Below are 115,343 nucleotides of genomic sequence, written 5' to 3'. Positions count from 1 at the left end.
GAAGGGTTCGTTATCCGGCAGCCGCTCCTCGCGGGACGGCGCGTCACCGTCGTGGCGGCGAATTCCGAGATCGGCGTACTGTACGGTACGTTCGCCCTGCTTCGCGAGCTCCAGATGGAGCGACCGATGAGCGAGCTTGCAATGACGAGCGCGCCGCGCGTCAGGCGCCGGATACTCGATCATTGGGACAACCTCGACGGGACGGTGGAGCGAGGGTACGCCGGACGGTCGCTCTGGGATTGGTCGACACTTCCCGCCACCTCGCGACGGTACGTCGATTATGCGCGCGCGAACGCGTCGATCGGGATCAACGGAACGGTGCTCACGAACGTCAATGCGAACGCCAAGGTTCTGACGCCGGAGTATCTCGCAAAAGTCGCCGCGTTGGCCAATGTGTTTCGGCCGTACGGCATCATGGTGTACCTCACCGCGCGCTTCAGCGCGCCGATCGAAATCGGCGGCCTCACGACGGCCGACCCGCTCGATCCGGCCGTTCGTGCGTGGTGGCGCGCGAAAGTCGACGAGATCTATGGGTACATCCCGGACTTCGGCGGGTTCCTCGTCAAGGCCAACTCGGAGGGTCAACCCGGACCGCAAGATTACCATCGATCGCACGCCGACGGCGCCAACATGCTCGCCGATGCGCTGGCGCCGCACCATGGAGTGGTGATGTGGCGCGCGTTCGTGTACAGCAATTCCGTGCCGACCGATCGGGTGAAGCAAGCCTACGACGAGTTCACTCCGCTCGACGGTCAGTTTCGATCGAACGTACTGCTCCAGACGAAGAACGGGCCGCTCGATTTCCAGCCGAGGGAACCGTTTCATCCGCTGTTCGGCGCGATGCCGAAGACGGCGCAGATGATGGAATTCCAGATCACCAAGGAGTACCTCGGCGAAGACACGCATCTCGTCTACCTCGCGCCGTTGTTCAGCGAAGTGTTGAACGCAGACACGCACGTGCGCGGTCCCGGTTCGACGGTAGCGCGCGTGATCGACGGTTCCTTGCAGGGACAGACCGAGACGGGAATGGCCGGCGTCTCGAACATCGGCAGCGACAGCAACTGGACTGGGTCGGAGTTCAATCAGACCAACTGGTATGCCTTCGGACGGTTAGCGTGGGATCACACGCTGACGCCGGCGTCGATCGCCGACGAGTGGGTTCGCTTGACGTTCTCGAATGACCCGAGCGTGGTGCGCACGATCACCCACATGATGCTCGCCTCGCGCGAGGCGGTCGTGAACTACATGACGCCCTTGGGGCTCGCGCACATCATGGGGACGAACCACCACTACGGCCCGGCCCCGTGGGTACGACTGGCTCGCGCGGATTGGTCGCCCGTGTACTATCATCGCGCCGATTCGGCGGGCATCGGCTTCGATCGCACCGCCGAAGGGAGCAACGCGGTCGGACAGTATGCAGCCGGGGTGCGGGATCGTTATGCAGATCGCGCGACCGTGCCGGATTCTCTGCTGCTGTGGTTCCATCACGTGGGCTGGACGGAGCGATTGCGATCGGGCCGTACGCTGTGGGATGAGCTGGCACTGCACTATCAGGCGGGTGTCGACACGGTGCGCGCGATGGAGCGCGAGTGGCGATCGCTCGACGGGAAGATCGACGAGGAGCGATTCAACCAGACGCGTGACTTTCTGGGGATTCAGGAACGCGAAGCCCGGTGGTGGCGCGACGCGGTATTGCAATACTTTCAGACGTTCTCGCATCTACCCTTGCCGAGCGGCGTCGAGCCGCCGGCACATACGCTGAGCTACTACATGGCCATTCGGTGTCCGCGCGATGAGCACAAGCCGCGATGCGACGCAATACCATGACCGATCGATGACCACTTCCGACGCGTACACGCCCCATCCCGAGCATCACTTCACATTCGGACTCTGGACCGTCGGCAACGTCGGACGCGATCCCTTCGGCGATCCGGTGCGTGCCACGCTCCCGCCGACGCGAATCGTCGAGCGACTCGCCAGGCTCGGCGCATACGGCGTGAATCTGCACGACAACGATCTCGTGCCGCGCGATGCGTCGGCGTCGGAACGCGATCGCATTGTCGCCGAGTTCAAGCGCGCGCTGGCGGACCACGGCATGCGCGTCCCGATGGCGACGACGAACCTCTTTGGCGATCCGGTGTTTCGCGACGGTGCCTTCACGAGCAACGACGCGAAGGTGAGGCGCTATGCACTCCAGAAGACGATGCGCGCGATCGACCTCGGTGTCGAGCTCGGCGCGCGAACCTACGTGTTCTGGGGTGGCCGCGAGGGATCGGAGACCAACGCTGGCAAGGACCTGCAGGAAGCGACGAAGTGGTTCCGGGACGCGATCAACTTTCTGTGCGAGTACGTGCGCGGCCAGAAGTATGATCTCAACTTCGCGCTCGAGCCGAAGCCTAACGAGCCGCGCGGCGATATCTATCTGCCGACGATCGGGCATATGCTCGCGTTCATCTACACGCTCGATCATCCGGAGATGGTGGGACTGAATCCGGAGGTGGCGCACGATCAGATGGCGGGACTCGATTTCGCCCACGGCGTGGCGCAGGCGCTCGAAGCGGGGAAGCTCTTCCACATCGATCTCAATGCGCAGAAGCCGGGTCGCTTCGATCAGGATCTCCGATTTGGGAGCGAGGACATCAAGGGTGCCTTCTTCCTCGTGAAGCTGCTCGAGGATGCGCGCTGGCAAGGTATGCGGCACTTCGACAGTCACGCGTACCGCACCGAGGATGAGCAAGGCGTCTGGGACTTCGCCGCCGGCAGTATGCGGACGTATCTGATTCTCAAAGACAAGGTCGCGCGCTTCAACGCCGATGCCGAGATTCAGGGCTTGCTCGGAGAGCTGCGGTCTCGCGGCGCGGCGACGGGTCAGCGCGTGCGCTACAGTGCTGCGGAAGCCGGTGCCATTCGTGACGAGCGCTTCGATCTCGACTCGCTGCGCGCACGTGGATATGCGTACGAGCGTCTCGATCAACTCACGACGGAACTGCTGATGGGTGTGCGGTAAGTGGCGGACGACTACCTGTTGGGACTCGACGTCGGCACGAGCGGCGTGAAGGGACTGCTCGTCGCGACGGACGGGGAAGTCGTCGCTTCGGCGACCACGCCACTCTCGCTCTCGTCGCCGCGGCCGGGTTGGGCCGAGCAGGATCCGGATGCGTGGTGGGGCGCAAGCGTCGCATCGATTCGCTCGATCTGCGAGAGTCGTCCAAAAGCGCACATTGCGGGTGTTGGAATATCCGGTCAAATGCACTCATCGGTGTTTCTGGATGCGAAGGGCGACGTGATTCGCCCCGCGCTGCTCTGGTGCGACGGCCGCACCACAGCCGAGTGCCGTGAGATCGAGCAGCGGATCGGCGGCGAACAGCGGTTACGAGATCACGCCGCGAATCCGGCGCTCGAGGGTTTCACACTTCCTAAAGTATTATGGCTGCGCAATCAGGAGCCCGCCGCGTTCGCACGGCTGGCGAAGGTCCTGCTCGCCAAGGATTACATCCGGTATCGGCTCACCGGCGAGTTGGCCACGGAGCCATCCGATGCTTCGGCGACGCTCATGTACGATACGGCACGGCTGCGTTGGAGCTCGGAGATTCTGCGCGCGGTCGGGTTGAATGAGTCGATCGTTCCGCGCGTTGGTGGCTCATCCGAGGTCCTCGGCTGCGTGCACAAGGAGGGGAGTGCGGCGACTGGATTGTCGGTGGGTACACCCGTCGTTGGCGGCGGTGCGGATAACGCGTGCGGCGCCGCCGGCGTCGGCGTTATATCGCCTGGTGACATGGTCGCGAGTTGGGGCACGTCGGGTACGCTGCTCGCCCCGACCGCGGAGCCGCGCGTCGATCCGGGATTGCGCGCTCATACGTTCTGCCACGTCGCTCCGCAGCGATGGTATTTGATGGGCGTCGTGCTGAGCGCCGGCGGTGCGTTCGCCTGGTATCGCGATCAGTTCGCGCGTGACCTGGCGGGCGATCCGCAGATCAACCAACGTCTGAACGATGAAGCGGCGACTGTATCAGCTGGCGCAGAGGGTGTCACCTTTCTCCCCTACTTGCAGGGGGAGCGAACGCCGCATCGCAACGCGCTCGCGCGCGGTGCCTTTCTCGGGTTGAGCCTGGCACACACACGCGCGCATCTGACGCGTGCTGTCCTGGAGGGTGTCTGCTTCGGCTTGCGCGACTCCCTATCCATCCTTCAGTCGTTAGGTATCCAGCCCGATGTGTTGTTGCTCACCGGTGGCGGTGCACGGAGCCCGTTCGTGCGCCAGCTGCAGGCCGAGGTGCTCGGCGTGCCGGTAGCGACCGTCAATCGCGAGGAAGGGCCTGCGTACGGCGCCGCGCTGCTTGCTGCTGTCGGCGTGGGTGCGTATCCCGATCTCGCGGCGGCCGCGCACGTGACCATTGCGCGGCGAAGCCCCGACGTTCCGTCGATCGCGGCGCACCGCGCCTACGATGCCCCGTATGCCCGGTTCCGGGAGGGTTATCGGCCATGACGACCGCGGGGAGCCTCACCCGGCGGTTTCTCGAGTCGCAGGAGACCGGACTGATCATCGTGGTCACGCTGCTCGTCGTTGCGCTGACGGCGCTCGCCGGGAGTCATGCGGATCGGTTGACCGGCGCGACGATTAACAATTTCCTGAATTCGAATACGCTTATCCAGGTCGCGACCGACGCGAGCTTTTTCGCCATCATGGCGATCGGCGCAACAATCGTGATCATTTCGGGCGGCATCGATCTGTCCGTCGGGTCGATCTACGCACTTGCAGGCGTAAGCATGGCCTTGGCGCTGCGAGCGCTGGGACCCGCGAGCTCGCCGACGATGGTAGTGGTGGGGCTCGTCGCGAGCGTGGGCGTCGGGCTGTTGTGCGGGCTGCTGAATGGATTGCTCGTCGTCGGCCTTCGCGTACATCCATTCATCATCACGCTCGGCACGATGTGGGTTCTTCGCGGAGTCGCATTCGTGGCAACGAAGGCAGAAAGCATCCTCGTTCCGTTGCAGGTGACGTCGGTGACGAAGGCCTCGCTCGGTCTGAGCGGCGGGCTTTACCCGGTGCCGATGCTCGTTATGATCGTGCTCACGATCCTTGGCTGGTTCTATCTCACACGCACCGTGATGGGGCGCCACATCTTTGCGTTCGGCGGCAATATCGAGGCGAGCCGGTTTGCCGGTCTGGCGCTCGGGAGGATTCAGCTTGGCGTGTTCGCCGTGTCGGGGTTGACCGCGGGGCTCGCGGCATTTCTCGGGGCGAGCTTTTATGGCTCGGCGTCGTCGGGCGATGGGCAGGGGTATGAGCTGTACGTGATCGCGTCGGCGGTCGTCGGCGGCGCGAGTCTGATCGGGGGAAAGGGCAGCGCGATCGGCGCCACGCTGGGCGCCGTGCTCATCGTGTTGATCCGCCAATCGATTCGCACGCTGCATTTCGATCAGAACTACGAGTGGATCGTCATCGGCTGCGCGATCATCGTCGCCGTCGTGGTCGATCGCTGGAGCGCTGGTGTTACCGCACGCCGGTTGAGTCGCGCGGCGAGTGTCACGTGAACGTCGAAAGACAAATCAGAGAGAGGAACGAATGCGTCTTCGAAATGCAGCACTGATAACTCTTGTCGCGACAGCCGCGCTCGCGTGCGGTCAGAAGGAGAGTACGTCGGATACATCCCAGGCGGGCGTAGCGCGCGCGCCTGGGGGGGCGGCGCATAACGACAGTACCCTGCGCATTGCAATGATCGCGAAGAGCTCCACGAACCCGGTATTCCTCGCAGCGCGTACGGGCGCGGAGGCAACCGCGAAGGAGCTCGGCGAGAAGAATCACATGAAGATCGAGATTCTGTGGCTGACGCCGCCGGATGAGGATGCGCAGGTGCAGGCGCAGCGCATTCAACAGGCGGTGAACGACGGCGTGGACGCCATTCTCATCTCATGCTCGGACGCGGGGAAGGTCACGGGCGTCATCAACGACGCCGTCGATCGCGGCGTTCAGGTGATGACGTTCGACAGCGATGCGCCGCAGTCGAAGCGCTTCTCGTACTACGGCGTGGATGATGTGAAGACCGGCCAACAAACCATGGCCGAGCTCGTGACAGTCATGAACGGCAAAGGGAACTTCGCGATTCTCGCCGGCAATCAGAACGCGCCGAATCTCCAGCGGCGCGTGCAGGGCGCGAAGGAAGAAGCGGCGAAGCATCCCGGCATGCGCCTCTTGGGTGTGTTCAATCACGTGGAGACGGCACAGGACGCGACGGCCGAGGTCGTGCGCGTCGACAATGCCTATCCCGACATTCAGGGGTGGGCATTCGTCGGCGGCTGGCCGTTGTTCGCGCAGTCGCTCCTGACCGACGCGAACTTCGCGAAGCTCAAGGTCGCGTCGGTCGATGCGCTCCCGGCTGAGTTGGCGTACGTCGACCGCGGCGTGGTGCCCGTGCTGCTCGCGCAGTCGGTGTACAAGTGGGGCTCCGTGGGCGTGCAGACGATCGTCGACAAGGTGCACTTCAAGAAGGACGTGCCGCAGGTCATTCCGATGGAGCTGGTGCGCGTCACGAAGGCGAATCTGGGAGAATGGGCGCGTCAGCTTCAGGCGTGGGGATTTACGAATGTGGATCAGAAGTATCTCAAGATGTAAACGGCGCAGTTACCCTGCTGAGCAGGCAGCGCTATTCGGTCGATGACTACCGCCATTCGTTTTGAACAGATCACGAAGCGCTTTCTCGGCGTTCAGGCGCTGAGCGAGGTCACGCTCGAGGTGGGCGAGGGGTCGTGTCACGCGCTCTGCGGCGAGAATGGTGCGGGCAAGAGTACGTTAGGCAAGATCCTCGCGGGCATCCATCGCCCCGACAGCGGGAGGCTGTTCGTCCATGGCCGTGAGGCGAGCTTTGACTCGCCGCGCGACGCCCTGCAAGCGGGCGTGGGAATGGTGCATCAGGAGCTCGCTTTCTGCGAGAATCTCAGCGTCGCGGAGAATCTGCTGCTCGGTGCATTGCCACGGCGACGCGGTGTCGTGGACCGCGAGGCGATGGAACGGCGCGCGGGCGAGATGCTCGACGAGATCGGCGCGGAGGTGGACGTTCGCGCGCCGATGCGGGAGTTGACGATCGCGCAACAACAGCTCGTGCAGATCGCGACCGCGGTCTGCGGCGGCGCGAGAGTCATCGTGTTCGACGAGCCGACGAGTAGCCTCAGCCAGGCGGACGCCGACCGGCTCTATGCATTGATCGCGCAGCTTGGGCAGCGTGGCGTGACTTGCATCTACGTCTCGCATCGCATGCCGGAGATTTACCGGCTCTGCGATACCGTCAGCGTGCTGCGCGACGGGCAGCACGTCGCGACGCGCCCCGCGAGCGAGCTTCCGGAAGCGGAGCTCGTCCGGCTCATGATCGGTCGCGCGGTGAGCGAGTACCTGCCGACGAGCGTCGAGAAGGCGCGGGGCAGGGAGCTGCTGCGCGCGGAACGCCTGACGGTCGCCGGGAAATTTCGCGACGTGAGCCTCACCCTGCACGAGGGTGAGATCGTCGGCGTGGCGGGACTCGTTGGCGCTGGTCGATCGGAGCTTGCGCAGACGCTCTTCGGCCTCGATGCGCCGACATCCGGTACGATCGCCATCGATGGCGCTCTCGCGAACATTCGCGAACCGAAGGATGCCATCCGGCTCGGCCTTGGGCTCGTACCGGAGGATCGAAAGCGTCAGGGACTCGTGCTCGTCGAAACCGGCCTGCACAATACGTCGTTGCCGATGCTCGAGCGGCTGTCGCGCCTGTGGATCGTTCGGCGCGCCGACGAGCGCGCCGTCGGCGAGGCCTACGCAACGAAGCTACGGATTCGCGCCTCGGCGCTCGACGCACTGGTCGGCGGGCTTTCTGGTGGGAACCAGCAGAAGATCGTGCTGGCGCGCTGGCTGGCAGCCAATGCGAGAGTGCTCATCCTCGATGAGCCAACGCGCGGAGTCGATGTCGGCGCAAAGGCGGAGATTCACGGCCTCATTCACGACCTCGCTGCACGTGGAGCTGCGGTGTTGCTGATTTCGAGCGAGTTGCCGGAGGTGATCGCATTGTCGCACCGCATACTCGTCATGCGTCAAGGGCAGATCGTCGCCGAAGTCCCGCGCGAAGCGGCGACACAGGACGCGCTGCTTCGACTGATGACGGGACTTGGCGTGGCTGGTGATCGGTAGCTGGTGGTCGGTAGCTGGTGGTTGGTAGCTGGTGGAAAAGGAAAGCCGGCGAGCTTTGCTCGCCGGCCCATCCGAATCACCAATCACCAACCACCAATCACAACCACCAATCACCAACCACTCACCACCGGTCCGATCGGAAGGGCGCGGCGGGAAGGCCATTCGCTCCGTAGAGATTGGCGCGATCCGGATTGTTGGCCCATGCGTAACGAATGGCCGCGGGCACTCTCACACGGTCGCTCCATACGTACACGCGATCACCGACGACACGCGCCGACGCCCACACGAATTGTCTGTCTGCGCCGGCGACGGCGAATCCGCCAAGTGAATCACCGTGCACTCGTAGTCCGCCGACGCTTGCGAAGGAAATGACGGCAGTGTCGCCGCGGAGCACGAAGCCGCGATACAGAGGGCCCGAGGCATCGACGCGCTCGCCGTACGCCACTCTTCGGCCGACGAGCGCGAGCCGCGCACCGACATCCTCCTTGTTTTTCGGATGAATGTCGTCGGCCTCGCCGAGATCGATGGCGATCGCGCGGCCCGTGTGCGGCAGCGTGAGCGCCGCGTCCATCGACTCGCGCTGTAGCGGCCACGCCGGATGCAGTTGCGGAACGCTGTCCGGCCGGCCGTATCCTGGCAACTGAACCCAGAGGAAAGGAAATGCTTCGCGTCCACCGTTCCATGCGCGGCGCCAACTCTCGACGAGCGTTGCGAACTGCCCTCGATAAGCAGTGGCTTGTTGCGCGTTGTTCGCGTTCGATTCACCTTGGTACCAGATCACGCCCTTGATCGCGTACGGGAGGATTGGATAGACCATCTTGTTGTAGAGAACGGACGGGATCTTGTTGATCCGCTGTCCGTCGGTGCCGAGCACCACGCGTCCGACGCGGAACTTCCAGGTGCCAGCGAGGGATCGCGGCGCGCTACCAGCTACGTCGAGCCAGATCGCGCCATTGATTCCGCCGCCGCCGCCACCGTCCGCCACGCGAATCGCGATCTCGTTAGGCCCCGGATGCACCACCGTTGACGGAATGTGATAGTGTCTCGGCACGTTGTAGCCGGTTGTTCGTCCGACCTCCACGCCATTTACCCAGGTGATGTCGTCATCATCGATGGCGGCAGCCGTGAGCGTTATGTTCTTCGCGACGTCGCTCGAATCCAACGTGAATGTGGTGCGATACCAGGCGGTGCCGTCGAGGCTGGGGTAGCCCTGACTCTCCCAGTAAGCAGGCACTCGAATATCGGCCCAGAGCCGGTCGTCGAGTGAGGGAGAAGCCCAGCGGGCGCTGCCTTCAACCAGGCCGGAGTCAATTTCCGGGAGCATGAGACCGACTTTCGCGCGTAAGGAGTCGCGGACGGCCCGATCGTGCGCCGCCTCACCCTGCTGAAGGGCCGACCACGCACTGTCGGTGAGATGTTGCGCCGAGCGCGAGATCCAGGTTTCGATGTTACTCCCGCCCCATGTGGAGTTGATGATCCCGATGGGGACGTCGACGGTTGGGCGGAGGTGCCTAACGAAGAAATAAGCGACGGCACTGAAGTCGGCGACGTGCGCGCGATCGGCCGGCAGCCAGCGGCCGCCGGCGAGGTCGGCCTCCGGTGCATTGGCCCATGAGTTCGGAATCTTGAATTCGCGGATCGAGGAGTCATTTGCCGCGGCAATCGCCTCCGTCGCATTCGACGCGGACCGCACCTCGAATTCCATATTCGACTGCCCGGACGCGACCCAGACGTCGCCGACCAACACGTCGGAAAAGACGATGGAGTCGCTGCCGCTTCGAACAACGAGCTGAAACGGGCCGCCGGCTCGGCGTGCGGGCAGCTCGAGCGACCACGCTCCACGCGCGTCAGCCTGCGTTCGCGTCGAGGTGGACCCAAGGCGCGCGACGATTTCGCGACCGGCTGCGCTCCAACCCCAGAGGCCGATCGGCTGGCTCCGCTGAAGTACCATCCCAGTCGCAAAAATGCGCGGCATGCGAAGGCTGCCGGCGGCACTGGCTGACGCCGCAGTCTGACCGCGTGCGACGGTGGCCGTGGCCAGAGTCAGGACCGCGAAAAGGCACGTGGCGGTGGTCCGCATGGCTCCTCCGGAAGGGGTGGACGTCTTGACAGCCAAGACGGTGATCATAGAATCGTGTCACCGTGTCATCTTATCAATTTTCCGTCGAGTAGCGGAACCCTCGACGCACAAAAGCTCGCGGCCGTACGCGTTCGCACCGCTGTCTCTCCGTTCCACGCTATCACGCTTTCGGAGGTACGACTGATGGGACGCCGGATATTATTCGCGGTTCTCATGCTCTTTGCCATGGGCGCGACGGCCGCCGCGCAAGCAGTCGGCGCCGTCGCTGGGCAAGTGAGCTCGGTCGACGGACGACCACTCGGTGGAATCCAGATCTCCATCAGCGCGCTCGCGCGCGGAGCAACGACGGACACCGCCGGCCGATTCACGATCGCTAATGTGCCTGCCGGCACGCACACGCTCCAGGCGCGAAGCCTCGGGTACGGTCTCGCGACGACGACCGTCACCGTCGCCGCCGGCGAGACGGCCACCGTCGCGTTAACGCTCACGCCGACGCAGCTCAGTCCTGTCGTGGTCGTCGGTTACGGTGAGCAGGAGCGCCGGACCGTAACCGGCGCTGTGTCGACGGTGACGGCGGAGAAGCTGCACGACATCCCGACCGCCGACCCGATGAAGGCGTTGCAGGGGCGCGTCGCGGGCGTCGAGATCGTCGCGTCGAGCAACGAGCCGGGTGCGCCGATGAATGTGCGCGTCCGCGGCGTGCGCTCGCTCACGGCATCCAATGAGCCGTTGTACGTCGTGGACGGCGTGCCGTTAGGCGGCGGCATTCAGGACTTCAACCCGTCGACGATCGAGTCGATCGAAGTGTTGAAGGATGCAGCCGCGACGGCGATCTACGGCAGCCGAGGTTCGAATGGCGTCATTCTCGTAACGACGAAGAAGGGTGTGAACGACGGCCGTCTGCACTCGACGTACAGCGTCGATGCGTACTACGGCTCGCAAGATCCGCTGCGGCTGATTCCGATGATGAACCTCCAGCAATATGTCGCGTATATGAAGGACGCGGCGTCGGCGAATGGACAGGACACAAGCCTTGCGAAGCTGTTCACCGCCAAGCAGCTCTCCGCGATCAACGGCAACATCTCCACCGACTGGCAGCGTGCGGTGCTGCGCAACGGAGCTCAGCGAAGTGTGCAGGCAGGTGTCAACGGACTAAGCGGCGACACGCGCTTTTCCGTGAACGGGAATTACTTCGACCAGGTCGGGGTGATCCCGGGGCAGGGTTACAATCGCGGCTCGGCATTCGCGTCGATTGATCATTCGGGAAACCGGCTGCGGCTCGGCCTCACGACGAACCTGTCGCGGATTCTGACGGACCAGGGCGAGGGCGGTGCCGCGTATGGATATGCGCTCGCGATGACGCCGCTGGGCCGGGCGACCAACTACACGAATCCCGACTCGGCCGGCCTGCTGGATCCGCGACCCGATGATGATCCGCTCAACATCAATCCCGTGCTCGAGGCGCAGTCGGTGGTGCGTCAACAGCTCGTCAATCGCGTGTTCGGCGCCGCATTCGCCGAGTATCAGATCGCGGACGGCCTCAGTTATCGCATGAACTTCGGACCGGACTATACCGCGCTCACCGATGGCTGCTTCAACGGACCGTGGACGCACGGCACCTGCGCGAATCTCGGCGCGAACAGCAGCAACCAGGGACAGCCGCCGCAAGCCGGCCAGTTCGATCAGGCCGACTTCACGTATACGCTCGACAACATCCTGCACCTCAACAAGCGGTATCGCGGGATGCATCAGTTCGACCTCACGGGCTTGTACAGCATTCAGCACGACAAGTTCACGAAAGACTCACTCTATGCCACGAACTTGCCGTATCCGACGCAGCTCTGGTACGACCTGGGTTCGGGTACGGCGGGCAATGAGCGAAGTCTCATTTCAGAGTGGGCGTTGCAGTCGTACATGGGGCGTCTGAACTACACTTTGCTCGATCGCTACACGGTGTCGGTCACCGAGCGCGCCGACGGATCGAGCCGTCTCGCACCGGGGCACAAGTGGGCGTACTTCCCATCCGTCGGCCTGGCATGGCAAGCCGGTGACGAAGCGTTCATGCGACACGTGCCGTGGCTGAGCGCACTCAAGGTGCGCGGCAGCGTCGGCAACACGGGCAACACGGCGATCAATCCGTATTCGACCGAGGGGACGCTCGCGTCACGGCTCTATACGTTCGGAACGACGCGGGTGCGGGGCTACATGCCCGGATCCATTCCCAACCCCGACCTCGGGTGGGAGAAGACGACGCAGGCCGATCTCGGCGTCGAGTACGGATTATTCGACAATCGCGTGACCGGCAGCATCGACGCGTACCGGATGGATACGCACGACCTGCTGCTCACCCGCCTTCTGCCAGCGACGTCGGGCTTCACGTCGACGCTGCAGAACATCGGATCGACGCGGAACAAGGGACTGGAGCTCGGTCTCTCGACGACGAACCTGCAGAACTGGCGCGGCGTGACCTGGACAATGGACGTCAACTGGGCGACGAACAAGAACGAGATCACGGCGCTCGCGAGTGGCGCGACGCAGGACGTTGGCAACGTCTGGTTCGTCGGACGCCCGATCAGTCTGTGCAATCCGACGGCCTTCGCGAACGGGACATGTCTCGATGTGAGCCGGCAAGTGTTCTACGACTGGAAGTACATCGGCGTCTGGCAGTACGCGGACACTGTGCTCATGAAGAAGTTCAACGCCAACGGCAGTACGTTCAAAGTTGGCGACCCGCGCGTGGCCGACATCAACGGCGATGGCAAGATCGACGCGAACGATCGCACGTTCATCGGCGACAGTTATCCCGGCTGGACAGCCAGCTGGTCGAACCGATTCACGTTCCACGGATTCGACCTTTCGGGTTTACTGACCTGGAAATGGAACTACCTGTTCCGAGACGGAACGCCGCGCAGCTACTTCGGCCGCTTCAACAATGTCGCGGATCTGGATTACTGGACGCCGACGAACCCGACGAACAAGAACCCGGCGCCGACGACCGGTGGTGTCGATCGCCTGTACGCCTCCACTCGACTGTACGTCAACGGTTCGCACTGGCGTATCCGCAACATCACTGGTGGATACACCATCAGTCAGCGTCTCGCGAACCACGTCGGCCTACAGAGTCTCCGGATCTACGCCACAGCGCAGGACCCTTACATCCACTCCGACTACATCGGCATCGACCCGGAGGTTGGCGGAGCAGTGCCCACGTTACGCACGCTGCTCCTCGGTACCAACGTCGTGTTCTGATCCGCCACTCACTGAGCCAAGAGACTGACACATGAAGCACATTCTGCTTTCCACTGTGACGTTGGGGCTCGTGGCCGCGGCGATCGGCTGCACCAACCTCGACGAGAAGTTGATCACCGGCGTGAGCAGTCAGTACTACTCCACGCCCGACGGTCTCAATTCTGCGATCGTCTCCGCCTACTCTCAGCTGCGCGGATACTACGGCCGCGAACAGCTCCTCTCGTTGCAACAGGTTGGAACCGACACCTGGATGGCCGCCGATCAGTCCGGCTCCAACAACAAGGACTTCGATAGCTATGGCGGCGGGATGAATTCCACCGTTGCGCCGCTCGCCAACACCTGGAACCCGGCGTATCAAGCCATCAACACGCTCAATGCTGCGCTCGATCGTGGGCCCGCAACGACGGGCATTCCGCCGACGATCAAGAACAGTTTGTTAGGCGAAGCGCACTTCCTGCGCGCGCTCAACTACTTCACCCTCGTGCGCCAGTTCGGCGACGCGACGCTGAACGTGCACGAGAATAAGGGCGTGGTCGCGAGTGCTGTGCGCGACTCGGCGGCGAAGGTGTACCGGCTGATCATCGCCGATCTCGATACGGCGATGACGCTGCTTCCCGTGTCGCAGACGGACTACGGCCGTGCGACAAAGGGGGCGGCGCAGGCACTGCGGGCGCAGGTCTACCTGACACGTGCGTATCGCGCGGATTCGCCTAACCAGCAGACGGACTTTCAACAAGCGCTCGCCGACGCGAAAGCCGTGATCAACTCCGGCACGTACAGCCTCGAGCCAGTGTTCGCCGATCTCTGGTGCGTGCAACGGACGGCCGATCCCGGACGCACTGGCTACTGCGAGAACACCGGCTATCAGCAGAACCACAAGGAATTCATTTTCACCGTGCAGTTCTCGTACGATCTCACGCAATACGACGCCGACAACGAATACAACTACCTGCACCTGGTATTTCTGGGCCAGTACGACAACAACGGCATCTGGGTCGGTACGCCGCGCGATCTGAACAACGGCCGGCCGTTCCGTCGCATGATGCCGACGCCGTACGAGCTCTCGATCTGGAACAAGTGGATCGGCACGCCGGGCGCGAGCGACATCCTCGACACGCGCTTCGACGGCACCTTCCAGACGGTGTGGGTCGCGACCGTCAACGGTGTGCATAACGCGACGACGAATTGCCCGGCGTGCACGAGCGGTGCGACGGAAAACGCCGGCGATACGGCAGCGGTTTACTACCAGTACGGGGTGCCGACGGCAACTCGACAAACCAAGGCGTATCAGATCCTGACGCCGTGCCCCGCGCAGCAGATCGACAATCCCGCAGCCGATTTCACGACCACGGGCTACTGCGGCGATCGCAACAATGCGAACGACGGCTACTTCAACTGGCAGCGCTATCCGTCGCTCAAGAAGTTCCAGGACAACCTCCGCGCCAATCTGACGGCGCAGCAGGGCGGCAAGGTACAGGTGATCATTCGTCTCGCCGAGATGTATCTCGTCGCGGCCGAGGCTGATGTTGCGTTAGGCGATCAAGCGGATGCGGCCGCGATGATAACGGTGCTGCATCGACGCGCGGCGAGCCCCGCGCACAAGGCCGATTACGATGTGACGCCGGGGCAGATGACCCTCGATTACGTCATGGAGGAGCGTGAGCGCGAGCTCGCGGGCGAGTTCACGCGGTGGTACGACATCACGCGGCCGGGAGTCAACTACTTTCTGGGGCGCGTGAAGGCGTACAATCCGCACGCGGCCCCCAATGTCGCTGCCAAGCACATTCTGCGGCCGATTCCGCAGTCGCAGATCGACGGCGTCGTCGTCGGCCCGAAGTACCCGCAGAATCCAGGGTACTGAGCAGGATGGTGGACGGCTGCCAGCGGTTATGAAGTTTTCATCGACGTCTGCGGCGGTGATCGCCCTCGTGGCGATCGCCGTCGGCTGTGCGCGTAGGCCGGCCGGTCCCGCGCCATCCCGAATGACCCTCAAGGATGCGTTCGCGACGTCATTTCTCGTCGGCGCGGCAATCAACGGCAGGCAGATCGCCGGCACGGATAGCGTTGGCGACGCGATCATCGCGCGACAATTCAACACGATTTCGCCGGAGAACGTGCTGAAGTGGGCGTTGGTCGAACCCCATCAAGGGCAGTTCACCTTCGACGCGGCGGATCGCTACGTCGCGCTTGGCGAGCGGTCTGGCGACGCGATCATCGGTCACACGCTGGTGTGGCACAACCAGACGCCAGCTTGGGTGTTCCAGGACGCCGCCGGCGGTCGCGTTTCGCGCGATACTCTCATCGCGCGAATGCGTGCGCACATCGCCACGGTGGTTGGCCGATACAAGGGGAGGATTCGCGGCTGGGACGTGGTGAACGAGGCGGTGAGCGAGGACGGCTCGCTGCGACGGTCCCCGTGGCTCGAGATCATCGGACCCGAGTACATTGCACTGGCATTTCGCTTCGCGCACGAGGCGGATCTGTCGGCCGAGCTGCACTACAACGATTTTGGCGTCGAGGACTCGGCGAAGCGGGCGGGAATCGTTAGGCTCGTGACCTCGTTGCGCGCCGAGGGAGTGCCGATCACCGCGATCGGACTGCAGGAGCATCAGAAGCTGGACTGGCCAACCGCTGGTGCGATCGACACGGCGATCGTCGATCTCGCGGCGACGGGCGTGAAGTTGATGGTCACGGAGCTCGACGTCGACGTACTGCCCAGTAATCGTGGGCAGCGCACCGAAGCAATCGAGCAGCAGTTGATGCGGACAGGGGCGCCCGATCCGTATCGGGGCGGCCTTCCCGATTCGGTGGAGTCAGCGCTCGCGCGACGCTATGGCGAGCTGGTACGCGTGTATCTCGCCCATCGCAACGTGATCACGAGGCTGACGTTTTGGGGCGTCGACGATGGTGATTCGTGGTTGAACAACTTTCCCGTGCGAGGGCGAGTGAACTATCCCCTGCTGTTCGATCGGCGCGGACTGCCAAAGCCCGCGTTCGATACTGTGATTGCGGCGGCGATGGCGGCCACGAGGGCGCATGCGACTCGCTAGCGCTCTGCGCACCGCCCTCTGCGCTCTGCTGCTCGGTAGTCCAGCGCGCGCACAGCAGCCTGCATACCGGGATCCCAGACTGCCTATCGAGCGTCGGATAAACGACGTGCTGTCGCGGATGACGCTCGAGGAGAAGGTGGCGCAGATGCTCTGCCTCTGGGATCAGAAAAAACTCATCACCGACGCGAACGGGCGCTTTACCTCAGCGACGGCGCCGAAGTGGTTCCGTATCGGCATCGGCCGCATCGAGCGGCCGCAGGACGGACACGATGCACGGAGCGAAGCGGAATTCGTCAACGCCATTCAGCGGTGGGTGCGCGACAGCACACGCCTCGGCATTCCCGTGTTGTTCAACGAGGAAGCGTTGCATGGCCTCGAAGCGGCCGGCGCGACGAGCTTTCCCCAGGCCATCGCCCTCGCGAGCACCTGGAACGACGATCTGGTGCAGCGCGTCTTCAGCGCGGCCGCCGCGGAAGCGCGTGCGCGTGGCGTGGGTCAGGTGCTCGCTCCCGTCGTCGACGTCGCGCGCGAGCCGCGGTGGGGCCGGTTCGAGGAGACGTATGGAGAAGATCCGTTCCTCGTCGCACGCATGGGCGTCGCCGCCGTGCGCGGATTTCAGGGAACCGACTCGATGATCGGGCCGCAGCATGTGTTGGCGACGCTCAAGCACATGACTGGGCATAGTCAGCCGGAATCGGGGACCAATGTCGGACCCGCGTCAATCGGTGAGCGTACGCTGCGTGACGTATTTCTCTATCCGTTCGAGGCTGCCATAAAACAGGCAGGCGCGCGCAGCGTGATGCCCTCGTATAACGAGGTCGATGGCATCCCGTCGCACGCCAATCGGTGGCTGCTGCACGACGTGCTTCGTGGCGAATGGGGATTCGACGGCACCATCGTCTCCGACTGGTTCGCCATCGACCAGTTGATCGAGCGACATCACGTCGCGACCGATTCAGTTGAAGCGGCGCGTCGCGCGCTCGACGCGACCGTCGATATCGAGCTGCCGGATCCGGCGACGTATCCCACGCTCGTCGAGCAAGTACAGCGTAAACAGATTCCAGTTCAGGCCATCGACGCCGCGGTGCGCCGCCTCCTGCGCGCGAAGTTCCAGCTCGGTCTGTTCGACACTCCGTTCGTCGACGTCGCCGCGGCGGAGCGCATTTCCGGCGCCGAGAGCACGCGACCGCTCGCACTCGAGGCAGCGCGGCAGGCAATCATCCTGCTCAAGAACGACAACAGTCTGCTGCCGGTGCGCACGGGCGCATATTCGCATGTTGCGCTGATCGGTCCACACGCCGGCGAAGTTCTGCTCGGTGGGTATGCAGGCGTCCCATCACATCTCGTCAGCATTCTCGACGGTCTTACGGCGAGATTCGGTTCGGGCGTGGTCGAGTACGCCGAAGGCGTTCGCATTACCGAGGATTCAGTGTTTACGAAGGATCCGCAACCGCACATCGGCGGAGCGCGCTCGAAATTCCGGAATGGCGCGGACCGTGTCGTCGTGCCCGATTCGGCATCGAACGCCCGCCGCATCGCCGAAGCGGTCGCGCTCGCACGGCGAAGCGATCTCGTAATACTCGTCCTTGGAGACAACGAACAAACGGCACGCGAAGCGTACGCGGACGATCATCTGGGTGATCGTGCGTCGCTGGGGCTACCCGGCGAGCAGGAGTCGCTTGCCCTGCAGATCGCGGCGACCGGGAAGCCGGTCGTCCTGGTATTGATCAACGGCCGTCCGGCATCGATTCCGAATCTCGTTCCGAAGATTCCCGCCATTCTCGAAGGCTGGTACCTCGGGCAAGAGACGGGGACGGCCGTTGCGGACGTGTTGTTCGGCGACGTCGATCCGGGGGGGAAGCTGCCCGTCACGGTGGCGCGGGGCGTCGGCCAACTGCCGGTGTTCTACAACTACAAGCCGACGGCCCGTCGCGGGTACGTCCTCGATTCGATTGCGCCGCTCTTTCCATTTGGATTCGGCCTCTCGTACACGACGTTCGCTTATTCCAATCTCCGCCTAACGTCGAGCCACATGCTCCCAACGGGTCGCACGTCGGTGATGGTGGACGTCCGCAACACCGGAACGCGGAGCGGCGACGAGGTCGTGCAGATGTACATTCGCGACGAGGTCAGTACGGCAACGCGTCCGCTGAAGGAGCTCCGCGGATTCGAGCGCATCACGCTCGCGCCGGGAGAAACTCGCACGGTGACGTTCGCGATTGGGAACGAGCACCTTTCGTATCACGGCGCGAACATGAAGCGCGTGGTCGAGCCCGGGCAATTCCAGATCATGGTCGGCGGCAGCTCGGTTGACCTGCAGTCGATTGCCTTGACGGTCGATCCGGCAGGAGTCGCGCCATCCTCGACGTCGCAGGACGCGGTTCATCGAACTAATCCGAGGTGACGCGATGAAGCATGGCTTGAAACCTGTCTCTCGTGAGAGTCTGGTCGACCGCCTCGCCGGCGAGATTCGCTCGTCGATCAACGCCGGTGATTACACGCTCGGCGAACGATTGCCGACGATCATGGAGATGGCGCGTCGCTTTCGCGTCGGCCATCCCACCGTTCGCGAGGCGCTCAAGAAGCTCGAGGCGACGGGCGTCGTCGAGATCCGGCATGGCTCGGGCGTCTACGTCACGCGCACGCAGGACGTGCTGATGGTCGTGAGCGACTACGGTGGAAAGGTGACGAAGAAGCTGCTCCTCGATCTCATCCAGGCACGAACGCCGATCGAGATGCAATCGGTGGCATTGGCGACCCGGAACGCGACGGTCGAGGACTTCGACGAGATGCGCCGGCTGTTGAAGACCGCCGGAGAGAACCTCGACAACGACGCTGTCTTGAACTCTGTAAACATGGCGTTTCACCGGCAGATCGCATCGGCGTCAGGCAATGCGGTCATCGCGCAAGTGCTCGACGTGATGCAGGATCTCTTCACCGATGAGCAGCGACTCATCCTCGGCATCTTTGGTTCGCGAAAGCGCGACCATAAGGAGCATCTATCGATCTTCGCGGCGCTGGAGCAACGGCAGGATGGAGTCGCGGTCGACCGAATGCGGAAGCATCTCGAGGGCGTCGCGACCGCCATTCAACGCTGGGACCCGCAGCATCATCCGGTGTCGTAGTTGTCCGTGCTTGGTGGTTGTTGGTGATCGGTCACACACACCAAGCACAATCACCAGCCACCAATGACCATGCTCGCGCAGGCTCTGGTCGCTTCCTTCGTCTTTGCGGCGTTGCTCGGTGCGCAGGAACGACCTGCGTACCTCAACGAGTCTCTTTCGTTCGAGCAGCGCGCACGCGACCTCGTGTCGCGCATGACGCTCCAGGAGAAAGTGCTACAGATGAAGGATGTGGCGCCGGCCATTCCACGGCTCGGCGTTCCGGAATACAACTGGTGGAACGAAGCGCTGCACGGGGTCGCGCGTTCGGGTCTGGCGACGTCGTTTCCGCAGGCGATCGGTCTCGCCGCGATGTGGGACGACAGTGCGATGTTCCAGATGGCTACCGTCATCTCGGACGAGGCACGCGCCAAATACCACGAAGCGATTCGTCACGACAGCCATCAGCGCTACCAAGGCCTCACGTTCTGGTCGCCAAACATCAACCTCTTCCGGGATCCGCGCTGGGGACGCGGCCAGGAGACGTATGGCGAGGATCCATTTCTCACGGGTCATCTCGCGGTGCAGTTCATCCGCGGGCTGCAGGGCGACGATCCGAAGTATTTCAAGACGATCGCGACGGTGAAGCACTATGCCGTTCACAGCGGCCCCGAGCCGGATCGGCATACGTTCGATGCCGTGGTGAGCGATCGAGACCTTCGCGAATCGTATCTGCCGCACTTCGAGATGGGCATTCGCGTTGGCGGGGCCTATTCACTCATGTGCGCGTACAACTCGATCGACGGAAGGCCGGCGTGCGCGAATGACAAGTTGATCAGGGACATCCTGCGCACGGAGTGGAAGTTCCCTGGTTATATCGTTTCCGATTGCGGCGCCATCGACGACATCTATCTGCGCCACAAAGTCGTCGCGACGGCCGCGGAGGCCGCCGCGTTAGGCATAAGTACCGGGACGGATCTGGATTGCGGCCGCGTCTATCCGAATCTGGTGGACGCCGTGGCGCATGGCTTCATTACGGAGGCCCAGATCGATACATCCGTCACCCGTCTCTTTCTCGCCCGATTCAAGCTCGGCATGTTCGATGATCCAGTGCACGTGCGCTGGGCGAGCATTCCATTCAACAATGTAGATTCGCCCGACCATCGCGTGCTCGCCCGCACAATCGCGGACGAATCAATCGTTTTGCTCAAGAACGACCGCAACACCTTGCCGCTCCGAAAGGATCTCGGGACGATCGCTGTCATCGGGCCGAACGCCGACCAGTGGCGCGTGTTGCTGGGCAACTACAATGGCATTCCCGCGGACCCGGTGACACCATTGCGCGGCGTGCGTGAAGCGGTCGTGGCGCACACACATGTCCTGTACGCTCGCGGATCGGATCTCGCCGACAATTTTCCGCTGTACGAGCTCGTGCCCGCGGCGGTACTGCACACGCCGGCCGGGAAGGCCGGTCTCCATGTCGACTACTACGCGTCGCGGGATTTTGCCGGCACGTCGCTGTTCAGCGCTGTCGACAGCACGCTCAACTCCGATTGGAAAGAGAGCGCGCCGCGCGCCGACATGGATCCCGATAACTTCGGCGTGCGCTGGACCGGCGCAATCCGGCCCGCGGTCTCCGGAATGTACCGGCTCGGGCTCATCGGCACGGTGAAGTTTCAGATGTGGCTGAACGACAGCCTCATCGTGCGATCGGTCTATCCGACACACGATGGCGAGTTTCCCGATCCTCGTCAGGCGCAAAGCGAGCCGATTCGCCTCGAGGCGGGACGCGAGTATACGCTGCGCGTCGATGGGGAGGAGTCATACGGCGAAGCGCAGCTGCAGCTCCTGTGGGCGGCGCCGACGGATTCACTCGAGAGTGAAGCGGTGAACGTGGCTGCGCAGGCCGACGCGGTCGTGCTGGTGCTCGGACTCACCGCGCGTTTGGAAGGGGAAGAGATGCCGATCCAGATCCCCGGCTTCCGCGGCGGCGATCGGACGCAGCTCGATCTCCCGGCACCTCAAGAGCACCTGCTCGAGCGCATCGCGTCGTTAGGTAAGCCCACCGTGCTCGTGCTGATGAACGGCAGCGCGCTCGCGGTGAACTGGGCACAGGAGCACGTACCCGCAATTCTCGAGGCGTGGTACCCGGGTCAGGCTGGCGGCACCGCCATCGCCGACGTGCTGTTCGGCGACTACAATCCCGCGGGGCGGCTACCAGTCACATTTTATAAGTCTGTTAACGATCTGCCGGCGTTCGATGATTATCGCATGGCGGGACGCACCTACCGCTTCTTCACCGGGACGCCGTTGTATCCCTTCGGCCAGGGACTCAGTTACACGACCTTCGCCTACTCCGACGTTCGCGCGGATCGCGCGCACGCGTCGGCACGTGATACGATCACGGTGAGTGTGGATGTCGCGAACACGGGCACGCGCGCAGGGGACGAGGTCGTGCAGGTGTACGTCGAGCACAGCGGGCACGCCGTGCTACGGCCGCTGAAGGATCTACGCGCTTACACCCGCGTGCGCCTCGCGGCCGGTGAGAAGCGGACCATCACGCTGCCGCTGGCGATCTCGTCGCTCGCGTACTGGAACGAGGCGACGCAGCAGTGGACGGTCGAACGCGAGCCAGTGCGTATCCTCATCGGCGCGTCGTCGGCGGATATTCGCGGACAGACAACGATCGACGTGGCGCCATGAGGCATCGCGCGGCGTTCGCGCTTCTTCTTGTCACGAGCGGTCGAGCAGTTCAGCAGCTACCGCCGAAAGACTTTGTTCTCTCGAAGGCTGGCCATTCGACAACGCTCGTCGTCAGTGATTCCGACTGGGCCGGCGTCAGACGCGCTGCGGCGGACCTGCAAAGCGACGTCCAGCGAGTTTCCGGCGCGAACCCGGAGCTCACGAAGGAGCCCCGCGGCACGATCGTGCTCATCGGCACGCTCGGCAAGTCGCGTTGGGTCGATCAACTCGTCCGTGACGGCAAGATCGATGCAGCAGCGCTGCGCGGTCGGTGGGAGACGTATGACCGCGAGGTCATCGATCGCCCATTTCCAAATGTCGAGCGCGCGTTAGTGATCGCCGGCAGTGACAAGCGCGGGACGATCTATGGCATCTATGATCTCTCACGGGAGATTGGCGTCTCGCCCTGGTACTGGTGGGCCGACGTTCCCGTACGCCACGCAGCGACCGTCGTCGTGAAGGCCGAGCGCCTGATCGTCGGTGAGCCGAAAGTCAAATATCGAGGGATCTTCATCAACGACGAGGCCCCGGCATTCAGCGGTTGGTCGCGAGAGAAATTTGGCGGGATCAATCATCACGTCTATGAGCACGTCTTCGAGCTGATCCTTCGGTTGAAGGGCAACTATCTCTGGCCGGCGATGTGGGGGAACGCATTCGCGGACGATGATTCCTTGAACGCCAAACTCGCGGACGAGTACGGCGTGGTGATGGGCACGTCGCATCACGAGCCAATGACACGTGCGCAACAGGAATGGCACCGGTACGGTCAGGGGCCATGGAATTACGAGCAGAACGACTCCACGCTGCGCGCGTTCTGGCGCGCGGGCATCGCGCGCATGGGCACGCGCGAGAATATCGTCACGATCGGCATGCGCGGCGACGGCGACCTCCCGATGACGAACGGGAGCAACATCGCGTTGCTCGAGCGCATCGTCAGCGATCAGCGTAAGATCATTGCCGACGTCACCCACAAGCCTGCCTCCGCCACACCGCAGCTCTGGGCCCTCTACAAGGAGGTGCAGGACTACTACGACAACGGCATGCGTGTCCCCGATGACGTGACGCTCCTCTTCTCGGACGACAACTGGGGCAACATTCGCCGGCTGCCTAACGCCAACGATCGCAGCCGGCCAGGCGGCTTTGGTGTCTACTACCATTTCGATTACGTCGGCGGCCCGCGCAATTACAAATGGATCAACACGAATGCGATCGCGCGCGTCTGGGAGCAGATGAACCGGGCGTACCGCTCCGGCGCCGACCGCATCTGGATCGTGAATGTCGGCGATCTCAAGCCGATGGAGTTCCCGATTCAGTTCTTTCTCGACTTTGCGTGGGACCCGGACGCCATTCCTGCCGCGCGGCTCCCCGCATATACGAGCGCATGGGCCAGCCAGCAGTTCGGAGCGACACGAGGGGCGGCCATCGGCGAGCTCATTACGAGATCACTCCAGTTCGCGGAGCGTTGCAAGCCGGAACTGCTCGACACGGCCACATACAACTTGTACAACTATCGAGAGGCCGAGCGCGTCGTCGCGGCCTACGACACCCTCGAATCACAAGCCGAAGTCGTCGGTCGGTCGCTGGCGCCAGAGTATCACGACGCGTATTACGAGCTCGTTCTGCACCCGATTCTCGCTGCGGCCAATCTGAACCGCTTGTACTTAGCCGCCGCCACGAATCGACGCGACGCACGCGAGGGTCGTGCTGCCACCAACGATCTCGCTGCCCGGACGCGCGAGCTCTTTCAGCGCGACGCGGATCTTTCGAACTACTTCAACACGACGCTTGCCAATGGCAAGTGGTCGCACATGATGGACCAGACGCATATTGGCTACACGTATTGGCAGGAGCCGCCGCGGGACGTAATGCCGCGCGTCGACGAGATTCACCTCCCGATTCAGGCAAAGATGGGCGTCGACGTCGAAGGCTCATTGCCGCCCGAAGTGCCGGGATCGCCGCGTACGGGCAAGCCGCGCGCTGGAATCCTGCCAACGTTCGACAACTTCCAGGAACAGTCGCATTACATCGACATTTACAATCTTGGGCAGACCCCATTTGGGTTCTCGATCAAAACGCTGCCGTCGTGGGTGAGAATCGAGCCGCAGCAGGGCACCGTTAGGCAGCAGCAACGCGTATGGGTGTCCGTCGACTGGCAGGAGGCGCCGATTGGCGTCCGCGACGTGTCGATCGCGATCCAGAGCACCACGGACCAGCTCCTGGTAGTCACGGCGCCGGTCGAGAATCGCGCGGCACCGAAGCGGGACCATGTCGTGGGATTCGTCGAGGGCAACGGCTACGTCTCGATGGAAGCCGAGCACTACACGGCCGCCGTCAATGCACCATCCCTGAGCTGGCTCCGCATTCCGGATTTTGGCCGGACTCTCTCCGGGATGACGGCGACGCCAGTGGACGCGCCGAGTGAATCCCTCAGCCTCGCTTCGCCGCGACTCGAGTACCGCGTGTTCCTGTTCGACAGCGGCACTGTCGATGTAAAGGCGTATATCGCGCCCTCGTTGAACGTGTACGGTTCGCCGAACGGCCTGCGCTATGCCATTTCCTTCGATGACGAAGCGTCGCAGGTCGTGAACATTCTCGCCGACAGCTCGAATCGCTCCTGGGAGCAGGCTGTGGCGGACAACATCCGCCTGTCGTCGACGCGACACGTCCTCACGCGTGCGGGTGAGCACGTGCTCAAGTTCTGGCGTATCGATCCCGGCGTTGTGCTCGAGAAACTGGTCATTGACGCCGGTAGTGTAGAGCCAAGCTACCTCGGCCCGCCCGAATCGTATCGGCGACCGGCGACGACGATCCGACCATCTCGCTGAGCGGGTGCGTCGACACGTAGATGGCGCCAGCGCCGTGATCGAGGCCCCAACGCGCCGTCGCGGCGATGCCATCGAAGAAGCGGATGTACGTTACCGGACGCAAGTCGATGGTGCGCAGCGTCTCGACGCCGCCCATGTGCACTCCATCCAGGTAGACTTGCACTTGGCTCGGCGTCTGGAAGCTGTTGGGTCCGCGACTCGACAGCCAGTTCGAGCGCATCGCCTCGATCACGTCGTAAGCGGTGTGGAAGCCCCGATCAGCGAATTGGTCCTGCACGAGCAGATTGCGGTCGAGGCCCGGGCCAGAGGCGGGCGCGCGGCCCGCACAGTCCGCCGCGACCACGGCGACAGCGGCCGCCACGCACAATCTGCCGAGCACACGCATGACGCCTTGCCGTCCGAGATATCTCGCAATCTGGTCCGGCCTGCGACGAGAGGGAAGCGGGTTGCAGGAGAGCTTTAGGCCAATCCTCTAGAACAGCCCCACTCTCCCTTTCACCGAATCTCTCAACTTCGCCGGGTCGTATCCGACGCCTTGCTTGAAGACGATCTCGACGTTCCGCACGTCGCTGATGCGCGTGGAAGGATCGCCCGTTACCACAACGAGGTCAGCTTGCTTGCCTAACGTGATGGAGCCAACCTTGTCGCTACGCCCGAGAAACGTCGCTCCGTTGAGCGTTCCAATCTTGATCGCTTCGAGCGGTGTGAAGCCGCTCTCCACGAGAAGCTCCAGCGCGCGCTCGTTGGAGTATCCCGGAATGACGCCGCCGCCACCGGTCGGATCGGTGCCGGTGATCAGTAGGCCGCCGGCCCGAGCGAAGGCGAGTTCCAACGCAGCTCCCGTGCCGAAGAGCGCTGGATACGGTGAGCGTGTGTTGTTCGCGGTCGCCGCGTGTCGCTGCTCGAACTGCGCGCGCAGCTGCGGTTCGAGCATCTCCAGCCCCGGAGGCACAGGCCGTCCTGGAACGAAGGTCTCGAAGACGGTGAGCGTCGACGTCAATGCCACGTGTCGCCTAACGAGGTCGGCGATCAGAGCACGCGCTGCCTCGCCCTTCGGATCGACGGCGGCGACGGCTGCCTGTCCCGCTGCCTGCCCTGGACACTCGTCAGGCTTCTTGTCGCTCACAAAATCCGTGGACGCGAAGAAGCCGTGCTCGAGATTGTCGATACCCAGCGACGCCGCTTCCCGATACGTCACCGAGCACAGATGCCCGGTGACCTTCAGACCGCGTTTGTGCGCCTCTTCGATCGCCGCGCCGAGCTCGGCGCGCGTGATGTGCATATACGCCTTGAATGACGTCGCGCCGGCATCCGCCCAGAAATTCACCATGCGCCGTGCGTCGTCCGGTCCGGTGAGCTCGTGAACCTGATCGAGCCCGAGTCCCGGTCCCTCGAGATATGGCCCGGTTGCGTCGAGCCAAGGCCCCGGCTTTCTACCTGCATCGATGTCGCGCTTGATGCCGATGTCCGTATAGCCGTTCATGTTCCCACCGGTGCGCATCGACGTAACTCCACCCGCGAGATAAAGCCGGGTGAAGCTCTCGGCGAGGTTCGCATAGACGCCGGGCCCAGTTGGATAGAAGAGGTGCTCGTGTACCATCACCAAACCGGGCATTACCGTCTTTCCCGTTAGGTCGATGACCTGAGCGCCGGTTGGCGGTGTGACCGCTCGCGAATCACCGAGTGCCGCAATGGAACCGTCGCGGATCACGAGGGTCTGATCGGCGCGTGCTGGCGCGCCTGTTCCGTCGATCACGCGCGCGTGCATCAGTGCGACGATCGTTGAATCGATGGCGACAAAGGGTCGGACCGCAGTCGAGAGCGCCGGCCGCTGCGCTCGCACGCCGGGCGCGGCGGTGAGCGCAAGCGAAGCGAGCGCGGCATGAAAGGCTCGGGAATGCATAGAGGGCTCGTACGATGGGTTCGGGTGGGTCAGAGTGCAGATAGCAGCGTCGACTAGCAAGTGCCACTCGTGATGACGCCGCCGCCCAATCTTGGCATGCACTGAGCAAGATTGAGGGATAGCTATGGGTGCTCCAATTAACGGCGGTTCCTCTGCGTCCGAAGTGCTCGCATCGACAAGCGAAGCGCTCTCGTCAAAAGAACGCGACCAGTTGCGGCGAGCTCGGGGTACTCGACTGCCGGTGATCGTCGTGGTTCTCTCGCTCGCGCTCGCGATCCTGCTTCCACGCGTGAGCGAACGACGCATCGAGCGGCTTCGCAACGAGATCAACGACGTCGCCGACCCAGCCCGACTGCGAATTGCCCAGATTCAGCTCGCGATCGCGCGCGAGTCTTCGCAGCGTCGCGGATACCTGCTTGCCAGGGACGAGGAGTCCGAGCGCCTATTCGCCGAGTCGCGCACGAGCCGCAGGAAAGCGGAGCAGGCACTGCTCGCGGATGCGCGACGATTGGATGCGCCTGGATCGACGCGGCTCGCCGGTGCTGCGATCAAGATCCAACTTCTGGATCAGGGTCTCGATTCCCTCATCTCGAGCGGCGGTACCGAATCCGCGGCGATGCTCGACGAACAGCGCCGGCGGTTCACGGTCATTCAGACCACCGCCGACAGTCTTGGCGCGACGATCGACAGCGCCGCGAATGCACGTCGAGCCGACATCAATGATACCGAGCAAGCGATCGCCGTCATCACCGCGGCGCTCGTCCTGCTCGGACTGGGGGCGACGTTCCTCGTCGCGCGGCTCGAGAGCCGCGTGCGCGCCCAAGCGCTACGCCTGGACGAGAGCGAGAGGAGCCTCCGCGCGAGTGCGCGCGAGCGCGAGCAGTTGCTCGAGAGCGAGCACGCCGCCCGGCACATGGCGGAGCAGCGTCGATCGCAGCTCGAGCGCGTGACGGAGAGCCGGGGTCGATTGCTTCGCGGCTTTACACACGACGTGAAGAACCCACTTGGCGCCGCGGATGGCTACCTCGCGCTCCTCGAGGACGGGATCGTCGGCCAGATCGAGGATCGTCAACGCGAGACGATCGCGAAGGCGCGGCGATCGATTCGTCACGCCCTCGAGCTCATCGGCCAACTGCTCGACATCGCGCGCGCCGAGTCTGGCCGCTTGCCGATTCACCCCGAGAAAACCGACGTTCGCGAACAGGTACGCGAGGTTGCGGATGCATTCGTACCACAAGCGAAAGCGAAGGGCCTGGCGCTGGAACTGAAGCTCGCCTCTGACGCACCGATCATCGACACCGACCCGATACGTTTGCGGCAGGTCGTCGGCAATCTCGTCTCGAACGCGATCAAGTACACGCCGAGCGGCGGGCACATCGCCGTCAACGTCGAGAAATGCGATGGCGTCGAGGCGGATCGTGAGCAAGTTGTCATCGTTGTATCCGACACGGGCCCCGGCATTCCCGAGGACAAGCTCCCCGTACTGTTCATGGAGTTCACGCGCTTCGATCCAACTGCTGCCGAAGGGACGGGAATCGGACTCGCCATCAGTCAGAAGATTGCGGAAGCGCTCGGCGGGGAGATCACGGTCGAGAGCCGGGTCGGCATGGGCAGTTCGTTCACTTTGCGCCTCCCATCGGCGCATCGCCACACGTAGGCGATTTGACCGCGCACCGAATCACCGTTCAGGAATTGATCGAATCCGTACAACGTGACGTGGGTTATAGTCCGCGCCTGCGCAAAACACGAGTGTGTACTCGTAGTTTCCCTCCCGTGTTATCCCCGTCACAATCAGGAGTGCACAATGCGCGGCTCGAGAGTCGTCCTGGCATTGGCGATGTCGTTATTTGCCGCCCGCGTGACGAACGCTCAGACGTCCAGCGGCGACGACAAACAGTGTATTGTCAAAGCGCGAGGAAATCCCTCGGACACTGGTCTCGCCAATCGCGCCGATCCAACGCAGCAAGGGAGCAAGAACTGTCCTCCGCCGTCGGTCGGCCACGCCACGATCAGTGGCGCCCTGTATTTCGATCTCGACGAAAACGGCATGATGAGCTCCGACGAAGAAGGTCTTGTCGGTTGGACGGTGCAGCTGACGGGCCCCGTGAGCCAATCCGTTCTGAGCGTCGATGGCGGCTTGTATTCGTTCAGCGGCTTGAGCTCTGGTACTTATACCGTGTGCGTCATGACGCTGCCCATGTGGACCCAGACTGGTCCCGTAAGCGGCGAGATGTGCCCGCTCGGCAAGGGGTACAAGATCGTCGTGCCGTCGCTGGCATCCGACATGTCATATAACGGCAACGATTTCGGCTTCGTCACGCAGCCGTAGAACGCTTGTTGGGAGTGCGTGAAGAGTGGGCCCGGGCAAGTTGCCGGGCCCACTTTGTTTGCGTGATCGCTTCGAATTACTGGATGCGCGCCGCGACGGAGCTGGCCGTCGTCGCGCAGGACGACCACGTACCGCTCCCGGCGCGTTGAATCCACCGCCGTCCCTCCTCAGCCCGACCGAGTTGGATCAACGAACAACCGAGATAGCCCTGCGAGGTGCGGTCCGCCGGGTCCGCGGCGATCGCTCGCGTGTAGAAGGCGCGTGCACCATTGAAGTTCTGCATCGCGTAGAGCGTCGTCGCCAGCTCGCGCAGCGCCGGGCCGTTGTTGCGGCCGAGCCGAACGGCCTTGACCGCTTCGTCGCTGGCCATCGTTAGGTTACTGGTCTCGCGAGCAAGACGTGACAGGTAGACGTGCGGCAGTGGATTGTTTGGCGCGCTCTCACTCGCGACGGCAAAACGAGCGCGCGCGACGTCATTTCGTCCCTCGCGATAGGCGGCGATTCCCTGCTCGAGCGCAGCGTTTGCCCGCGCTCGCCGGATCATTCCGCGGCCTCCCACAGCGATCGCGACGACGATCACGGCGACGGTGGACGCGAGCGCCCACGTCGAGCGCCACTGCCGTCGCGTGTTCTGCTCGGAGACTGTCCCCGCGGGGATCGTCGCGGGACTGGCGATCTTCGTCGACGCATCGCTCACCGTTGTCATTTGGATCGCGCGCGTGCGCTTTGCCGTCGCCACGCGGCCTGGCATGAGTGCGACCGCCGCATGCAGCGCGTGCGCGAAATCCCGAGTCGATGCGTACCTGAGACCCGCTTCGCGCTCGAGCGCCTTCGTCATCACCGCTTGCAACTCGTTAGGCCAGGCCACGTCCGGACGCACCTCCGCCATCGATCGTGGCGGCTGCGTGAGTCGCATCACCACCAAAGTTCCCGTCGACGCCTCGGGAAAGGGCAGATCGCCGGTGAGCATGTTGAAGGTGACGAGCGCGAGCGAGTACAGATCGCTGCGTCCATCGATGGGCGCGCCGGAGAGCTGCTCGGGACTCATGTATTGCGGCGTGCCGACGACGATACCCGTGCGTGTTACTCCGTGACCACTGTCGCCAGTTGACTTCGCGATGCCGAAGTCCACGACCTTCACGGTGTCGCTGCCGTCCGCGCCAGCACTGACCATGATGTTGTCTGGCTTGAGATCGCGGTGGACGATCCCCAGGGCGTGTGCGGCGTGGAGTCCCTCCGCCGCTTGCCGAATGATTTCGCAGACCCTTAACGGCGGGAGCGCGCCGTTCGAGTGCAGAATGTGTGTGAGCGGCTGGCCTTCGATGTACTGCATCGCCAGGTAGAGCAGCCCATCCGGCGTCTCACCAAAGTCGTAGATCGCGGCGACATTCGGATGATCGATGCGGCTGGCACTCGCAGCCTCGCGATTGAAACGACCGATGGCGTCGGCGTCGCCAGCCATGGCAGGATGGAGGACCTTGATTGCGCACTGGCGGCCCATCTTGACGTGCTCGGCGAGGTACACACGACCCATGCCACCGGCGCCGAGCAGCTTTAGCACATGATAACGCTCGGCAATCACCGAGCCGACAAGATCCGTCCTCACGCCGCTTTGCCAGACCAGCGCCGTGCCGTCCTTCGGGCAGAACCGCTCGGTCTCCGGGTACTCGACGGTACAAGTGGGGCAGATCTTCGGGCTCGCGGCCATGGGCTCGGCGGAGAAAGGGAAGGGGGCATCTAAAGACGCCCCCATCGCCAGTACAGTCACGTCGCGTGCGCGGCTGCTCCGCTCGCAGCGTCGGCAGCGAGCCATGAGTCGCCACTCTCCCCGTCACGGGACGACGCTCGCAACGCGACGTCGCCGGCCACTACGCGCGGCCCGATCTCCTGGAGCTCGTCATTCATCGTCGCTGATTTTCATTCGTACCTTGTTCGATCGATCGACAGCGTTAGGTTGCCTCTCACGATGAAGCCCTATCGAGAGTACGCGCTCATGTCGGTCTCGATGCACGACAGCGCCGAGCTCCGCTTGCTCCTTCGCGATGCAATCATCTGCAATAAGATCGCACATGTGGTCGAGACGGGAACACACGAGGGGCTAGGATCAACCCGATTCGTCGCCGAATCGTTCCCGCATGATGCGCCGCCGAAAAGCTTCGTGACCATCGAGGCCGGCTGGAAGAATTGGCGTCGCGCCAAGCGCAATCTCCGCCCATTTCCCGGCGTGACGCCGGTGTGGGGACACACGTTGGAGCTGCGCACGGGCATCGAGTTCATCGAGCGCGATGAGTGCATTCGGCGACACCAGTGCTATCCGGACGTGTTCATCGACGACGTCGAGGATCCCGTCGGTTTCTACACGCGCGAGTTGAGGCTCGGTCTCTCTGGCGCACCGCGGGGACTTTGGCGCCCTCTCATCTTCGCGATCGACCGCCGATTGCGCTATCGAGGCGAAGGGCTTCTTGCCAAGAGCCTGCTGCCCGTCCGCGATGAGAAACCGCTCATCGTGCTCGACTCGGCGGGCGGCACGGGCTGGCTCGAGTTCACGACCGTCCGCGAAACGATGGGAACACGCCCGTATCTGCTGCTCCTGGATGATGTGCATCATCTGAAACATTTTCGCAGTCTCGAACATGTGCGGCGCGATGACGCATTCACGATCCTCGGCCTCGACGAGCAACACGGCTGGATGCTCGCGCAACACAATGTCGATGATCGCTCGATGTAACTCGCCTAACGCTTCTCGGCGGCCTTGGTTCTCACGACGATCACGCCGTTAGCCGCGTCGGCGCCGTACAGGCTCTTCGCCAACTCGCCCTTGAGAACGTCGACGTTGTCGATGCGCGCACGGTCGATCGTCTTGAGCACGGAGGGATCTGACCGCACGCCATCGATGATCAGAATTGGCGCCCCCTCGCGTCCCGCCGCCGCCCGCATCTCTCGAAGCTGCGCCTCCGAACGTTCTGCCTCACCTCGGTTGAGCTGAACGCTGTCGACCTTCTTCGCGAATTGCACCGTCCGATTGCCCTTCGTGTACAGATAGATGCGCCCGCGACCGTCCGCCTTATCCACTTCGACGCGCGCAAGGCTGTCCTCGGGGATGGCTTTCGCTGCCCTTTCCGTCGTTGCGACGCCGTCGACCCACCAAGCGAGAGCCGAGTCGGTCTTGACCATGCCTAACGCCTTGGCACTCCGCTCCGCGGTGCCCGCATCCATTTGTTGAATTTCGGTCGCCGTGGGCATCTTGGCCTCGCACGCAGCGAGGAGAGCAGCGAGTCCGAGGAACGCGGCGCTTGCGCCGCGAAGGATCGGGCGAGTGAATCGACGGGGTTGCATGGCGAGAATCCGTTGATGAAGGTGAGATGAGTCGTCGGCGAGCGCGGTCGCGGCGAAGCGCACGCGTGTCGAGCGCTCTGCGACGTCGATGAGCAAGGAGCCGTAGGATCGTGAGGACACGCCTTCGCCAAGGACGCGCGCGTCGCAGTCGACCTCGATCGCGAGCCGCATCCGCGCCAGCATGATCCAGAGCGCGGGGTTCCAGGGCATGATGGCAACGAGTGCGCAGGTCGCCGCGAGTACGATTGGGTCGCCCGCGTCCACGTGTGATGCCTCGTGACTCACGACGACGCGTTGCTCGTCTTCCGACCGCAAGAGCACCCACCGCGGCACGATGATCTCCGGTCTGGCGATGCCGATCACGATCGGCCCAAGGCCTGGCGACAGACGCACACGATGGCCGTGGAGGTCCACCATCGGCCACGATCGCCGCGCGTGCCGCATTCGCGCATATGTGAGGACGCAGCACCCGCTGGCGAATAGCGATGCGAGGCCCCAGAGACCGGCGATGTACCACGTCGTCGCTGGCGACACGCGCCGCTCGACGGATCGCAAGCTCGTCTGCACGAGCGCGAGCGACGAGAGATCTACGCTTGTGCGCGACTCTTTGTGGGCGGGGCGAGCACGCAGCGGAGCAATCGCGCCGAGGGCGCTGCAAAGGAGCGCGGCACCGAGCCAGACGAAGCGTGTCGGGCGGCGGACCAAGCGAAGCAGAAGATCGGCCGCGGTGGCGGCGGCGGCGACACAAAGCCCGATAGCGATTGTGTACAGCATCCACGCGATCATGACTTCTCTCCCAGACGCTGCGCGATGAGTTGCCGCATGCGCTCCAGCTCTTTGCGGCTCAGCTTCTTGTCGGAGACCATCTGCGCGAACATCCGCTCGACGGAGCCGTGGAAGATCGCGTCGCGCACACGCGCGAGCGCGCTCCCGCCGGCACGCTCGGCTTCCACAGTGGGGAAGTATCGGTAGGCGCGTCCCTCCGCTTCGTGGCGAATGAAGCCTTTCTCTTCCAGCGTCTGGAGTGCCGACAATACGGAGGTGTACGCGAGGTCTTCTTCGAGCGCGTCACGAACCTCGGACACGCTCCCAGAGCCCAAACGCCAGAGGACGCTCATCACAGCAAGCTCGCGGGGCGGAAAATAGATGTCGCTCACGTGGCCTCGTGTCTACTGAACTTCCAGTAGAATACGGTCGCCGGCGCTCGCTGTCAACTGGTTTTTCCGTAGATCGCAATTCGTGTAGTCTGGTGGCGCTTTCCAACCATTCGGCCTCGCTGGACGTCACAGGGATAGGCCATCAGGAGCAATGGATGCACGCGCGACGGATGATCGACGACATGCGACAGGATCTTCGCTACGCCTCGCGCACCCTACTGCGCGACGCGGCGTTCACGGCGTTTGCGGTCGTCATCATCGCTCTTGGCATCGGTGCGAGCGCGACCGTGTTCAGCGTGGCGAGCGCGCTGTTACTCCGACCGCTGCCCTTCGACCGCCCCGAACAGTTGGTCTGGATTCAGAACGGGACCGCGCCGGGGCTGTCGACGCAAACGGCGCAGGTCAATCCGTATCTCTCGTTCGTGAAGGAGAATCGCTCGTTCTCCGAAGTCGCCGCGTATTTCGCATTCTATGGCGTGGGGGACATGACGCTCAGCAGTCCGACGGATGCGATCCGACTCAGCGCGGTGCCCGTCACACAGAATTTCTTCCCGATGCTCGGCGTGCGGCCGCGGATTGGCCGAGGGTTTACCCCGGAAGAAAGCATCTGGAACGGTCCGAAAGTGGCCCTGATCAGCCACGGGCTCTGGGAACACCGATTCGCTTCGGATCCCGGCATCGTGGGACGGCCGATCATGCTCGATGGCGCGCCGACCACGGTCGTTGGTGTGCTGCCGGCATCCTTCGACTTTGGATCGATCTTCGCGCCCGGCGCACGGATCGACGTGTTCACGCCGTTCCCGCTTGCGCCCGAGACGAATCGCTGGGGAAATACGCTCGCGATGGTTGGGCGCCTGCGGCCCGGAGCGACGATCTCGAGTGCCGCCGCCGAGCTGCGAGTGCTGTCGCCCCGAATCACAAGCGAGAACCCGAACGCGAACAACTTCGATGCGACGGCCGTGTCGTTGCGCCAGCATGTCAGCGGTCGCGCGCGGGCCGGCCTTCTCGTACTCGCCTTCGGCGTGGGCGTCGTCATGCTCATCGTGTGCGCGAATCTCTCGAATCTGCTGCTCGCGCGGGCCACGACCCGCCAGAAGGAGATGGCGATTCGCGCCGCGTTAGGCGCCGGGCGCCGCCGGCTGGTCGGCCAGATGCTGACGGAAAGCGTGCTGCTCTCGTGGTGTGGGGCGATCGTCGGTGTGGTGCTCGCGGTGATGGGCACGCGAGCGATCGCCAGGATGGACGCGGTCAGCCTGCCGCTTCTCGGCAACGTCGCCATCAACGGTGGCGCGCTGGCATTCAGTGCGCTGCTGGCCGTGGTGGCCGGTCTCGCCTTTGGAATGGCACCCGCGCTCCAGCTGTCCGAGCACGGCGTTCACGACGCGCTGAAGGCCTCCGGACGGTCGTCGACCCACGGCAAGCACGGTCAACGTGTGCAGCGTTCGCTCGTCGTCTCCGAGATCGCACTTGCCTGCGTGCTGCTGGTGGGATCCGGCTTGTTGATCCGGAGTTTTCTCAAGGTCCTCGACGTCGATCTCGGCTTTCGTCCGGAGCGAGTTGTCGCGGTGCGCGTCGATCCAGACCGACAGCGCGCTTTCAAGTCGTCGCAAGAGTTTGTCGCGTACGTTGACGAAGTGCTGCGGCTGGCGAGAGAGATTCCGGGCGTCACCTCGGCGACCATCGCGGACGGCCTCCCGCTCGGCAGTAATCGCAGCTGGGGCGTGTCAGTTGGCGGAGAGGAATATGTGAAAGGCAAGTGGCAGGCGGGTTTCATTCGCATCGCGACAGATGGCTTCGTCCCGACAATGGGCATGCGCGTGATCGCGGGACGAGATCTGGCGCCCACGGACATCGAGTCCAGCGAGAAGATCGTCGTCATCAATCAGACTGCCGCGAAGGAGCTCTGGCCCGGCAAGGGCGCGTTAGGCAGGCTGCTCAAGGTCGGTGGCGCCGACCGGCGCGTCGTCGGCATCGTCGGCGACGTTCGTCATCTGACACTCGAGGAGGGCGCGGGGGATGAGATCTATCTTCCGATCCGACAGGTCTTCGACTACTCGACGCTGACGCTGATCGTCCGCACGAAGCTCGAGCCCGGATCGCTCGCGCATACTTTACGTCGTACGCTGACAACGGTCGTGCCCAATCTGGCGACGAACGAAGTGCAGACGTTGCAGGGCGCTGTGGACAAAGCGGTTTCGCCACGACGCTTCTTCACCGCCTTGCTGGGCGGATTCTCGGTCTTTGCATTGTGCTTGGCGCTGTTGGGGATCTACGGTGTCATCTCGTACACGGTCACACATCGAACACAGGAGATTGGAGTACGGATCGCCCTCGGGGCTTCGTCGCGCCAGGTTCAAGCGAGGATCGTTCGCGAGACGCTGGAGCTCGCACTCGCCGGGATCGTCATCGGGACCGTATGTGCATGGATCGCGGGGCGCACGCTCAGCGGATTCCTGTTCGGCGTGACCGCGGCAGATCCCGTGACGTATGGTGGGATGATCGTACTCCTCTCGATCGTCGCGGTGGTGAGCGGGTATGTGCCGGCACGCCGTGCGTCGCGAATCGATCCAATCGTCGCGCTGCGGGAGAGTTGACAGGCGTTAGGCTCGCGGCCGAGAGCGGTCGCTCGGTCGAGTGACATGCCACACAACCAACGGCCGATGCGCGAGCCCCGGCGATCATAGACGCAAAATTGTCGAGCAGCGTCAGCGTGTTGAGCCGTTATCTTGGAAATTAGTGTTTGCTAGGCATTTGCCGCGCTGTGTTTGCCAAAATCAGGTGACGAACGGCGATGCCAGCAGAAGAGAGCGCCGCGCGCAGGCTCGCATAATGCCTGTATAAGGGGTCCGCATGCAGCGAGGCGGATCATGTCAGCAGACACGAGGACGGACTGTACGCTCGCTGGAGCTATCGCGGACGCGTTGCGCGGCGCGAGCGAGCAATTGGCGAGACGGTGGCTGCAACGAGTCGCGGAACGCGTCGACATCGAGCCAGCGATGGTCTTTCCGTTTGGCGACGGACTCGATGACGTACCGCTATTGATCGAAGGCGTCGCCGACTTCATCGAGAACCCGGTCAACGAGATTGGCGCCGACACGCTCCTTCTCACTCGGGCAATGGAGATCGGGGCGTTCCGCCACGCGCAGGGCTTCGACGTATATGAGATACTCAAGGAATACGAGCTGCTCGGCGGTATCCTCTTCTCCTACCTCGCCAGAATGGCCCACGTCATCGCCGGTGACGGGGAGCAGGCCGAGTTGCTGGCCTGCGGGCAACGGCTGTTCAGGGCCATCTCGCTGATCCAGCAGGCGACAACGGTTCACTTCCTCCGTCTCGCCGACGAGAAGAAGCGCGAGCGCGAAGAGCAGCTCCGCGCGTTCAATCGTGCGGTGTCACACGAGATCAAGAATCAGATCGGTGTCGTCGTGAGCGCCGGTGAGACGTTGCTCATGATAGCGGCCGACGAAACGGTACAGCGCGAGAAGATCATGGAGATCATCGTCCGCAACGCGCGCCTGATGCAGCACACCGTCGAGAATCTCGTCGCGTTGTCCCGAACGGACAACGATGCGCGGACACACCATCACCTCCGGCTCGCGGTGGCGGCGCGTGAGGCTGCGCGGCAACTGCGCGAGAACTCGCGTGTCGCGAACGTGGAGATTCGGTTCGACGAGTTGCCGGACGTCGAGGTCAACGCGGCAGCGGTCGAGTTATGCGTCACGAATTATCTGTCGAACGCGATCAAGTACGCCGATCCGGGCAAAGCGCGTCGCTATGCGGTGATCAGCGGCAGCATCGAGTCGTCGCCGAGCGGGGGACGAGAGGTCATCGTGCGAGTACGCGACAACGGCTTGGGCGTTCCGCTGGAAAAGCGGAGCAGTCTGTTTCAGCGCTTCTACCGTGCTCACGACGCCGCCGCGACGCACGCCGAAGGGACGGGGCTGGGACTGAGCATCGTGTCCGAGACTGTGGCATCGCTCGGAGGAAGAGCGTGGGCCGAGTTCCCGTCCTCGGGATCGGTGTTCGCCTTCTCGCTGCCGTATCGTAGGGAGCAGAGCGGCGACGGGGCGCGGTCGCTCCAACCATCGTTGTGGTGACGCAGGCGGGTTTTCGACGTATTCTCAGCGCGAGGCTCATCGCGCGTGGATGGGGATGGCAGTCGCCTCCGGAGAAGGGGCGTTACGACAACTGCAGCAGCTGGAGCTCGTTCATCCATGACTGAGCTCGAACTGAGCGCAATATTCTTCGCGAGCCCGGATGATTTCCGGACGTGGCTGATGCAACATCACGAAGCCGCGCACGAGCTCTGGGTGGGGTTCCACAAGAAACACACAGGACGGCCGACTCTCACCTGGCCGGAGTCAGTCGACGAGGCGCTCTGCTTCGGCTGGATCGACGGCGTACGCAAATCCGTCGGTCGTGAGGCGTATGTCATCCGATTCACGCCGCGAAAGCCCAGGAGCATCTGGAGCAACGTCAACATCCGCAAAGCGAAGGCACTCGTCGCGAGTGGCCGTATGCACCCAGCCGGGATGCGTGCCTTCGAGGCGCGCGACTCGAAGAAGTCGGGCATCTATTCGTTCGAGCAGCGAAAGCGCGCGCGCCTCGCGCCGAGTGAGGAGAAGCAGTTTCGCGCGAGCAAGAAAGCGTGGGCGTTTTTCCAGTCGCAACCGCCGGGATATCAACAGCTCGCTACCTGGTGGGTGATCTCCGCGAAGCGTTCGGAGACACGAGCGAAACGGCTTGCGACCCTCGTCTCCGATTCGGCAGCAGGGCTCAGGATTCGCGAATTGCGTCTCACTCGGGCTGCGGAATAGCCATTGCCTAACGACATCTCGCAAAAGGGCCTAGGGTGGGGGACTAGAGCCCAAGCGTCAGGCGGCTGCCTGGATTGGGTGATGCCGATGTCTCGCGCACGCGCACCTGATGCTCGGCATTTCAGTCGCGGGCGGATACATGTGGTAATACATCGCGACGACCATCGGCGTGAAGACGATGGCATTGTAGAACAGATGCAGCTCGATGCGCGGAATCCAGATCTGTCCGATGCTCGTCGGAACGGTCCCGCCGAAGAGGTAATGATGCGTCAGCGCCTGGTAGAAGAGCAGCGCGTGTTCGAAGTGGTGCCAGAACTGGATCCCGAAGGCCACCATCCACCACGTCCGCGAGCGGCCCGTGAAGCCGCGGCGCAGCACCCAGAGTCCGGCAAGCATTACGATGGCAAAGCCGTAGTGGAGCGTCTCCGTTCGCATGAGCCACGGGTAGTACATGCCTAACAAGCCCATCGCCATGGCTCTTGGCCAATGCAGCGCATACACCTGATAGGCCTGGACAATGTGCTCGACCCAATGAAACAGCACGATGCCCATGAAGAGTTGCAGCGCTGGACGGTGCCAGTTTGAGTTGAGACGCTCCGAAAGGCTGATCGGGTGGTTTGACACCGCACCGAAGCCCAATCCGACTACGTGGGTCACGCTCCTCTCCGTTCGACGCGTCCGCCTATGTGCAATACGGACCGCTGGCTGTCAAGAGAGGGGCTAGGGGCCTCCCGAGAGGACGTGTCCTGCTCGGCCGGCTATGATTGGACGCTCAAGTCTGTTTTCGTGATGGGTCGCGTGTCGGTCGTGTAACGGAATGAGCGTCGAATGACGGCGGAATCACGCGATCGACCGGCGCTTGGGACGAGATTCGGCTTGCCACGTCGTCGGCTTCATTCGGCCCGCTCGGGCTTCGACGTGCTCGATATGCTGCGCGATGAGACTCGAGACGGCTTCCGGATGTGTGAGAGGACTCATATGTCCAGCGCGCGGCACCAGCTGGAGATCGGAGCTCGGCAAAATGTTGAGCAGCTCGTCGACGATGGCGCGGGCGGGCTTGCGGGTGCGCTCGCCGGCGATGAGTCGCGTCGGCGCATGGATACTTCGATAATCGCCTTCGGTTGTCGACAAACCGGACACGGCTTCGAACTCGGCGGCCACTTTACCGACCGTCAGGAGAACGCGGCGCCGGGCTTTGGGACTCATCGACCACCAACGGAGTCGTCCCACCCAGTACTTCATGTACACGCCGGCAGCGCCGCGCTCACGCCGCAGCCGCAGCGCTTCCACCATCTCGCGTCCGACGTCGGTGAGCTCTTGCCACTCCTTCATCCGGCCCGTGAGTCGCAACAGGTGGAACGCGACGGGCTCGATGAGCGTTAGGCTTTTCACACGCGGACCCAGAACCCGCGCGGCCTCGAGGACGAGGGTGCCGCCGTACGAGTGTCCAACAAGATGGACCGGCTCACTGCTGCGTTCCGCGAGTGCCACCAGGGCGCTCAGGTCGGACCACGGGTGTAACCGGGCGTTGATAGGCCAGGGATCCGAATGCCCGTAACCGAGCAAGTCCGGCACGAGTATACGAAAGCGGCTGCGAAATGTGTCGACGAACGGCGACCAGACGTCATGCGAAGCGCCGGAGCAATGGGCAAGAATGATCGTAGGGCCACTGCCGACGTCTCGATATGCGATGAGTCGCCCATCGACGATCAGCGTCTCCGGACGCTCGTCGTCGCGCTCGATCTTGAGAGGAACCATCGCCATTGGTGTCGCCGCGTTTGGGTGTGCGTGGGAGCTTAGCTCGCACACCGAGGAGCACGAATCGGCAACGCAAGGAGGCGAGCGTCCGAGAGAGCGGAACACACGTGTAGGACGGACGCTGACACCCTCTGGCGCGCGAGCGGCACGCGTAGTCACTTGTCCTACAGCGCGCCACGCCGTGCGCCTCTTCTTCCCGAAGCGCCTAACACGGCATACTCCGCGGCGAGTCCCCTGTGTCTCTTTCTCCCGACAATCTGCGCGAGCTCTTCTTCGCGCAATCGATCGATGGCTTCTTCATCATGATGCTGGATGAGCCTATCGAGTGGAACGACACAGCCGACAAGGATGCGCTGCTGGAGCACGTGTTTCGACATCAGCGCATGACCATCGCCAACGAAGCGTATGCACGGCAATATCGAGTTGCTCTCCCCGAGCTCATCGGAAAAACACCCGCGGAGTTCTTCGCGCACGACATCGAAGCCGGTAAGGCCGGCTGGCGTGCGATGTTCGACGCGGGGCATCTGCACACCGAAACGGACGAGCGGCGCATGGACGGCACGCCGGTGCGGATCGAAGGTCATTATCTCTGTGTCTACGATGAGCAAGCTCGAATCACCGGACATATCGGCATTCAGCGCGACATCACCGATCGCCACCTCGCGGCAGCAGAGGTTGCACAGTCGCGGGAGGAGCTCCGGGCTCTGGCAGCGCGGCTCGAGTCGGTGCGCGAGAGCGAGCGGACGCGCATCGCCCGAGAGCTTCACGACGAGCTTGGACAGGCGCTCACGGGACTCAAGCTCGATCTCGCATGGATGGAGCGACGCCTCAATCGACACTCGCAATCGGAGGTGGTGGATCGGTGCGCGAGTATTCTCGGTCGCCTGGATGATGTCATGATTGCCGTTCGCCGAATCATCACAGAACTCCGTCCGAGCGTGCTCGATCAGCTCGGCCTTGCCGACGCGATCGAGTGGCAGGCGCAAGACTTCGCGTCGCGAACGGGGCTGGCGTTGGACCTCGATATCCAGTGCGTGAGCCCTTCGCCTTCGGGCGCGATCTCCTCGGCGGTGTTCCGCATGCTTCAGGAAGCACTCACCAACGTCGCGAAGCACGCCAGGGCGTCTCGCGTCTGCGTGAGGCTCCACATCGAAGGGAGCGTGTTATCCCTCGACGTGACCGATGATGGACGTGGTATCACCCCGGACGAGATGCGCGGCTCGCATTCGCTCGGGCTGCTCGGCCTGCGCGAACGCGCCATCGCGTTAGGCGGATCGGTCAATGTATCCAGTGAAGCGACGTCGGGGACGATAGTCGCGCTGCGACTGCCGCTCCCGGAAGGATCGCCGAGCGCCGACGCGATCGCGCCATGATTCGCATTCTGATCGTCGACGATCATCCGATTGTGCGCGCGGGGTTACGTCGCATCGCGGAAGACGATCGCGGCATCATGGTCACGGCCGAGGCGCCAAGTGGCGACGCGGCGCTTCTTGCCTTGCGACTGTATGTCGCCGACGTCGTACTCCTCGACGTCTCGATGCCGGGCGCGCCGTTCACCGAGACGTTGCGGCGCCTGCGCGAGGAACATCCGAGCGTGCGCGTGCTCGTCCTCAGCGCGCACCCCGAGGATCAGTGGGCCGTGCGCGCGTTGCGTGGGGGTGCCTCGGGCTACCTAACGAAGGACCACTCTCCCGAGCAATTGCTCGACGCCATCCGTCGGGTGCATCGCGGCGGCCGGTATGTGAGCCCAACGCTGGCTGAGCGTCTCGCGGCACAGCTCGGGCAGGACTTCGTCGGTGCGCCGCACGAGCAGCTCTCCGATCGGGAGTTCGATGTGCTGCGGGGGCTCGGAACCGGTCGGACCGTCAAAGAGGTCGCGGAAGCGTTGGGATTGTCCCCAAAGACCGTGAGCACCTACCGCACACGTCTCATGGAGAAGTTGCGCTTCGCGACGAACGCTGACCTCGTTCGATATTGCGCCGAACACGGCCTCATCGAGTATCCGGATCCGCGCCTAACAAGTTAGAGCGCGCCGAGCACTGTGTGGTGCGGTGCGGCGACTTCGATAGCGCGCGCTACCGCATCGACGGCACGGTCGACGTCCTGCCCGGTCGTCTGCCAGCTCGAGACGGAGACGCGCATGCAGCGTTTGCCACGCCACGTCACCCCGCCGAAAAATGCGTCGCCGACGGCGAGGATCTCCTCGACGACGCGATCCGTCCGCGCATCATGATCCGCTTCGCTAGCCCCTGGCCGCTCGTCCAGGAATCGTACTAGACCCTGATTGATCAGCGGCTCCCACAGGGCCTCGGCGCCACGGAGCGCGCCGATGCGCCGTACGAGAGCGGTGGCGTGCTGACAAGAGAGGTCGATCAGGTCGGCAATCCCCTCGCACCCGAGCTGGCGGATCGCCGCGTACGTGGCGAGTCCGCGCGCGCGTCGCGACCACTCGGGATTCCAGTCGACTTCGTCGCGTGCGTCGCCCTCGTGCATCATATAACTGGAGCGATGGGTCATCGACGCGTGGTGCGCCTCCGCATCCGCCACGAACGCATAGCCGCTGTCATAGGGGACGTTCAGCCATTTGTGGCCATCGGTAGACCAGGAATCGGCGAGCGCGGCGTCCTTCATCAAATGTCGATGCTTCGGGCTCGCCGCAGCCCAGAGACCGAACGCACCATCGATATGGACCCACGCACCTCGCGCGCGAGCGACCGGTATCAAGTCGCTGAACCGATCGAAGGAGCCCGTATTGAGCTCGCCGGCCTGGAGCACGACGATCGTCGGTTGTTCGCGGGCCTCGTCGAGAGCTGCTCGAAGCGCGCCGGCGTCCGTGCCATTGCGATCGTCGAGCGGTAGTGCCTGAATGTTGTCGCTGCCGATACCGAGCAATCGCACTGCTCGATCGACGGTGCCGTGCCGCTCGGCGCCAACGATGACGCGAAGACGCGGCGCACCCGTTAGGCCCCGCTCTTCGACGCTCCATCCGCGACGCGCGAGCAGACCGTGGCGCGCTGCGGCCAGACAGATCACATGCGCCATCTGCGTGCCGGTGACGAACGCGAAGCTCGCCCGAGCGGGGAGGCCGAGCAGCTCCTTAAGATAACTTCCCGCCACCTCCTCGACGACCCCCGCGGCGGGGCTGCACGCATAGATGCCGGCGTTCTGATCCCAGGTGGACGTGAGCCAGTCTGCCGCGAGCGCGGCTGGGACAGAACCACCCATAACCCACGCGAAGAATCGCCCGCCGGTACTGCCGATCAGCCCACCCTCGACGTCCTTCGCCAGATCGTCAATCACGCGCACGGCAGGCACGCCAGCGTCGGTGAGTGGTTTGGCAAATCGCGCACGCAGTTCCTGGAGCGATGCCATTGCCGACACGGGCGCAGTGTCGAGGCTTTTCAGGTACGCCTTCGCGTGCGTCACGGCGCTGTCGAGCGCCGCGGCATAGAGATCGGTATCGGCCATGTTTAACGAATCAAAAAGAGCGCAAAATGCACCCTGAACCCGATGCTTTGCGGTAAGGGACGTCTACGGTAACATACAGGCCATGGCCACTGAATCGAGTCCGGATTGGCGCATGCATGGCGTGCGCATCGTGCATGGCGACGAGCTGGATCCGAACACGCCGCAAACGCCTGGTATGACGCGCGCGGCAGCCATCACCCACGCGCGAACCGGGGCGTCGAAGATCTGGGCCGGCACCGTCACGATCAAACCTAACGCGAAGACTGGAGCGCATCACCACGGCGCACTCGAGAGCGTGATCTACGTCGTACGCGGGCGGGCGCGCATGCGCTGGGGCGATCGACTCGAGTACGTCGCCGAGGCGGGGCCGGGTGACTTCATTTACGTGCCTCCCTACGTGCCGCATCAGGAGATCAATGCGGCCGCTGACGAGCCGCTCGAGTGCGTACTCGTGCGCAGCGATCAAACGGCCGTTGTCGTCAACCTGGACATCCCGGCGGTGGAATCGCCGGAGATGGTGCATTGGGTGGACCCGATTCATCCGGAACCGCGTTAGGCTCAGATCGGGAGCCACCAGCTCGCCTTGATGAGGAAAATATTATCAGGGCGCGATGCGAGAATCGCGTCGGTATCCCGGTGAAGCTGGAGGTCGCCAAGCGACGCACCGGCGGCGCGTGAATGTGTCCACGCAACGTACAACACGGAGCCGGGACGATACTCCCAACGGAACACGGCGTTGCCCCGGAGCGACCGATCGTTGACATCCGGATTGTCGATGGTGAACGGCGGCGCGGGGCCCGCACCATCCGGATCGATGGTGTATTGCGACACCACTCCGTCCGTTCCCATGCTCTGTGCGATGGTACCGACGTCGCGTCCATAGACACGCAACGTCGCGGTCCGCGGTGCGGAGTATTCCTTGAAATCGTAGTAGTGCCCGGCGGCGAAGAATGGTTGCATGTACAGCTCGAGCGTCATGCGCGGCGTGAACGTCCAGCTCAGACGCGTATCGAAGCTCAAGCTCTGCTGGCTGATTGACGACACGACATACCGGGTTCCATAGAAGCTGACCGCGGTCGGGTCGGCAACGGCGGTGACGTATTGCGCGGGGAGGCGCTGCGGATTCCACGATGGGCCGAACGAGAAGCTCACGTTCGGCGCCGGTCGGATGCCGGCGGTGAGTGCGAGCGTCGCCGCGTGGCCGCCCTGCTGATCGGCGTAGCGCTCGAGATCCAGAGTGCCTGTGACCATGTGTCGCGAGTCGGTCGAGATGTCGATGACGCCATACGTACTGCTCGGCTGTCGGACCACTGGCCCGCCGCGGAGTTGTCGGTCATCCATGACACTCGGCCTAACGATCAGGAATTCGCTGACGTTCCAGAATTGCCGCGTCGTGATGCTCAAGAACTGGTGAAATTGCTGCCCCGTGCGGTCGCCTTCGTAATTCTCCTGTGTCTGCGTGCCGAGAATGCCGACCATCGTCTGATACCACCTGGTCTGCTTCGACCAGAAGCGAGTGAGATTCGCAACGCCCCAGATGTAGTCAGCCGATCGCTGGAAGGAGTAATCGTTGGTCTCGAAACCGGGTGTGCGGGTATTGACTGCCGTCTCCCACGTCCAATCGCCTGTCTCCTTCGCGATGCGGGCGTACGCGCCGACGCCGCGCAGGCTCGTCGCCATCGTATCGTAGCGGCTGGAGAAGAATCCGCCCCACCCAGGGCCGCGATCCGGGCGTTGAAAGTAGCGCGCGCTCGACTGCTGGCGGAGCTCAATCTCGCGCCGGTCGCCGGACACGTTCGTGACCGCGGCATTTGCCATGAGCGAGTACTTATTGTCTGCCCAGCGATAGACGACGTCGTTGCCGTACATCTCCGCATTGCGGGCGAGACGTGGGGCAAAGGTCGTGTCGATGTTCCGCGTGACACCCGAAAGCATGCCGCCGACGACAAGATTGCCGTGGAGGAGGTCGCGCTTCAACCGGCCGACGAAATAGTTCGCGAGCGGCTCGACTTCCTGAGAACCGAGATTGCCGTTAGGCAGCGCGACACGGGCATCCGCTTGCCCGGTAAGCGCCTCGAGCAGGCCGACGGTGTACCCGCTCGACGTCCTTCCGGTCAGCTTGCCCGCGCCGAGGATCGTCGTCGCGTCGGGAATGTCGGCGTACCGATAGTTGTCCGTGGCCAGGTCTGCTCCCGACGGCGCTCTCCCCACGCGTCGCGAGTAGAAGCCCTGCATACCCTCTACGTTGCTGCAGAAGTTGCAATTGAAGAGACCGAAGTCGAACACCTGCGAGTTCTCGACGAAGAACGGGCGCTTCTCCGGAAAGAACGTCTCGAACGCCGAGAGATTGAGCACGGCGGGATCGACCTCGACCTGGCCGAAGTCGGGATTGATCGTCGCGTTCAGCGTGAGGTTCGACGTCACATTGTCGCGGAGATCGAGACCGCCCCGCATCGTTGGACGGCCATGGGTGTCGAACGGCGTCCCGGCATTAGCGGCGAGCGATGACGACTTGGCGCTCGCGTACGGCAGGAGCTCGAGGTGCGATGAGGAACTTTGTATCCGCAATCCCTCGAGATGGCCAAAGCGCGGCGGACCACCCGCCTCGTTCTTGTGCCAGAACGACCAGTCGTCCTCTTCCTCGCGGCGCTTGATGAAGCGGCGAACTTCCAAGCCCCACGTCTGGGCGACGGCGCGTGAGAAACGGAGCTGGCTATAGGGTATGCGAATCTCGGCGGTCCAACCATCGGGATCGATACGGGTGGCCGCTTCCCAGATTGGGTCCCACGAGTTATCGCAGCACGAATTGCCGATGCCAATGCGATCCGCCTGGGAGCCCGACGGATCTACCTCGAAGAAGGCGCGGCTCAGGTGATCGTGATACGCGTCGATGACGAGCTGGAAATAATCCGAATCGAAGCTGGCGTCGCGTCGCACGAGCCGCGTGATAATACCGGCCGGACCCATGGTGTCGTACATTTTCGCCCCGACGTAGAGCGCATCGTCGTCGAAGAGAAAACGCACCTCGGTTCGCTGTGACGCCGGCCGTCCCTCGTCAGGGTCCAGCTGCGTGAACTCGGTGATGGGCGTGGCCGCTCGCCATGCGGGCTCGTCGAGCGTCCCGTCGAGAGTAACGCGACCCTCGCGCCTCACGGCGACGGCGGAGGGAACGGCAATCGTGTGGCCGTAGTTCGTCGCGCCGGATGGGCGCGCCGAACCAGCGCCCGTCTGTGCGATCGCGGGGAGCGGCGCCAGGCAGAGCCAGGCGAGCAACGTGCGCGTGTGCGAGTAAGGCATGAGCATTGGACAGCGCGAAGCGCAAAATATGTCGAGACGGTCGCACACCGTGGCGGCGATGCAACGACTCTGACGCAAGCCTTACGAAACGCTGATGCCAAGTAGTATGGTTGTAGCCCGCGCACAGTGACGCGGCGTTGGTACGCGCGAGTAGAGCATGTAGAGATTCCTCTAACCTTCAATGCCGAAGGTTGCATGCACATGTCCCCATCGATACGCACAATCGCTTACCGCGTCGTTTGGCTTGCCTTGAGTGTCGTCATACTTGCATGCGGTGGCGAACACGCCACCCTGCCTAGCGCTCCCGGCAAGATCGCGATCCGCTCCGGCGACGCACAGCGTGGCTCCGCAGGCCAGCGCCTCCATCGTCCGATCGTACTCGTTGTTCACGACGCACTCGATGCACCGGTGGCGAACGTACAGGTCACCTGGATCGCCGAGGACGGGGGTACTATCGAGCCGTCGGAGAGTGTAACGGACGCGAACGGGCTCGCGTCGGCGATGTGGACGCTCGGCGACGGACCCACCCACCGTGGCCATGCAGCGGCAGCGGGTTTCTTGAGCGCGGAATTCACCGCGTCGATCGATGCCGACACCGAACTGCCGCTCGACGTCATACAACTGCTCGATCTGACAACCTACGAGGGCTCTGGCCAGACGGTGCATCCGGATTACGTCGCGACGGGGCCCGAGTGGACACATGCTGGTAAGTATGTGTTCATCACACCGTACCCAAATGGAAACATCAACTACGAGAATCCGTCGATTTTCGAGATCGATCAACCAACGCAGTGGTTGGTTCCGGACGGAGCGAGCAATCCGATCGTCGCGCCGACCGACGGCTATTATTCCGATCCCGACGCGGTGTACGTTCCCGAGCGGAATGAGATCTGGCTCTATTTTCGTCAGGTGACCGACGAGAACATCGTTCGCCTGACCACCACCCGCGACGGTGTGGCCTGGACGTCGCCCGTCGACGTAGCGCGTGCGCCGAATCACGAGCTGATCTCGCCAACGGTTGTCCGTCGCAGCCCGAACGACTGGCTGATGTGGTCGGTGAACGGCAATGTCGGTTGCACGGGAGTCACCACCAGCGTCCAGTTGCGCCGCTCGCCGAATGGCATCGACTGGTCGTCGCCGGAGCCGGTCGCGCTCTCACAACCGGGATTCACACCCTGGCACATCGATGTCGCGTGGATCGAGAGTCGCGCGGAATACTGGGCGCTCTATAACGTGAAGACCGCGGGCTCGTGCGCGACCAGCGCGGTATATCTCGCGACGAGCAACGATGGCGTAACCTGGACGACCTATCCATCGCCTGTGCTCACTCGAGGCGTGATCCCCGAACTGCAAGACGTCGTCTATCGGTCGAGCTTTGCCTACGATCCGTCATCCGACGCGCTCACGATCTGGTACTCGGGCGCGCGCGTCGATGGGAAGAACTATGTTTGGCGCTCCGCGGTCCAGCGCAGGCTCCGCACCGACCTCTTCGCGACGATCATGGCGCCGGCAACAGCCTCGCTTCCCTCAGTGACCGTGGCGCTCCCGCCTTTGTTGAACTTCCCGTAAAGCGCTTCCAACGGCGCGCTGTACTTCACCGTACTGCCGGTGAAGCCTTCAGCAGCGCGTAGATGGCACATCAGACAATCGAGATTCGCACCGAGGACGGCAGTTGTCCGACTCATCTCTTCACGCCCGGCGGAAGTGGTCGATGGCCGGGCATTCTCTTTTTCATGGATGGGCTTGGCGTGCGGCAAGCACTCTTCGACATCGGTGAACGGCTCGCTGCCTCGGGTTACTACGTTGTCCTTCCCGATCTCTACTATCGGAGCGGCTTCACCGATGGACCAAGACTGTTTCAGGATGCGGCGATCCGCGCCGAGTGGTCGAAGCACGTCTTGCCGACGGTGAGCATACCGACGATCATGCGAGACGTGCCCGCACTGCTGTCGCATCTCGACTCGCAGCCGAGCGTACGTCACGGGAAGATTGGCGTTACCGGCTATTGCCTTGGCGGTCGGCTCTCGCTGGCCACCGCCGGTCATTTTCCAGACCGGGTCGCGGCAGCCGCCTCCTATCATGGTGGTCACCTGGCGACCGACGCGCCCGATAGTCCGCATCGTCTCGCGCCCGCGATGACGGCGCGCGTGTACGTCGCAGGCGCTATCGAGGATCCTGGATTCGACGACGCGCAGAAGCAGCGACTCGAGGATGCGCTCACCGTTGCGCACGTCGATCACACGGTCGAGACCTACGATGCGCGACACGGCTGGGTACCCTCGGACACGCCGGTGCACGACGAAGCCGCCACCGAACGGCACTGGCAGACGTTGCTGGCGCTATTTCAGCAAACGCTCGGGAGCCCTACTTCGCCGGCGTGAGTATGATGTTGCGAAACTCGACCGGGCCGTGGTCGCCCTGGAGCAGGATCGGCCCGGGCGCGCCTTCGTTGCTGTCGATCGCGCCGCCGGTGATTCCCGGAATCTCCTGATCGCAGATCACGCGCTTGCCGTTCGCGACAACGGTCACGAACCGACCAACGAGGGTGACGTCGTATGACTGCCACTTGTTCGGCCCTTTCGCGGTAATCTCACTCGGTGCAATGAAGCCGTAGATGCCGGCGAAGCGGTCCTTGGCGGATGAACCTTGCTCATCGTCTTCGATCTGCACCTCGTGCCGGCCGTGGAGATACACACCGCTGTTGCTCCCGGCCGGATAGCGGAACTCGATGTGCAACTTGAAATCGCCGAACGTCTGATCGGTCTGAATGTTGGCGCCCGAGTGTGGGCTGCGCAGTACGCCGTTGACGACGACCCACTGATTGCTCTGACCGCCGGTGGCATGCCAGCCGCCGAGGTCATTTTCGTGAAGCAGGTGAATCGGCGCGCCCCACACGGGTGCGTGGTCGCGGTGCATGGCTGGCGCGCGAACGCCGGTCCAGTCGTAGCGCTTTCCGTCGGGAAAGATCATGCTGCCCGCGAGCTGGCCATTCGTTAGGCGACCATCGACGACGAGATCCGCGTCGCCATTCTCCCATTGCGGTGGGATCGCGAAGTGCAAGGAGTCGCCATGAACGGCGACGCGCGAAATCGGACGCGCGCTTCCGACGACGCCAACGAACTGCCCGATCATGACGTCGCGACCCGAGTGGCTGAGCTCGAGCCACGAGGGCCACTCAGCGTTTGGCGCGCGGATGGTGATGTCCCAGCGGCCGAGCAGTGCGTCGTCCGCTCGCGTCGCCACGAGCGGTCGCGTTGGCGCGTGAGTCGGTGCGAACGAGGGGAGGAGGAGCGCGAGAAGCGCTAGAGGCGGTCGCAACATCGAGCGGTGCTCCTTGGTGAATGTTATTTGTCAGTGCGAGCGGTCGAGGGATCAGTTCTTGCACCCGCCGATTCCTCACCGGCTCACTGCTCGGACCGGCTTGCCGGAGCCAAGGCTTTAGCGTCTGCTCATGCAGTTCTACACCGCTGCGGAGGCCTACCCATGAACGTAACGCACAAAATAGTCGCAGTGTCGTTCGGCACGCTCGTCGTCCTGTCCGCGTGCAAGAGCAAGAACGAAAGCTACGGCACGGTCGACACGACGAAACCCGCGGCGACGGCAACGGACACCTCGCATCCTGCCGCGGCGGCTGCGGCCCCCGCCCTCACCGACCCGAATATCGTCGCGATCCTCGACTTCGCCAACGAGTCGGACAGCGCGTTCGGCGCCATGGCCGTGAAGAAAACCAAGAGCGCCGACGTGAAGAAGTTCGCACGTCTCATGGAAGGAGAGCATCACTCTCTGCGGCTGCAAGGACAACAGCTCGCCAAGAAACTCAACGTGACGCCGCTGCCACCGGCAAACTTCGACATGCCGGACAAGCAGAAAGCGGCCATGAGCGACCTCGAATCGAAGAGCGGCGCGGACTTCGACAAAGCGTACATCGACCACGAGGTCCAGTATCACGAACAGCTGGCACAAACGGCAAACCAGGCCCTGACCGCGGCGCAGAATCAGCAATTGAAGGATCTGATTCAGAAGGCGGCACCCATCGTTCAAAAGCATCTCGACATGGCGAAAAAGATCCAGTCGAAGCAGAGTGGCACAGCCTAGGAGAGAGGGGTAGAGGGTAGAGGGTTAAGGGCAGAGGGCGGAGGGCAGAGGGCAGAGGGTGGGGAGGTTTTGCACTCAACCCTCTACCCTCTACCCTCTACCCTCTACCCTCTAGCCCTCTCCGTCATTTGCCCGCGACGTCCTTCAGCCGCGCCAGTCGCTTGCGCACCTCCTGGACCTTCGGCTGCACCTCGGGATCCGCATTCTTCCAGAGGTCGACGAACGCGAGGTAGTTGGTGGCCGCACGCTGCGTGTCGCCTTTCGCCTCATATAGCTCGCCGAGCCGTTTGCGCACCGGCGCGAGATACGAGCCGTCGATCCCGAGGCGCCCAGGGTAGGGCGTCGATAGGTATCGCTCCCAGTGTGTGATCGCCGAATCCGGAAGATTAGCAAGATCGAACGCTCGGCCGATTCGCATCTCGACGCAAATTGCACAATCGCCCGCCGGACCGTCGGGCAGCGAATCTGACTTCCAGAACTCGCGTACCGCATCTCGGGGACGCTTCTCGGCGAGCGCGATCTCACCGAGGAGCAGATGGATGCTCGGCTGCGCCAGGCGCATATAAACCGAATCATGGACGTCAGCCTCTGCCTCGGCGAGCACGGCGCGCGCTTTGTCGGGACGGCCGGCGTTGGCGTAGGCGATCGCCGCCGAGAGATATGGCCGTTGCTCGACGGGCAGCGTCCGCAACGGCGTGCGGGCGAGGGCCGCATCGAGCCGGCGCACGCCCTGCTCGTGCTGCTCGAAGAACCAGATGGCGCCCGCCGCGGCGTCGATCGAATCGTCGAGCGGGCGCAGTGGAATGCCGCGCGCTGCATTGAGCTCGCGCACCTGCTTTACGAACTCTCCGGCCTCACGGAATCGGCCGCGCAGGACCGCGAAGTTGGCGAGATTGGCGATCGCGGTCAGCTTCAGAAGCGGATTGGGATCATTGCGCCGATCGCGCCAGAAGCCTTCGGCGGAGTCCATCTGTCCGCGCTGATAGGCGAAGGACGGATACATCTGCGCTCGGACCGTCGGGAATCGACGACGTAGCTCGTCGTATACGGACTCCGCCTGCGAGATCTTTCCGTCGACGAAGAGCGTGCCGATATAATTGGAGAGGCTGACTTGCGGCGCTCGTGGTGTCGTCGCGATCACGCGATAGAGAGACTCGGCACGCGCGTATTGGCGCAGGCTACGGAGATCGTTCGCGAGATTGTTGAGAGCGGCAGCGTCGGTCGAATCGATGTTGAGCACTTGCTGAAACGCCTCGCTCGCCTTCCGACGGTCGCTGCCCGGGCCAATATCGTAGTACGTCCCGATGGCGAGATAGCGCTCCTTCTCCGGCAGGCGCTTGCTGTACTGCAGCGCGCGAGTGAGCGCGCTATCGACCTGCGGCCGCGGCATACCGTTGTTCGACAGCGCGACGCCGAGCTTCCGATACGCCATCGCGAATGTCGAGTCGATCGACACCGCCTCGCGCAACAGTGTCGCCGTCTTCGCGTAGTCGCTCCCGAGGTCGAAGGCACGGTTTGCTTCCGCGTACTTCCGCAACGCGGGCAGAGAGCTCGTCGTCACCTGGTCGAGCGCGGGCGCTTCGCGGACGGACTTGAGCGACTCGCCGATGCGCCCGCGCAGCTTTCGCGTCAGCTCATCGATCGCGTCGAGGAGTTGGCTCGGCGAGTCGACGGTTTTCCGAAAGGCCGCGAGCTCATTCCCCGAATCCGCGGCGACGAGTCGGATCGAGACGACATAACCGCCGGCGAGCGGCGTTAGTCCACCGGTGACAATGGCGCGTACGCCCTCGCGTTGCGCGATCTCGCGCGCGAGGGCGACATCGACGGTCGTGATCGACGGCCGTTGCATGCGCACGAGCGCAGCACCGATCGCCGATGGCGGCATGATCGAGACAACCGGCGACTCGCTCAGATTGGTGCGCACTGCTTCGGTGACGAGGTGCGAGAGCGAGGTGTCGTTGCGCGCGGCGAAATCGGCGACGAGGAGTCGCTCGCGTCCGTGAAGGGTCCCTGCGGCGAGTAGAGAAGCCGCCGGTCCGATCCCAAAGAGCCGGAGCACCATGACCGCGATAACGGCGGCAGCGAATGCTCCGACCGCGACCGCGCCACCGTGGAAAACTCGACGCCACGTCAGATGTGGGCTCACTCTGAGCGCGAGGTTGGTCACCGTACCGTGTGCGGGGGGCGTACCTCCCGGCGTCAGCGCAGGCGTTCGCGACGCGACTCTCCGTGTCGTGTGATGGGCGTACGCTATGGCGAGCAACACGGGCAGTCCCGCAGCCATGAGGATGACAGCGCCGCTGAACACCCAATCGGGTACGCCTAACGCGATCATCGCGGCTTTCGCGACGAGTGCGACGATGGCGAACGCCGCGACGTAAACGAGCAATGCGCGGCGAATGCCACCCCGTCCGGAGAGCAGCAGCGAGGGCATCGACGCCGTGCTGCCTGTGGTCACGCTGTCGAGCGTCGATCCGATCTCTGCCGCCGACTGCGGCCGTGCGGCCGGGTCTTTCTCGAGACACTGCATGACGACGCTCGCGAGTACCGGCGGCACATCGGGGCGAAGCGACGCAACGTCGACGGGCATCTCCGTGAGATGCGCCGCGAGTGTGCGCTGTGGGGTGCGTCCGGCAAATGGCGGTTGTCCCGCGAGCAGCTCGTACGCCATGCAGCCGAGCGAGTACAGGTCGGCGCGATGGTCGACGTTTGGGTCGCCGGCGGCTTGTTCCGGAGAGATGTACGCCGGCGTACCTACCGATGTGCCGAGCTGCGTCAGCGAGGTCTCGTTCGTCGAGGCACGCGCAGCGCTGATTGCTTTCGCGATGCCGAAGTCCGTCACGACGGCGGTGCCGCCGGAGAGAAGCACGTTGTCCGGCTTGATGTCGCGATGCACGACGCCGTGGTCGTGCGCATAGGCGAGCGCTCGCGTGACGTCACGCAGGATGTTGATGATTTGCGGAATCGGCAGCGCGCCGTCGCGCGCGAGCCGAGCGCGCAACGATTCGCCTTCGACAAAGGGCATCGTGTAGAACGGCACGCCGTCGACCAGTCCCGCGGTGAGCACGGGCACGATCTGCGCCTGCTGCAGACTGGCGGCGAGGTGCACTTCGCGATCGAAGCGGTCGACGTTGACGCCGGCGCTGAGATCGGCGGGGAGAACCTTGATCACCACCTTGCGGCCGAGTGCCGTCTCGGTGGCGAGGAAGACGCGGGACATGCCGCCGCCACCGAGCTCGCGCTCGAGGGTGTAGGCGGAGCCGAGGGCTCTCTGGAGCTGGGCGCGCCAGTCCATCGCCCCCGGCATCGAGGCGGAGGAAGTGGGGGTAGACACGGCCTCTATTGTAGGGCGATGCGCGACGCGATGCCAGCAGTCCGACAGCCGCCGCGCCTCGGTGTGCTTGTCGCGCGCGCCCTCGATAGAAGTCGCTAGGTCGTCAATCCGTTCGCAGCGCTTCCGCCGGATTCACGCGCGCAGCCCGGCGCGCCGGAATCCAGCTCGCCAGCATCGCGAATGCGCCGAGGAGCAGGATGGTCGCGCCTAACGTGAGCGGATCGGTCGGCGCGACCTCGAACAACAGATTGCGCACGAAGCGGCCGCCGACGACCACCAATACGAGACCCACCGCGATCCCCGCGCTGCACAGCGCGAGTCCTTGCGTCGTCACCATCCGTGCGACCGCATGAGGCTGTGCGCCTAACGCGATTCGGACGCCCAGTTCGCGCGTCCGCAACGCAACCACGTACGCGATCACGCCATACAAACCGATCATGCCGAGCACGAGCGTCACCGCCGCTGCCACACCGAGCACGATCATCGTGAATGACAGGAGCGCCATCGACGACTCGACCGTCGCCCGCATCGACCGCACGCCGAAGGTCGGCAGAGTCGGATCCAAATCGCGGATGATGTGCTGCATTGCGCGCGTCATCGTCGCCACATCGCCGCTCGTGCGCGCCACAACCGCCATCGTCCGCTGCAGCCCTCCCATCGTCAAGTCAGCCGTGTGTACCTCGGGGAAATACACCGCCCGCACGAGCGAGCCCGCGAGGGACGTGTCGCGAACGCTGCCGACGACACCGACAATGGTGTGCCATGGCCCGTTAGGCAAGGCCTGGAAGCGCCGGTTGAGTGCGGCGCGGCCCGTCGAGTCGTGGAAAAAGATCTTTGCCGTCTCGCGGCTGATGATTGCTTCCTCCGGTCGCTGGCGCTCGGCGCGGTCGAACATGCGCCCGGCGACAAGTGGAATTCCCATTGCGCGGAAATAGCCGCCGTCAGTCGTCGCGAATATCTCGAGGGGCGGAATCTTCGTCGCGTTGGTTGCGTCCCCCTCGACGTAAAACGGATTCTGATTCATCCCATTTCCGGAGAGCGGAAGATGCGACGTGACGCCCACGCCCCGCACGCCTGGAAGTTGGGCGATGCGATCGGTGAGCTCGCCGTAGAAGCGCACGACGCTCGAGTCGTCCGGATATCGCAGCGATGGCACCGCGATCCAGAGCGTCGCGACGCCGTCGGCGTCGAAGCCCGGACGAACCGCGTGCAGCCGCTGGAAGCTTCGAAGCAGAAGACCGGATGCCGCGAGCACGACGAGCGCGAACGCGACCTGTGCGACAACAAGCGCGCTGCGCGTGCGCTGGCGTTTTCCGCCAGCGGTGCCGCCGCGCCCACCCTCGCGCAGTCCGGACAGCGGATCGCCACGCAGGAATCGAATCGCTGGGAAGGCGCTGCATGCAAGTCCGACGAGCGTCGCGACGACTATCGTGAACAAAACGACGCTCCCATCCACGCTGACTTCCGCGAGTCGAGGAATGTCCGTTGGACCGGCGCGCACCAGGAGCCGCGTCGCGACGACCGCCGCGCCGAGTCCGAGCAGCGCCGACGCGCCGGCAAGAAGGCCTGCTTCGGTGAGGAAATGCGAGAGCACGCGCGTGCGACCGGCGCCGAGCGCCGCGCGCACCGAAAGTTCGCGATGTCTCGCGTCGGCACGGACGAGCAGCAGATTCGCCACGTTCGCGCAGGTCACGAGCAGCACGAGCAACGCCGTGGCGGCGACCATCCACAACGTGCGCGCGGAGTCGCCGATCACGTCGTCGCGCATCGGCACGACGCGCGGCACTGGCTTCGCCTGGTCGAGTACCATTTGCATCGTGACGCCCGGTGCGATAGTCGGCGTCACGTCCACGACGCGGGGCAACACAGTCGCGATATCGCGCTGCACGGCGTCGAGCGCGACGCCGGGCTTGAGACGCGCAAAGGCGGTGTAATTGAAGCCGCCAGCGAATTGATCGTTGGGATCGAGCCGAAGTGGGAGCCAGATGTCGACGCCGGCGTTCGGAAATCGGAAGCGCTCCGGCATGACGCCGATGATCTCGGTCAGATTGCCGCCAACGACGAGCTTCTTCCCCACGGGATTCGACTCACCCGCGAACCGCCCGTGCCATAAGCGTTCGCTAATCACTGCGACGCCGGGTGCCTTGGGTGTGTCCTCGGCTTCGTTGAAGGGCCGGCCGACGATTGTCCTGACGCCAAGCAACGGGATCGCGCCTGCGGTCATCCAGGCGACATTCATGCGCGCCGGTTCGGCGCGTCCATCCGGATCCGCGACGCTCAACGAGCCATCCTGGTAGGCCGCGATGCCCTCGATCGTCCGTGCAAACAGCTTGATCGTCCGATACGTCCCCGCCGTCTGGAGCGCGTGCTTGAGTGAGATCGGCGCCATGTCGTTCCAGATGCCAACGAGGCGGTCGGGACTCTCGTACGGGAGAGGACGCAACAGCACCGCGTTGACGACGGCAAAGATCGCGGCCGCGGCGGCGATCCCAATAGTCAGGGTGAGTATCACGGCGCCGCTGAAGAGCGGGGTGCGGAGGAGAGAACGCGTGGTGTGCGTGACGCCTTGCTTGAGGCTCATTGGCGAGATCCGGATGAGGACGTGCGCCCTTACGTCCTACGCGGCAGGATCGTTTCGTCCGACAGCGCGCCCTTGATCGCGATCCCAGCTTGAACTCCTGCCGGTGAAGAAGCCGAAGCAGAAGGAATAGTAGCGACGCAGCGACGTGTGTACCGCCGGTCACACGATGATGTCATCCCGCGAGATGTCAGCAGCAGAGTCGCGATGTCCGCCTTGCGAAAAGAATCACGTATCAAATTGCGGAACGTTTTTGACTGCGATTTGATTTGGCATTGCATCCTCTTCATCTCGACGGTCAGAAACGTCAGCAATGTCTAACTCCGAGCTTGCCACACTTCATCATGACGCCGCGCCGACGACGGAGTCGGCGGGTATCACCGGGCTCCTCGCGGAGCTGCGCGAGGGGCGGCGTGACGCGTTCAATCAACTGCTTCCGCTCGTGTATCACGAGCTGCGCCGCTCCGCGCGGCGTGAGCTCGCAATGCGCCCGAGCGATTCGTTGTCGACGACCGCGCTCGTTCATGAGCTGTATCTCAAATTTTCGCGCGCCGACCGCACCGACTGGCGGAATCGCGCGCACTTCCTCGGCGTCGCGTCGGTGGCGATGCGCCACATTCTCGTCGATCGCGCGCGGCGACGCGCAGCGGAGAAGCGCGGCGGGCCGCAGCGACACGTCACTCTCGACGAGAACCTGACTGCCGTGGACACGCAAGCCGAGTCGCTCCTCGAGCTGCACGAAGCGCTCGATCAGCTCGCGCGATTGAACGAGCGGCTAGCGCGCGTGGTCGAATGCCGTTTCTTCGGCGGCATGACGGAGCAGGAAACCGCCGAAGCCCTGCACGTCGGCGTCCGCACCGTTCGTCGCGATTGGATCAAGGCGCGTGGTCTGTTATACGAGGCACTCGGCGCGGACTTCGCGCGCGAGACGGCTCAGCTCACGGCGCCGACCGAGTAATGATCCCGTTAGGCTCGTTGTCTCGCGAACGCTGGCACGTGCTGGAGCCGCTGCTCGACGCTGCGCTCGAGCTCGAGCCTGGCCTGCGCCCGGCGTTCCTCGACGACGCATGTCGCGGGGATCCGGCGTTGCGCGCGGATCTGCGCTCGCTGATCGCGTCGTGCGAGATGGGGACAACGATTCTCTCGACGCCGGCGGCGATCACGTATGCGCCGCTCCTCACCGAAGACGATACCCAGATGCCGAGCTTGCTCGGCAATCGCTATCGGATCGTGCGGGAGATTGGCCGCGGTGGCATGGCGACGGTCTACCTCGCGACGGATCCAAAGCACGGCCGGCAGGTCGCGGTCAAAGCGCTGCACAACGACGTTGCGCGCGTGATCGGCCGCGAGCGTTTCGCGCGTGAAATCGAAATCGCGGCGAGTCTTTCACATCCGCATATCCTGCCGTTACACGACTCGGGCGAGGAACACGCTGGCGGTAGCGAAACGCCGACGCTGTTGTACTTCGTATCGCCGTTCGCCGGTGACGAATCGCTCCGCGATCGGTTGCGTCGCGAGCCGCGCCTTCCGTCGAACGAAGTCGTGCGTCTCGGTCGCGAGATCGCGCTCGCGCTCGACTATGCGCACCGGCGCGGCGTGATTCATCTCGACATCAAGCCCGAGAATATTCTCCTGCAGGAGGGCCACGCCGTTCTTGCTGACTTCGGGATAGCGCGAGCGATCAGCACTGCTGGCGACGAGGCGCGAACGAGCGCGCCGATCTTCGGCACGCCACCGTATATGAGTCCCGAGCAGGCGCTCGGGCTCTCCGACGTCGACGGACGGAGCGACATCTACTCGCTCGGCTGCGTGCTTTACGAGATGATCACCGGAGAGCAGCCCTTCGCGCCCCAGCGCGATCGGGCGGAGTCACCGACACGGGCAGAGCGTACGATGCCTAACGAGTCTGCGCTGACGCGGTACGTGTCACAGGAGATCGCCGACGTCGTGCTGCGAGCGATGGCGCCGTTACGCGAGGAACGCTTCGCCACGGCGGCCGAGCTGGCGGTCGCGCTCGCCGGAGCTGGGCGTCGCCGCCGACTCCGTCGATTGCGGCGCGCGACGTACGCCATTGCGACCTCGATTGCAATGATCGCCTCGTTCGTTGCGTTGTGGACGTCACGCGGCGCCGCGGCATCGGATGTCGACCTCCTCGCCGTCGCTCCCTTCGACGTCGCGTCGCCGTCGCTCGGCCTCTGGCGCGAAGGACTCGTCGACGTGCTGTCACGCAGCCTGGATGGCGCGGGTGCGCTGCGCGCCGTACCTGCATCGGTGATCATTCGCCGCTGGTCGGGACGCGCCGATGCGCAATCGGCCCGCACGCTGGGCGAAGGAACCGGTGCGCGTCTCGTGCTGTTCGGTGGACTGCTCGCGGCCGGCGACTCCGTGCGGGCGAGCGTCAAGCTCATCGACACGAAGAGCGGTCGGACGATCGCCGAGATCGAGCGGCGCGATGTCGCGCGTCGCATGGACCGACTCTCTGACTCGATTGCCGTTGCCGTGCTGCGCGAGCTCGGGCGATCGCGTCGTGCACGGCTCGAGGCGCGCGCGCACTGACCCGTTTTCCGCCAGAATCGCGTGTCATGTTGAGTGCGTTCTGGAGGTGCACTTCCATGATACTGCGTAACGACAGCCTGTTGGACTGGTGCGTCCGCCGAATCTGGCCGTCCGAGATCGAGCTGCTTCTGCCGGGGCTGGTAACCCTTCTCCGGGAAACGGTGAACGACGGCTCGCCGCTCGGCTTTCTGCCGCCGATCACGCCGGTGGAGGCTCGCGAATACTGGCTCTCGCTGAGACCGGAGCTCTATGCCGGATCTCGCGTGCTGCTCGCGGCGTTCGCCGAGCGGCGCATCATCGGTTCCGGCCAACTGCGTTTGCCGACGGTGCCTAACGGACTACACCGCGCCGAGGTGCAGAAGGTGTTCGTCGGCAACACGCGGCGCGGGCGCGGTGTCGGCCGTGTGATCATGGCGGCGATGCACGACGCTGCGCGTCAGCACGGCCGGAGTTTGCTCTTGCTCAACACGCGTCGCGGCGGACCAGCGGAAGATTTCTACAAGCACCTCGGCTATCGCGAGGTTGGCGTCGTGCCCGGCTACACGTTGGGTTCGTCGGGCGAGCGGCACGACAGCATGGCGCTCTATCGTCAGCTCTAGCGGTGCTTCCACTACGGCTCGTGCTGCTGAGCGCCTCGAAGCACGACCTCTCCGTCTTTCATCACGAACCGCACCGATCGCAGTGCTCCGATACCAATCGTCGGATCGCCATCGACCGCGACGAGATCGGCAAGGAGCCCGGGTGCGATGGCGCCGCGGTCGGCGAGATGCAGCGCCTTCGCGTCGACGATGGTTGCCGACTGGAGCGCCTGGACCGGCGTCATCCCGTACTCGACGAGCGCTTCCAGTTCGCGCGCGTTCTCGCCGTGCGGAAATGCGCCGACGTCGCTGCCGTTGCAGATCGGAACGCCCGCGGCCAGTGCGGCGCGGAAGCTTCGGTGCTTCATCGCGATGTCCGGCGGCATCGGATCGACGCCTTTTCGCCAGCCATCGCGAATGAATCCGGCTTCGCTCGCGGTGAGTGTCGGGCAGATCGCAACTCCCTTCTTGAGGAGAAGCGCGATGACGTCCGCCGTGAGGGAATCGGCGTGCTCGATGGTCGTGACGCCGGCGCGCAGCGCGCGCTCGATGCCTAACGGGAAGCGGGCGTGCGCCGTCGCGAGACGGCCGGAGCTCCGCGCCGCCGCCACGGCAGCATCGAGCTCTTCCTGGGTGAACGTGGCTTCCGTCTCGCCTTCGGGCCCCCATCCAGCATCAGCGTAGAGTTTGATCCACTGTGCGCCGTGCTTGATCTGCTCGCGCACGGCGCGTGTGATCCCATCGACGCCATCGGCCTCCTGTGCGCCCTGGGGAACGTCGAAGCTCGGTGCGAAGCCGCCCGGTCCGTACGATCCCGTCGCCACGATTGCGCGCGTTGCCACGAGCAGGCGTGGCCCGGGGATTATCCCCTGATCGATGGCCTGCTCGAGACCGACGTCGGCGTAGCCGGCGCCTTCCGTGCCGAGGTCGCGCAACGTCGTAAAGCCGGCCTCGAGCGTTCGACGCGCGGCGACGGTTGCGCGTGCAACGCGCAGAGCCAGCGGCTCGCGCAACACCTGATCGGCCCATGGCGTCTCGACATAGGGATGGAGAAAGAGGTGCGAATGGGCGTCGATCAAGCCGGGGAGGAGAGTCGCGTTAGGCAATTCGATGCGGCGCGCACGCGCTGGGATCTGAAGACGCGCACGTGGCCCAGCGGCCGCGATGCGATTGCCGCGAACGACGACGAGCCAGCCGGTGCGGTTGACACCGGCGACCGCGTCGAACACCCGAGCGGGCGCGATCACGATCGGCGTCGTGTCGCGCGGCGGTGCTTGCGCGACGAGTGCCGCCGACGCGGCGGTGAGATGGACCGTGATCGCGATGGCGGTGAGCTTGATGAGCATCTTTGTACGCGTCAGGCGAGTGCTCCGTTGAGCGAGGCCGGCCTCGTTGTGCCGGACTGGAATGAGCCATTCATTAAGAGTTTCCAATAATTGCACGCCGTGCCGTATGCCGCCTTGACACCGTGTGCGAAGGCGTCGAATCTTTGCGGGCTCTCGGCGCACACTACATAGTCGCGAGCGTGCAAGCACTCCAGCCATGGCCCATGATCGACATCCGCAACGTCACGAAATCATACGGCACCTTTCGCGTCCTCGAAGACTGCAGTGCGACGGTCGCCAAAGGGACAGTCGTGGTCGTCTGCGGCCCGTCGGGCTCCGGCAAAAGCACGCTGATTCGCTGTATCAACGGCCTGGAACGAATCGATAGCGGGGAGATTATTGTCGACGGCATCTCCGTGCACGCGCCGGGCACGGACCTCAACGCCTTGCGTGCCCGCGTCGGCATGGTCTTCCAGAGCTTCGAGCTGTTCCCTCATCGCACCGTTCTGGAGAATCTCGACCTCGCACAAGTGCGTGTCCTGAAGCGCGAGCGCAAGAGGGCGAGTGAGCGATCGATGCAACTGCTGGAGCGTGTCGGCCTCGCTGACCAGGCCGCGAAGTATCCGTCGGCGCTTTCCGGCGGCCAACAGCAGCGTATCGCCATCGCGCGCGCGCTGGCGATGGATCCGGTCGCCATGCTGTTCGATGAGCCGACGTCGGCGCTCGATCCGGAGATGATCAACGAAGTCCTCTCCGTCATGACCACGCTTGCTGAAGAGGGGATGACGATGATCGTGGTGACCCATGAGATGGCCTTCGCACGCCACGTCGCACACCGTATGATCTTCATGGATGGCGGTCGCATCGTCGAGAATCGCGAGACGAACGCCTTCTTCTCCGAGCCGCACACCGAGCGGGCTCGCGAGTTCCTCTCCAAGATCCTGCACCACGACCTCGCCACCGCGTGACCCCCACAACGCGCAAACGACGGCCACGCGCCACCTCGTCGAGAGATGGCCGCGTCCGCACGACTCGGCGCCCGGCTGGCTCCGCGATCGAGGGCCCACGCTATCAACAGGTCGCGAATGAGCTCATCGATAGCATCGGCGGCGGAATCTATCCGGTCGGCGCACTACTTCCGACCGAGATGGAACTGTGTGAGCAATATCAAATCAGCCGCTCCACCGTCCGAGAGGCGCTCCGGAAGCTGCGCGACATCGGGCTGATCGCTCGGCGACGACGCGTCGGCACGAAGGTCGTCTCACGCGCGCCATCGCCGAGCTATCGGCAAGCCACGAACTCGATCAGCGACCTGCTGCAGTACGCCGACGACACGCGCGTCGAGATTCTCGCGAAGAAGCGCATCATCTGTGAGCCGGCATTGGCGGAGCAGCTCGAGTGCCGCACGGGACGGGCCTGGTTGCGCATTGACAGCCTACGCACGATTCCAGACGCGCCGGCGCCGATCTGCATGACGACCGCGTATCTGGATGCTCGGCTGCCGAATCTCGAGCGCAATCTCGAGGGAATCGACGGACCAATCTCGGCGATGCTCGAGCGCACCTACGGCGTACGCATCGCCCGCGTCGAGCAGAGCATCCAGGCGATCGCATTGAACAAGCGCCAGGCGAAACTCCTCAAGGCCGAGGCCGGAGCGCCCGCCCTGCTCGCGACGCGGCGCTACTACCGCGAGGACGGCACACTCATCGAGCTGTCGAGCGCCATCCATCCAAGCGACCGATTCACGTACGTCACGAGTCTCGTGCGGTAGGGCCGGTGGTAGTGGTTGCTGCTACCAACAACCAATCACGAACAACCAACCACGAACAACCAACCACGAACAACCAGCAACCAGCTTGACCCAACGCGGCGACGCCCGTAAATATGGGCCGGTCCGTTATTGTCCGTACAAATACGTTTGCGCACGCGGGAGTTCCCCGGATGCAGCCGCCTGCCTTTGCTCGACGCGCGTCACTCCTCTCGTCAGCCCTGCCGGCAGCCGCGCCGCCCGGGAACATCGCCTTCGACTCGGGCCATGCCTTTCCTGGTGTGCTCCCCGATCTCACCGCCGAAGCCGAGAGCGCGCTCGCGCACTATCGTCTCGAGACGCTGCAGTACGCGCCGCGGGCCGGTCTCCCCGAGCTCCGCGAGTGGATCGCAGGGCACATGACAAGCGACGGCGCGGCGACGCGCCCGGAGAATGTGCTCGTCACGAACGGCGCCAAGCATGCCCTCGAGCTGGTCTGCCGCCTTCTGCTCGATGACGGCGATGCCGTCATCGTGACCGCGCCGACGTACTTCAGCGCGATCCCGATTCTCAAGAGCTATGGCGCCAGCTTCGTCGAAGTTCCGCAAGACGACGCTGGCCTCCACGTCGACGCGTTAGCGACAATTCTCGATCGGCGTCATCGCGAAGGGCAGCCGCCGCCGAAGTTCGTCTACGACGTCCCCGACTTTCACAATCCCACCGGCACGACCATGTCGGCCGAGCGTCGCGAGGCGCTGCTCGATCTGGCGGCGGCACGTGGGATTCTCGTGATCGAGGACAGTCCATATCGTCGCGTCATCTTCGAGGGCAATCCGGTTCCGTCGCTCAAGGCGCTCGACAGGCGCGACATCGTACTGCAACTGGGGACGTTCTCGAAGCTCATGGCGCCGGGGCTGCGGGTCGGTTGGGTTGCGGCGCCGGCGTCTTTCGTCGCTCGCATGGCGCAGCTCAAGACGGACGCCGGATCGTGCCCACTGACGCAGCGGACGATCCTCGAATTCCTCGCCCGCGGACGTCTTGGAGCCCACATTGCCCGCGTCCAGGAGTGCTATCGCTCGAATCGCGATCGGATGGCGGCGGCGGTGCGTCGCGAGCTGCCCGATGCGTCTTTCGTCATGCCGCACGGCGGCTATTATCTGTGGCTGACGTTCCCGGATGGTGTGAATGCGGACGAGTTGGCGACATGCGCGAATCGGGCAGGCGTGACGGTCATTTCCGGCAGCCGGTTTTTCGCGCGGTCCGATGTTCCGCATCCGCGCAATCACGTGCGGCTGGCGTTCAGTCATGCGACGCACGACGAGATCGACGAAGGCGTGCGTCGTCTCGCCGGCGCGTACGCGGCGGTGGCCAATGCGCCGACCGTCATGCTGAATGTCACGAGCTGACGTCGCGCATGCGCACGCCGGTAACGATTCGCGACGTCGTTGCGTCGCCTAACGAAAAGGTCGAGAGCTGGCTGGAGATCGGCGAGACCGCGAGCGGTCCGCTACGCATTCCACTCGTCATCATCAATGGCGCTGAAGACGGTCCGCTGATCTGTTTCACCGCCGGCGTTCATGCGACCGAGTACGCGCCGATCGAAGCGGTCATGCGACTCCTCCACTCGGTCACGCCGGCCGCGTTGCGCGGGGCGATCGTTGCCGTGCCCGTTACGAACATGCGAATGTTCGAGAACCGCACCGGCTTCGTGTCACCGCTCGACGGTCTGAACCTCAACAAGATCGCGCCGGGCAGACGCGATGGATCCATTTCCGAGATCCTTGCCGACGTTCTGCTACGCGAGGTCATCGGCGCGGCCGACTATCACATCGACTTTCACGCGGGCGACGTCGGCGAGGCGCTCTATCCATTCGCTGGCTATTCGCTCACGGGGAATCGCGAGCTCGACGAGGTGGGGGAAGCGCTCGCCCGAGCGTACACGCCCCTCCTCATCTCGCTCTCGTCGCCAGAAAGTACGATCCCGCCCTTCGCCGGCTCGCTCAACTACGCCGCAACGCGTGCCGGCGTCGTCTCGATCCTCGCCGAAGCAGGAGGCGATGGCACGCTCGAGGAAGATGATGTCCGCGTTCATGTGGACGGCGCGCTCAACGTGATGCGCCACCTCGGCATGATCGACGGCGGGCGTCCGCGCAACGGCCGCCGCGTCGCCGCGCGCGATCGGGTGATCGTGCGCGCCAAACGCGCCGGCCTGCTTCGCCTAACGGCTCGCATCGGCGACGAGATCACAACGGGGCAGGCGCTCGGCGAGATTCGCGACGTCTTCGGCAACATCGTCGAGCGCGTCTGCGCGACGGGCGGTGGAATCGTCGGGCTGATCTGGACGCACAAGGTCGTCAACACGGGCGACCCGATTCTGCGCTACTGGATCACCGAGCCCGCCTAACGGCTCACGTCTGTGCCACGCTTCGTTGATGTGCGAGGACTTCCGGTCACGGCCGCCAGTGGCGAATCCGCGCGCAAGCTGGACGCCGCCGTCGAGAGCTATCTCGGCGCGCGATCGGATACGCATACGCGCCTCGCCGAGGTGCTCGAGCACGATCCCGATTTTGCACTGGCGCATTGCGTCGACGGCTATCTGCGCATGCTCTCGAGCAAGCGCGAGGGTAGGGTGCAGGCGCGCCGCGCGCTCGCACGCGCCCGAGTGGCGGCGTTCGCGCTCCCACCAACGCCTCGCGAGACTCGGCACATCGACGCGCTGGACGCCTGGTCGCGCGGCGACATGCGCGCCGCGGTCGCGACCTGGGGAGCGATTCTGCTCGAGGCCCCGCTCGACGTCGTGGCGATCAAAGTGTCCCAATTCGTACTCTCATATCTCGGCGAGAGTACCGGGATGCGCGACCTCGTTGCTTTGGTGTTGCCTTCCTGGGATCCGGGTGTACCCGGCTACGGCTACCTGCTGGGCTGCTACGCCTATGGCCTCGAGGAAGCCGGCGACTACGCCGCCGCGGAGAGGCTCGGCCGGCGCGCCGTGGAGCTCAATCCGAGCGACATCTGGGCCTCGCACGCCGTTGCACACGTCGCCGAGATGCAAGGTCGTCGGCGAGAAGGCATCGCGTGGATCGCGAGTGGCACCGAACACTGGCGCGAGTGCAACAATTTCGCCTTCCACCTGCGCTGGCACGAAGCGCTCTTTCGTCTCGACCTCGAGGAGCACGAACGCGTGCTCGCGGTCTACGACCGCGAGGTTCGCAACGAGCAGACGGACGAGTATTTGGACATTGCGAATGCGGTGTCGCTTCTCTGGCGGCTCGAGCAGGTGGAAGTCAATGTCGGCGACCGGTGGCGCGAGCTCGCCGATCGCGCCCGATTGCACGTTGACGATCATTCGCTCGTTTTCGTCGATCTGCATTATCTCATGGCGCTCGCTGCTGTGGACGACGCCACGGGGGTCGAGCAGTTCCTGCAGTCGTGCACCCATTTCTCGACGGAGGATGCGAGCACGGAAGCCACGGTGATGGCCGACGTCGGTCTGCCGCTCGCGCGGGCCGTCGTCGCGCACCGACGCGGTGCGTTCAGGAAGGTCGTCGAAGAGTTGATGCCGGTGCGTGACCGCTTCCGTCGCATCGGCGCAAGCCACGCTCAGAGGGACATCTTCGAGCAATTGCTCATCGACGCCGCCTGGCGCGATCGGCAGCTCCACGTCGCGCGGGAGCTTCTCGCCGAGCGGACAGCGACGCGGCCCGGCAACATGTGGGGGTGGGCGCACTATGCGCGCGTGCTGCGCGCCCTCGGGTCTGCGCAAGCCACGACGGCGCAGCGGGCACTCGATCGTCTGCGCGAGACATGAGCGACACTCCCCGAGGAGACAAACCGCTCGCTCTCGATACGCTGCTGGCGCATTCCGGCGGCGATCCGACGCAGCGGCATGGCGCGGTGAATCCCCCGGTCTACCGCGCTTCGACCTTCGTATTTCCGACGGTGGCCGATTGGGAAGCGTCGCGCGTTCACGAACACCGCTTCGATGTCATTCGTTATGGCCAGCTCGCGACCCCAACCACCCTCGCCTTCGAGCAGTCCATCGCAACGCTCGAGGGTGGTTATCGCGCCATGCTCGTCCCATCGGGTCTCGCGGCGGTGACGGTGGCGCTGCAGGCACTCGTCAGGGCAGGCGACCACATCCTCGTCGCCGATTCCGCGTACGTTCCGACGCGAATCTTCTGCGATCGTACCCTCAAGCGGTTTGGCGTCGAGACCACGTATTACGATCCACTCATCGGCGAGAAAATCGGCACCCTATTCAGGCCGAACACGCGTCTCGTGTTTCTCGAGTCGCCGGGCTCGATGACCTTCGAAGTGCAGGATGTTCCCGCGATTACAAGGGTCGCGCGGGAGCGCGGCATCTACACGCTCCTCGATAACAGCTGGGCGACGCCGTACTTCTTTCCCGCCTTCGAGCATGGCATCGACGTGTCGATTCTCGCCGCGACGAAATACATCGGCGGACATTCCGATGTCATGATGGGCACCATCACGACGACCGAGGCGCTCTACGATCGGGTACGCTCCGAGGTCGCCGAGCTTGGATTCTGCGTCGGCTCTGACGATGCCTATCTCGCGCTGCGGGGGTTGCGCACGCTGAGCGTTCGGCTCGAGCGCCATCAGCGAAACGCGACGCAGGTGGCGGAATGGCTACGTACTCGGCCCGAGGTGGCGCGCGTCACGTATCCCGCGTTGCCTGATGCGCCGGGGCACGCGATGTGGAAGCGAGACTTCCGTGGCGCGAGCGGGTTGTTCGGCGTCGAGCTGCGTCCGGTGGCAAAAGCTGGCGTCGACGCGCTGCTGAATAGTCTCGAACTGTTCGGGATGGGCGCGAGCTTCGGCGGGTTCGAGAGCCTCGCGATTCCGATGGACCCAGGTCCGTTTCGCACCGCGACGCGCTGGACGCACGACGGTCCGCTCATTCGCCTGCACATTGGTCTCGAGGACCCTAACGACTTGATCGCCGATCTCGCGCGCGGCTTCGATCGGATGCGCGCCGTCTAGAGGGTGATGTGTGACTAGCCTACGGCTCACAACGCTCCTTCTCTTCTGTGCATTTCTGTCGGCGTGTTCGAGCAGCCCGGGAACGACCGACACAACGCGTCGCGGAGCCACACTCGCCACTATCCGCTCGCGCGGGACGGTGAAGTGCGGTATCACACAAGGCGCCGGCTTTGCCACACCCGACGACTCCGGGCGATGGCGTGGCTTCGACGTCGACTTCTGTCGTGCACTCGCCGTCGCGCTCTTCAACGATCCGAACAAAGTCCAGTTCATCACCTTCACACAGCAGCAACGATTCTCCGGATTGCAGTCGGGCGAAGTCGACCTGCTCGTCAACGGCACGTCGATCACGAGCAGCCGAGCACTCGAGCGCAACTTTCATTTCGGCCCGATCTATTTCTACGACGGCCAGGGGTTTCTCATGGCCAAGGCGTCGAAGGTCGATCGCGCCGCTCAACTCAACGGCGCCACCGTCTGCGTCCAACAGGGTACCACGACCGAGCTCAATCTCACCGACTTCGCGCGCCGCAATCACATGACCTTCAGACCGGTCGTGTTGGAAGATCTCCGCGCGGCCGTCAGCGCGCTTGCCGGTGGGCGTTGCGACGTGATCAGCCAGGACGGCGCCGGGCTCGCCACGACGCGCACGATGCTGCGCAACCCGAACGATTACGTCGTCCTTCCCGATCGGATCTCCAAGGAGCCGATCGCGCCCGTCGTGCGCTTCGGCGACGATCAGTGGCTCGAGGTGGTGAATTGGGTCTTTCATGCGCCGGTCGAGGCCGAAGAGTTGGGCATCGATTCGAAGAACGCGGCGCGTCTCGCGCAGGGCGCGGATCCATCCCTCCGTCGATTTCTCGGCCTCGAAGCCGGAATCAGCGACGGATTCGGCCTCGACGCGCAGTGGCCGTATCACGTGATCTCGACGATCGGTAACTACGGTGAGATCTTCGACCGAAACCTCGGGCCAAACACGCCGCTCGGCATGGATCGCGGACTGAATAAGTTGTGGACCGACGGTGGGCTCATGTACTCGCCGCCCTTCCGGTAGTGGCCGCGCTCGCGCGCACCACCATCTCTCGCGCGACGCTCGGCCAGGCGCTCGCACTTGGCGCCGCCGCCGCCGTGTTTTGGTGGCTTGCGCGCAACACGCAGACGAATCTCGAACAGCATGGATTGTCGCTCGGCTTTGGCTTCCTGAAGCAGCCCGCGAACTTCGAGATCGGCGACACCTCCGGCCTCCCGTTCAGCCCGGACGATAGTTTCGCTCGAGCAATTCTGATCGGCCTCGCGAACACGGCACGAGTGTCCGTGATCGGCTGGTTGCTCGCCATCGTCATCGGTTTTGCATTGGGAATCCTGCGGCTGTCGAACAATCCGGCGTGGCGAGGCATCGTGCGTGCCGGTGTTGAGTTGATGCGCAATACGCCATTGCTGCTGCTCCTCCTCCTGCTCGCCGCAACGCTCCATGCCATGCCCGGACCGAAGAATGCGTTCGAGCCCTTGCCTGGCGTGTATCTCTCGGATCGGGGGCTCGTGTTGCCGCTCTTCGAGAGACCCCGGCTCGTTGGCTTCAACTTCGTTGGCGGCATCTCGCTGTCGCCGGAGCTCGCGGCACTCGTCGGCGGACTCGTTATGCACCACGCGGCGCAGGTCTCGGAGATCGTGCGCGGAGCCATCCTGGGCGTTTCGCGTGGCCAGGTGGACGCCGCATTCGCGCTCGGCCTCTCGCGCGGTCAGGCGCTGCGATTCGTCATCCTGCCGCAGGCACTTCGGGCGATGATGCCCCTGCTCGCGACGATGTGCGTGAGCCTCACCAAGAACTCGAGCCTTGCGATTGCCATCGGGTTCCCGGACGTCGTGAGCATTCTCAACACGACCGCCAATCAGACTGGCCATGGCATTGAGACGATGCTCATCATGATCGCCGTGTACCTGGTATTGAGCCTCGCGACCGCCTCGATGATCAACCGGTACAACGCGCGACTGCTGGCGATGGGCGGCTAGGCTATGTCGACGGCGCTCATCGATTCGTATCGAGGGGACGCGCGCGCCAGCCTGCGCGCGGCGTTCGCGAGCGTCCCGAACGCCGTGCTCACACTCATTGCCGCGCTCGTCGCCGGAGCGGTGCTCGTACCCTTCACACGGTGGGCGCTCATCGAAGCGCGGTGGAGCGGGACGCCCGCGGACTGCCGCGCTCCAAGTGTCGGCGCATGCTGGGCGTTCATCGGCCACAAGCTGCCATTCATTCTCTTCGGGTTGTACCCGGCGACGGAACGTTGGCGGCCCGAATTGGCGACGGCGTTGCTGCTCGCGGTCGTGATTTCGTCGCTCGTCCCGTACTGCTGGCGCCGGTCTCTCGTCATCGCCTGGGTCGTCGCGCTCGCGGGATTCCTGTGGCTCATGGGCGGCGGTGCCGCGTTGTCACGCGTGCCGACACAGGACTGGGGCGGCCTGCCTATCACCGCGCTGTTGACCGTCGTTGGTCTCGGTCTTGGGTTTCCCCTCGGTATAATGCTCGCGCTAGGTCGCCGATCGCAGCACGCCGTGCCGCGCCTAACGGCAACCGCTATCGTGGAGATCGTGCGTGGCGTGCCGCTCGTGGCGGTTCTCTATCTTGCCGTGCTCGTCGTGCCACTGGCGTTGGCGAGCGGTGTCGAGATCGACAAGCTCGTCCTGGCACAGGGCGGCGTCGCGGTGTTCGCAGCCGCGTATCTCGCCGAGGCCGTACGCGCGGGGCTGCAGATAGTCCCCGGGCGCCGCGCCGACGCAGCGCGCGCGCTCGGCCTCGGCTGGTGGCAGGCGACGCGACTCGTCGTGCTGCCGGAAGCCCTGCGAATCGTCGTCCCCTCGTTCGTCTCGATCGCCGTCGGCTTCTTTCAGGACACCAGCCTGATCGTCATCATCGGCCTTTTCGATTTACTCAACACGGCGCGATTGGCGGCCCAGGATCCCGCATGGCTTGGCTTTCATACCGAGGCCTATGTCTTCGTCGGGCTGGTGTATTTCACCGTGAGCGCACTGGTGTCGCGCTACGGCTCGTGGATCGAGCGACGGCTCGGCGTGTCAACGCGCCGCGTGTGAGCTCACCACCTGTCGCAATCTTGGCATCTCCGTGGTTTCGAGCTCGTGCAGCTTCGCGAACGCGTCGCGCAAGTCCGCAATCGCGGCGTCGAGCGTGCGTCGCTCCGCTTCCGTCGGTGCCGCCGACGACGACTCCAGCCCGCCGAGCAAATCGAACGCCTGGCCGATCGGCGCCGAATAGCCAGCCGAGAGCCTGCCGCGCAGCGTCGTGACCGCGCTGGTAACGCTCTTCACGACGCTGTCGCTCGTCACCACACTCGAGGTGGGACCGCCAAGCTGCTTGATGAGTCGCGTGTACTCGCTGTCCGCTGCAACGAACGCCTCTCGCTCTGGCGCGAAGGCGCGACTCAGCGAATCGACCTGCATCATCATCGCCCACCGCGCGCGGACCGCGTCTGGCGTCGTCACTTCGCGCGGATCCGAGCGCACATGCACGGTACGGGAAAGCGTCTTGGCACCGCCGATCAGCTGAACGGCGTAGTCGCCCGGCTGCACGAAGGGTGGTCGCGGGGGACCATAGAAGCCGGAATCCGAAGCTGGCGGAACGAACGCGAACTGCATGCGCAGGTCCCACTCGATGCGGTGCATGCCGCGCGTCGACGGGCCGGTCAACTCGCGAACCACCTTACCATCCGCGCCGAGGATACGGATCTGTACGGGCGCCGCGGCATCGCCATCCTTTCCGAGCCAGTACGTCACGAAGGTGCCTAACGGTACGTTGGGCGCGGTGAAGGTTCGGGCGCCCGGTAGCGGCTGATCGCGCCATTGATACACCTCCGTCGCATCGCGCAACGGGAATAGCTGCACGGGATCAGCGCTCGGCGACGGATCCCAGGTCTCGAGAGGCGCGACGTCGTCGAGAATGATGACGCTGCGGCCATGGGTGCCGATCACGAGATCGTTGGTCCGTTCGTTCACGACGACTCGATCGACCATGACATGGGGCAGGGCGCCTCCCGGAAAGAGCCAGTGCCTGCCCCCGTCGAGGCTCCAATAGAGGCCGAACTCGGTGCCGGCGAACAGAAGACGGGGATTGCGTGGGTCTTCGGTGATCGTCTTCACCGGCCCGTTCGGTGGCAAATCGCTCGCGATCGACGTCCAGGTTGCGCCGCCGTCGGTCGTTCTGAAGAGGTACGGCCGCAGGTCATCGTCGGTGTGGCCGTCGAAGGCAACGTACGCCGTGCGCGCGTCGAAGCGAGAGGCGAGCACGGCACTTACGCTATGGGGCGCCGTTAGGCCGAAACGCGACGTGAGATTCGTCCAGCGCGCTCCGCCGTCGGTCGTGACTTGGACATTGCCGTCGTCCGTGCCGACATAGATCGTTCCCGCCGCCTTCGGCGACTCGCTGATCGTCGTGATGTTGCCATACTCGCTCGTACCGTCGTCGCGGGAGAGCGTCGCTCGATCGCGGAGCGGCATCCCGGGGCCGAGTGGCAGCTTGCGCCAGTCCTGCGCGCGAGTGAGATCGGGACTGATCGCCTGCCAGGTCGTGCCGTAGTCGGTCGTGCGCAGAAGCTTGTTCGCGCCGTAGTAATACGTGTGCGGATCGTTAGGCGACACGAGAATCGCCGTGTTCCAGTTGAACCGATAGCGCTCGGTGCGCTCGGCCGGAACAGGCGTGATGCGTCGCTCCTCGCGCGTGTCGAGGTCGAACACGTACCCGCGCCCATTCTGCGAGTTCGTATACACGACACGTGGATTGGCGGGATCGGTCGCGACCTCGAAGCCGTCGCCGTATCCGATGTGCATTACCTGAGCGTCGGTAAGAGCGCCGCGCGAGTACGTGCCGCTCGGAAAGGCGAAGGTGCCGTTGTCCTGCGTGCCGCCGTAGATCCAGTATGGTTCGCGGGCATCCACCGCGACGTCATAGAACTGACCAATCGGCAGGTTGTCGACGTAGTCCCAGTTCCGGCCCTCGTCGTACGTGAAATAGACGCCGCCGTCGTTGGCGAGCATGATGTGTCGGGAATCGCTCGGATCGATCCACATGGCGTGATGGTCGGGATGGACGCGGATCGCGGTCGAATCACTCTTGAAGGTTTTTCCTCCGTCGATCGAGTGATAGAGACTGGTAGCGAGCCACCAGACGCGTTCTGGATCCTTCGTGTCGATGCGGATCTGACTGAAATAGTTCGGTCGCTCCTGGAGAGGGCTCTGCCTGGTCCAGGTGGCGCCGCGATCGCTCGAGCGAAAGACGCCCCCCTCCTTCGCTTCGATCAACGCGTACATGATGTTCGGATCGCTCCGCGCGATGTCGATTCCGATCCGGCCGACGTCGCCAGAAGGCAATCCGCTCGTCAGGCGCTGCCAGTGATCGCCCCCATCCGTCGACCGCCAGAGCCCACTCGTCGGCCCTCCGCCGACAAACCCCCAGGCCCGGCGACGACGCATGTACGTCGCCGCCACGAGCGTCCGCCCGTCCGGTGCCATGACCACGTCGGTAACGCCGGTGTTCGGGTCCACACCGAGCACGCGTTCCCAGTTCTTGCCGCCATTCTTCGTGCGATAGAGGCCGCGTTCCTCGTTAGGTCCGAAGAGGTGCCCGACGGCGGCGACGAACACGATGTTCGGATCGTGCGGGTCGATGACGATGCGTCCGATACTCTGAGTCTCGCGCAATCCCATGTGCTGCCACGTCGCGCCGCCGTCGGTCGAGCAATAGACGCCGTCACCCCACGTCGAGCTCTGGCGGTTATTTGCCTCGCCGGTGCCGACCCACACGATGTTCGGATTGCTCGGCGCCAGCGCGATGTCGCCAATGCTCAGCGCCGTGTTGCTGTCGAAGATCGGCGCCCATGTCGTGCCGTTGTTCACACTCTTGAAGACCCCGCCCGACGCCGTGCCGACGTAGATGATACGCGGATCGCTTGGCACCGCCTCGATGTCGTCCACTCGGCCGCCGAACTTCGCGGGCCCGATCGCGCGCCACGCCGAGTCGGGCCAGCTCTCGGAATGCTGGGCAAGGGCCGCCGGCGGCAGGACGAAGGTGCAGCCGAGCTGCGCTCCGAATGCGATCCATCTACAAATGCTCATCGCGTCACCCGATCGAGTCGATACAGGCGTGATTGTCCCGCGGAGCGGAGCAAGGCGAGCACCGCTTCCGGGTCGGCGTTGCCATAATACTGCGTGCCGGCCTCACGTATCATCGATGCTGCGTGCCGGTAGAGATCGAGTCCGGTACGCGAGCCGTCGATGGCGTTGAGAATTTCCTGTGCGAGATAGCCGTTGAGCGTGTCGCCGTCCGAGATGTCGTCACGATGCGCGTAGAAGTCCGCCGGCGTGCCGACGACGACTGGCCGCATCGCCGACAGCTCGAGTTCGGTGGCGCTCGAGGTTCGTGGCGGGATCGCCGCCCGTGTGCTCGCCGACGTCGAGCGCGCGTACGCGCCCGCCAGCTCGCTCAGCGCTTCCGCTTCGCGTCGATCGAGCGCCGACGCCAGCGTCGCCACGCGCGATGGGCTGTCGGAAGCAACGCCACCTAACGATTGAAGCGCACGCCGCTCGCGCGCCGCCGCGTAGTGCATCTGATCCACCGCCGCATAATACGCCGCTGTCTTGTCGGCTGAGGCGGCGATGAGCTGGAGCGAGAGTCCAAGATTCCGTGCGAGTCGCGCCTCGCCTCGCCCGACGACCTCGCCGGCGAGCACGTCGAACGACCGCGCATCGGCACTCGCCATGGTGTATGCGATCAACGTGGCACTCGCTGCGTTCCGGCCAAGCTGCGTGCGATCGATTCCCCAGAGATCGTCGAGGTTGGAGTGGATGAAGCGATCCGGCTCGTTGCCGAAGCCGATCGCGGGCACGCCGGCATTGAGGAAGGAATCGTGGTCCGAGTCACCCTCGAACCAGACGACCTGCGCGTTGTAGCGCTGCTGGCTGCCGTTGTGCGCGAGATGCGGGCGCGTGTAGAGGCCGTAGCCGTTCCGATACTGCGTGATATTTGCCGTGTTGCCCGCAACCATGTACTCGATCACGGCTTCGGCGACGTCGTTCAAGAAGTGGAAACGCGATGCCGGCACGCGAAAGACGTTCTGCGTCCGCATCACGTCGATCGATTGATCGGCGCCAACCATGTCCTGATTGATGTCGACCCAGAGGCGCTTGAGGATCTCCGGATGATCCGCGAAGTAGCGCGGCTCGCTGTTGTTCTCGGTCGTCCACCAGAATCGAATCGTCCGCCGGGGACGTGGCAGATGACCGCCAGCGATGAGCCGCGTCAGCGCACGTCCGATCTCGAGCAGGCTCGCGCAGCCGCTCGCATCGTCGTTCACGGATTGCTGGCCTTCCTGGAGATGCGCGGTGAGCACGACATCCTGTCCGATTCCGGGATCGGTCCCGCGAATGACGGCCTGCACCATCGGCATCCACGGCTCCGGATGGGCGGTCGAGCCCAGCTCGGAACGAACCACGGCATGCGCGTGAAGCGGCACTCGTGAGGCGGCGATGCGATTATGGAGTGCGATCCCCTCGCGCAACGAGAGAATGAACGCAAACGTCGGCAGCTTACCGTCGACGGGCTGCGTCGGGATCGTCAGCCACGGGATCATCGTCGGCTGATCGGAGAAGCTGAAGAAGCCTTTCGACGGCGTGTACGGATCGGGATACCAGATCACGCCCGCCGCACCGCGACGCTGTACACCGTCGACCATGAGTCGAGCGAGATCGCCGGGACTGCCGCGGGCGACGATGATCTTGCCCGCCACGTGCGCGCTGTCGAGCTCCGCCGGCGTGCCGGCGCCGACGTCGGTGAGGGGCGCGGTCACGTCGGCCGGACGACTCCGATCGGCGAGATGGAGTCGCGTCTGAATCGAGCTCGCGATCCGCTCGAGCGGTGCGCCGTCCGGCGCTACGAGCCAGAGATCCGATGTGCCGGGATTCCACGTTAGGCGTTTGGATGGCTGGATGATGAGCGCGACGCTATCGAGGCCGAACGCGCGCGCCATCCGCTCGACGTATTGCGCGGCGAGATAAAGCGTATCGGAGCCCTGCGGCCGATGGTACGGCGAGAGAGCACGAATGTGATCGAACGCCGCGTCGCCGGAGATTTCCGCCGTGATCAGATTCGTAAAGGTCGAATCCAGTAGCGGATACTGCTGGCCGACGGCGCGCTGCCACGGCAGGAGAAGCGCGAGGCACACAATCGCGTGGAGCGTCAGAGGGCGGAGAACGCGCATGCGTGAACGTCCGAAAGGAGTCTGTACTAGTCGTAGCGAGGGTAGCCTATTATTTAGTACGGACAATTGGGCAGGGCAAACCGTGCTTGCCTATTCGATGTTCCTCTGACGCGAGACTCGCATGCAACATCGCCTCTCCCTCCTCGCACCGCTCGCTTTCGTTTTCACGTTCACGGCGGTCGCGCCGCTCACCGCGGCGCCGCCGCGATTCGAGGTGAGCTTCGCCGCCGCCGCGCACGCGGCTCCGTTGACGGGACGGCTGATCCTTATTCTCTCGAAGAACGCACAGCCCGAGCCCCGACTGCTCGCCTCGCCACAAGGGCCGGCGGTCTTCGGCATCGATCTCGATCAGTTGCGGCCCGCGCAGACCGCCATCGTCGACAATGCTGCCGTTGGCTATCCGACGTCGCTCGCCGACCTTCCCGAGGGCGACTACTACGCGCAGGCGGTGATCGACGTCTATACCCAGGTGCATCGCGCCGACGGTCACACGATCTGGGTCCAGATCAATGACGGGCACATCGAGACCTTCCAGATCGCGGCGGGGAATCTCTACAGCGACGTGCAACGCGTGCACGTCGGCAACGGCGGCACCGTCAAGCTCTCTTTGACCCACGTCATGCAAGCGCAGCCGCGCGAGGAAGACACCGAGTGGGTGAAGCACATACGCATCCAGAGCCAGAAGCTGACGCAGTTCTGGGGACGCCCAATCTACGTGTACGCCACCGTGCTCCTTCCGAAAGGCTACGCCGAGCATCCGAACACGTACTACCCGAGTGTCTACACGCTCGGCCACGGCACGCCGTTCCAGTTCTCGACGACGCCCGGGCGCAACAGCGGGACCATCAATCCAGTCACTGGCACCGAGAGTGGTTACGACTTCTACCAGCAATGGATTACCGACTCGATGCCGCGGCTCATCGCCATCAGCCTCGAGCAGCAGACGCCATACTTCCCGGATTCATACTCTGTAAACTCGGCGAACAACGGCCCGTATGGCGACGCAATCGTCGACGAGGTCATGCCGGCCATCGAGCAGCAGTTTCGCATCATTCGAAAGCCGTACGGTCGCGTTCTCGAGGGCGCATCGACGAGCGGTTGGCAGACGCTGGCGATGATGCTCCAGCATCCCGACTTCTTCGGCGGCGCCTACGTGCTCCAGCCCGATCCGATCGACTTCCGCCACTATCAGCAGACCAACATCTACGCCGACTCGAACGCGTTCTCCATTCCTTTCGGACAGTTCATGTCCGCCGAGCGGCCCTTCCGCCGCACGACGCAAGGGCAGGTTCTGTGGACGATGCGCCAACTCAGCAGGTTCGAGGCGGTACTCGGCAGCCATGGTCGCTCCTCGTACCAGCTCGAGGCGTGGGAAGCGGTCTATGGCCCCGTCGGCGCCGATGGCTATCCAAAGCCGCTGTGGGACAAGCTCACTGGCAAGATCGACCACGACGTGGCCGCGTACATGCGTGACCACGGTTTCGATCTCCGCGATTACGCGCAGCGCAACTGGTCGACGCTCGGCCCCAAGCTCGTCGGCAAGCTGCACTTCTTTGCCGGTGACATGGATGACTTCTATCTCAACCTCGCGGTCTACGATTTCCAGGAGATGCTCAAGTCATCGACGAACCCGCATTACGAGGCCGAGTTCACGTTCGGCCGGCCGATGAAGGGCCATTCGTGGCACACCTGGACGTGGGCGGGTTTTGCGCGGACCGCGGGCGCCTTCGTCAAGGCGAACACACCGCCGGGCGAGGCGACGGATTGGAATTATTGATTTCCTTCTGTCTGTCATATCCGAGACCGTCGCTGGCGGCGGCATGGCTGCCGCTACCAGATGCCAGCGACGGTCCGAGAACTCTAGGTGCGGTCGCGATGACTACGGCTGTTCCCCGATGCTGCGCGTAACCTTCCCACTCGCATCGAGAAAATCCAAGCTCGCCTTACCTAACGAATCAACGGACATTCGTAGCCGCGGATGTCCCATCTTGTCGGACAGCACCACGAGGGCCGATTTACTCGGATCGCGCCCGACGAAAAGCCGCTGCGCGGCGAGTGGTTCGCCCGGGCGCGGTTCCATGAACTTCTTCGTCGCCGAGTCTTTCGCCGGACCCGCGGGCATCTTCTGCAGCGCCTCCTGCTGCTTCACGAGATCGAGAATCGGCACGTTGGCGCGATCGAGGATCTGCAGTCCCTTCCGCTGCACGCCATTCTCATCCGCGTACTGCAGTACGATCACCTGATCTTCGTTGTATTGATCGAAGGACATGTGTACCGTCGAGGCGTACTTGCCGTCGGCGCCCTGCTTCCCGGTGAAGGTCAGTCCGCCGTTCTCGGATCCTTCATCGTTGAAGAAGATCATTCCCGGCCGCGATCCGCCGGGATAGCCGAACGGTTTGCCGTACGCGATTGGGCCCGGCGAGCGGTCGCGATTCGAGATCACTAATCGCAGCTTGCCGTCCTTCTCGACGACGTTGATGCGCTCGACGTCGATCTCCTCGAACTTGGTCTTCTGGCTGGTCGGCGGCCGCCGGAACGCGGCGAGCGCGATGACGAGGAACGCCGCGGTCGAGCACAGCGCGTAGAGCTTCAACCATCGAACGTCCTGCTGGAGCTTCGTGTCCATGAATCCTCCACGTGGGTGAGTGCAGGGGCGACCTCAGCGCGCGTCGCTCCCGGTGAGGCTGCGTGTAACATGTCCGCTGTCGTCGAGAAACTCGATCCGGGCCGTACCTAACGAATCGACCGACAGCCGAAGGCGCGGTTGCCCTTTGCGATCCGAGAGTATGACCATCGACGATTTGTCGGGGCGCTTGCCGGCGAAGAGGCGTTGCGCGGGCACGGCGCCGCGGGCGATCGCGGACTCCTGCAGACGACGCGCGCGCTCCTGCTTCGCCGGACCATCCGGCATCGCCCGTATCGCCATGGCGCTTTCGGCGAAGATCTGAATCGGCTCATCGGGACGATCCAACACGGCCAACCCTGCCTGACGACGCCGGTTCTCGTCGCCGTACTCCAGCGAGATCGTTTCGTCCTGATCAAACTGGTCGAACGTGAGAGCCGCTGACGCCTGATAGCCCCCTGCATTCTTGCTTCCCGCCCACACCAACCCGCCGTCCTCATTCCCTTCGTCGTTGAAGAAGATCAGTCCCGCCGAATTCACACCGGTCCCACCGCGCAGCGGATACGACTTTCCGCCAACGACGACCTCGGGCAGCCGAGCGTGGTTGGAGATCGTGAGCCGCAGCGTCCCATCCGGCTCCCGCACATTGATTCGCTCGATGTCAATCTCGTCGAACTTCGTCCGCGCTGGTCTGGCCTGTACGAACGCACTCACCGAGACAATCACCAGCAGGCCCACCGCGACGGCGTTCGTGCGGCGCAGTCGCCGGATCTCGCGTTGAAGCTGGTCGTCCATGTGGGTCTCCTGTTTAGCGATCGCTCGCCGAGAGCGTGCGTACAACCTTGCCGGCGTCATCGAGGAATTCGATTCGTGCCGCGCCTGAGGAGTCGACGACCATCCGCAGGCGCGGCCGCGACTGCGCGTCCGCGAGCACGACCGTCGCCGTCTTGTCGTTCTGTTTTCCGACGAACACGCGTTGCGCGCCGGCGAGACCGAGCTTGATCGCGCTATCGCGCACAGCCGCCATGCGACGCGTCTTTTCCGGCCCATCCGCCATCTGCTTGACCGGCTCGATCATGTCACCGAGTACCGATATCGGTTGGTTCGGACGATCCCACACGCGAAGACCGGCGGACCGCCGGCCATCCTGCTCGTCGTACGTGAGGCCCACCGTCTGGTCCTGACCGTATTGATCGAACATGAAACCAGCGTTCGCCGAGACGTGGCCGTCCCGGGTGTGTCCGCTGAAGCCCATGCCGCCGTTCTCGCTGCCTTCCTCGTTGTAGAAGATCATCCCGGCCTCGTTCCGGCCGCTCCGATGATAGGTCTTGCCGCCGATGATGGCGTCCGGTGCGCGCTCGGCGTTCGAGATCACCAGTCGCGGAGTGCCGTTAGGCGCGATGATGTTGATGCGCTGGACGTCGATCTCGTCGAACCGCGGCTTCTGGACGGATCGCGTGAAGGCGGCGATGCCGGCGACGCCGAACAGCGTGCAGCCGACGAGATACGCGCGCGACGCGAGGCGCCGCGTCGTCGATGTGGAGAGAGTGGCCATGGAAGGAAGGGAAGGAGGGAAAGGCTCAGTTTCGAGATGACGTGTCGGTGCGCGGCGGAGAGGGCAGTCGCCTAACGGGCCGCACGATGAGAACGCCCACGCGCGCCGTCGGGTCCGTCGGACGCCGCGAGTCGGCGATGATCATCTCGTCCGTTGGCGAAGCGCCGTCGACGCGCCACTGCCACACGTAGCGACCCTCGGTGAGCGGCAGCTCCACCGTCCACACGTCGCCGACACGCGTCGCCGGGATCGGCTTCGCGAGGAAGTTCCCCGTCAGCTCGACGGTATGGGCCGTGGGCGCCTGCAGCGCGAATCGCGCCGTGTCGCCCCAGTGGCGCCGAATGAGAAAATGATGATCGGGATCGACGCGCGCCTCGGTGACACTACCGAGACCGGTCACGTCGATCGTGTCGGCACGCGACGTCAGGTGAACCGGACGCCTCACGAGGCCCGCGCCCGTCGTCAGCTCCACGTCGAGCGGCAAGTCGAAGGGTGGCGTGGGCTGCGACTGCGTGACGATCACCTTGCCGCCTTCGACTCGCGCATCGACGTCGGGGATGTATTTCTCCATGAGCCACGGCATAACGAGTGGGCTCACGTCGCGGCCGGACGCTTTGTTCATGTCGGCGATGAGCTGCTCGTAGCCGTTCGGTCCATAGCCCGCATGACGTACGAAGTCGCGCATCCCGCGATCGAAGGCGCTGTCGCCCAGTACGTGCTCGAGCTGATGAAAGATCCACGAACCTTTGTAGTAGTGAATTCGGCCGTTGTCGGGATCGCCGAGCAGCGTCTGTCGCCCCTCGAAGCCGCCCTGAAAGCCGGCGCGATCCTGGCCTCCCATGTAGGCCGTGTAGAGTCGCTCCCACACTGCCTGCCTGGCGGCGGGACCATAGAGATCGCCCAGCACCAGCGACTCACAATACGTCGCCCATCCTTCCTGCAGGAAATTGGCGGCAGGTCCGCTCGCGTCCATCGTCCATCCATGCGCCACTTCGTGCGCGAAGGCGGCCGAGGGCCCGAGGACCGGCTCGTCCAGGAGCAACACGTTGTCTCCGGCGACGACGGCGTTGTTCATCCGCACGGTGAATCCGGAGCCATGTAGCACCCGATTCTCCACCACCGCCAGATAGCGCGACGGCCACTGTGGCTCGCCGAATCGCGGCGTCAGCAGTCGATACTCTCGCGCCACGAACTTGGCGAGCGAATCGTGCGAGAAGCGAAACTTCGGTGTGACGAACGTCTCGAATGTGAAATCATCGATTCGCGACGTCGTTCGCTTCCAATCCTTGTCGTACATCAAGCTGAGAATGAACTGCGGGTGGATGCTCTCGCCCTGGATGGTGCGGACTCCGTTCGTCACCGCGTCCGTCTGCGGCACACTCGTCGTCAGCTGGTACGCGGCTGGAATCGTCACCGTCACGGTGAGCGCCGCGAAATCGTTGCCGCTGTCGTAGTTGAAGAAAGGCAGCCAGGCATCCGTGTTCTCGAGCGCTCCGAACGCTGGTGCCGCCGATGTGTCCGTGAGAGGACGCTCATCATCGGCGATCACGTATCGAAGCGCGACGCGGGCATGGGTCTCGGGGCGAGCGGCAATCCACAGTACGCCTCCGGCGAGCTGATACTCCACCTCTTTGCCGTCGAGCCGAACGACCTGAAGCTTCGCGCGATTGTTGAGTCGTAGCGCGAGCCCGAAGGCACTGCCGACCGTCGCATCGAGCGTGTCTACGATGAGACTCTGATGTCCGGGGTCGAGCGCAACGTGAATCTTTTGCGTGTGAATGACGGTCGCGCTGTCGAGCGGGAGCTGACGCCCGAGATACCACGCGCCGCCGCGTCGCGTCGCCTCGTAGTAGCCGGCGAGCCGTCGGACCTGGTTCGTCTCATCACCGCCGGCCGAAAGCCCGCTCCCGTGACCGGCGTGCACGACGGGCGTGAGCAGGAGAACGGCACGATCCGTGGACGACCACACAACGCGTCCCGGTCCACCGTCGCGGCTGCTCGCTCGCTCGACGGCCGTGTGCATGACACGCCGGCCGAGTGGGTCACCATACACGCTGTCGAACGCCGCAATGGAACCCGTCGCGAATCGCGCGAGTATGAGGTGCGCGAGCGAGTCCGGTGTCGGGGCGCCGACGTACTGTGCACGCAGGGGACGGGTTGCGACGTTCGCAGCGGAAATCGCGAGGGCGATTCCCAACGCACGGGAACGAGAGAGACAGCCTGGACTCGGCACGCGGTGCTCCTGGTTGGTCGGGCGCGCGAAACGGAAGGTGTACATTCGTACGGACAAATGCTAAGTTGATCGCGCCGCGGCATTCTCACCAGTCCGTCCGGCGGCCCGCGTCCCGAATTAGTGCTCTCCCTTGGATCGCGGCGGAATCCACTCGACGTGCCTCTTACGGGCCCGCGGTACCAACTCTAATTTGTCCGTACCATTGGCGGCCACGCCGATTTCTACCACGAGGAGACCACGATGAGACGTCGCACATGGCTTGCGGCGATGCTGTTCTCGGCGACCAGTGTCGTCACCACGGCAGTCGGCGCGCAACAGGCGGGTACGGGTATCATCGCCGGAAAGGTGACCGATGCGCAGTCGGGCGGCCCGCTCGAGGCGGTGACGATCGCCGTCCAGGGGACGCAGCTCGGCGCCAGCACGGGACCAGACGGCACGTATCGGATCACACGCGTGCCGAGTGGCGCGCACGTCGTAACCGCACGACGCATCGGCTACGGCGCCACCACACGTAATATCACCGCGAGCGACGGGCAAACCCTGACGCTCGACTTCGCGCTTCAGACCTCGGCGGTGAATCTGCAAGAGGTCGTCGTCACCGGAACCGCCGGCAATCAGACGCGCGCCGCGCAGGGCGCGGTCGTCGCGACGATCGACGCTAGCGCCGTGACCACCCAGGCGCCCGTCTCGACGCTCACGCAGGTGCTCGAGGGCCGAGTCGCCGGGGTGAACGTGACGACGACGTCGGGCACGTCCGGTACCGCTCCTCGCATCAACATCCGCGGCGCAGCGTCGATCTCGCTGTCCAACGCGCCGCTGGTGTTCATCGATGGTGTTCGCGCGTACAGCGGTTCGCGCAACGACGTCGGTTCGTATCACGGACTCGAGATCCTCGGCGGCCAATCGGTCACGGCACTCAACGACATCAATCCCGACGACATCGAGAGCATCGAGGTCGTGAAGGGCCCCGCTGCTTCGACGCTCTATGGCGCCGACGCGTCGGCGGGCGTCATTCAGATCATTACGAAGAAAGGACGCCTCGGCTCCCACGAATTCCGTCAGAACATCACGACCGAGTACAACCAGATCACCCCGAATTTCACGCCGCGCACGCTCTATGGTACGTGCGGCGCCGGGGATATCGGAGCCGGCGGCGCACCACTCTGCCAGGGCAAGACCGTCGGCAGCGTCATCTCCGACAATCCCCTCCAGCGCGAAGGCGTTTTCAGTAATGGCAATCTCGGCTCGCTCGACTACAACGCGCGCGGCGGCGGCGACAGCTTCGGCTACTTCGTGTCGGCCGACGCGAGCAACGAACAGGGTACGACGCGCAACAACTCGACGCAGCGGCGCACGGGCCGCGCGAGCTTCAACTGGGTCACGACGCCCACGTTAGGCATCGACGCCACGGTTGGGCTCAGCCGGAACGACTACCGGCTTCCCGACGGCGACGACGCCAACTACGGCTATCTGACGCAGCAGTACGCCCTCTCCAATATCTACGGGGTGCAGGTTGCGTCGAACGGAGCACGCAGTGGTGGTTTGAGCACTCCCGTGGCAGGGCTCGAGGCGGTCCAGAACGAGCTTACGACGATGCGCTTCACGCCGTCGACGCAGGTCCACTATAGCCCATTCTCCTGGTTCACGAATCGCCTGACGCTTGGCGCCGATCTATCCTCGACGCACGGTGTCACCTTCTATCCGAAGAACAGCCAGAACTGGTACTCGGGCGATCAGTCGAACGGCTACGTCGAGGACGTTCAGAATCCGATCAACATCTACACCGTCGATTACCTCGGGAACATCCACACGGCCTTCGGTCGCGATAAGAACATCGCCTCGGATTTCTCGTTTGGCAGTCAGTACATCAACACGGTCACGAATTATCTGGCCGGCATCGGCATCGGTCTCGCCACCAACTCGTCCAACCTCGTCTCCTCCGCGGCGACGAACGAGTCGCACCAGACGTACAGCCAGGCAAAGTCGCTCGGTCTCCTCGCGCAGGAGCAGTTGTCCTTCGGCCAGACGCTCTTCCTGCAGGCCGGCGCGCGAGTCGACCGCAACTCCGCATTCGGGAGCGCCTTCGGCTCACTGTTCCTGCCGAAGGTGAGTGCGTCGTATGTCCTGTCGCAGGAGCCCTTCTGGCAGCGCATCGCACCTGGGATCTCGACGTTCCGGCTCCGAGCCGCGTACGGTACGACGGGGCGCTCACCCGACCCAGGCGCTTCGCTCCGGACGTACGCGCCATTCACCTACGTCACGCCGTCCGGCGGCGTCGGGCCCGGCGTCGTTCAGGCAAGTCCAGGAAATCAGAATCTCAAGCCGGAGCGAGGAACGGAGTTCGAGGGTGGCTTCGACGCGGGCTTCTTCCACGAGCGCGCGGGCATCGAGCTCACCTTCTTCGACAAGCGCACGTCGGATCTGCTCCTGCTCAATCCACTCGCGCCGTCTCTGGCGTACACGAGCAATCCCTACATCAACGCGGGAAAGGTCGACAACCGCGGTATAGAGTTTACTCTCCACGCCTCGCCCATCGATCGCCGCAACCTGCGATGGGATGCGGCACTGAACGGCGCGACGCTCGACAACAAGCTGGTCAGCCTCGGTCCAATAACGATTCCGGCGCAGTCCGAGATCAGCCCCGATCTCACGTATCGCTACGTGATCGGCAAGCCACTCGCGTCGTGGTACTCGAGCCAGATCACGAGCATCGACACCCTCGCCGGCGTTGCGACGGTGACGGGCACGCCGGTGTATACGAGCCCGCAGTTCCCGACGCTGACGGCGAACTTCAGCAGCACCTTTACGCTCTTCCGAAACTTCCGGCTCTACGGACTCATCACCCATCAGCAGGGTGCGAAGCTTCTCAACGTCACTCCGCTCTATCAGGATCTCACCGGTACCAGCGCGGGATTGAACCTGCCTGCAGACCAGGGCGGTTACAGCAAGACGGAGCTGATCGCCCATTCGGGTCCGTTCAAGACGCCGAGTGGTGCGTCCGTCCCGCTCGTGCTCGACCGGTATTTGCAGCCGACCAACTTCGTTAGGCTGCAGGAGGTGTCGCTCTCATACGACCTGCCGAACGAGCTTGCGCAGCGCGTGCGCGCAGCGGGCGCATCGCTGGTTGTCGGCGGACGCAACCTGCACATCTGGAAGAACAAAGCATTCGACGGTCCCGATCCGGAGCTGCAAGCCAATACCGTGAACGGCGGTCAGCGGCAGTTTCCCTCGGTCGAAGAGTTCACGGTGCCGAGTGCGCGCCGTTGGATCGTCCGCCTCAACCTCCAGTTCTGAGGATCAGAGCCATGAATAAGAGATCTCTATCGATCGCAGTGGCTCTCGCTGGCGTCGTGGGAGCGGCCGGGTGCAACATGGACGTCTCGAATCCGTCCGTGATCGACGCTGCCACCTTCAACCCCAACGCTGACGGCACGACACTGTCGCTTTCGGCGCAGACCAACTTCTTCATTGCCTTTCAGAGCGTCGCGCTCTACGGCGGCTTGATCTCGGAAGAGCTCTGGAGTGGCGCCGCGCGGCTTCAACAAAATAGAATCGCCGCACGTACGTTCGCATCGACCGACGACATCAACGCGGATTTCTTCGCGCCATTGAGTCTCGCCATCGCGTCAAACGAGAATGCCGTTGGCGCGTTGCAGGGCGGGCCTGGTGCCGCGTCGGACGTCAATCTCGCGCGCGCATCGATGAACCTCGGCTTCGCGCTCGAGCTCATGGCCGAGTCGGCGTGCGCCGGCGTCATTCAAGGTGGGCCGCAGTTGAGCGATGCGCAGCTGATCGACTCGGCGATCACGCGCTTCACGACTGCCGTGACGGTTGCGACTGCCGCCGGTTCCCCGGGCGCTGCAATCGTGAATGCGTCGAACGTCGGTCTCGCGCGCGCTTACCTGCAAAAGGGCGACTACACGCACGCGAGTCAGACGGCCGCCCTGGTCCCGCCGAGCTTTTCCACGAACGTGATCACGAGCGCCAACGTCAGCACCCAGGGAACGTTAGGCAATCAGTTCTTCAGGATCACGGCTCAAGCACAGATCGTCGCGCCGAAGCTCTATCGGACGGGCGATCCGCGCATGCCCGCCGACAGCACACGTCCGGGATCGACGCTCAATGGCGTTGCGTACGTCGTCCAGGCGAAGTACAACACGTACGGCGATCAGATTCGACTCGCGTCCTCGCTCGAAGCGCAGTACATCGCGGCGGAAGCAGCGATTCACGGCAGCAATAGCACCGCGGCCGCGATTACGCTCATCAATGCGCGTCGCGCCGTCGGCGGACAGGGAACCTATGCTGGAGCGACGGACACCTTGTCGATAATGGGTGAACTGCTCAATCAGCGCGCGCGTGACTTCTGGCTCGAGGGGAAGAAACTGGGCGATCTCCGCCGCAATCCCTCGGTCCCGGTGACCGCCGTGCTGACCGAGGCCAACGGTGCAAACACTTACTTCCCCGGCAAGAATCCGCCGACGTTCGGCAGCAACCTCTGCACACCGATTCCACCGCAAGAGACGAGCGCGAATCCGAACTTCAATCCCTGATCGCGTCCGTTAGAGATTTCTCACTCTCGGAAATCGCGGCCGGTGCGTCTTGCGTCGGCCGCGTCGCGCTTCTTCGATCGCGTGACTGGCCTATGCCGGTTGGCCACATTACAGATTGATCATGCCGAGTTTCCGCTTTGTCATCTTAGCGATCTCCACGATCGCCATCGCTGCTTGTCAATCGCCGCGCATTGCGACGGCCCCGTCACCGATTTCGTCCCACGAGGCGGGTCCGACAAGCCGTTCGCTGCAGATGATCGTCGTCGTCACCGACGACTGGACTTCCGTTCCCGGCGTCATGCGCCGCTACGTTCGCGACGGCGTCCGCTCGAGTTGGCGGCAGGTTGGGCCGGAGGTGCCCGTCGTCGTGGGCTCAGCTGGACTCGGTTGGGGCGACGGCATGCATGGCGTGGGCAGTCCGGGAGAGCCGGGACCGATCAAACACGAAGGGGATCAGCGTTCACCGGCTGGCGTCTTTCGGTTGACGTCTGCGTTCGGCTATGTGCCGAAAGATTCGGTGTCGTGGATCAAGTTGCCGTACACCCAGGCCACCGATGCGTACAAGTGCGTCGACGATGCGGCCTCCGTGCACTACAATCAGATGCTGCTCGCTGCGCGCGGCTCGGCGATCGACTGGCACAGCGCCGAAGACATGCATCGCCGCGACTCGCTCTACAGTCTGGGCGTCGTGGTCGAGCATAACGCGAATGGCCGCGAGGTCGGTGGTGGCTCGTGCATCTTTCTCCACATCTGGCCCGGGCCAGACGGCAGCACGGTTGGCTGCACGGCGTTTCGGTCCGACGTCATGCGAGAGATGCTGGCGTGGCTCGATCCCGACGCCCTTCCCATTCTCGTGCAGTTGCCACGGAGCGCGTACGATCGCCTTCGCGGCACGTGGGCGCTGCCATAGCGTCAGCCCGATAGTTTCCATGCATGGCAATTCCTGAGATCATCGAACACCGCCGTTCCATCAAGAGATTCACCGGCCGTGCGATTACACGAGAGGAGATCGAGACACTCCTCGACGCCGCGATACTGGCTCCGAATCATCGCCTCACCCGGCCGTGGCGCTTTTACGTCCTCGGCCCCGAATCTCGTTATGCATACGGACTCGCGCTCGGCGAACGGAAGGCGCGGAAGCTCCCGGATCAAGGGGCCGCTCGTACCCTGCGCGAAACGATCGCCGGCGAGCACCGCGACTTGCCGTGCATGATCGCCGTCTCCGTCGTCGTGAACGAGAATCCGGAGACCCGCGAGGAGGACTACGCCGCGGCAATGATGGCGATCGAAAACCTCGCGCTCGCGGCGGTTGCGCTTGGGCTGGGCACCCACATCAAGACGGGCGGCGTCATGATCGACGCCGCATCGCGCGCGGCGGTCGGCGTCGGCGAGACGGAGCGGATCGTCGCGATCGTGAACGTCGGCGAGCCGGCCGAGCAGCCCGCGCCACGCAAGCGGGAGCCCGCGGCTGGGTTCACGACCTGGCGCCCTTGAGCCCAACGAGGCAATTGGCTGGCGGATGCCGCAAACCTAGCCATAGATGAGCCGGCGTGCCCTTGACATCTAGGTATCGCTCGTTGAACAATACCTAGACTGCTTGGGACAACGTGCCGATGCCTGCCACCAAAGATCGTCTCCACGGAACGCTCGACGCCCTGGTTCTCAAAACACTCACGTTCGGGCCGCGCCACGGCTACGCAATCGTGCGCTGGCTGAGTGAGCAGACGCGCGACACGCTGATCGTCGAGGAAGGCTCACTGTATCCCGCGCTCTATCGCATGGAGCGCGATGGCTGGATCGAAGCCGATTGGGGCACGTCCGAGCTCGGACGCAAAGCCAAGTTCTATCACATCACCGACAAAGGCCGACGCCAGCTGCGCGACGAGACGAAGGAGTTCGCCAGCTTCGTCGCCGCGGTCGCACCCCTGCTGCTGCCCGCGTGACTCCGCGTCGACAGTGGCCGCGTCTCCGGCGCGCGTCGGTGCAGGACGAGGTGGAAAGCGAGCTCGCTTTTCACCTCGAGATGACCACTCGTGAGTTGATGGAGCTCGGAATGACCCGCACCAATGCCCGTCTCGAGGCCGAGCGCCGATTCGGCGACAGTGCGTCCATCAATGCGGAGTGCCGCCGCTATGGTGAGGAGCGCGATCGCAAGGCGAGTCGCGCCGAATTGCGTCACGAACTGCGCCAGGACGTCAGCTTCGCGATCCGGCAGCTCTCTCGCAAACCCGGATTCACGGCCGTTGCCGTGCTCACGCTGGCGTTAGGCATCGGCGCGACGGCAGCTGTCTTCAGCGCGCTCGACGCCGTGGCGCTGCGGCCGCTCCCATTCCCGGACGCCGACCGAATTGTCCGCGTCTACCCAACGCGGTCGAGCGGCCTCTCTGATCCGTCGGTGCCCGAGTTTCTCGCGTATCGCGACGTCCGCGCGTTCGATCACGTCGCCGCCGCGGTTCTCCAAGCCGGCATCACGCTGCGGCTCGGCGACGTCCCCGAGATGATCACCGGCGGTCGCGTAAGTGCCGACTACTTCGGCGTGTTCGGAGCGCGGCCGTTGCTCGGTCGCACCTTCACGCCGGAGGAAGATTCGCCTGGCCGCTCGAATGTCGCGGTGATCAGCTATCGGCTGTGGATGAGCCACTTCAATGGCGATCGCGGCGCGCTCGATCGCGTCGTCGAGATGGACGGAACGCCGCACACGATTATCGGCGTCATGCCGCCGAGCTTCGATGTCACCCGTGGCAGTGAAGACATCTGGACGCCGACTGCCTTCACACGCGACGACGCGACGAAGTATGGTGAGCATTATCTCAAGGTCTTTGCGCGGCTCCGTCCCGGCGTGACGATTGCCCAGGCGCGCGCGGCAACGACACTCGCCGAGCGCGCCACCGCCGAGCGGATCCCTGAGCGCTCGTCCCCCATCACGGACTATGGCGCCGACATCCATAGCTATCGCGATGATCTCGTCGGCAATTATCGCTCGCTCTTGTTGGTGCTGCTCGGCGCGGTGGGCTTCGTACTGCTCATCGCATGCGTGAACGTTGCAAACTTGCTACTCGCGCGCGCGACCGTACGCGCGCGCGAGCTTGCGATCCGCGCCGCGTTGGGTGCTGGACAGGCGCGACTCGTGAGGCAGCTCCTCACCGAGAGCCTCGTCCTTTCCCTCACTGGTGCTTTCCTCGGCCTGGGCGTTGCGGTCGGTCTGCTGCGCGTCATTCTCGGTGTCAGCCCCGAGGACATCCCGCGGCTCGAGCAGGCGCGCATCGACTGGCGTGTCTTCGCATTCACGCTGGCCGTCGGCGTCGTGAGCGCGATCGTCTTTGGTCTCTTTCCCGCGTTCCGCGCGGCGCGAGGGCAATTGCAGCAAACGCTGCGCGAAGGCGGGCGCAGCTCCGTCGCCCGCGATCGGTTACGACCCGTGCTCGTCGGCGCCGAGATCGCGCTAGCGATCACGCTGCTCGTTGGCTCCGGTCTGCTCATTCGCAGCGCCTGGCTCATGCAGCACGTCGATCCAGGATTCGATCCACATGGTGTGCTGACGGCGAGACTGATATTACCAGCCGCCCGCTATCCGAGCGGTGCGGACGTCGTCCGCGCGTACACCGAGATCCGTGACGAAGCCGCGCGCGTCCCGGGCGTGCAGTCGGCGGCGACGGTGTCGGTCGTGCCGCTCTCGGGTTCGTCGATGGCGTCGTCTGTCGCCAGCGAGGGTCAGGCCGAGAACGACAAATCGCCGACGGCGAATTTGCGGCTGGCGAGCAGCGGCTACTTCTCCACGATGCGCATCCCGATCATAGTCGGCCGCGACATGGCGACGACCGACAATTCGTCGACGCCGGGCATCATGGTCATCAATGAAGCGCTCGCCCGTCTGCTCTGGCCTTCGATCGACCCGCGCGACGCGATCGGGCGTCGCATCAGTGCGGTCGCCTCGAAGAAGGATCCCAAGTATCGCGAAGTCGTCGGCGTCGTCGCGAATCTGCACGACGCCGGGCTCAATCAATCGCCGGCGCCGGAGTTCTACATCCCGCTCACCCAGACGCCCGACGTCCTCTGGCCAGTCATCCAGCGTTCGATGGTCGTCGTCGTTCGCGGTCCATCGGCGAAGGGAGCAGCCGAAGCATTGGCGCGGCCGCTCGGCCGCGCGGTTGGCCGTGTCGACCCATCGCTGCCGCTCACCGAAGCGACGTCGATGGATCAGTTCCTTCGTGCGTCGCTCGCGACGGCGCGCATGAACACGGTACTGCTCTCGCTCCTTGGCGGCATCGCGCTCGCGCTGGCGATGGTCGGCATCTACGGCGTCGTGTCGTACTTCGTCAATCAGCATGTGCACGAGATCGGAGTGCGCATGGCGCTCGGCGCGACACCCGGATTGATCTGGCGCTTCGTCATGCAGCGCGGCCTCGCTCCCATCGTTGCCGGCCTGGTCGTCGGCATTGCGTTGTCCCTCGTGACGACGACGGTGCTGCAGCAACAGCTGTATGGCGTGACGCCCCACGATCCCTTTACACTTGGCGGCGTCGGCTCGTTGTTACTCTCGGTCGCGGTGCTGGCGATGTACGTTCCAGCCCGGCGCGCGATGCGCGTTCCGCCAATCGTTGCCCTGAACGAGAGCTGAGATGAGGCTCCAACTGCTGCTTGGAACTCTTCTGTGCGCGGTCGCTGCGACGCGCAGCGTTGTGCCTAACGCTGTGCCCGATCGCCGTGCGCTCTCGCCAACGGATTCTCAGGAGATCAACCTCGGCGCCGCGCTCGTCAAGCAATTCGATCACGACCGCGGAGTCCAGCCGACAATGGAGACGGACCGCATCGAAGCGTATCTGCAGCGCATTGCGGATTCGCTCGGCAAGCATGCGCGCCGCCAGCTCCCGTGGCGCATTCATTTCGATCCGCATCCGGGAATCAAGAGCGGCTTCGCGCTACCCGGCGGCCATATCGTCATCTGGGGCGGTATTCTCGCGTACATGAGCACCGAAGACGAAGCGGCCGCAGTCATCGCGCACGAGATCGAGCACATCGACGACGGTCAGGTCACGCGACGCATCGACAGCCTCGTGCGAACCCAGCATCGCGACGTCAGCGACCCCAAGCAGTGGAACTGGGGCGAGTTCGGCGCGAGCTACGGCGAAACGCTGGAGAATCTCTGCGACTACAAAGGCGCCAAGCTCGCGGTTGCGGCTGGCTACTCGCCCTACGCCTACAAGACCATGCTCGAGAGCTTCATCGCGTTAGGCAAGGTCCACGCGTCCGCTGCGCCACCGCCCAAGGCCATCGTCGACCGGATCAACCAGATCGAGCGCGAGATCGCCGAGGAACATTGGGAATCGCGCACGAGAACGCGGCCGCTGCGCCTTCCGGGAAACGGCTGAGCGAGCCGGCGCGTGACGATCACGAATGACGCAGGGTGATTCATGCGGAGCACACACGTTGTGCTTCCACTCTCACCCTCGTCATGGAGGAGGTTATGTCACGTTTCTTCGTGAGCATGGTCGCGGTTGCATTATTCGCCCTCGTTCCCGCTCACCGCGCCAACGCGCAAGCGCCGGCACGCGTGCAGGGCAACGCGCGAAGCGAAAGAGTCGAAGAGCATCCACGAATTCGCTCGGCGATCAAGGAGCTCCAGGCAGCGAAGGTGGAGCTGCAGAAGGCGCCACACGATTTCGGTGGCCATCGCGCCGACGCCGTCGTCGCCGTGGACAAGGCGATCGAGCAGCTGCGTCTCGCGTTGCAGTACGACAAGCGCTAGTCGTCGCTCACGCCGACGCGATCGAGCGGAGGACCGCGGGCTGCTTCACGGTGAAGCGCGCGCGGCCGCTGCGAACGATCGCGCCGGCGGCGACGAGTGAACGCAGGGCACGGACGATGACCTCGCGCGCGGTGCCCAGCTCGCGCGCGAGCTCTTCCTGCGACATCCCGAGCGTGACGTCCGCGCCTAACGAAGCCGCCTGCGCAAGGAGATGGCCCGCGACACGGGCAGTGACCGTCGTCGCCGTGAGGTCGTCGATGCGCCCCAAGAGAGAACGCGCCCGGATCGCCAGTCGCCGTAGCGCGAATCGAGCAAAGTCTGAATCGTTGCGCAACAACCGTTCGACAACGTGTAACGGCAGATAGACGCATCGAGTCGCGGTCGCGGCTCGCGCGCTGGCGGGGAAGGGACCGCCGCCGAAGACCGGAATCTCTCCAAGGATGCCGCCGGCGCTTTCGCTGTGGAGGAACGCCGAGCTGTTGTCGCGCTCCCGGGTGACGTGCACCCGACCGGAGATGACGAGATACAAGCCATCGGCGGCATCTCCGGCACGGTATAAGGTTGCCTCTTTGGCATAACGGCGCTCCTGGCCGCCGCTCGCGATGCGCGCGAGGGTGGCATCGGGCAGCTCCCGGAGTGCAGGCATCGAGCGAAGCTGCTCGACGGTAATCAGCTGTCCCTCCGAGCCTGGAACCATGGTTCCATCGCCAGTGGTGTGGGGAACGCTATCATAATGCATCTGTCGGTTGCGCCCACCAGGGAGACGATGTTATGAAACGCTCATTGATCATCGCGATGGTGCTGTGTGCCACGAGCTCTCGCCTGCCCGCACAGCAGCAGCCCCGCTCTGCTGCCCACGATAGCGCGTTCGCCGCAATGCAGGCCCGCGGCAAGATAGCAATGGGCGTCGATCAGTACACCTCGACGCATCACTTCGATGCGCTTCCCGATGGCGGCCGCATCGAGCTCCAGCGTGACGTGTCCGATTCAGTCGGCGTCTCGCGCATCCGCTCACATCTGCGCGAGATCGCTCGCGCATTCAAGGCTGGCGACTTCTCGACGCCCGCGACCGTTCACATGCGCGACGTCCCGGGTGCCAAGGTGATGGCCGAGAAGCGGAACGTGATCACGTACCAAGCACGGGACCTGCCGCGGGGTGCGGAGCTGTTCATTCGCACGAATGACGCCGAGGCGCGACGCGCCATCCATGAATTCATGGCGTTCCAGGGGACGGAGCACCACGCGCCTCATCCCTAGTCTCCCAAGGCCTCTCCAGCCAACGCTTTTCCAGATCAAGCTGTCTACCCTCCGTGATCGCTCCCGGAGACGCCTGTGCGCGTGCTGAATCATGATCTCGTGTTCGCGCTCCGACAAGCGCGTCGTCAACCCGTCTTCACGGTCGTCGCGCTACTGACCTTTGCGCTTGGCATCGGCGCCAATACGGCGATGTTCAGCGTCGTCCGTGGTGTCCTGCTGCGGCCCTTGCCCTTCCGCGAGCCCGCGCGCCTCGCCGCCATCTGGCCGACGCGCGCGATCTCGAACGCCGAGCTCCTGTTCATGCAACGTGAGTCGCGCTCGTTCGAGTCCGTCGCCGCGTTGAGCCTGGGGTGGGGAATCGCGATGACGGGCGCCGGGGAGCCGCGCCAACTCCACGCCGCGCGCACATCCGTCAACTTCTTCACCGCGTTAGGCGTGCGGCCACTGCTCGGCCGCACCTTCGCGCCTGACGAATCCGAACGTGGGTCGTGGGATGTCGCCATCCTCAGCTACGACCTGTGGACGACACAGTTCGGTGCCGACGCCGCGGTGCTCGGCCGCGTTGTCGACATGGACGCTCATCCCACGCGTATCATCGGCGTCATGCCACCTGGCTTCGAAGCTCTCCAGGCGGGAGTCGACGCCTGGCTTCCGCTGCAGATCGACCCGAGCTCGCCGTTCCACACCGGTGCCTTGTCGGTCGCTGTCGGCCGGCTCGCGAAAGACGCTTCGTTCGCGAGTGCGACGACCGAGCTGGCGGCGCTGACACCTCGCATGCGTGAGGCGTTTGGCTACGCCGACGACTATGCTCGCGGCGCTACGGTGACGAGCCTCCACGCGAGTCTCGTCGGCGACGTACGTCGCTCGCTCTTCGTGCTGCTCGGTGCCGTGGGCCTGCTCGTACTGATTGCTGTCGCGAATGTCGGCAACCTGATGTTGGCGCATACGTCCGGGCGGCGTCGCGAGCTCGCGGTCCGACGCGCGCTCGGCGCCTCGCCGCGCCAGATCGCCAGGCAGCTGCTCGTCCAGAGCCTAACGATTGCCGTCGCTGGCGGACTCCTCGGGATGCTTGCGGGTGTTCTCGGTCTGCATCTGCTGAAAGGAATCTTGCCGGCGTCGCTGCCGATGCTCTCGGCGGTGAGACTGGACTGGAGCGTGCTGGCCGTCTGTAGCGGGATCACGATCGGCGCGGGGCTCCTCTTCGGCATTGGTCCGGCGATTCTTGCCTCGCGCGTCGACCCCGACGGCGCGCTGCGCGCCGGCGCGTCGGAATCGAGCAGCCGCGGTCACTCATTCATGCGCGACGCGCTCGTCGTGGCCGAGGTCGCCCTTGCGGTCGTGCTGGTCGTCGGCGCCGGACTGATGACCGAGACGCTCTGGCGACTCAATCGCGTCGACATCGGCTTCGACCCGCGCAATGTAGTCACGTTCCTCATTCAGCCGACCAGCGGGCAAATCGACTCGCCGGAGCGCGGAACTGCCTACTTCAACGAAATCACGCGCCGTATCGCGGCGATTCCAGGCGTACGCAGCGTTGGCGCCGCTCAGCATCTTCCACTCACCGGCTTCAACTGGCGCGGTAGTCTCGATATCGAGTCGCGACCGATCCCGGCAACGGCGTCGCATCCGTCGATCATCTGGCGATCCGTCGTGGCGGACTACTTCGCAGCGATGGGCATTCCGCTCGTGCGCGGCCGCCTTTTCGCGACGACGGACGGGCCGTACGCCCCGTCGGTAATCGTCATCAGCGCGTCGATGGCAAAGCATTACTGGCCCGACCGCGATCCGATCGGCGAGCGCATGCGGTTGGGCAACGGAACGCAGAAGCAATGGGCGACGATTGTTGGCATCGTCGGCGACGTCCGCTCCGCTGCGCCTAACGTGCCGCCGGTCGAGGAAGCGTACCGGCCTAACGCGCAACAAGATCTGCGCTTCATGCATTTTGTCGTGCGCGGCAACGTGGATCCGCTCACGCTGGTCGCGCCGATCCGCGCCGCGGTTCATTCGTTCGATCAAACCGTTCCTGTCGCCGAGGTGCGGCTCCTCGGCGACGTGTTCGCGGCATCGACGGAGACGAGTCGCGTCGTCACACGATTGCTCATCGGCTTCGCGTTGCTCGGCTTGGTCCTCGGCGCTGTCGGGATTTATGGTGTGATCTCCCACTCCGTGGGACAACGAACGCGCGAGCTCGGAATCCGTACGGCGCTCGGCGCCATCGAGCGTCGCATCACCGTCATGATCGTCGGTGAGGGTTTGCGTACGGCCGGTATCGGGATTGTGATCGGCGTCGTCGCGGCGGTCCTCGCGGCACGTTCGCTCGAGACAATGTTGTTCGAGGTGAGTGTGGTCGACCCGTTCATCTATGCGTCTGTCATCGGCACACTGTTGTTCGTTGCGCTCGCGGCCTCGTACTTCCCGGCGCGTCGCGCCGCGCGAATCGATCCCTTGATCGCGCTACGCAACTGGTGATCGGTCATTGGTGACTGGCCCTTGGAAACTGGTTATGCAACAGAAAACACCAACCAGCCGCCAATCACCAACAACCAGCCGCCAACTACCCGAGTAGTCAGCTAACTCGCTCTCGCTCGGAGCCCGTCGGCGCCTTAGACTCTTCGCGTGACGACGGCCTCCCTGCCAATGCTGCGACGCTCGCCACCGCGATGGCTTCTCATCGCGTTGGCTGGACTCGTTCCGGCCACGTTGAGCGCGCTCGACGCCTATGTGCAGTCGCGGCTTGCCGGACAGCGACGCGTCCCCTGGCCGAATGTCATCTTTTCGAGCAGTGAGTGGCTGTTCCTCGCCGCCCTCACGCCGATTGTCATTCAGCTCGCGCGTCGCGTGCCTCTCAGACGCGATCGGATTGGGCGCGTCGTCGTCGTCCATGTGGTTGGCGCGCTCCTCCTCTGCATCGGCTGGGCGACGCTCGGCATTGCGTGCGGCTGGCTGCTGCGCACCTATCCGTGGCAGGGCCATTTCGGTAGGGATTACCTGAGTTGGATCATGACCAGCGTCCCCTGGTCGGTGGTGATGTACTTCGCGTTCCTCGGCTGCGTGTACGCGTTTACTTATTTCGCCGAGGCGCGTGAGCGAGAGGCTCAGCAGGCACGGCTGTCGGCGCAGCTCGCCGAGGCACGTCTGGGGGCGCTGCGCATGCAGCTGAACCCGCACTTCCTGTTCAATAGCCTCAATGCACTCGCGGTACTGGTTCGCGATCAGCGGACTCGCGACGCCTCGCGCATGCTCGAGCTGTTAGGCGCCGTGTTGCGTCAGGTTCTCCAGGGCGAGAAGCGGCAAGAGGTGCCGTTGAGTGAAGAGCTGCGCTTCGTCGAGCGATATCTCGCGATCGAGCAGGTTCGCTTCTCCGATCGACTGCAGTTGCGGTGGTCGGTCGATTCGTCATTGGACGACGCCCTCGTCCCGGAGTTCATTCTCCAGCCGCTCGTCGAGAATGCAGTTCGTCATGGAATCGCGAAACGGAGCGAGGCAGGTACGATCGAAGTTGGCGCGGTCGCCGACGGAGGGCAGCTCGTGTTGAGCGTACGGGACGACGGGCCGGGATATCGCGAGGAGCAGAAGGATGCTGGCGTTGGTCTCGCGAACGTGCGTGCTCGGCTCGAGACGCTGTTCGGTAGCGCCGCCAGCCTGGAGTTGCGCCGGGGCGAAAGTGGTGGCACGATTGCCATCGTGAGACTGACCCTCCGGAGACCTTCGGATGCTTGACGAGGTCCGCGTACATGCCCTGATCGCCGACGACGAGCCGCTCGCTCGGCGCGGCATTCGGCAACTCCTCGCGCCCCATCACGACGTCGACGTCGTAGGTGAGGCGCGCAACGGCCGTGAGACTGTGCACCTCGCGCGTACGCTTCGGCCCGACCTTCTCTTCCTCGACGTGCAGATGCCGGAGCTCGACGCATTCGGCGTGCTTCGCGCGCTGACGCCGTCGCCATTACCGGCCGTCATCTTCGTAACGGCGTACGACCACTTTGCGGTTCGCGCGTTCGAGTCGCACGCGCTGGATTATCTCGTGAAGCCAATCGAGGAGGCGCGCTTCGTCGAGGCGCTGCAGCGCACGCGTGATCGCATGCGCTCGCTGGCGGCCGTCGAGCTGTCACACCGACTCGCGGCGCTCCTGTCGCCGCGCGAACGCGCGAGCCTAACGCGTGGACTCTGCCCAACGCGGCTGGTCGTACCAACGTCGGCGGGCGAGTTGGTGCTCGAGGCGGAGGAGATCGATTGGATCGAGGCCGACGACTACTACGCGGCAATTCACGCTCGCGGGCGGCGTCACCTCATGCGTCAATCGCTCGCCGTCCTCGAGCGACGTCTCGACCCCGAACAATTTGTCAGAGCGCATCGCGGGGCGATCGTGAATATCGAGCGTGTTCGCGAGCTGAGGGGAGATGCAGGCGAAACCGTGCTCCTGTTGCGTGACGGGACTCGCGTTCCGGTGAGCCGCCGCCGCCGCGAGCACGTGACGCGCCGCATTCGCGTCCTCGGTGGAGAACCGTTCGCTGCACACTGACGGCCGTTCGCTGAAGGAGGCTGTCGCTCGATTAGCAGGATGGAAATGTTGGGAGGGGCTAGGGGCTAGAGCCTAGGGGATAGGGCCCTAGCCCCTGAGCCCCAGCCTCTAACCCCTCGTATCGTGACCGCGTCTCCAGTCGCTGCTCGCGCGCCATCCTTCGGTGCCTACAGCCCAGATCGCGCTACGTCGCGCATCTCGTCGCTGGACTTCGTTCGCGGCGTCGTGATGATTCTCATGGCGATCGATCACGTGCGCGTGTATTCGGGCGTGCCTGCCGGAGGACCGACACCGGGCGTGTTCTTTACGCGCTGGATCACGCACTTCTGTGCACCGGCCTTCGTGTTTCTCGCTGGCACCGGCGCCTTCTTTCTCGGCCGAAAGCTCGGCGATCCGAAAGCCCTCGCGAAATTTCTGGTGACCCGCGGGCTGCTCCTGGTCGCGCTCGAGCTCACCGTACTTCACGTCGCCTGGACGTTCACGTTCGACTTTACTCATCTCCTCGCTGGCGTGATCTGGATGCTCGGCTGGTGCATGGTACTGATGGCGGCGCTGGTGCAGCTCCCGCCATCGGTCGTCGGCGTCGTCGGCCTCGTGCTGATCCTCGGGCAGAATCTCATCGCGCCGCTCGCCGCCGTGATGCCGCAGTCCACTCAATGGTTCTGGCAGTTCCTGTATCTCGGTGGCGAGGTCAAGGTTGGACCGACGTCGATCTCGGTACTCTACGTCATCGTCCCCTGGATCGGTGTGATGGCCGCGGGCTATGGGTTCGGGACGATCATGGCGCGCGAGCCAGCGGAACGGCGGCGCCTCTGTCTTCGGATCGGTCTCGCCGCAACGGCGGTCTTCATCGTCATTGCGGGCCTACTCGTTGCCCGGCGTCCGGCGCCTAACGGCGCGCCGCCGGCATTGCTCCGTTTGCTCAACCAGCAGAAGTACCCCGCGTCGCAGCTCTTTCTGATGATGACGCTCGGCCCCACCATCGCGCTCATTCCGCTCGCCGAACGCGCCCGCGGTTGGTTCGCCAGCGTCGTCACGACGTTCGGCCGCGTCCCGATGTTCTACTACATGCTGCACATTCCGCTGATTCACGCGACGTCGCTCGTTGCGTGGCTCATTCGCGACGGGAAAGTCGGCGCCGCGCGCTTCGACTCGGCGCCGTACGTCTCGATCCCGCCCACAGAGCGCTGGAGTTTAGCGCTTCTATATCTCGTGTTCGTGATCGTCGTCGCGCTGCTCTATGTGCCATGCCGATGGCACGCCCGACGAAAGGCCGAGCGCCCGGCGGCGTGGATGCGGTACGTGTAGGTGGTTGGTTGTTGGTTGTTGGTGGTCCGATACACCAACAACCAACAACCAACAACCAGCTACGGTGTTACTGCTTTCGGCTTCAGCGTCGGATACTTGATCCCCAGCTGATCCAGGTACGTCGCATACTTCGACGGGTTGTAGTAGAGCGCGCGCATCGCGGGGCGGTACTTGGCCATCGTCTCCGCGTTGAGGAACGTCGGCGGCTGATCGGTCGGCGAGAGGAACGACTTGTACTTCCGGTCCTTCGTCTGCACGTCCCGGAAATACGTCCACGCGTCGGCGATGATTTGCGGCTGCGTGAGCAGATCGATCAGCGTGAGCGCCTGCGCCTTCGCGCCCGCGAGTGTGCCCTTGTGCGCAACCGGCGTCGCCATCGCGATCGCGTTCGCCCACATGTGGCCCGGCAGCCCAGGAATGTTGGCGGGATACCGCAGCGTGACGGTGGGCACGTTCCACGAGACGTCACCGATATCGTCCGATCCGCCGCCCATCCAGTTCTCGAGCGTCTCGCGTCCGCGCAATGGAGCGACCTCCTTGCGCAGCCCGGTCGTCGGTGCGTTGACCTCTGTCTGTACGGCGCGCGCGAGCGCCTGGTCGTTCTCGGTCCATTCCGGCAAGCCGACACGCTTGATATTTTCGTACGTCGCCTCGGCGATCGGCTTGTTGAAGTGGCCGTCCCATGCGGAGCCGAGGATGCGGACGTCGGCAAGTTTGGTGTCGGTCATGAGCGCGGCGCCTTGCGCGATGCGCTTTGCCGTCTCGAACAGCTCCATCGTCTTGTCGTAGTCCTGCTCGCGGAAGTAGAACCAGACCGACGCGCTGCTCGGCACCACGTTAGGCTGATCGCCGCCGTCCTTGATGACGTAGTGCACGCGCGCCTGCGGACGAATGTGCTCGCGACGGAATTCCCATGCTTGCCCCATCAGCATCACTGCGTCGAGCGCACTGCGGCCGCGCCATGGAGCTCCCGCGGCGTGCGCCGACACGCCCTCGAAACGAAATTCGGCCGAGATCAGGGCGCTCTGGCCGCCGGCGCCCCAAGAAACACCAAGATCGTCGCCAACATGGGTGAACAGGACAGCATCGACGTCCTTGAAGACGCCGGCCCTAACGAGGAACGCCTTGCCGGCGAGCTCCTCTTCGGCGACACCGGGCCAGAGCACGAGCGTCCCCGGCATCTTCTCGCGTTGCATGATCTCCTTCACCGCCAGCGCGGCGGCGATGTTCACCGCCTGACCCGAATTGTGTCCCTCGCCGTGTCCCGGCGCGCCCTCGATGAGCGGATCGTGCCAGGCGACCGCCGGCTTGTTACTCGCCTGCGGGATGCAGTCGATGTCCGAGCCTAACGCGATCACCGGCTTGCCCGACCCCCAGCGCGCGACCCAGGCTGTCGGGATCCCCGCAACGCCCCGCTCGACGGTGAAACCGTTCTGCTCGAGTATTCCGGTGAGATACTTCGACGTCTCGAATTCCTGCATACCGAGCTCGCCGAAGGAGAATACCATGTCCACCATTTCCTGAATCTGCTTCGCGCGGCCCTCGACTTTCGAGAGCGCCTCGGTTTTCAGGCGTTCGATGCGGGGGTCGGTGGGTTTGGCTTGCTGGGAGGCTTGCTGAGCGGAGACGCGGACGCTCAGTGGTGCGAGGACTAGAAGAACAGAGGCACTTGTGAGTCGGAGACGTGTCATGAGCATGTGCTCAAAAAGGGTTGAATGAGTCGGGCCGAGCTTCCCCGTCACTTTGTGAGCGTCGCGCCGGTGAGGAGCGCGATCGCCGACAGCGTCGTTTGCGCCGCGTTCAGGCCCAACCGGAAATCCTTGTCATTGTACGTCGAGTACACGTCCGTGACCTGATGCCACTGCGGGTCCCAGCCCGCGCCGATCTGTTCGCCGCGCTGATTCTCGCGAAGACTGATGGCCGGGATGATGTCCTGGAACGGTGCGGAGTCGGTGTTCGTCATGTGTTGCCCGACGGCGGCGGGATAATCCGTTGCATAGCGTTCGTTCGCGGTCTGGAAAAACCACGCGAGCTTCTGCGCACCTTCGGCCTGCTTCGCCGCCGACTGAAATTCGATGTTCACGTCGGCTTCCAGACGCTGTTCGGGACTCATCGTTCCATCCGGACGCGGCATCCCGTGATCGAACAGCATCATGTCATGCTGAATCATGCCGAGCCACTTCGGTTCAGGGTACTTGCCCGATCCCGCCGGCTCCTCCTTGCCCTGGAGCGCCTCGCGCTGCGCAACGTAAGCTCGCGCGCCATTGAGGCCCGTCTCTTCATTGTTCCAGAGGGCGAAGCGAATCGAGCGATCCGTTTTGACGTCGGGGCTGCCGAAGACGCGCGCCAGTTCCATCACGAGCGCGGTGCCCGATCCGTCGTCGTTCGCGGCCTCGCCCCATCCGTGTCCATCCATGTGCCCACCGACGATGTACATCTCGTTAGGGTGCACGCTCCCGACTTTGGTGCAGTACACCTCCTGGCGCTGGCCATCGGTCGCCGGTTGCGCGTCGATGGCGCGAATCTTCGGGTCTTTCTGAGCGAGCGAGTCGGTGTTCACACCGGTGCGGATGCGATATCCGCGAATACGGCCGCCACCGGATGCGAGGTCGCTCGGCGGCCGTCCGCCGCGGCCCGCGCCGGTGCGCGGCGGCGGCGACTTGTACTCGTAAGTGATTCGCTCGATATTCGTGCAACCATAGCTCTTGAGCTGTGCTTCGATCCAATCCACCGCGGCGCGATTGCGATCGGTGCCTTGCCGGCGGTCGCCGAACTGCGTGAGCCCTTTGATCGTCGCCTTGTAGCGCTCGAGCTCGAGGCGCGCGACCAGCGTCTTCACGTTGTCGTTCACCAACGTATCGGTCCTCGGCGCACCCGCCGGTTGTTGTGCGAGCGCCGCGGGCGCCGCGATGACGAAACAGAGAACGCTGGCTGAAAGTCGAGACATGAGAGGTGGGGAAGGGAAGGTGAAAACCTAACGAGTCGAGGCGGCGGTGCTGCGCGTGGCCTTCGGACAGTTGAAGTTGACCGGGACGCTTTGACCCTGGAAATTGACGGCGCTCGATGCCGCCTGGTGGGAGAGGGGGCTCGGATCCTTATCGGCGAGATACGTCAGCATCGCGACGAGCGTCGCGTTGTTCTCGAGATCCTCGAAGACGATCTTGTCGTACGTATCCCGATTCGTGTGCCATGTCGTCCACGAGTAATCCCAGCCCAACGCGCCGAGGCCGTACACCGGCGATTGCGCGCATTGGAAGGAGGCGTTGTCCGTTCCGCCGCCGGCCGGCGGCGAGATCGGGGAGAACCTGATCCAGCCAGTGATGTCGGATGGGATCTCGTGCAGATAGTTCACCAATCGGTCGGTCGCGGCGACGAATGGCCCCGGGCCGATATTGATGATCCGCCCCGTCCCGTTGTCCTGGTTCCAGCCGGCGTAGACGCCCTTCACGACGTCGGGATGGTCCTCGACGTAGGCGCGTGATCCGTTGAGTCCTTGCTCCTCGCCGCCCCAGTGCCCGACGAGGATCGTCCGCCTCGGATTCGGATAGAATTTCTTGAGAATGCGCAGCGCCTCGAGCATCGTGATCGTGCCGGTGCCGTTGTCCGTCGCACCGGATCCGCTGTCCCACGAATCGTAGTGGGCCGAGAGCACGATGTATTCGTTAGGCAGGGTTGTTCCCTTGATCTCCGCGATGACGTTCGCGACGGGCTGCTCGCCGAGAGACTCCGAGCTCGCATTGAGCCGCACCCGCGGCGCCTGATGCTGTTGCGCGAGGCGGAAGAGCAAGTTGTAATCTTCGCAGGTGACGTCGATCGTCGGCACCTGCTCTTTCGCGGAACCGAAAACTTTGTCGATACCCGGATACTGCGACCAGTTGCTGCTGATCACACCGGCGACACCGGCTTGCTTCGGCCAGACGTACTGATTGCCGGCCGCGGCTTGCCGCGTTTGCCAGGCAGTGCGCCACTCGGCGCGCAACGAACTGTCTCGCGCGGCCGCACCTGGTTGGCCGAATTCGGTCCATTGTGCCGGCATCCGGCAGGATGGATTGGGCGGACTGACCAGCACGAACTTCCCGCGCAGGCTGCCGGCGGCGCCGCTGAAATCCTCCGCTGTGCGGGCGTCTGGCAGAAGCACGACGTCACCCTCGACGTCGCGCCCATCCGTTCCCGGGCTCCAGGCGAGCATCACCGCCTCGAGCGATCGAACACGCGGCGAGATCAGATCGAGGTGCGTGGGACCGCGCTTCCAGGAGTTCCAGGTCCCCCACTGTTCCTTGCGGGCCGTGATGCCCCATGACGCGTACGTCTTCAGCAACCAATCCTGTCCGGCGTTGTATCGATCGGAGTTTGTGAGCCTCGGACCGATGGAATCGAAGAGGACCTGCGAGAGCGCAGGCGCCTGTGAATGGTGGATGCCCTCTTCCCACATGTCCTTGATGATTGGATCGGTGGGCGGAGTTGTGCGAACGTAGCGCGTCGAGTCCACGGCCGATGCACGTCCCGCAGCAGCGCGACGCGCGGTCGTAGTGGTCGGCGCCGGTCCGACTTGCGGGGTCCCCGCCGTGACTGCGGTTCCCCCGCATCCAGCAATGCAAACGAGCAGCGACACCCGCGTCAGGGTCGGCACTCCTCGAAACGATCGATGCATCGAAATGCTCCAGGATTGAGACTGGTCCGGTTTGGCGTAGTAGCTACGTATCATGGAGGCTGGAGCGTTGGGTGTCATTACCTCCCATGAAAAAGCCACGGCGTTAGGTGACCCCCCGCAGACGCCGGCAAGCTCGGCGAGCCATTTGTCACGTCCCCGCAATAATCGCGATGAAGGGCTTGTCCGTTCGCCCGGATTCGGTAGCTTGCCTGTCCCCGAATAAACGCCGAATTCGACTGCGACGCTGCGGTCGGACTGTCGGACTGGGATGTCGCACCCGCTCAACGTGAGCTGTGGCGGTGGAACGATGATCATGGATCGGCAGCAGCTAGCGCAGTGGCTCGGCGAAATGGAGGCTGAGCCGGTCAGTTTCGGTAAGATCGCCGAGGTTCTGCACCTTGTGGTCGACGCGTCGCGACGGCCCCTTGCCCTCGCTGGCGTCGAGGAAGTCCGCGAGCTCCGCCTCGCGCTCACGATCCTTCGCGACGTGTTCGCGCACGACGCCGACGTCCGCGCATGGCTCGCCGCCCCTATGTCAGAGCTGAGCGGAGCAACGCCGGCGGATCTGTTGTCGGCTGGCCAGATTCGACAGTTCGTCGATCTTGCCGTCACGGAGTGGAACAGGCCTCGAGCCTTTCGGCAAACGCGTCCGAGTGCGATGTTCGCTGGTAGCTGATTCGTGTCTCGTTAGGCGGCCGCCGAGAGTCGGTAGATCCCGCTGGCGGCCATGGAAATCTGACGGCACGCACCTCGCATAGCCTTCGATTCCCGTCCTACTCAAGGATTCATATGGCCGCGCCCGGCTCTCTCCGCTGGTCGTTTGATATCGCGCAACGCTCGCTCGGAGACATCATCCGGCGCGCGCTCGTGGATGGTCCGCAGCTCATTCACCATAATACCGGGGACGTCGTCGTCCTGCCGCTCGAGGAATTCGAGCGCCTCGCTGGTACATCCGGCGTGTCCCTCGGGGAATTCCTGCGCGTGTCGCCCCTCGCCGACGCGGAAAACGAGCGCCGGCGCTTCGTCGAACGGTCCGCGCCCAACGGAGACGCACCGGCCTCGCCATAGCGACTCCGATGGCAGCATGGGGTGGTCGATCTGGAAGCAGATTCCGTTAATGTTCGGATGGCCAGACCCCACCAGCAACCTGCGAGGACGACGTGAACGAAGCCGGTATCGATCTCTCCCCTCGAAACGCTGCTTCCCGCTCCACCTCGGCCGAAACACGACCAGCGAAAGACGAAACGGCGCCAGCGCCGTCGCGCGTGTCCACCATCGCGCAGGAGCTCGCCGGTTCCCTCATCCTCGCCATCGGCGCCGAGGTACGAGCACTCGCGGCGACGGGCAAGCCAATCTGCAATCTGACGGTTGGCGACTTCAGCCCCACGGAGTTCTCGATTCCGAAGTCGCTGCTCGATGGCGTGACGGCCGCGCTTCAGGCAGGCCACACCAATTATCCGCCGTCGGATGGCGTCGAGCCGTTGCGGCGCGCGATCAGTGAATTCTATACTCGCCGTCTCGGACTATCGTACGCGTTGCCGTCCGTTCTCGTGACGTCCGGCGCCCGTCCCGCGATCTATGGTGCGTATCGCGTGCTGGTCGACCCCGGCGACAGCGTCGTGTTCCCGGTCCCGTCGTGGAACAACAACTACTACTCGCAGCTCATCGGCGCCGAGCAGGTGACCGTGCGGTGCGGCGCGGAGACGAATTTTCTCCCGACCGCCGCGATGCTCGCGCGCGCTGTGCGTGGCGCACGGATGCTCGTGCTCAACTCGCCGCTCAACCCGACGGGAACGCTCTTCGACGCCGAAACGCTTGCGGAGATCTGCGACCTCGTCCTCGCAGAAAATGCGCGCCGGGAGCGCGCTGGTGTCGAGCGACCGCTTTACTTGCTGTACGATCAGGTTTACTGGATGCTCACTTTCGGCGACGAACGCCACGTCAATCCGGTGGTGCTGCGGCCAGCGATGCTGCCGTACACCATCCTCATCGACGCGATCTCGAAATCATTCGCGGCGACGGGGCTTCGTGTGGGTTGGGCCGTGGGCCCCTCAGACGTGATCAAGCGGATGTCGGATGTCTTGGGCCACGTCGGTGCGTGGGCGCCACGCGCCGAACAGATCGCGACCGCTCAACTCCTCGGCGACGACGCCGGGATGGATGCCTTCCACGGGCGAATGCGTCCGGAGGTGCAGAAGCGTCTCGATGCGCTCGCGCGCGTGCTCGGCACGTTACAGAAGGAAGGATTCCCGGTCGAAGCGACGACGCCGCAGGGCGCGATCTATCTGAGCGCGCGTTTCAATCTCACCGGTCGCCGTTCGCCGGACGGAACGCAACTCGAGACCAACGAATCGATCCGTCGATATCTGCTACACGCGGCCGGTCTCGCCATGGTTCAGTTCCAGGCCTTCGGCTCGGAGATCGACGACGGCTGGTTCCGCCTCAGCGTCGGCGCGGTGTCGATGGCCGATATTCAGGCGTTGCTGCCAAGACTGCGCTCTGCATTGGCGGAACTGTGATTGGTGGTTAGTGGTTGGTAGCTGGTGGTTGGTGGTTGGTGGTGATTGGTGGACGCAAAGACTAATCACCACTCACCAACCACCATCGACCAACCACCAACCGCTAACCACTAACCACTAACCATTACCCCATCAACGACCGTCGAAGACCGCTTAAGAGTCTGCCTTCCCGATCTGCACGCACGCGTATCTCGGCCAGCAGATCAGCAGAGCCGTAGCTCCTTCGGTCGGCAATCACCACCAACGTCATCAACTCCTGCAACGAGCCACGCGAATGCGAAACGTGATGCTGGAACTCCTTTCGCGACTTGCATTGACCCTCGGCGACGTTGGAAGGAATGGATACGGCCGCGCGGCACATCTGAGACGATAGTCCGAAGCGCTCATAGCGTGGAAATCGATCGGTCAATTGGTAGACTTGCACAGCGAGCTCGATGCCTTCTTTCCAGGCCTCGAGGTCCATGTAGGTGCGGATGGTCACGGTTGGTCTCCGGTCGTGGCCTCCCAACATCAATCGACAGCTAGCGCTATGTCGTACCATTCCGTGACGTGACGTGATAATCGCTTGCACCAACTACCAACCACCAACCACCAACCACCAACCACCAACCACCACCAACCACCACCAACCACCACCAACCACCACCAACCACCACCAACCAACCACCAACCACCAACCACCAACCACCAACCACCAACCACCCTAGAACCTGACACCGTAATTCACGGTCAGACCTCCAGCGCTCGGCACGACGCTGAGTCCAGGTGTTGCCGATCCAAGAAAGAAGTGATCGACTTTGTTGTTCGGATGCACGCGTGCGTAGTTGACGATCCGCTGGCCATAGAACGCGCCGACGAATGCGCCCATGAAGACATCGCTCGCCCAGTGCTGGCCGAGGTACATGCGCGCGTAGCCAGGGCCCGCGGCGATGGTAAATGCGATCGGCGCGACGTACCACGTCGATCGCGGTGACCGGTAGTGCGTCTCCGTGACGATCGCCGTCGCGGCCGCGAACGCGGCTGCCGAGTGAATCGAAGGGAAGGCGCGATACTGAAAGTGGGTGAAGCCGTCGAACCAGTGGAATTCATACTGGTCCTCGAAGATCGGCTCGGCGTCTTTCGGCCTGGCGCGGCCGAGCGGGCCGCGGACCACCTGGCTCGTTAGGCTCGACGCGACGATCGCCTCGGTTGCGTGCAGCGCAACGATCTCCACGTCGCGCGCGCCGGCCAGCCGTGCGACGCCATAGGTCACCAGTCCACCGATCGTGAGCGTCGTCTCCTGCACGTGCGTGAAGGCCTCGGCCACTTTTCGCATCTTCGAGTTCTTCTGATGCGCCGGCGTCTGGAAGTATTTGGCAATCGCCGGGTCGAGGCGCGACAGACCATAGGCGGCGGTACTGAATCCGGTCGCCCATCCGATGTCCGACGCTTTGAAGAAGGTGTCGGAGCCACCACCCTGTGCACGAGCCTGCGTCGACGCTAAGAGAAACGTGACGATCAGTGCTGAAGCCGTACCGACACGAGCGAACACGCGCAGTCCATGATCTGTACAGGCGCACACAGTGCACCGGACATGCCGATCAGCTCAACGCGTGTCGCTCAAATCTTCCGTGCGATCCTTTGGATCGGCGGTAATTCCAGTCGCTGGGGTCCGTCGTCGCGGCTTGCCCAAGAGTGCGCCGACGGCACCGATCAGCTCGCGCGGGCTAGTTGGGAGCGGAAGAAACTCGTCTGCGTCCTCGTCGATCGCGACGCGGCGATGAGCTTCCGTCGCCCAGCCAGTAAGCACGACAACGGGCAGGTGAGCCGAAAATGGCTCGCGCCGCAGCCGTCGGAGTAGGCACTCGTCGTCCGTGCTCTCGAGGTAGAGGTCGGCTACGACGACGTCGTACGATTGGGAGGCGAGCTGCCTGAGAGCCGAATCGCCATCGCCGGCGATGTCGACGTGATATCCGTCGTGCGCCAGCGCGCTGCCATAAATCGTTTGGCAGTCAGTGTTTCCGTGCGCGAGCAGTATTCGGCCCTTAGTCATGGTGCCGTTGCACCAGGCATGAACGATTCCCGCCGCGTCGCTTGTGCCACCATATGCCCCGGTCACACCGAGCGCAAGCATATTTTGGCATCAAGTCTGCCCTGGTTTCGGGATAGCGGAAGAGGTCGATCGTATGGCTTATCGTACTTTCCTGGATTCTGAAGGGGTGGAGTGGCACGCGTGGGACGTTTCGCCAAGGGCCGTCGAGCGGCGAGTGGCGGATCGGCGCACGATGGGGGAGAACGTTTCCTTTCCCGATCGCCGCCAATCCGAGCGGCGCCAGGTCGACGGATGCGGTACGCCGCTTACGAGCGGTCTCCGGGAGGGTTGGCTGTGCTTCGACGCAGGCGAAGCTCGGAAGCGTCTCTCTCCGATTCCCGCTGATTGGGAAGACTGTGGGCAGCGGACCCTCGAGCACTACTGTCATCTCGCGACTCCCGCGCCTTTCTCGTCTCCATCGGGGCGACGCCGCTAATTCAACGGACTCGCGTCGTGGAGCGTTGCGGGCATCCATCTCGGCGCGGACCAATCGGTCGTAAGCAGCTCGATGACGCGTTGCTCCGCGAACGGGTGCTCGGCGATATCGACCAGGAGCTCACCGTGGCATGCGCGGCGCCACTCGTCGCGCATGCGATCCGCAAAGGCGACGGCGCCCACGTGATCGGCCCCCTGGAGTGCCACGGCAAGGGCCGAATCGAGATAGCCGACGAGGTCGCCGGAGGCGCCGCGCAGTTGTCGGAGGATCGTTTCACCCAGCGCGAGCGTCGATCCGTGCTGCTCGGGACGAATGACGAGAATGGTGAAGAGCAGATGCTGGCGCGCAACGAGGACATTCATCGCGTTGCGGAAGGCGTGGGCGTCGAGAAGAGTGTAGCCGGACGACACGCGCGGCTGCGTGATGAGCGGCCTCACATCGGCGGTCTGGATGTTCGAGGGTTTTCGCCTTGCGATTCCGATGACTCCGCTGCGGGCCCACTGCTGCGACATCGCTCCTCCCCTGCCACCCGACACTTCCTCGTCCGCCCGTTCGCCGCTCGACTACCGCGTCCACGGCTCACACGGAGCCAAGACAATTGCACGTGCCGTTCCGCGACGAGGAAACCACAGCGCTTCGCGTGAGCCCAGATGAAACGTTACGAAGGTCGGGAGCGTACATCGTCGTCGCGGGTGCTCCGCCGCTCAACTGCAACCAACGGCTCTTTATGTGGGCAATTCTGAAGTGGCTCGCGATGCGGATCGCAATCGTTCGCTGGATCTTCAAGATCCTCGCATTGCTCTCCTTCCTGCCGATCGCGTTTCTGCTCAAGGCGTTCGGGCTGCCCATCCTGATCGTGCTCGCCGTGCTGGCGCTGCCGGTGTTGTTCCTGCTCGCTCTCTTTGGACTGCCGCTCTTCCTCGTGCTTCTCGCCGGCGGACTCGCGATGGGCGTTCTCTTTGCCGCGCTCGCCTTCGGCCTCTTCGCGTTGAAAATCGCGATCTTCGTGGTTCTTCCCGCGTGGCTGCTCTGGCGCCTCGCGTCATGGGTCTTCCGAGGGCGAGATCGTCGTGAGGCACCGAGTCAGAAACCCGCCGAAGGTGCAGATTCTGCCTAACGGGCTGAGCACGCTCTTGTCATCCTGAGCAAAGCGAAGGATCTAGTGGGCCGTAATCGCGATAATGAGAGGTGCGGCAGCGGCCCTCAAAGCAGAATCGGGTTGCGGAATCTCGGAACGAGCCGTAGGAGGCCGCTGAAATCGCTGACACGGCGCTGAAACCGCTGACGGGCTCCGTGTGGAGAGACAGTTCCGCGCCCAGTGATGTTTTGGAATTTGTGAGTGCCTCGGGAGGTTTCCTGATCGTTGGAAGCTTCCCGAGGCATTTAACAACAAAAGCATCTGCGGCTTGGTGCATGGAACCGTCCCGCTGAGGAGCGAGTCAGTGGTTTCCGCGCCGTGCCAGTGGTTTCAGCGGCCCCGCTGACCCCAACGGTTCCCGAAATTCACGGACGAGCAATTTTGGCATAGCTGAGCTGGGTGCTAGCGCTTGGTCGCCGCCGGCCGATCGCCTAACGGTGGGACCACTTTTGCGCTCGGGATCGCTTCGCGATGTTCGGGCGGGACGAGCTCCGTGTCCCAGTCGAGCGAGTGCCGGAACTCGTCTCCGAGCTCGCGATGCGTACGCCAGAAGTAGTAACCCATCGCCGACGCCGCGATCAGGTTGCCGAGCATCACTTGATACCACACGAGGGACTTCAACGAGCTCGCCTCGTGCAGAAGACCCGTGAACCCATAAAAGCCGATCTCCGTCGCGACGAAAAGCACAACGAAGCCCAGCAAGATCGAGGGCTCGTGCTTGGCAAGGTGCACGATGAGTGATGCCAGGAGACCCACGAACATGAAAGCGGCGAAGTGGAAGATCGTGTACACGAGCACGAACGTCATCTTGCTGTCGGTCACGTCAGCGGGGCCGAAGACGTCCAGCAATCCGTTGCCGAGTGCCGCCGGCGTGCGCAATGGCTGACCTGCGATCGTGTCGATGACCAGGAACCAGATCGCGATCGCGGAAGCACCGATCAACCCCGCAATGATGCCGTCGTGAAGCAGCGGGTGCGGATGATCCGCGAATTCGTGGTAGCTGGCGTGGACCGCCTTCGCATTGCGACGCCACGGAATGATGAGCAGCAGCGCCAGGACGAGGATCGGCACCCAGACGTGGCCCTCACCGCTCGCGTACTGAGTGAGCGACGCGGGAACCATCACGACCGCAAGTACGATTGCTGAGAATGACGCCAGGGCTGGGACGAGCAGGCCGATTGCTCCCGCGCACTCGACAACGCCGACGATGAGGCGCATCACCTCTGGGAAGCCGCGCATCGCCGACGCTTGAAAGCCGATCGCGGGCAAGCCAAGGATTTTCGGAACACCCGTGAGCAAGAACAGACCAGCCAGCACGATACTCAACGTCCAGACCACGAAGTCGTCGACTGCGCGAGCTTTGGTCATGAGCCACCTCGGCTTTCGGAATGGCACCGCCGACACTGCCACTGTACGCGGTGCGTCGCCATCTTCCTGACTACATATGGAATCGACTGCTGTTCTGCCGCCGGAAACACTCGAGGGTTGGTACGCGCTTCATCAGCTCTACACCGTCGATCGGCGCGCGATTCGTTCGCTCGCGCCCGACGTGCTGCGTGATCTTCGCTGCGCAACGGCCGACAGCCTCGGCGCGATCGTGCGCCAGGACGGCGAAGGGTGGAGCGCCGTCGCCTCGCTCGTCGGATCGACCGCTGACGTACTGGTGATGCACTTTCGGCCGACGCTCGATGAGCTGCGCGATGTCCAGCATCGAATCGATCGGTTGGACGTGATGGAGTACCTGCATCCCGCGATGTACTTCCTGAGCGTGACGGAGCTGGGGCTGTACCAGCTTGCGGCGCATGGCCAGGAAGATCCGCAGCGGGAGGCGCGCCTTCGCGCTGAGCGCGAGAGTCCGCATACTCTGCGCCGATTGTATCCGCCGATTCCGGAAAACATGCCGTACGTCAGCTTCTACCCGATGTCCAAGCGCCGAGAGACGGGGCAGAACTGGTATACGCTGCCCCTTCCGGAGCGAAGCAAGTTGATGCACAGCCACGGTCTCACGGGCCGTCGCTATGCGGGCCGCGTTACGCAAATCATCACGGGCGCCATCGGACTCGATAAATGGGAGTGGGGGGTAACCCTCTTCGCCAAGGATCCGGTCGACTTCAAGAAACTCGTGACCGAGATGCGCTTCGACGAGGCGAGCTCGAAATACGCGGAGTTCGGGGATTTCTACGTCGGGCGCTTGATCGAGCCCGACGCCTGGGCCGAAGAGATGATCGTCCGCTAACTGCGTGACACGGCAGATCACGGCGCTCTCGTCTTCCCAGAATCGTTAGGTGACGCGGCGGCGGCGGCCTTCTTTTGCCCGCGCCGCCAGACGAGGATCACGGCCGTGGCAGCGATGATTGGCGTAAAGACCATCAACGCCCCCGCCCAGAACATGCTCAACGAGAGCACGTCGTCGTTCATAGCCGGATTCTGAATCATCGGTGGAGGAACCGGTTGAGGTTCTTCAGATAGTAGCCGAGCGCGCCGCCGGCGACGGCAAAGGCGAGCGCGAATCCGAGGTCCGAGCCCGCGCCGCTGGTGCGATAGGCGACGAACGCCCACGCGGCGAAGCCGACGCAGAACAGGATCGCGGTCGTGATGAGGAAACGATGAAATGGAATCATACGATCCTGTTGGCGACGAGAACGCCGAGGAGTACCGGGAGATAGACGAGTGTCGAGAGGAACAGGCGCCGCGCCGTCTTCGGCGATGGAGCGCGTGCGGCACCGATCGAGAGTCCGAGCAGTATACCCGACAGCAGCACGGCGGCGACGAAGTACGTCCGTCCCGCAATGCCGAGTGCCGTCGGCAGGAGACTAATCGGAATGAGGGCCGCGGCGTTCAGTGCCGCCTGACGAAACGTCATGGCACCGGTCTCATCCTCGATGCTCAGCATTCGAAGTCCCGCGCGTGCGTAGTCAGCGCGGTACATCCAACTCAGCGCGAGAAAGTGCGGCATCTGCCAAAGGAACATGATGCCAAACAGGGCGTAGGCACCGGCATCCAATGGTGCGCCCGTCGCCGTCCAGCCTCCGAGGATCGGCAGTGCGCCCGGTACGGCACCGACGAGCGTCGACAGCGATGTGCGGCGCTTGAGCGGCGTGTACGCAAAGACATAACTGACGAGCGTCAGCGCGGCGAGCAGCGCCGTCATCACGTTGACGAGTGTCGCGAGCTGAATGACGCCGAGCGCGGCGATGCTCCACGCGAACCAACGCGCCGCGTTAGGCTCGAGCCGACCGGCTGGCAACGGCCGGGTGTGCGTTCGGCGCATCAGCGCGTCGACGTCGCGCTCGGCGATCTGGTTGAGCGCGTTCGTCCCGCCGGCGACCAGCGCCGTGCCGACGAGCACGTTCGCGAGAATCCACAATTGCACGGACAGCGGAGCCGTGCCGGCATTGCCGGCAAAGCCCACACGGGCCGCGGCGGGGAGAGCGACGACGAATCCCGCCGCGACCGTCAGCACAACGAGTGCGACGATACGCGGCTTGGTCAGCGCAAAGTAGTCCGCCGGCGCGCCGATACCGACGCCCGCGACGGGGACGGGGGTCGGCGGCGCTACCAAATCCACTCCGTGATCACGGCGCAGACGAGCACCGCAAAGAGTGGTAGTGGCGCGATGGCGAGAATGCGCAGGCGCTTCGGCTCGAAACGCAGATGCATGTAGTACAGCCCGACGAGCCCTGCCTTCCAGAATGCCATGCCGAGGAGGATCAGGATGATCAGCGTCTTGGGCCAGGGCAGAAACGCCACGGTCAGCTCGACCGCTGTCAGCACGGCGAGAAAGACCCAGATGAGGATGTAATTCGGATGGGCGTGTGACGGCCGGCCCGACGGTGTTGCGTGCTCTGGATTTGCCATGGGAGAAGGGGCTAGGGCGTGGTTGGTAGTTGGTCGTTGGTCGTTGGTCGTTGGTCGTTGGTCGTTGGTCGTTGGTCGTTGGTCGTTGGTCGTTGGTCGTTGGTCGTTGGTCGTTGGTCGTTGGTCGTTGGTCG

General features: G+C 63.9%; 90 protein-coding genes (1 of these 90 running past the window's edge). 56 read left to right on the top strand and 34 right to left on the bottom strand.

Features of this window, described 5'->3' with window-relative positions:
* The 6 genes in view from VGH98_10510 to VGH98_10485 are tightly spaced (at most 42 nt apart) and all read left to right on the top strand, a layout consistent with a single transcriptional unit that may run on beyond the window.
* A protein-coding gene (locus VGH98_10510) for an alpha-glucuronidase family glycosyl hydrolase (protein ID HEY2376394.1) crosses the window boundary here: on the top strand, window positions 1-1,827 show its 3' portion. 351 nt of this gene lie to the left of the window's left edge; 1,827 of the gene's 2,178 nt are visible here — the last part of the coding sequence; the start codon falls outside the window, past its left edge; it ends in the stop codon at window positions 1,825-1,827.
* A gap of 7 nt (window positions 1,828-1,834) precedes the next feature.
* The gene (gene xylA / locus VGH98_10505) at window positions 1,835-3,007 is read left to right on the top strand and encodes a xylose isomerase (GenBank protein ID HEY2376393.1); all 1,173 of its coding nucleotides are present in this window, start codon (window positions 1,835-1,837) and stop codon (window positions 3,005-3,007) included.
* Window positions 3,008-4,486, top strand: a complete 1,479-nt coding sequence (xylB, locus tag VGH98_10500; protein ID HEY2376392.1) for a xylulokinase — start codon at window positions 3,008-3,010, stop codon at window positions 4,484-4,486.
* Window positions 4,483-5,532: an ABC transporter permease gene (locus VGH98_10495; protein ID HEY2376391.1), complete on the top strand. Its 1,050-nt coding sequence runs from the start codon at window positions 4,483-4,485 to the stop codon at window positions 5,530-5,532. The genes xylB and VGH98_10495 overlap by 4 nt, the downstream gene beginning before the upstream one ends.
* Before the next feature lie 31 nt (window positions 5,533-5,563).
* Complete coding sequence (locus VGH98_10490; protein ID HEY2376390.1) at window positions 5,564-6,610, top strand: substrate-binding domain-containing protein; 1,047 nt, start codon at window positions 5,564-5,566, stop codon at window positions 6,608-6,610.
* 42 nt (window positions 6,611-6,652) lie between these two features.
* Window positions 6,653-8,155 carry a sugar ABC transporter ATP-binding protein gene (locus VGH98_10485; GenBank protein ID HEY2376389.1) on the top strand — a complete coding sequence of 501 codons (1,503 nt, stop codon included), beginning with the start codon at window positions 6,653-6,655 and terminating at the stop codon, window positions 8,153-8,155.
* A gap of 121 nt (window positions 8,156-8,276) precedes the next feature.
* On the opposite strand, the gene VGH98_10480 is transcribed toward VGH98_10485, so the two are convergent.
* Window positions 8,277-10,235 carry a sialate O-acetylesterase gene (locus VGH98_10480; protein ID HEY2376388.1) on the bottom strand — a complete coding sequence of 653 codons (1,959 nt, stop codon included), beginning with the start codon at window positions 10,233-10,235 and terminating at the stop codon, window positions 8,277-8,279.
* Window positions 10,236-10,418: 183 nt separating this feature from the next.
* On the opposite strand from VGH98_10480, the gene VGH98_10475 reads away from it, so the two are divergent.
* From VGH98_10475 to VGH98_10445, 7 genes are all read left to right on the top strand, one after another.
* Window positions 10,419-13,484, top strand: coding sequence for a SusC/RagA family TonB-linked outer membrane protein (locus VGH98_10475; protein HEY2376387.1), 3,066 nt, complete (start codon window positions 10,419-10,421; stop codon window positions 13,482-13,484).
* Window positions 13,485-13,515: 31 nt separating this feature from the next.
* A complete protein-coding gene (locus VGH98_10470; GenBank protein ID HEY2376386.1) occupies window positions 13,516-15,345 on the top strand; it encodes a RagB/SusD family nutrient uptake outer membrane protein in 1,830 nt (609 codons plus the stop codon).
* Window positions 15,346-15,373: 28 nt separating this feature from the next.
* Window positions 15,374-16,534, top strand: coding sequence for an endo-1,4-beta-xylanase (locus VGH98_10465; GenBank protein HEY2376385.1), 1,161 nt, complete (start codon window positions 15,374-15,376; stop codon window positions 16,532-16,534).
* A complete protein-coding gene (locus VGH98_10460; GenBank protein ID HEY2376384.1) occupies window positions 16,521-18,938 on the top strand; it encodes a glycoside hydrolase family 3 N-terminal domain-containing protein in 2,418 nt (805 codons plus the stop codon). Before VGH98_10465 ends, VGH98_10460 begins: the two co-directional genes overlap by 14 nt.
* 4 nt (window positions 18,939-18,942) lie before the next feature.
* A complete protein-coding gene (locus tag VGH98_10455) occupies window positions 18,943-19,659 on the top strand; it encodes a FadR/GntR family transcriptional regulator (protein ID HEY2376383.1) in 717 nt (238 codons plus the stop codon).
* 63 nt (window positions 19,660-19,722) lie between these two features.
* Complete coding sequence (locus VGH98_10450; protein HEY2376382.1) at window positions 19,723-22,338, top strand: glycoside hydrolase family 3 C-terminal domain-containing protein; 2,616 nt, start codon at window positions 19,723-19,725, stop codon at window positions 22,336-22,338.
* Window positions 22,335-25,202, top strand: a complete 2,868-nt coding sequence (locus tag VGH98_10445; protein ID HEY2376381.1) for a glycosyl hydrolase 115 family protein — start codon at window positions 22,335-22,337, stop codon at window positions 25,200-25,202. The genes VGH98_10450 and VGH98_10445 overlap by 4 nt, the downstream gene beginning before the upstream one ends.
* On the opposite strand, the gene VGH98_10440 is transcribed toward VGH98_10445, so the two are convergent.
* Both VGH98_10440 and VGH98_10435 read right to left on the bottom strand, forming a co-directional pair.
* Window positions 25,114-25,587: a hypothetical protein gene (locus VGH98_10440; protein ID HEY2376380.1), complete on the bottom strand. Its 474-nt coding sequence runs from the start codon at window positions 25,585-25,587 to the stop codon at window positions 25,114-25,116. The two genes, VGH98_10445 and VGH98_10440, sit on opposite strands and share 89 nt — an antisense overlap.
* A gap of 87 nt (window positions 25,588-25,674) precedes the next feature.
* On the bottom strand, window positions 25,675-27,105 hold the full coding sequence (locus tag VGH98_10435; protein HEY2376379.1) for an amidohydrolase family protein: 1,431 nt from the start codon (window positions 27,103-27,105) through the stop codon (window positions 25,675-25,677).
* A gap of 124 nt (window positions 27,106-27,229) precedes the next feature.
* Here VGH98_10435 and VGH98_10430 point away from each other — a divergent pair, with 124 nt between their 5' ends.
* Window positions 27,230-28,762 (top strand): HAMP domain-containing sensor histidine kinase, encoded by a 1,533-nt coding sequence (locus VGH98_10430; protein HEY2376378.1) that lies wholly within the window; start codon window positions 27,230-27,232, stop codon window positions 28,760-28,762.
* 147 nt (window positions 28,763-28,909) lie between these two features.
* Window positions 28,910-29,434, top strand: coding sequence for an SdrD B-like domain-containing protein (locus tag VGH98_10425; protein HEY2376377.1), 525 nt, complete (start codon window positions 28,910-28,912; stop codon window positions 29,432-29,434).
* 76 nt (window positions 29,435-29,510) lie between these two features.
* Here VGH98_10425 and VGH98_10420 read toward each other — a convergent pair whose 3' ends face one another.
* Window positions 29,511-31,142, bottom strand: coding sequence for a protein kinase (locus VGH98_10420; GenBank protein ID HEY2376376.1), 1,632 nt, complete (start codon window positions 31,140-31,142; stop codon window positions 29,511-29,513).
* A 56-nt stretch (window positions 31,143-31,198) separates the two neighbouring features.
* Entirely contained in the window at window positions 31,199-31,339 is a 141-nt protein-coding gene (locus tag VGH98_10415) for a hypothetical protein (GenBank protein ID HEY2376375.1), read from the bottom strand.
* Between the two features lie 61 nt (window positions 31,340-31,400).
* Between VGH98_10415 and VGH98_10410 the strand changes: the two genes are divergently transcribed.
* Window positions 31,401-32,162 (top strand): hypothetical protein, encoded by a 762-nt coding sequence (locus VGH98_10410; GenBank protein HEY2376374.1) that lies wholly within the window; start codon window positions 31,401-31,403, stop codon window positions 32,160-32,162.
* A gap of 5 nt (window positions 32,163-32,167) precedes the next feature.
* Here VGH98_10410 and VGH98_10405 read toward each other — a convergent pair whose 3' ends face one another.
* Complete coding sequence (locus VGH98_10405) at window positions 32,168-33,556, bottom strand: M56 family metallopeptidase (GenBank protein HEY2376373.1); 1,389 nt, start codon at window positions 33,554-33,556, stop codon at window positions 32,168-32,170.
* A complete protein-coding gene (locus VGH98_10400; protein HEY2376372.1) occupies window positions 33,553-33,927 on the bottom strand; it encodes a BlaI/MecI/CopY family transcriptional regulator in 375 nt (124 codons plus the stop codon). Before VGH98_10400 ends, VGH98_10405 begins: the two co-directional genes overlap by 4 nt.
* A 155-nt stretch (window positions 33,928-34,082) precedes the next feature.
* Between VGH98_10400 and VGH98_10395 the strand changes: the two genes are divergently transcribed.
* The 3 genes from VGH98_10395 (at window position 34,083) to VGH98_10385 (ending at window position 38,744) form a co-directional block, all read left to right on the top strand.
* On the top strand, window positions 34,083-36,521 hold the full coding sequence (locus tag VGH98_10395) for an ABC transporter permease (GenBank protein ID HEY2376371.1): 2,439 nt from the start codon (window positions 34,083-34,085) through the stop codon (window positions 36,519-36,521).
* Between the two features lie 273 nt (window positions 36,522-36,794).
* The gene (locus tag VGH98_10390; GenBank protein HEY2376370.1) at window positions 36,795-38,024 is read left to right on the top strand and encodes a HAMP domain-containing sensor histidine kinase; all 1,230 of its coding nucleotides are present in this window, start codon (window positions 36,795-36,797) and stop codon (window positions 38,022-38,024) included.
* 117 nt (window positions 38,025-38,141) lie between these two features.
* Complete coding sequence (locus VGH98_10385; GenBank protein HEY2376369.1) at window positions 38,142-38,744, top strand: YdeI/OmpD-associated family protein; 603 nt, start codon at window positions 38,142-38,144, stop codon at window positions 38,742-38,744.
* A gap of 57 nt (window positions 38,745-38,801) precedes the next feature.
* Here VGH98_10385 and VGH98_10380 read toward each other — a convergent pair whose 3' ends face one another.
* Together VGH98_10380 and VGH98_10375 are read right to left on the bottom strand one after the other, a co-directional pair.
* Window positions 38,802-39,401, bottom strand: a complete 600-nt coding sequence (locus tag VGH98_10380) for a hypothetical protein (GenBank protein ID HEY2376368.1) — start codon at window positions 39,399-39,401, stop codon at window positions 38,802-38,804.
* Between the two features lie 183 nt (window positions 39,402-39,584).
* The gene (locus VGH98_10375) at window positions 39,585-40,508 is read right to left on the bottom strand and encodes an alpha/beta hydrolase (GenBank protein ID HEY2376367.1); all 924 of its coding nucleotides are present in this window, start codon (window positions 40,506-40,508) and stop codon (window positions 39,585-39,587) included.
* Window positions 40,509-40,738: 230 nt separating this feature from the next.
* Here VGH98_10375 and VGH98_10370 point away from each other — a divergent pair, with 230 nt between their 5' ends.
* Together VGH98_10370 and VGH98_10365 are read left to right on the top strand one after the other, a co-directional pair.
* A complete protein-coding gene (locus VGH98_10370) occupies window positions 40,739-41,875 on the top strand; it encodes a histidine kinase (protein HEY2376366.1) in 1,137 nt (378 codons plus the stop codon).
* Entirely contained in the window at window positions 41,872-42,528 is a 657-nt protein-coding gene (locus tag VGH98_10365; GenBank protein ID HEY2376365.1) for a response regulator transcription factor, read from the top strand. Before VGH98_10370 ends, VGH98_10365 begins: the two co-directional genes overlap by 4 nt.
* Here VGH98_10365 and VGH98_10360 read toward each other — a convergent pair.
* Window positions 42,525-43,970, bottom strand: a complete 1,446-nt coding sequence (locus VGH98_10360; GenBank protein ID HEY2376364.1) for a pyridoxal-dependent decarboxylase — start codon at window positions 43,968-43,970, stop codon at window positions 42,525-42,527. The two genes, VGH98_10365 and VGH98_10360, sit on opposite strands and share 4 nt — an antisense overlap.
* Window positions 43,971-44,052: 82 nt before the next feature.
* Here VGH98_10360 and VGH98_10355 point away from each other — a divergent pair, with 82 nt between their 5' ends.
* Window positions 44,053-44,526, top strand: coding sequence for a cupin domain-containing protein (locus VGH98_10355; GenBank protein ID HEY2376363.1), 474 nt, complete (start codon window positions 44,053-44,055; stop codon window positions 44,524-44,526).
* A 2-nt stretch (window positions 44,527-44,528) separates the two neighbouring features.
* Here VGH98_10355 and VGH98_10350 read toward each other — a convergent pair whose 3' ends face one another.
* Window positions 44,529-47,267 carry a DUF5916 domain-containing protein gene (locus tag VGH98_10350; GenBank protein HEY2376362.1) on the bottom strand — a complete coding sequence of 913 codons (2,739 nt, stop codon included), beginning with the start codon at window positions 47,265-47,267 and terminating at the stop codon, window positions 44,529-44,531.
* A gap of 201 nt (window positions 47,268-47,468) precedes the next feature.
* On the opposite strand from VGH98_10350, the gene VGH98_10345 reads away from it, so the two are divergent.
* Both VGH98_10345 and VGH98_10340 read left to right on the top strand, forming a co-directional pair.
* The gene (locus VGH98_10345; GenBank protein ID HEY2376361.1) at window positions 47,469-48,836 is read left to right on the top strand and encodes an Ig-like domain-containing protein; all 1,368 of its coding nucleotides are present in this window, start codon (window positions 47,469-47,471) and stop codon (window positions 48,834-48,836) included.
* 62 nt (window positions 48,837-48,898) lie between these two features.
* Window positions 48,899-49,648 carry a dienelactone hydrolase family protein gene (locus tag VGH98_10340; protein ID HEY2376360.1) on the top strand — a complete coding sequence of 250 codons (750 nt, stop codon included), beginning with the start codon at window positions 48,899-48,901 and terminating at the stop codon, window positions 49,646-49,648.
* On the opposite strand, the gene VGH98_10335 is transcribed toward VGH98_10340, so the two are convergent.
* Entirely contained in the window at window positions 49,632-50,588 is a 957-nt protein-coding gene (locus VGH98_10335) for a DUF1080 domain-containing protein (protein HEY2376359.1), read from the bottom strand. The genes VGH98_10340 and VGH98_10335 overlap by 17 nt on opposite strands.
* Before the next feature lie 162 nt (window positions 50,589-50,750).
* Here VGH98_10335 and VGH98_10330 point away from each other — a divergent pair, with 162 nt between their 5' ends.
* Window positions 50,751-51,362 carry a DUF4142 domain-containing protein gene (locus VGH98_10330; protein ID HEY2376358.1) on the top strand — a complete coding sequence of 204 codons (612 nt, stop codon included), beginning with the start codon at window positions 50,751-50,753 and terminating at the stop codon, window positions 51,360-51,362.
* 124 nt (window positions 51,363-51,486) lie between these two features.
* On the opposite strand, the gene VGH98_10325 is transcribed toward VGH98_10330, so the two are convergent.
* A complete protein-coding gene (locus tag VGH98_10325; protein HEY2376357.1) occupies window positions 51,487-54,696 on the bottom strand; it encodes a protein kinase in 3,210 nt (1,069 codons plus the stop codon).
* A 103-nt stretch (window positions 54,697-54,799) separates the two neighbouring features.
* Window positions 54,800-57,277, bottom strand: coding sequence for an ABC transporter permease (locus VGH98_10320; GenBank protein HEY2376356.1), 2,478 nt, complete (start codon window positions 57,275-57,277; stop codon window positions 54,800-54,802).
* A 310-nt stretch (window positions 57,278-57,587) separates the two neighbouring features.
* Between VGH98_10320 and VGH98_10315 the strand changes: the two genes are divergently transcribed.
* From VGH98_10315 to VGH98_10305, 3 genes are read left to right on the top strand one after another with little or no spacing between them, the layout of a single operon-like run.
* Window positions 57,588-58,232, top strand: a complete 645-nt coding sequence (locus VGH98_10315; protein HEY2376355.1) for an ECF-type sigma factor — start codon at window positions 57,588-57,590, stop codon at window positions 58,230-58,232.
* Window positions 58,232-59,830: a serine/threonine-protein kinase gene (locus VGH98_10310; protein ID HEY2376354.1), complete on the top strand. Its 1,599-nt coding sequence runs from the start codon at window positions 58,232-58,234 to the stop codon at window positions 59,828-59,830. The genes VGH98_10315 and VGH98_10310 overlap by 1 nt, the downstream gene beginning before the upstream one ends.
* A 56-nt stretch (window positions 59,831-59,886) precedes the next feature.
* A complete protein-coding gene (locus VGH98_10305) occupies window positions 59,887-60,429 on the top strand; it encodes a GNAT family N-acetyltransferase (protein ID HEY2376353.1) in 543 nt (180 codons plus the stop codon).
* Window positions 60,430-60,440: 11 nt separating this feature from the next.
* On the opposite strand, the gene VGH98_10300 is transcribed toward VGH98_10305, so the two are convergent.
* Window positions 60,441-61,754, bottom strand: coding sequence for an amidohydrolase family protein (locus tag VGH98_10300; GenBank protein HEY2376352.1), 1,314 nt, complete (start codon window positions 61,752-61,754; stop codon window positions 60,441-60,443).
* Between the two features lie 203 nt (window positions 61,755-61,957).
* Here VGH98_10300 and VGH98_10295 point away from each other — a divergent pair, with 203 nt between their 5' ends.
* From VGH98_10295 to VGH98_10255, 9 genes are all read left to right on the top strand, one after another.
* Window positions 61,958-62,701 (top strand): amino acid ABC transporter ATP-binding protein, encoded by a 744-nt coding sequence (locus tag VGH98_10295; GenBank protein ID HEY2376351.1) that lies wholly within the window; start codon window positions 61,958-61,960, stop codon window positions 62,699-62,701.
* Window positions 62,698-63,504 (top strand): GntR family transcriptional regulator, encoded by an 807-nt coding sequence (locus tag VGH98_10290; GenBank protein HEY2376350.1) that lies wholly within the window; start codon window positions 62,698-62,700, stop codon window positions 63,502-63,504. Before VGH98_10295 ends, VGH98_10290 begins: the two co-directional genes overlap by 4 nt.
* 170 nt (window positions 63,505-63,674) lie before the next feature.
* Window positions 63,675-64,886, top strand: coding sequence for a PLP-dependent aminotransferase family protein (locus tag VGH98_10285; GenBank protein HEY2376349.1), 1,212 nt, complete (start codon window positions 63,675-63,677; stop codon window positions 64,884-64,886).
* A gap of 8 nt (window positions 64,887-64,894) precedes the next feature.
* A complete protein-coding gene (locus VGH98_10280) occupies window positions 64,895-65,884 on the top strand; it encodes a succinylglutamate desuccinylase/aspartoacylase family protein (protein ID HEY2376348.1) in 990 nt (329 codons plus the stop codon).
* 12 nt (window positions 65,885-65,896) lie between these two features.
* On the top strand, window positions 65,897-67,288 hold the full coding sequence (locus VGH98_10275; GenBank protein HEY2376347.1) for a tetratricopeptide repeat protein: 1,392 nt from the start codon (window positions 65,897-65,899) through the stop codon (window positions 67,286-67,288).
* The gene (metC, locus tag VGH98_10270; protein HEY2376346.1) at window positions 67,285-68,484 is read left to right on the top strand and encodes a cystathionine beta-lyase; all 1,200 of its coding nucleotides are present in this window, start codon (window positions 67,285-67,287) and stop codon (window positions 68,482-68,484) included. Before VGH98_10275 ends, metC begins: the two co-directional genes overlap by 4 nt.
* 139 nt (window positions 68,485-68,623) lie before the next feature.
* Window positions 68,624-69,535, top strand: coding sequence for an amino acid ABC transporter substrate-binding protein (locus VGH98_10265; protein HEY2376345.1), 912 nt, complete (start codon window positions 68,624-68,626; stop codon window positions 69,533-69,535).
* Window positions 69,535-70,491, top strand: coding sequence for an ABC transporter permease subunit (locus tag VGH98_10260; protein ID HEY2376344.1), 957 nt, complete (start codon window positions 69,535-69,537; stop codon window positions 70,489-70,491). Before VGH98_10265 ends, VGH98_10260 begins: the two co-directional genes overlap by 1 nt.
* A 3-nt stretch (window positions 70,492-70,494) precedes the next feature.
* Window positions 70,495-71,568, top strand: a complete 1,074-nt coding sequence (locus VGH98_10255) for an amino acid ABC transporter permease (protein ID HEY2376343.1) — start codon at window positions 70,495-70,497, stop codon at window positions 71,566-71,568.
* Here VGH98_10255 and VGH98_10250 read toward each other — a convergent pair.
* Both VGH98_10250 and VGH98_10245 read right to left on the bottom strand, forming a co-directional pair.
* The gene (locus VGH98_10250) at window positions 71,551-74,601 is read right to left on the bottom strand and encodes a hypothetical protein (protein HEY2376342.1); all 3,051 of its coding nucleotides are present in this window, start codon (window positions 74,599-74,601) and stop codon (window positions 71,551-71,553) included. The two genes, VGH98_10255 and VGH98_10250, sit on opposite strands and share 18 nt — an antisense overlap.
* Window positions 74,598-76,742, bottom strand: a complete 2,145-nt coding sequence (locus tag VGH98_10245) for a M28 family peptidase (protein HEY2376341.1) — start codon at window positions 76,740-76,742, stop codon at window positions 74,598-74,600. Before VGH98_10245 ends, VGH98_10250 begins: the two co-directional genes overlap by 4 nt.
* Before the next feature lie 121 nt (window positions 76,743-76,863).
* Between VGH98_10245 and VGH98_10240 the strand changes: the two genes are divergently transcribed.
* The gene (locus tag VGH98_10240) at window positions 76,864-78,519 is read left to right on the top strand and encodes an alpha/beta hydrolase-fold protein (protein HEY2376340.1); all 1,656 of its coding nucleotides are present in this window, start codon (window positions 76,864-76,866) and stop codon (window positions 78,517-78,519) included.
* Between the two features lie 102 nt (window positions 78,520-78,621).
* Here VGH98_10240 and VGH98_10235 read toward each other — a convergent pair whose 3' ends face one another.
* From VGH98_10235 to VGH98_10220, 4 genes are read right to left on the bottom strand one after another with little or no spacing between them, the layout of a single operon-like run.
* Window positions 78,622-79,368, bottom strand: coding sequence for a hypothetical protein (locus VGH98_10235; GenBank protein ID HEY2376339.1), 747 nt, complete (start codon window positions 79,366-79,368; stop codon window positions 78,622-78,624).
* A gap of 33 nt (window positions 79,369-79,401) precedes the next feature.
* Window positions 79,402-80,160, bottom strand: coding sequence for a hypothetical protein (locus tag VGH98_10230; GenBank protein HEY2376338.1), 759 nt, complete (start codon window positions 80,158-80,160; stop codon window positions 79,402-79,404).
* 13 nt (window positions 80,161-80,173) lie between these two features.
* Window positions 80,174-80,920 (bottom strand): hypothetical protein, encoded by a 747-nt coding sequence (locus VGH98_10225; protein ID HEY2376337.1) that lies wholly within the window; start codon window positions 80,918-80,920, stop codon window positions 80,174-80,176.
* Window positions 80,921-80,945: 25 nt separating this feature from the next.
* The gene (locus VGH98_10220) at window positions 80,946-83,153 is read right to left on the bottom strand and encodes a M1 family aminopeptidase (GenBank protein HEY2376336.1); all 2,208 of its coding nucleotides are present in this window, start codon (window positions 83,151-83,153) and stop codon (window positions 80,946-80,948) included.
* Between the two features lie 240 nt (window positions 83,154-83,393).
* Here VGH98_10220 and VGH98_10215 point away from each other — a divergent pair, with 240 nt between their 5' ends.
* The 8 genes from VGH98_10215 to VGH98_10180 all read left to right on the top strand — a co-directional run bounded on the left by VGH98_10215 (window position 83,394) and on the right by VGH98_10180 (window position 93,449).
* Window positions 83,394-86,447 (top strand): SusC/RagA family TonB-linked outer membrane protein, encoded by a 3,054-nt coding sequence (locus VGH98_10215; GenBank protein ID HEY2376335.1) that lies wholly within the window; start codon window positions 83,394-83,396, stop codon window positions 86,445-86,447.
* 11 nt (window positions 86,448-86,458) lie between these two features.
* On the top strand, window positions 86,459-87,703 hold the full coding sequence (locus VGH98_10210) for a RagB/SusD family nutrient uptake outer membrane protein (protein ID HEY2376334.1): 1,245 nt from the start codon (window positions 86,459-86,461) through the stop codon (window positions 87,701-87,703).
* A 121-nt stretch (window positions 87,704-87,824) separates the two neighbouring features.
* A complete protein-coding gene (locus VGH98_10205) occupies window positions 87,825-88,613 on the top strand; it encodes a L,D-transpeptidase family protein (GenBank protein ID HEY2376333.1) in 789 nt (262 codons plus the stop codon).
* A gap of 23 nt (window positions 88,614-88,636) precedes the next feature.
* Window positions 88,637-89,197 (top strand): nitroreductase family protein, encoded by a 561-nt coding sequence (locus VGH98_10200; protein HEY2376332.1) that lies wholly within the window; start codon window positions 88,637-88,639, stop codon window positions 89,195-89,197.
* A 119-nt stretch (window positions 89,198-89,316) separates the two neighbouring features.
* On the top strand, window positions 89,317-89,646 hold the full coding sequence (locus tag VGH98_10195) for a PadR family transcriptional regulator (GenBank protein HEY2376331.1): 330 nt from the start codon (window positions 89,317-89,319) through the stop codon (window positions 89,644-89,646).
* Window positions 89,643-92,321: an ABC transporter permease gene (locus VGH98_10190; GenBank protein ID HEY2376330.1), complete on the top strand. Its 2,679-nt coding sequence runs from the start codon at window positions 89,643-89,645 to the stop codon at window positions 92,319-92,321. The genes VGH98_10195 and VGH98_10190 overlap by 4 nt, the downstream gene beginning before the upstream one ends.
* 1 nt (window position 92,322) lies before the next feature.
* A complete protein-coding gene (locus tag VGH98_10185; GenBank protein ID HEY2376329.1) occupies window positions 92,323-93,072 on the top strand; it encodes a M48 family metallopeptidase in 750 nt (249 codons plus the stop codon).
* A 95-nt stretch (window positions 93,073-93,167) separates the two neighbouring features.
* Window positions 93,168-93,449: a hypothetical protein gene (locus VGH98_10180; GenBank protein HEY2376328.1), complete on the top strand. Its 282-nt coding sequence runs from the start codon at window positions 93,168-93,170 to the stop codon at window positions 93,447-93,449.
* 7 nt (window positions 93,450-93,456) lie between these two features.
* On the opposite strand, the gene VGH98_10175 is transcribed toward VGH98_10180, so the two are convergent.
* Window positions 93,457-94,146, bottom strand: coding sequence for a Crp/Fnr family transcriptional regulator (locus VGH98_10175; protein ID HEY2376327.1), 690 nt, complete (start codon window positions 94,144-94,146; stop codon window positions 93,457-93,459).
* A gap of 74 nt (window positions 94,147-94,220) precedes the next feature.
* Between VGH98_10175 and VGH98_10170 the strand changes: the two genes are divergently transcribed.
* The 5 genes from VGH98_10170 to VGH98_10150 all read left to right on the top strand — a co-directional run bounded on the left by VGH98_10170 (window position 94,221) and on the right by VGH98_10150 (window position 100,536).
* Window positions 94,221-94,706: a hypothetical protein gene (locus VGH98_10170; protein HEY2376326.1), complete on the top strand. Its 486-nt coding sequence runs from the start codon at window positions 94,221-94,223 to the stop codon at window positions 94,704-94,706.
* 75 nt (window positions 94,707-94,781) lie between these two features.
* On the top strand, window positions 94,782-97,175 hold the full coding sequence (locus VGH98_10165) for an ABC transporter permease (GenBank protein ID HEY2376325.1): 2,394 nt from the start codon (window positions 94,782-94,784) through the stop codon (window positions 97,173-97,175).
* A 147-nt stretch (window positions 97,176-97,322) separates the two neighbouring features.
* A complete protein-coding gene (locus VGH98_10160) occupies window positions 97,323-98,426 on the top strand; it encodes a histidine kinase (GenBank protein ID HEY2376324.1) in 1,104 nt (367 codons plus the stop codon).
* Complete coding sequence (locus VGH98_10155; protein ID HEY2376323.1) at window positions 98,419-99,228, top strand: response regulator; 810 nt, start codon at window positions 98,419-98,421, stop codon at window positions 99,226-99,228. Before VGH98_10160 ends, VGH98_10155 begins: the two co-directional genes overlap by 8 nt.
* Before the next feature lie 123 nt (window positions 99,229-99,351).
* Entirely contained in the window at window positions 99,352-100,536 is a 1,185-nt protein-coding gene (locus VGH98_10150) for a heparan-alpha-glucosaminide N-acetyltransferase domain-containing protein (protein HEY2376322.1), read from the top strand.
* A gap of 59 nt (window positions 100,537-100,595) precedes the next feature.
* Here the strand turns inward: VGH98_10150 and VGH98_10145 are convergent, their stop codons facing one another.
* Genes VGH98_10145 through VGH98_10135 form a run of 3 tightly spaced genes read right to left on the bottom strand, consistent with a single transcriptional unit; the run spans window position 100,596 to window position 105,187 of the window.
* Window positions 100,596-102,227 carry an amidohydrolase gene (locus tag VGH98_10145; GenBank protein HEY2376321.1) on the bottom strand — a complete coding sequence of 544 codons (1,632 nt, stop codon included), beginning with the start codon at window positions 102,225-102,227 and terminating at the stop codon, window positions 100,596-100,598.
* A gap of 47 nt (window positions 102,228-102,274) precedes the next feature.
* A complete protein-coding gene (locus tag VGH98_10140; protein HEY2376320.1) occupies window positions 102,275-103,483 on the bottom strand; it encodes a M28 family peptidase in 1,209 nt (402 codons plus the stop codon).
* Window positions 103,484-103,510: 27 nt separating this feature from the next.
* Window positions 103,511-105,187, bottom strand: coding sequence for a M20/M25/M40 family metallo-hydrolase (locus VGH98_10135; protein ID HEY2376319.1), 1,677 nt, complete (start codon window positions 105,185-105,187; stop codon window positions 103,511-103,513).
* A 268-nt stretch (window positions 105,188-105,455) separates the two neighbouring features.
* Here VGH98_10135 and VGH98_10130 point away from each other — a divergent pair, with 268 nt between their 5' ends.
* The 3 genes from VGH98_10130 (at window position 105,456) to VGH98_10120 (ending at window position 107,706) form a co-directional block, all read left to right on the top strand.
* Window positions 105,456-105,863: a hypothetical protein gene (locus VGH98_10130; protein HEY2376318.1), complete on the top strand. Its 408-nt coding sequence runs from the start codon at window positions 105,456-105,458 to the stop codon at window positions 105,861-105,863.
* Window positions 105,864-105,976: 113 nt separating this feature from the next.
* Window positions 105,977-106,255: a type II toxin-antitoxin system prevent-host-death family antitoxin gene (locus VGH98_10125; protein HEY2376317.1), complete on the top strand. Its 279-nt coding sequence runs from the start codon at window positions 105,977-105,979 to the stop codon at window positions 106,253-106,255.
* A 197-nt stretch (window positions 106,256-106,452) separates the two neighbouring features.
* Entirely contained in the window at window positions 106,453-107,706 is a 1,254-nt protein-coding gene (locus VGH98_10120) for an aminotransferase class I/II-fold pyridoxal phosphate-dependent enzyme (GenBank protein HEY2376316.1), read from the top strand.
* Window positions 107,707-107,830: 124 nt separating this feature from the next.
* On the opposite strand, the gene VGH98_10115 is transcribed toward VGH98_10120, so the two are convergent.
* From VGH98_10115 to VGH98_10100, 4 genes are all read right to left on the bottom strand, one after another.
* Window positions 107,831-108,187 (bottom strand): four helix bundle protein, encoded by a 357-nt coding sequence (locus tag VGH98_10115; GenBank protein HEY2376315.1) that lies wholly within the window; start codon window positions 108,185-108,187, stop codon window positions 107,831-107,833.
* A gap of 222 nt (window positions 108,188-108,409) precedes the next feature.
* The gene (locus tag VGH98_10110; protein HEY2376314.1) at window positions 108,410-109,237 is read right to left on the bottom strand and encodes a phosphatase PAP2 family protein; all 828 of its coding nucleotides are present in this window, start codon (window positions 109,235-109,237) and stop codon (window positions 108,410-108,412) included.
* Window positions 109,238-109,291: 54 nt separating this feature from the next.
* Entirely contained in the window at window positions 109,292-109,738 is a 447-nt protein-coding gene (locus VGH98_10105) for a response regulator (protein ID HEY2376313.1), read from the bottom strand.
* 471 nt (window positions 109,739-110,209) lie between these two features.
* Complete coding sequence (locus VGH98_10100; GenBank protein ID HEY2376312.1) at window positions 110,210-110,725, bottom strand: hypothetical protein; 516 nt, start codon at window positions 110,723-110,725, stop codon at window positions 110,210-110,212.
* A gap of 128 nt (window positions 110,726-110,853) precedes the next feature.
* On the opposite strand from VGH98_10100, the gene VGH98_10095 reads away from it, so the two are divergent.
* Entirely contained in the window at window positions 110,854-111,330 is a 477-nt protein-coding gene (locus tag VGH98_10095) for a hypothetical protein (protein HEY2376311.1), read from the top strand.
* Window positions 111,331-111,753: 423 nt separating this feature from the next.
* On the opposite strand, the gene VGH98_10090 is transcribed toward VGH98_10095, so the two are convergent.
* Window positions 111,754-112,719: a DoxX family protein gene (locus VGH98_10090; protein ID HEY2376310.1), complete on the bottom strand. Its 966-nt coding sequence runs from the start codon at window positions 112,717-112,719 to the stop codon at window positions 111,754-111,756.
* 76 nt (window positions 112,720-112,795) lie between these two features.
* On the opposite strand from VGH98_10090, the gene hemQ reads away from it, so the two are divergent.
* Window positions 112,796-113,587 (top strand): hydrogen peroxide-dependent heme synthase, encoded by a 792-nt coding sequence (gene hemQ, locus VGH98_10085; GenBank protein HEY2376309.1) that lies wholly within the window; start codon window positions 112,796-112,798, stop codon window positions 113,585-113,587.
* A gap of 17 nt (window positions 113,588-113,604) precedes the next feature.
* On the opposite strand, the gene VGH98_10080 is transcribed toward hemQ, so the two are convergent.
* The 4 genes from VGH98_10080 to VGH98_10065 are packed head-to-tail and all read right to left on the bottom strand — an operon-like array spanning window position 113,605 to window position 115,209.
* Window positions 113,605-113,787 (bottom strand): hypothetical protein, encoded by a 183-nt coding sequence (locus VGH98_10080; GenBank protein HEY2376308.1) that lies wholly within the window; start codon window positions 113,785-113,787, stop codon window positions 113,605-113,607.
* Window positions 113,784-113,972, bottom strand: coding sequence for a hypothetical protein (locus VGH98_10075; GenBank protein HEY2376307.1), 189 nt, complete (start codon window positions 113,970-113,972; stop codon window positions 113,784-113,786). The genes VGH98_10080 and VGH98_10075 overlap by 4 nt, the downstream gene beginning before the upstream one ends.
* Complete coding sequence (cyoE, locus tag VGH98_10070; protein HEY2376306.1) at window positions 113,969-114,919, bottom strand: heme o synthase; 951 nt, start codon at window positions 114,917-114,919, stop codon at window positions 113,969-113,971. The genes VGH98_10075 and cyoE overlap by 4 nt, the downstream gene beginning before the upstream one ends.
* Window positions 114,907-115,209, bottom strand: a complete 303-nt coding sequence (locus VGH98_10065; GenBank protein HEY2376305.1) for a cytochrome C oxidase subunit IV family protein — start codon at window positions 115,207-115,209, stop codon at window positions 114,907-114,909. Before VGH98_10065 ends, cyoE begins: the two co-directional genes overlap by 13 nt.
* Window positions 115,210-115,343: the final 134 nt, after the last annotated feature.

It is taken from the genome of Gemmatimonadaceae bacterium, from assembly GCA_036496605.1.
Classification (GTDB): Bacteria; Gemmatimonadota; Gemmatimonadetes; order Gemmatimonadales; family Gemmatimonadaceae; genus AG2.
Note: the sequence above shows the minus strand (reverse complement) of the source record. Positions and strands in the feature narration are given on the sequence as shown.

Bases quoted from the DNA above. Each gene is read 5' to 3' on its own strand.
- xylA (HEY2376393.1), top strand. From the start codon at position 1,835: ATGACCACTTCCGACGCGTACACGCCCCATCCCGAGCATCACTTCACA.
- VGH98_10495 (HEY2376391.1), top strand. From the start codon at position 4,483: ATGACGACCGCGGGGAGCCTCACCCGGCGGTTTCTCGAGTCGCAGGAG.
- VGH98_10490 (HEY2376390.1), top strand. From the start codon at position 5,564: ATGCGTCTTCGAAATGCAGCACTGATAACTCTTGTCGCGACAGCCGCG.
- VGH98_10485 (HEY2376389.1), top strand. From the start codon at position 6,653: ATGACTACCGCCATTCGTTTTGAACAGATCACGAAGCGCTTTCTCGGC.
- VGH98_10480 (HEY2376388.1), bottom strand. From the start codon at position 10,235: ATGCGGACCACCGCCACGTGCCTTTTCGCGGTCCTGACTCTGGCCACG.
- VGH98_10475 (HEY2376387.1), top strand. From the start codon at position 10,419: ATGGGACGCCGGATATTATTCGCGGTTCTCATGCTCTTTGCCATGGGC.
- VGH98_10470 (HEY2376386.1), top strand. From the start codon at position 13,516: ATGAAGCACATTCTGCTTTCCACTGTGACGTTGGGGCTCGTGGCCGCG.
- VGH98_10465 (HEY2376385.1), top strand. From the start codon at position 15,374: ATGAAGTTTTCATCGACGTCTGCGGCGGTGATCGCCCTCGTGGCGATC.
- VGH98_10460 (HEY2376384.1), top strand. From the start codon at position 16,521: ATGCGACTCGCTAGCGCTCTGCGCACCGCCCTCTGCGCTCTGCTGCTC.
- VGH98_10455 (HEY2376383.1), top strand. From the start codon at position 18,943: ATGAAGCATGGCTTGAAACCTGTCTCTCGTGAGAGTCTGGTCGACCGC.
- VGH98_10450 (HEY2376382.1), top strand. From the start codon at position 19,723: ATGACCATGCTCGCGCAGGCTCTGGTCGCTTCCTTCGTCTTTGCGGCG.
- VGH98_10445 (HEY2376381.1), top strand. From the start codon at position 22,335: ATGAGGCATCGCGCGGCGTTCGCGCTTCTTCTTGTCACGAGCGGTCGA.
- VGH98_10440 (HEY2376380.1), bottom strand. From the start codon at position 25,587: ATGCGTGTGCTCGGCAGATTGTGCGTGGCGGCCGCTGTCGCCGTGGTC.
- VGH98_10435 (HEY2376379.1), bottom strand. From the start codon at position 27,105: ATGCATTCCCGAGCCTTTCATGCCGCGCTCGCTTCGCTTGCGCTCACC.
- VGH98_10430 (HEY2376378.1), top strand. From the start codon at position 27,230: ATGGGTGCTCCAATTAACGGCGGTTCCTCTGCGTCCGAAGTGCTCGCA.
- VGH98_10425 (HEY2376377.1), top strand. From the start codon at position 28,910: ATGCGCGGCTCGAGAGTCGTCCTGGCATTGGCGATGTCGTTATTTGCC.
- VGH98_10420 (HEY2376376.1), bottom strand. From the start codon at position 31,142: ATGGCCGCGAGCCCGAAGATCTGCCCCACTTGTACCGTCGAGTACCCG.
- VGH98_10415 (HEY2376375.1), bottom strand. From the start codon at position 31,339: ATGAATGACGAGCTCCAGGAGATCGGGCCGCGCGTAGTGGCCGGCGAC.
- VGH98_10410 (HEY2376374.1), top strand. From the start codon at position 31,401: ATGAAGCCCTATCGAGAGTACGCGCTCATGTCGGTCTCGATGCACGAC.
- VGH98_10405 (HEY2376373.1), bottom strand. From the start codon at position 33,556: ATGATCGCGTGGATGCTGTACACAATCGCTATCGGGCTTTGTGTCGCC.
- VGH98_10395 (HEY2376371.1), top strand. From the start codon at position 34,083: ATGCACGCGCGACGGATGATCGACGACATGCGACAGGATCTTCGCTAC.
- VGH98_10390 (HEY2376370.1), top strand. From the start codon at position 36,795: ATGTCAGCAGACACGAGGACGGACTGTACGCTCGCTGGAGCTATCGCG.
- VGH98_10385 (HEY2376369.1), top strand. From the start codon at position 38,142: ATGACTGAGCTCGAACTGAGCGCAATATTCTTCGCGAGCCCGGATGAT.
- VGH98_10375 (HEY2376367.1), bottom strand. From the start codon at position 40,508: ATGGCGATGGTTCCTCTCAAGATCGAGCGCGACGACGAGCGTCCGGAG.
- VGH98_10365 (HEY2376365.1), top strand. From the start codon at position 41,872: ATGATTCGCATTCTGATCGTCGACGATCATCCGATTGTGCGCGCGGGG.
- VGH98_10360 (HEY2376364.1), bottom strand. From the start codon at position 43,970: ATGGCCGATACCGATCTCTATGCCGCGGCGCTCGACAGCGCCGTGACG.
- VGH98_10355 (HEY2376363.1), top strand. From the start codon at position 44,053: ATGGCCACTGAATCGAGTCCGGATTGGCGCATGCATGGCGTGCGCATC.
- VGH98_10350 (HEY2376362.1), bottom strand. From the start codon at position 47,267: ATGCCTTACTCGCACACGCGCACGTTGCTCGCCTGGCTCTGCCTGGCG.
- VGH98_10345 (HEY2376361.1), top strand. From the start codon at position 47,469: ATGTCCCCATCGATACGCACAATCGCTTACCGCGTCGTTTGGCTTGCC.
- VGH98_10340 (HEY2376360.1), top strand. From the start codon at position 48,899: ATGGCACATCAGACAATCGAGATTCGCACCGAGGACGGCAGTTGTCCG.
- VGH98_10335 (HEY2376359.1), bottom strand. From the start codon at position 50,588: ATGTTGCGACCGCCTCTAGCGCTTCTCGCGCTCCTCCTCCCCTCGTTC.
- VGH98_10330 (HEY2376358.1), top strand. From the start codon at position 50,751: ATGAACGTAACGCACAAAATAGTCGCAGTGTCGTTCGGCACGCTCGTC.
- VGH98_10320 (HEY2376356.1), bottom strand. From the start codon at position 57,277: ATGAGCCTCAAGCAAGGCGTCACGCACACCACGCGTTCTCTCCTCCGC.
- VGH98_10315 (HEY2376355.1), top strand. From the start codon at position 57,588: ATGTCTAACTCCGAGCTTGCCACACTTCATCATGACGCCGCGCCGACG.
- VGH98_10310 (HEY2376354.1), top strand. From the start codon at position 58,232: ATGATCCCGTTAGGCTCGTTGTCTCGCGAACGCTGGCACGTGCTGGAG.
- VGH98_10305 (HEY2376353.1), top strand. From the start codon at position 59,887: ATGATACTGCGTAACGACAGCCTGTTGGACTGGTGCGTCCGCCGAATC.
- VGH98_10300 (HEY2376352.1), bottom strand. From the start codon at position 61,754: ATGCTCATCAAGCTCACCGCCATCGCGATCACGGTCCATCTCACCGCC.
- VGH98_10295 (HEY2376351.1), top strand. From the start codon at position 61,958: ATGATCGACATCCGCAACGTCACGAAATCATACGGCACCTTTCGCGTC.
- VGH98_10285 (HEY2376349.1), top strand. From the start codon at position 63,675: ATGCAGCCGCCTGCCTTTGCTCGACGCGCGTCACTCCTCTCGTCAGCC.
- VGH98_10280 (HEY2376348.1), top strand. From the start codon at position 64,895: ATGCGCACGCCGGTAACGATTCGCGACGTCGTTGCGTCGCCTAACGAA.
- metC (HEY2376346.1), top strand. From the start codon at position 67,285: ATGAGCGACACTCCCCGAGGAGACAAACCGCTCGCTCTCGATACGCTG.
- VGH98_10255 (HEY2376343.1), top strand. From the start codon at position 70,495: ATGTCGACGGCGCTCATCGATTCGTATCGAGGGGACGCGCGCGCCAGC.
- VGH98_10250 (HEY2376342.1), bottom strand. From the start codon at position 74,601: ATGAGCATTTGTAGATGGATCGCATTCGGAGCGCAGCTCGGCTGCACC.
- VGH98_10245 (HEY2376341.1), bottom strand. From the start codon at position 76,742: ATGCGCGTTCTCCGCCCTCTGACGCTCCACGCGATTGTGTGCCTCGCG.
- VGH98_10240 (HEY2376340.1), top strand. From the start codon at position 76,864: ATGCAACATCGCCTCTCCCTCCTCGCACCGCTCGCTTTCGTTTTCACG.
- VGH98_10235 (HEY2376339.1), bottom strand. From the start codon at position 79,368: ATGGACACGAAGCTCCAGCAGGACGTTCGATGGTTGAAGCTCTACGCG.
- VGH98_10230 (HEY2376338.1), bottom strand. From the start codon at position 80,160: ATGGACGACCAGCTTCAACGCGAGATCCGGCGACTGCGCCGCACGAAC.
- VGH98_10225 (HEY2376337.1), bottom strand. From the start codon at position 80,920: ATGGCCACTCTCTCCACATCGACGACGCGGCGCCTCGCGTCGCGCGCG.
- VGH98_10215 (HEY2376335.1), top strand. From the start codon at position 83,394: ATGAGACGTCGCACATGGCTTGCGGCGATGCTGTTCTCGGCGACCAGT.
- VGH98_10210 (HEY2376334.1), top strand. From the start codon at position 86,459: ATGAATAAGAGATCTCTATCGATCGCAGTGGCTCTCGCTGGCGTCGTG.
- VGH98_10205 (HEY2376333.1), top strand. From the start codon at position 87,825: ATGCCGAGTTTCCGCTTTGTCATCTTAGCGATCTCCACGATCGCCATC.
- VGH98_10200 (HEY2376332.1), top strand. From the start codon at position 88,637: ATGGCAATTCCTGAGATCATCGAACACCGCCGTTCCATCAAGAGATTC.
- VGH98_10195 (HEY2376331.1), top strand. From the start codon at position 89,317: ATGCCTGCCACCAAAGATCGTCTCCACGGAACGCTCGACGCCCTGGTT.
- VGH98_10185 (HEY2376329.1), top strand. From the start codon at position 92,323: ATGAGGCTCCAACTGCTGCTTGGAACTCTTCTGTGCGCGGTCGCTGCG.
- VGH98_10180 (HEY2376328.1), top strand. From the start codon at position 93,168: ATGTCACGTTTCTTCGTGAGCATGGTCGCGGTTGCATTATTCGCCCTC.
- VGH98_10175 (HEY2376327.1), bottom strand. From the start codon at position 94,146: ATGGTTCCAGGCTCGGAGGGACAGCTGATTACCGTCGAGCAGCTTCGC.
- VGH98_10170 (HEY2376326.1), top strand. From the start codon at position 94,221: ATGAAACGCTCATTGATCATCGCGATGGTGCTGTGTGCCACGAGCTCT.
- VGH98_10155 (HEY2376323.1), top strand. From the start codon at position 98,419: ATGCTTGACGAGGTCCGCGTACATGCCCTGATCGCCGACGACGAGCCG.
- VGH98_10145 (HEY2376321.1), bottom strand. From the start codon at position 102,227: ATGACACGTCTCCGACTCACAAGTGCCTCTGTTCTTCTAGTCCTCGCA.
- VGH98_10140 (HEY2376320.1), bottom strand. From the start codon at position 103,483: ATGTCTCGACTTTCAGCCAGCGTTCTCTGTTTCGTCATCGCGGCGCCC.
- VGH98_10135 (HEY2376319.1), bottom strand. From the start codon at position 105,187: ATGCATCGATCGTTTCGAGGAGTGCCGACCCTGACGCGGGTGTCGCTG.
- VGH98_10130 (HEY2376318.1), top strand. From the start codon at position 105,456: ATGTCGCACCCGCTCAACGTGAGCTGTGGCGGTGGAACGATGATCATG.
- VGH98_10125 (HEY2376317.1), top strand. From the start codon at position 105,977: ATGGCCGCGCCCGGCTCTCTCCGCTGGTCGTTTGATATCGCGCAACGC.
- VGH98_10105 (HEY2376313.1), bottom strand. From the start codon at position 109,738: ATGACTAAGGGCCGAATACTGCTCGCGCACGGAAACACTGACTGCCAA.
- VGH98_10100 (HEY2376312.1), bottom strand. From the start codon at position 110,725: ATGTCGCAGCAGTGGGCCCGCAGCGGAGTCATCGGAATCGCAAGGCGA.
- VGH98_10090 (HEY2376310.1), bottom strand. From the start codon at position 112,719: ATGACCAAAGCTCGCGCAGTCGACGACTTCGTGGTCTGGACGTTGAGT.
- hemQ (HEY2376309.1), top strand. From the start codon at position 112,796: ATGGAATCGACTGCTGTTCTGCCGCCGGAAACACTCGAGGGTTGGTAC.
- VGH98_10080 (HEY2376308.1), bottom strand. From the start codon at position 113,787: ATGATTCAGAATCCGGCTATGAACGACGACGTGCTCTCGTTGAGCATG.
- VGH98_10075 (HEY2376307.1), bottom strand. From the start codon at position 113,972: ATGATTCCATTTCATCGTTTCCTCATCACGACCGCGATCCTGTTCTGC.
- VGH98_10065 (HEY2376305.1), bottom strand. From the start codon at position 115,209: ATGGCAAATCCAGAGCACGCAACACCGTCGGGCCGGCCGTCACACGCC.